At 62.7% G+C, this 115,343-nt stretch carries 85 protein-coding genes and 6 pseudogenes (1 of these 91 running past the window's edge); 66 read left to right on the top strand and 25 right to left on the bottom strand.

Going from position 1 to position 115,343, the window contains the following annotated elements; translation table 11 throughout:
• The 4 genes from phaC to G3N95_RS11945 all read right to left on the bottom strand — a co-directional run.
• Positions 1-605: the beginning of a class I poly(R)-hydroxyalkanoic acid synthase gene (gene phaC / locus G3N95_RS11960; protein ID WP_205970193.1), read on the bottom strand. 1,090 nt of this gene lie to the left of the window's left edge; only the first 605 of its 1,695 coding nucleotides appear in the window; the start codon lies at positions 603-605; the stop codon falls past the left edge of the window.
• Positions 606-618: 13 nt separating this feature from the next.
• Entirely contained in the window at positions 619-1,089 is a 471-nt protein-coding gene (locus G3N95_RS11955) for a MaoC family dehydratase (protein WP_205970192.1), read from the bottom strand.
• Positions 1,090-1,174: 85 nt separating this feature from the next.
• Positions 1,175-1,843 carry a ligase-associated DNA damage response endonuclease PdeM gene (pdeM, locus tag G3N95_RS11950; protein WP_205970191.1) on the bottom strand — a complete coding sequence of 223 codons (669 nt, stop codon included), beginning with the start codon at positions 1,841-1,843 and terminating at the stop codon, positions 1,175-1,177.
• Complete coding sequence (locus G3N95_RS11945; RefSeq protein ID WP_205970190.1) at positions 1,843-4,512, bottom strand: ligase-associated DNA damage response DEXH box helicase; 2,670 nt, start codon at positions 4,510-4,512, stop codon at positions 1,843-1,845. Before G3N95_RS11945 ends, pdeM begins: the two co-directional genes overlap by 1 nt.
• A 193-nt stretch (positions 4,513-4,705) precedes the next feature.
• Between G3N95_RS11945 and G3N95_RS11940 the strand changes: the two genes are divergently transcribed.
• Positions 4,706-5,887 (top strand): GGDEF domain-containing protein, encoded by a 1,182-nt coding sequence (locus G3N95_RS11940; RefSeq protein ID WP_205970189.1) that lies wholly within the window; start codon positions 4,706-4,708, stop codon positions 5,885-5,887.
• 179 nt (positions 5,888-6,066) lie between these two features.
• On the opposite strand, the gene G3N95_RS11935 is transcribed toward G3N95_RS11940, so the two are convergent.
• From G3N95_RS11935 to G3N95_RS11925, 3 genes are all read right to left on the bottom strand, one after another.
• A complete protein-coding gene (locus G3N95_RS11935) occupies positions 6,067-7,635 on the bottom strand; it encodes a methyl-accepting chemotaxis protein (RefSeq protein ID WP_205970188.1) in 1,569 nt (522 codons plus the stop codon).
• 260 nt (positions 7,636-7,895) lie between these two features.
• Positions 7,896-8,624, bottom strand: a complete 729-nt coding sequence (locus tag G3N95_RS11930) for a GNAT family N-acetyltransferase (RefSeq protein WP_205970187.1) — start codon at positions 8,622-8,624, stop codon at positions 7,896-7,898.
• A gap of 206 nt (positions 8,625-8,830) precedes the next feature.
• Positions 8,831-9,160, bottom strand: a complete 330-nt coding sequence (locus G3N95_RS11925) for a winged helix-turn-helix domain-containing protein (protein WP_205970186.1) — start codon at positions 9,158-9,160, stop codon at positions 8,831-8,833.
• Positions 9,161-9,376: 216 nt separating this feature from the next.
• On the opposite strand from G3N95_RS11925, the gene G3N95_RS11920 reads away from it, so the two are divergent.
• A complete protein-coding gene (locus tag G3N95_RS11920) occupies positions 9,377-10,069 on the top strand; it encodes a type 1 glutamine amidotransferase domain-containing protein (protein ID WP_205970185.1) in 693 nt (230 codons plus the stop codon).
• 197 nt (positions 10,070-10,266) lie between these two features.
• Positions 10,267-10,899, top strand: coding sequence for a DsbA family protein (locus tag G3N95_RS11915; protein WP_205970184.1), 633 nt, complete (start codon positions 10,267-10,269; stop codon positions 10,897-10,899).
• Between the two features lie 6 nt (positions 10,900-10,905).
• Here the strand turns inward: G3N95_RS11915 and G3N95_RS11910 are convergent, their stop codons facing one another.
• Together G3N95_RS11910 and G3N95_RS11905 are read right to left on the bottom strand one after the other, a co-directional pair.
• The gene (locus tag G3N95_RS11910) at positions 10,906-11,826 is read right to left on the bottom strand and encodes an AEC family transporter (protein WP_205970183.1); all 921 of its coding nucleotides are present in this window, start codon (positions 11,824-11,826) and stop codon (positions 10,906-10,908) included.
• Between the two features lie 235 nt (positions 11,827-12,061).
• Complete coding sequence (locus G3N95_RS11905; protein ID WP_205970182.1) at positions 12,062-13,363, bottom strand: aspartate aminotransferase family protein; 1,302 nt, start codon at positions 13,361-13,363, stop codon at positions 12,062-12,064.
• 111 nt (positions 13,364-13,474) lie between these two features.
• Between G3N95_RS11905 and G3N95_RS11900 the strand changes: the two genes are divergently transcribed.
• From G3N95_RS11900 to G3N95_RS11890, 3 genes are all read left to right on the top strand, one after another.
• The gene (locus G3N95_RS11900; protein ID WP_346778371.1) at positions 13,475-14,335 is read left to right on the top strand and encodes a LysR family transcriptional regulator; all 861 of its coding nucleotides are present in this window, start codon (positions 13,475-13,477) and stop codon (positions 14,333-14,335) included.
• Between the two features lie 90 nt (positions 14,336-14,425).
• Positions 14,426-14,911 (top strand): AraC family transcriptional regulator, encoded by a 486-nt coding sequence (locus tag G3N95_RS11895; protein WP_241018424.1) that lies wholly within the window; start codon positions 14,426-14,428, stop codon positions 14,909-14,911.
• Positions 14,911-15,318 carry a VOC family protein gene (locus G3N95_RS11890; protein ID WP_205970179.1) on the top strand — a complete coding sequence of 136 codons (408 nt, stop codon included), beginning with the start codon at positions 14,911-14,913 and terminating at the stop codon, positions 15,316-15,318. Before G3N95_RS11895 ends, G3N95_RS11890 begins: the two co-directional genes overlap by 1 nt.
• Positions 15,319-15,411: 93 nt before the next feature.
• On the opposite strand, the gene G3N95_RS11885 is transcribed toward G3N95_RS11890, so the two are convergent.
• The 3 genes from G3N95_RS11885 to G3N95_RS11875 all read right to left on the bottom strand — a co-directional run bounded on the left by G3N95_RS11885 (position 15,412) and on the right by G3N95_RS11875 (position 18,346).
• Positions 15,412-17,592, bottom strand: a complete 2,181-nt coding sequence (locus G3N95_RS11885) for an ATP-binding protein (protein WP_205970178.1) — start codon at positions 17,590-17,592, stop codon at positions 15,412-15,414.
• A gap of 193 nt (positions 17,593-17,785) precedes the next feature.
• Positions 17,786-18,073, bottom strand: a complete 288-nt coding sequence (locus G3N95_RS11880; RefSeq protein WP_205970177.1) for a hypothetical protein — start codon at positions 18,071-18,073, stop codon at positions 17,786-17,788.
• A 114-nt stretch (positions 18,074-18,187) separates the two neighbouring features.
• Positions 18,188-18,346, bottom strand: a complete 159-nt coding sequence (locus tag G3N95_RS11875; RefSeq protein WP_205970342.1) for a hypothetical protein — start codon at positions 18,344-18,346, stop codon at positions 18,188-18,190.
• A gap of 108 nt (positions 18,347-18,454) precedes the next feature.
• Here G3N95_RS11875 and G3N95_RS11870 point away from each other — a divergent pair, with 108 nt between their 5' ends.
• From G3N95_RS11870 to G3N95_RS40530, 11 genes and pseudogenes are all read left to right on the top strand, one after another.
• Positions 18,455-19,159 carry an SGNH/GDSL hydrolase family protein gene (locus tag G3N95_RS11870; protein ID WP_205970176.1) on the top strand — a complete coding sequence of 235 codons (705 nt, stop codon included), beginning with the start codon at positions 18,455-18,457 and terminating at the stop codon, positions 19,157-19,159.
• A gap of 49 nt (positions 19,160-19,208) precedes the next feature.
• Positions 19,209-19,451, top strand: a pseudogene (locus tag G3N95_RS11865) (IS5/IS1182 family transposase); the annotation flags it as partial.
• Positions 19,452-19,745: 294 nt separating this feature from the next.
• Complete coding sequence (locus G3N95_RS11860; protein ID WP_277398009.1) at positions 19,746-20,648, top strand: nitrilase family protein; 903 nt, start codon at positions 19,746-19,748, stop codon at positions 20,646-20,648.
• A gap of 66 nt (positions 20,649-20,714) precedes the next feature.
• Complete coding sequence (locus G3N95_RS11855) at positions 20,715-21,878, top strand: substrate-binding protein (protein ID WP_205970175.1); 1,164 nt, start codon at positions 20,715-20,717, stop codon at positions 21,876-21,878.
• A gap of 56 nt (positions 21,879-21,934) precedes the next feature.
• Positions 21,935-22,768, top strand: a complete 834-nt coding sequence (locus G3N95_RS11850; RefSeq protein WP_205970174.1) for a branched-chain amino acid ABC transporter permease — start codon at positions 21,935-21,937, stop codon at positions 22,766-22,768.
• A complete protein-coding gene (locus tag G3N95_RS11845; RefSeq protein ID WP_205970173.1) occupies positions 22,761-24,611 on the top strand; it encodes a branched-chain amino acid ABC transporter ATP-binding protein/permease in 1,851 nt (616 codons plus the stop codon). Before G3N95_RS11850 ends, G3N95_RS11845 begins: the two co-directional genes overlap by 8 nt.
• Complete coding sequence (locus tag G3N95_RS11840) at positions 24,608-25,315, top strand: ABC transporter ATP-binding protein (protein ID WP_205970172.1); 708 nt, start codon at positions 24,608-24,610, stop codon at positions 25,313-25,315. Before G3N95_RS11845 ends, G3N95_RS11840 begins: the two co-directional genes overlap by 4 nt.
• A gap of 44 nt (positions 25,316-25,359) precedes the next feature.
• Positions 25,360-26,361 (top strand): asparaginase, encoded by a 1,002-nt coding sequence (locus G3N95_RS11835; protein WP_205970171.1) that lies wholly within the window; start codon positions 25,360-25,362, stop codon positions 26,359-26,361.
• A gap of 9 nt (positions 26,362-26,370) precedes the next feature.
• Positions 26,371-27,531, top strand: coding sequence for a transporter substrate-binding domain-containing protein (locus G3N95_RS11830; RefSeq protein ID WP_205970170.1), 1,161 nt, complete (start codon positions 26,371-26,373; stop codon positions 27,529-27,531).
• The gene (locus G3N95_RS11825) at positions 27,528-28,148 is read left to right on the top strand and encodes an ANTAR domain-containing protein (protein ID WP_205970169.1); all 621 of its coding nucleotides are present in this window, start codon (positions 27,528-27,530) and stop codon (positions 28,146-28,148) included. The genes G3N95_RS11830 and G3N95_RS11825 overlap by 4 nt, the downstream gene beginning before the upstream one ends.
• Before the next feature lie 57 nt (positions 28,149-28,205).
• A pseudogene (locus G3N95_RS40530) lies at positions 28,206-28,371 on the top strand (integrase); the annotation flags it as partial.
• A gap of 236 nt (positions 28,372-28,607) precedes the next feature.
• Here G3N95_RS40530 and G3N95_RS11820 read toward each other — a convergent pair.
• The 3 genes from G3N95_RS11820 to G3N95_RS11810 form a co-directional block, all read right to left on the bottom strand.
• Entirely contained in the window at positions 28,608-29,141 is a 534-nt protein-coding gene (locus G3N95_RS11820) for a tautomerase family protein (RefSeq protein WP_205970168.1), read from the bottom strand.
• Between the two features lie 78 nt (positions 29,142-29,219).
• Positions 29,220-29,636 (bottom strand): organic hydroperoxide resistance protein, encoded by a 417-nt coding sequence (locus G3N95_RS11815; RefSeq protein ID WP_205970331.1) that lies wholly within the window; start codon positions 29,634-29,636, stop codon positions 29,220-29,222.
• Positions 29,637-29,902: 266 nt separating this feature from the next.
• On the bottom strand, positions 29,903-30,613 hold the full coding sequence (locus tag G3N95_RS11810; RefSeq protein ID WP_205970167.1) for an SDR family NAD(P)-dependent oxidoreductase: 711 nt from the start codon (positions 30,611-30,613) through the stop codon (positions 29,903-29,905).
• A 248-nt stretch (positions 30,614-30,861) separates the two neighbouring features.
• Here G3N95_RS11810 and G3N95_RS11805 point away from each other — a divergent pair.
• The 3 genes and pseudogenes from G3N95_RS11805 to G3N95_RS11795 form a co-directional block, all read left to right on the top strand.
• Positions 30,862-31,128, top strand: a pseudogene (locus G3N95_RS11805) (IS5/IS1182 family transposase); the annotation flags it as partial.
• 324 nt (positions 31,129-31,452) lie between these two features.
• Positions 31,453-32,445: a carbon-nitrogen hydrolase family protein gene (locus tag G3N95_RS11800; protein ID WP_205970166.1), complete on the top strand. Its 993-nt coding sequence runs from the start codon at positions 31,453-31,455 to the stop codon at positions 32,443-32,445.
• 178 nt (positions 32,446-32,623) lie between these two features.
• Positions 32,624-33,976, top strand: a complete 1,353-nt coding sequence (locus G3N95_RS11795; RefSeq protein ID WP_205970165.1) for an epoxide hydrolase — start codon at positions 32,624-32,626, stop codon at positions 33,974-33,976.
• A 531-nt stretch (positions 33,977-34,507) separates the two neighbouring features.
• Here G3N95_RS11795 and G3N95_RS11790 read toward each other — a convergent pair.
• Positions 34,508-35,404, bottom strand: a complete 897-nt coding sequence (locus G3N95_RS11790) for a LuxR family transcriptional regulator (RefSeq protein ID WP_205970164.1) — start codon at positions 35,402-35,404, stop codon at positions 34,508-34,510.
• A 290-nt stretch (positions 35,405-35,694) separates the two neighbouring features.
• Between G3N95_RS11790 and G3N95_RS11785 the strand changes: the two genes are divergently transcribed.
• From G3N95_RS11785 to G3N95_RS11720, 14 genes and pseudogenes are all read left to right on the top strand, one after another.
• The gene (locus G3N95_RS11785) at positions 35,695-36,540 is read left to right on the top strand and encodes an autoinducer binding domain-containing protein (RefSeq protein WP_205970163.1); all 846 of its coding nucleotides are present in this window, start codon (positions 35,695-35,697) and stop codon (positions 36,538-36,540) included.
• Between the two features lie 265 nt (positions 36,541-36,805).
• A complete protein-coding gene (gene sctV / locus G3N95_RS11780; RefSeq protein WP_205970162.1) occupies positions 36,806-39,001 on the top strand; it encodes a type III secretion system export apparatus subunit SctV in 2,196 nt (731 codons plus the stop codon).
• The gene (gene sctS / locus G3N95_RS11775; protein ID WP_205970161.1) at positions 38,998-39,276 is read left to right on the top strand and encodes a type III secretion system export apparatus subunit SctS; all 279 of its coding nucleotides are present in this window, start codon (positions 38,998-39,000) and stop codon (positions 39,274-39,276) included. The genes sctV and sctS overlap by 4 nt, the downstream gene beginning before the upstream one ends.
• Positions 39,276-41,363, top strand: a complete 2,088-nt coding sequence (gene sctC, locus G3N95_RS11770) for a type III secretion system outer membrane ring subunit SctC (RefSeq protein ID WP_205970160.1) — start codon at positions 39,276-39,278, stop codon at positions 41,361-41,363. Before sctS ends, sctC begins: the two co-directional genes overlap by 1 nt.
• A 13-nt stretch (positions 41,364-41,376) precedes the next feature.
• Positions 41,377-42,699: a type III secretion system inner membrane ring subunit SctD gene (gene sctD / locus G3N95_RS11765; protein ID WP_241018445.1), complete on the top strand. Its 1,323-nt coding sequence runs from the start codon at positions 41,377-41,379 to the stop codon at positions 42,697-42,699.
• Positions 42,700-42,859: 160 nt separating this feature from the next.
• Positions 42,860-43,072, top strand: coding sequence for a hypothetical protein (locus G3N95_RS11760; RefSeq protein WP_028366128.1), 213 nt, complete (start codon positions 42,860-42,862; stop codon positions 43,070-43,072).
• A gap of 139 nt (positions 43,073-43,211) precedes the next feature.
• Complete coding sequence (locus tag G3N95_RS11755; protein WP_205970158.1) at positions 43,212-43,736, top strand: hypothetical protein; 525 nt, start codon at positions 43,212-43,214, stop codon at positions 43,734-43,736.
• Positions 43,737-43,793: 57 nt separating this feature from the next.
• Positions 43,794-44,627 (top strand): type III secretion inner membrane ring lipoprotein SctJ, encoded by an 834-nt coding sequence (gene sctJ / locus G3N95_RS11750; RefSeq protein ID WP_205970330.1) that lies wholly within the window; start codon positions 43,794-43,796, stop codon positions 44,625-44,627.
• A gap of 30 nt (positions 44,628-44,657) precedes the next feature.
• Positions 44,658-45,365, top strand: a complete 708-nt coding sequence (locus G3N95_RS11745) for a SctK family type III secretion system sorting platform protein (protein WP_205970157.1) — start codon at positions 44,658-44,660, stop codon at positions 45,363-45,365.
• Positions 45,347-45,973, top strand: coding sequence for a type III secretion system stator protein SctL (gene sctL, locus G3N95_RS11740; RefSeq protein WP_205970156.1), 627 nt, complete (start codon positions 45,347-45,349; stop codon positions 45,971-45,973). Before G3N95_RS11745 ends, sctL begins: the two co-directional genes overlap by 19 nt.
• The gene (locus G3N95_RS11735) at positions 45,970-47,340 is read left to right on the top strand and encodes a FliI/YscN family ATPase (RefSeq protein WP_205970155.1); all 1,371 of its coding nucleotides are present in this window, start codon (positions 45,970-45,972) and stop codon (positions 47,338-47,340) included. Before sctL ends, G3N95_RS11735 begins: the two co-directional genes overlap by 4 nt.
• Positions 47,333-47,839, top strand: a pseudogene (locus G3N95_RS11730) (hypothetical protein); the annotation flags it as partial. The gene G3N95_RS11735 and the pseudogene G3N95_RS11730, both read left to right, overlap by 8 nt.
• Before the next feature lie 71 nt (positions 47,840-47,910).
• Complete coding sequence (gene sctT, locus G3N95_RS11725; RefSeq protein WP_205970154.1) at positions 47,911-48,714, top strand: type III secretion system export apparatus subunit SctT; 804 nt, start codon at positions 47,911-47,913, stop codon at positions 48,712-48,714.
• Positions 48,715-48,727: 13 nt separating this feature from the next.
• Complete coding sequence (locus G3N95_RS11720; protein ID WP_205970153.1) at positions 48,728-49,759, top strand: EscU/YscU/HrcU family type III secretion system export apparatus switch protein; 1,032 nt, start codon at positions 48,728-48,730, stop codon at positions 49,757-49,759.
• 39 nt (positions 49,760-49,798) lie between these two features.
• Here G3N95_RS11720 and G3N95_RS11715 read toward each other — a convergent pair whose 3' ends face one another.
• The 5 genes from G3N95_RS11715 to G3N95_RS11695 form a co-directional block, all read right to left on the bottom strand.
• Complete coding sequence (locus G3N95_RS11715) at positions 49,799-62,116, bottom strand: LWXIA domain-containing protein (protein ID WP_205970152.1); 12,318 nt, start codon at positions 62,114-62,116, stop codon at positions 49,799-49,801.
• Positions 62,117-62,283: 167 nt separating this feature from the next.
• A complete protein-coding gene (locus tag G3N95_RS11710) occupies positions 62,284-63,183 on the bottom strand; it encodes a lytic transglycosylase domain-containing protein (protein ID WP_205970151.1) in 900 nt (299 codons plus the stop codon).
• Positions 63,180-63,848, bottom strand: a complete 669-nt coding sequence (gene sctR, locus G3N95_RS11705; RefSeq protein ID WP_205970150.1) for a type III secretion system export apparatus subunit SctR — start codon at positions 63,846-63,848, stop codon at positions 63,180-63,182. The genes G3N95_RS11710 and sctR overlap by 4 nt, the downstream gene beginning before the upstream one ends.
• Complete coding sequence (gene sctQ, locus G3N95_RS11700; RefSeq protein ID WP_205970149.1) at positions 63,841-65,004, bottom strand: type III secretion system cytoplasmic ring protein SctQ; 1,164 nt, start codon at positions 65,002-65,004, stop codon at positions 63,841-63,843. Before sctQ ends, sctR begins: the two co-directional genes overlap by 8 nt.
• A gap of 334 nt (positions 65,005-65,338) precedes the next feature.
• The gene (locus G3N95_RS11695) at positions 65,339-65,812 is read right to left on the bottom strand and encodes a hypothetical protein (RefSeq protein ID WP_205970148.1); all 474 of its coding nucleotides are present in this window, start codon (positions 65,810-65,812) and stop codon (positions 65,339-65,341) included.
• A 949-nt stretch (positions 65,813-66,761) separates the two neighbouring features.
• Here G3N95_RS11695 and G3N95_RS11690 point away from each other — a divergent pair.
• Together G3N95_RS11690 and G3N95_RS11685 are read left to right on the top strand one after the other, a co-directional pair.
• A complete protein-coding gene (locus G3N95_RS11690; RefSeq protein ID WP_205970147.1) occupies positions 66,762-67,763 on the top strand; it encodes a helix-turn-helix domain-containing protein in 1,002 nt (333 codons plus the stop codon).
• A 241-nt stretch (positions 67,764-68,004) separates the two neighbouring features.
• Positions 68,005-68,760, top strand: a complete 756-nt coding sequence (locus G3N95_RS11685) for a helix-turn-helix transcriptional regulator (RefSeq protein WP_205970146.1) — start codon at positions 68,005-68,007, stop codon at positions 68,758-68,760.
• On the opposite strand, the gene G3N95_RS11680 is transcribed toward G3N95_RS11685, so the two are convergent.
• Complete coding sequence (locus G3N95_RS11680) at positions 68,747-69,367, bottom strand: phosphatase PAP2 family protein (protein ID WP_205970145.1); 621 nt, start codon at positions 69,365-69,367, stop codon at positions 68,747-68,749. The genes G3N95_RS11685 and G3N95_RS11680 overlap by 14 nt on opposite strands.
• Positions 69,368-69,769: 402 nt before the next feature.
• Between G3N95_RS11680 and G3N95_RS40525 the strand changes: the two are divergent.
• The 12 genes and pseudogenes from G3N95_RS40525 to rfbB form a co-directional block, all read left to right on the top strand.
• Positions 69,770-70,690: pseudogene (locus G3N95_RS40525) on the top strand (mannose-1-phosphate guanylyltransferase); the annotation flags it as partial.
• A 117-nt stretch (positions 70,691-70,807) separates the two neighbouring features.
• A pseudogene (locus G3N95_RS40520) lies at positions 70,808-71,926 on the top strand (glycosyltransferase family 4 protein); the annotation flags it as partial.
• A 197-nt stretch (positions 71,927-72,123) separates the two neighbouring features.
• Positions 72,124-73,158 (top strand): GDP-mannose 4,6-dehydratase, encoded by a 1,035-nt coding sequence (gene gmd, locus G3N95_RS11670; protein ID WP_205970143.1) that lies wholly within the window; start codon positions 72,124-72,126, stop codon positions 73,156-73,158.
• A gap of 54 nt (positions 73,159-73,212) precedes the next feature.
• A complete protein-coding gene (locus G3N95_RS11665; RefSeq protein WP_241018420.1) occupies positions 73,213-75,636 on the top strand; it encodes a polysaccharide biosynthesis tyrosine autokinase in 2,424 nt (807 codons plus the stop codon).
• Between the two features lie 139 nt (positions 75,637-75,775).
• The gene (locus G3N95_RS11660; protein ID WP_241018417.1) at positions 75,776-76,873 is read left to right on the top strand and encodes a glycosyltransferase family 1 protein; all 1,098 of its coding nucleotides are present in this window, start codon (positions 75,776-75,778) and stop codon (positions 76,871-76,873) included.
• Between the two features lie 36 nt (positions 76,874-76,909).
• Entirely contained in the window at positions 76,910-78,103 is a 1,194-nt protein-coding gene (locus tag G3N95_RS11655) for a hypothetical protein (RefSeq protein ID WP_205970141.1), read from the top strand.
• A gap of 20 nt (positions 78,104-78,123) precedes the next feature.
• Positions 78,124-79,791: a beta-glucosidase gene (locus G3N95_RS11650; protein ID WP_205970140.1), complete on the top strand. Its 1,668-nt coding sequence runs from the start codon at positions 78,124-78,126 to the stop codon at positions 79,789-79,791.
• Positions 79,792-79,817: 26 nt separating this feature from the next.
• On the top strand, positions 79,818-81,065 hold the full coding sequence (locus tag G3N95_RS11645; protein ID WP_205970139.1) for a flippase: 1,248 nt from the start codon (positions 79,818-79,820) through the stop codon (positions 81,063-81,065).
• Positions 81,066-81,134: 69 nt separating this feature from the next.
• Complete coding sequence (locus G3N95_RS11640; RefSeq protein WP_205970138.1) at positions 81,135-82,274, top strand: NAD-dependent epimerase/dehydratase family protein; 1,140 nt, start codon at positions 81,135-81,137, stop codon at positions 82,272-82,274.
• Positions 82,275-82,300: 26 nt separating this feature from the next.
• Positions 82,301-83,260, top strand: coding sequence for a glycosyltransferase family 2 protein (locus G3N95_RS11635; RefSeq protein WP_205970137.1), 960 nt, complete (start codon positions 82,301-82,303; stop codon positions 83,258-83,260).
• A 66-nt stretch (positions 83,261-83,326) separates the two neighbouring features.
• The gene (gene rfbA, locus G3N95_RS11630; protein ID WP_205970136.1) at positions 83,327-84,280 is read left to right on the top strand and encodes a glucose-1-phosphate thymidylyltransferase RfbA; all 954 of its coding nucleotides are present in this window, start codon (positions 83,327-83,329) and stop codon (positions 84,278-84,280) included.
• A gap of 61 nt (positions 84,281-84,341) precedes the next feature.
• Positions 84,342-85,403, top strand: coding sequence for a dTDP-glucose 4,6-dehydratase (gene rfbB, locus G3N95_RS11625; protein ID WP_205970135.1), 1,062 nt, complete (start codon positions 84,342-84,344; stop codon positions 85,401-85,403).
• Positions 85,404-85,425: 22 nt separating this feature from the next.
• Here rfbB and G3N95_RS11620 read toward each other — a convergent pair whose 3' ends face one another.
• The gene (locus tag G3N95_RS11620; RefSeq protein WP_205970134.1) at positions 85,426-86,376 is read right to left on the bottom strand and encodes a glycosyltransferase; all 951 of its coding nucleotides are present in this window, start codon (positions 86,374-86,376) and stop codon (positions 85,426-85,428) included.
• Positions 86,377-86,696: 320 nt separating this feature from the next.
• On the opposite strand from G3N95_RS11620, the gene G3N95_RS11615 reads away from it, so the two are divergent.
• From G3N95_RS11615 to G3N95_RS11585, 7 genes are read left to right on the top strand one after another with little or no spacing between them, the layout of a single operon-like run.
• Positions 86,697-88,256 carry a multicopper oxidase family protein gene (locus tag G3N95_RS11615; protein WP_205970133.1) on the top strand — a complete coding sequence of 520 codons (1,560 nt, stop codon included), beginning with the start codon at positions 86,697-86,699 and terminating at the stop codon, positions 88,254-88,256.
• A 40-nt stretch (positions 88,257-88,296) separates the two neighbouring features.
• Positions 88,297-89,904, top strand: coding sequence for a multicopper oxidase family protein (locus tag G3N95_RS11610; RefSeq protein ID WP_205970328.1), 1,608 nt, complete (start codon positions 88,297-88,299; stop codon positions 89,902-89,904).
• Positions 89,905-89,923: 19 nt separating this feature from the next.
• On the top strand, positions 89,924-98,104 hold the full coding sequence (locus tag G3N95_RS11605) for an Ig-like domain-containing protein (protein ID WP_205970132.1): 8,181 nt from the start codon (positions 89,924-89,926) through the stop codon (positions 98,102-98,104).
• Positions 98,101-98,589, top strand: a complete 489-nt coding sequence (locus G3N95_RS11600) for a hypothetical protein (protein WP_205970131.1) — start codon at positions 98,101-98,103, stop codon at positions 98,587-98,589. Before G3N95_RS11605 ends, G3N95_RS11600 begins: the two co-directional genes overlap by 4 nt.
• A 35-nt stretch (positions 98,590-98,624) precedes the next feature.
• A complete protein-coding gene (locus G3N95_RS11595; protein ID WP_205970130.1) occupies positions 98,625-99,440 on the top strand; it encodes an outer membrane lipoprotein-sorting protein in 816 nt (271 codons plus the stop codon).
• A gap of 40 nt (positions 99,441-99,480) precedes the next feature.
• Positions 99,481-100,302, top strand: a complete 822-nt coding sequence (locus tag G3N95_RS11590; protein ID WP_205970129.1) for a hypothetical protein — start codon at positions 99,481-99,483, stop codon at positions 100,300-100,302.
• 2 nt (positions 100,303-100,304) lie between these two features.
• Entirely contained in the window at positions 100,305-101,963 is a 1,659-nt protein-coding gene (locus G3N95_RS11585) for a c-type cytochrome (protein ID WP_205970128.1), read from the top strand.
• 26 nt (positions 101,964-101,989) lie between these two features.
• Here the strand turns inward: G3N95_RS11585 and G3N95_RS11580 are convergent, their stop codons facing one another.
• Positions 101,990-102,631, bottom strand: a complete 642-nt coding sequence (locus G3N95_RS11580; protein ID WP_205970127.1) for a lytic transglycosylase domain-containing protein — start codon at positions 102,629-102,631, stop codon at positions 101,990-101,992.
• A 558-nt stretch (positions 102,632-103,189) separates the two neighbouring features.
• On the opposite strand from G3N95_RS11580, the gene G3N95_RS11575 reads away from it, so the two are divergent.
• The gene (locus G3N95_RS11575; RefSeq protein WP_205970126.1) at positions 103,190-103,984 is read left to right on the top strand and encodes a response regulator transcription factor; all 795 of its coding nucleotides are present in this window, start codon (positions 103,190-103,192) and stop codon (positions 103,982-103,984) included.
• Between the two features lie 30 nt (positions 103,985-104,014).
• Here G3N95_RS11575 and G3N95_RS11570 read toward each other — a convergent pair whose 3' ends face one another.
• Positions 104,015-105,136: a histidine kinase gene (locus tag G3N95_RS11570; protein WP_205970125.1), complete on the bottom strand. Its 1,122-nt coding sequence runs from the start codon at positions 105,134-105,136 to the stop codon at positions 104,015-104,017.
• Positions 105,137-105,413: 277 nt separating this feature from the next.
• On the opposite strand from G3N95_RS11570, the gene G3N95_RS40515 reads away from it, so the two are divergent.
• The 10 genes from G3N95_RS40515 to G3N95_RS11520 all read left to right on the top strand — a co-directional run bounded on the left by G3N95_RS40515 (position 105,414) and on the right by G3N95_RS11520 (position 115,335).
• A complete protein-coding gene (locus G3N95_RS40515) occupies positions 105,414-106,436 on the top strand; it encodes an SCO family protein (RefSeq protein WP_241018415.1) in 1,023 nt (340 codons plus the stop codon).
• Positions 106,437-106,458: 22 nt separating this feature from the next.
• Complete coding sequence (locus G3N95_RS11560; protein ID WP_205970124.1) at positions 106,459-107,151, top strand: response regulator transcription factor; 693 nt, start codon at positions 106,459-106,461, stop codon at positions 107,149-107,151.
• Between the two features lie 152 nt (positions 107,152-107,303).
• Positions 107,304-107,753 carry a type II secretion system major pseudopilin GspG gene (gspG, locus tag G3N95_RS11555; protein ID WP_205970123.1) on the top strand — a complete coding sequence of 150 codons (450 nt, stop codon included), beginning with the start codon at positions 107,304-107,306 and terminating at the stop codon, positions 107,751-107,753.
• A gap of 59 nt (positions 107,754-107,812) precedes the next feature.
• Positions 107,813-109,015, top strand: coding sequence for a type II secretion system F family protein (locus G3N95_RS11550; RefSeq protein ID WP_205970122.1), 1,203 nt, complete (start codon positions 107,813-107,815; stop codon positions 109,013-109,015).
• Between the two features lie 22 nt (positions 109,016-109,037).
• Positions 109,038-110,759 (top strand): GspE/PulE family protein, encoded by a 1,722-nt coding sequence (locus G3N95_RS11545; protein ID WP_205970121.1) that lies wholly within the window; start codon positions 109,038-109,040, stop codon positions 110,757-110,759.
• Positions 110,740-111,639, top strand: coding sequence for a hypothetical protein (locus tag G3N95_RS11540; RefSeq protein ID WP_205970120.1), 900 nt, complete (start codon positions 110,740-110,742; stop codon positions 111,637-111,639). Before G3N95_RS11545 ends, G3N95_RS11540 begins: the two co-directional genes overlap by 20 nt.
• Complete coding sequence (locus tag G3N95_RS11535) at positions 111,636-112,166, top strand: hypothetical protein (protein ID WP_205970119.1); 531 nt, start codon at positions 111,636-111,638, stop codon at positions 112,164-112,166. Before G3N95_RS11540 ends, G3N95_RS11535 begins: the two co-directional genes overlap by 4 nt.
• On the top strand, positions 112,163-112,729 hold the full coding sequence (locus G3N95_RS11530) for a hypothetical protein (protein WP_205970118.1): 567 nt from the start codon (positions 112,163-112,165) through the stop codon (positions 112,727-112,729). The genes G3N95_RS11535 and G3N95_RS11530 overlap by 4 nt, the downstream gene beginning before the upstream one ends.
• Positions 112,726-113,334: a hypothetical protein gene (locus tag G3N95_RS11525; RefSeq protein ID WP_205970117.1), complete on the top strand. Its 609-nt coding sequence runs from the start codon at positions 112,726-112,728 to the stop codon at positions 113,332-113,334. Before G3N95_RS11530 ends, G3N95_RS11525 begins: the two co-directional genes overlap by 4 nt.
• On the top strand, positions 113,335-115,335 hold the full coding sequence (locus G3N95_RS11520) for a secretin N-terminal domain-containing protein (protein ID WP_241018413.1): 2,001 nt from the start codon (positions 113,335-113,337) through the stop codon (positions 115,333-115,335).
• Positions 115,336-115,343: the final 8 nt, after the last annotated feature.

Below are 115,343 nucleotides of genomic sequence, written 5' to 3'. Positions count from 1 at the left end.
AACAGCTCGTTTTCGAACACGACCGAGCCTTCGGATGCGGCCACGCTGCGGCCCACTTCGAACGCGCTGCGATCGGTGATCGAAATGCAGCCGTCCTTCATGTCTTCGAACAAACGGGTCGCGCCCGACACGAGACTGGTGCCGCTCGACTCGATCGCGTGACGGATGACGTCGGGGTTGGTCGCGGCGCAATTCGTCGGGCTCGCGAGGTCGATGAACTGGCGGGTGTAGAAGCGCAGCTTGTGCTTTTCCTTCTCGTCCAGCGTGCTCGCCTCGACCATGTCTTCGAGCATGCGCGCATTGATCAGATAGTTCTGCTTGAGCAGGCTGTACCAGCCGTTGCTGGACCAGTCGTCCGCGTGGAAGCGGCGGTCGCCTTGCGGCGCCTGGATCACGGGCTCCGAAGCGGACTTGAGACCCGCCATGCCGGTGAACACGCTGGTGTAGAGCGCGGCTTGCTGACGCCAGTAATCGGTGCTCGCCTGTGTGAGGGTTTTTCGCGTGCTGTGCGTTTCGTTCGACAGCGGCAGCGAACGCCAGAAGTTGAACCCGGCTTTGACCCAGCCCGACGCAAACTCGTCCGGCATGCTAAACGGCATTTTCATATCGAATCCTGATTCACGCGTTGACGGCCGAACGATCGGCGCTTGCCTTGGCCTGCGCATCGCGCGAGGTCGGCATGACGATCGCGTCGCCATCGATCACCACCTTGCCGTCGACCGTGCATACGGTCGACAACACCACACGGCGTTTGTCGGCGATCAGTTCCTTGATCGTGACTTCGGCCTGTACGGTATCGCCGGGACGAACGGGCGCCTTGAAGCGCAGGTTTTGTCCGAGATACACGGTGCCGGGACCGGGCAGGCGTCCGGCGATCGTCGCGGAGATGATGCTTGCGGTCAGCATCCCGTGCGCAATGCGTCCCTTGAACGGCGTGGTGCGCGCGAACTGCTCGTTGATGTGGACGGCGTTGATGTCGCCCGATGCGCCTGCGAACAACAGGATGTCCGCTTCCGTGATGGTCTTGGCAAATGTGGCGCTCATGCCAGGTTGCAGGTCTTCGAAGTCGAAGCCGTTCAGCTCGTTCATGGTGTTCCCTTGCTATCGTACGGTTACAGCAGAGCAAGGTAGCATGGCGAAAACGGCCCGCTCCCCCCACGGACGGGGGGTATGCCTACGGGCGCTCGCGCACCGGGATCACGCGGTTCTGCGCGACGGCGTAAATCGCCGCGTCGTCGGCGGACTGGTTGACGACGAAGCCGCCCGTGAACGCGCCGAACGCGGGCAGCACACCACAGCGCGCGGCGAAACGAAAGCAGGGCACGCGCACGGAATCCGCCCGGCTCGCGATCACGTAGACAGGGTGCTGATGGCCCGCGAGCACATACGCGCCATCGACGACCTGCGGATAGTGGCACAACGCCCACGGCCCGAATAACCACGGCTCGAGCACCGTTTCGACAGCGAGCGACGGCGGCAGCATCCCGGCGTGGCGATCGTGATTCCCTTCGACCATCACGACGCGAACGGTCGCATGCCGCTCACGCCACGCAATGAGCGCCTGCATCGTTTCGTTGGCGAGCGATTCGCGGCCGTGCAGCAGATCGCCGAGAAATGCGATCGACTCGGGCCGATGCGCGGCGATCAGCGCATCGAGCCGCGCGAGATCGCCGGTCGTCGCACCGGCGGGCACGGGCACGCCATGCGCGCGGAACACGGCGTCCTTGCCGAAATGCGCATCGGCAATCAACAGACACTTCAAATGCGGATCGAACGCGGCACGCTCTGCAGACAATTGCAGCGGATGACCACCCGCTTCGACGGTGATGGTTTCGAATGTCATCAGCGCGCGGCCTTGTCGAGTTCGGCGAGCATCCGTTCGATGCGATCCGCGAGCTTCTCTGTGCTGACCTTTTCGCGGACACGCCCGACGATCAGCGGAAACGCGAACGGCGTCGGTTTTTTCGGGTGCGTCAGCGCGAGGCGGCTCGTGCACATCGCGTCGAGCGCGCGCTTCATGCGATCGAGTTCCAGTTCTTGCAGCATCACTTCCGAATCGGCCTGCGCGAGCAGCAGGTTGTCGCTGTCGTGCTTGCGAAAGACCTCATAAAAAAGACCACTCGATGCCTGCAACTGTCGCGCGCTTTTCTGCTGTCCAGGATGCGCCTGATAAACGAGCCCGGCCACGCGTGCGATTTCGCGGAAGCGTCGCATCGCGAGTTCCGATGCGTTGAGGCTGTCCATGATGTCGCCGGCGAGACGCGTCGAAGAAAAGAGACCTTCCGCGATCAGCGCCGCCCAGTCGAAAGGCTGCGACGACAATAGCTCGAAGCCGTAGTCGTTGGCGGAGATCGAGAACGTGCCGGGGCGCTCACGTGCCGCGCGCCAGGCGAGCAGCGACGCGAGGCCGATATGCGCAACACGCCCTGCGAACGGGTAGCAGAAGAAGTGATGGCCTTCGCGCGAACGCAGTATCTCGGCGACCAGCACGCCTGCTTCCGGCAATGCCGACCAGCTTGCCTGCAACTCCAGCAAGGGCCGCACGGCGATCATTTCCGGTTCCACGTAGACGCCGCGCCCGGCTTCAGCGAGGATCGCGAGCGTCGCGTCCGCCAGCTCCGACGACAACGGCATCTTGCTGCCCGCCCACTGCGGCATCGCGCCCCTCGACGAACTCGCGCGACGCACATAGGCGGTCATGTCGCGCACGCGCACGAGTTCGAGCGCACGGCCGCCGAACGTGAACACGTCGCCGGGTTTGAGCCGCGAGATGAACGACTCTTCCATCGAACCGATCCGGCCGCCCGCGAGCCACGCAACGTGCAGCGTCGCGTTGGCCACGATGGTGCCGACGTTGTTGCGATGGCGGCGGATCAGATCGTCACGCTGCACGCGATACACGCCGTCCTCGTCTTGCACGACGCGGTGAAAGTCGGGATAAGCACCCAACGACGGACCGCCGCGCTCGACGAACGCGAGCGCCCAGTCGAATTCCTGTTGTGTCAGATCGCGATACGCGAAGGTCGTGCGGATTTCGTCGTAAACTTCGATCGCGTTGAAGCCACCGCCGATCGCGACCGTGACGAGATGCTGAACGAGCACGTCGAACGGCTTGCGCGGCGTCTCGCGGCCTTCGATGCGTCGCGCCTCTACCGCACGCCGCGCGGCTGCGGCTTCGACGAGTTCGAGCGCATGCGTCGGCACGATCGTGATGCGCGATGCGCGGCCCGGCGCATGCCCGGAGCGCCCCGCGCGCTGCATCAGCCGCGCGACGCCTTTCGGCGAGCCGATCTGGAACACGCGCTCGACAGGCAGAAAGTCGACGCCGAGATCGAGGCTCGACGTGCAGACGACGGCCTTCAGCTTGCCGCTCTTCAGTCCGTCCTCGACCCACTCGCGCACTTCCTGCGCGAGCGAGCCATGATGGAGCGCAATCAGTCCTGCCCAGTCGGGCCGCAACGCGAGCAGCGCCTGATACCAGATTTCGGCCTGCGAACGCGTATTGGTGAACACCAGCGACGTGCGCGCTTCGTCGATGCCTGCGGCCACGGCGCCGACCTGACGCGTGCCGAGATGGCCGCCCCAGGGGAAGCGTTCGATCGTTGCGGGAATGAGCGTGTCGATGATCAGCGTCTTCGGCTGCATGCCGCTCACGGAGAGGCGCGGCGTGCGCACGGGCGTGAGCAGCACGTCGGCGGCGAACGCGAGGTTGCCGAGTGTCGCCGACAGTCCCCATACCTGAAGATCGACGCGCCAGCGTGCGAGATGCGCAATCGCGAGCTGCGTTTGCGTGCCGCGCTTATTGCCGAGCAGTTCATGCCATTCGTCGACGACGACGATGCGCACATGCTTCAGCGCGTCGCGCGCATCGCTGCGCGTGAGCATCAGCGAGAGGCTTTCGGGCGTCGTGACAAGTGCGCTCGGCATACGGCGGCTCTGGCGCGCGCGTTCGGTGGAACTCGTATCGCCTGTGCGCAGGCCGATCGTCCACGGCACCGCGAGTTCGCGCACCGAGCTTTGCAACGCGCGCGCGGTGTCGGCGGCGAGTGCGCGCATCGGCGTGATCCATAGGACGGTCAATGGATCGGCGAGTGCGCCGGGCGCGTGATCGCCATATGCAGCCATCGCGCCGAACCATACGGCCCAGGTCTTGCCCGCGCCCGTCATCGCATGCAGCAGGCCGCTCGAACCGGCCGCGACTGCGCGCCAGACTTCGCGCTGGAAATCGAACGGCTGCCATAGGCGTGCATCGAACCACTTCTGCAAGCGCTCGGCAAACGGAGCGCCGGCCTTGTCGGGCTCGGGCGCATAGGCAGCCGATGTGAACGCTTCCGGCGCTTGCGCGGCGGGTGCTTTCGGTATCGGCCGAGGTCGTGGTGCGCGGCGGTGTGTAGTCCCGCCGGCAGTGTCGTCGTCGATGCACGATGCATCCGGCGAATCGGCGTCGGAATTTTTACCGATCGCGGCTCCGGCTCGCTCGGTGTTGCGCTCGGGATCGATCGGATCGGTCATGGGATCCTTCACATGAACGGGCGTCGCCCGCTTCCAGGCAATCTGCATGGCGGAGCATCGCGCATGCCCGCATTTGCACGCGCTGTGAAGCAAGCGGAATGAAGCGGCTGCCGACCGGCATGATGCAGCCTTATTTTCAGCGTAAAATGCGATGGCCGCCGCGATGTACCGGCGTAGTGCCCTTACGTCTGCGATGCATGTCGATCTTATTACGCTTTATCTCCTTGCGATTGGAACGCTTCTAGCCAGCTCAGCGATGACGCTGTGGGAGTGTCGCGTTCATCCCAAGCGAAGCAGGGAATTGAGAATACTGGCCACGGGATACGCCACGCTCGCCATCGGCTGCGCGGTGGCGGCGTGGCGTCGCGATCTCCCGGGTGTGCTCGGCTCGGCGCTGAGCAATCTCATCATCGTTTCCGGTTATCTGCTGATCCTGCACGGTGTCGCCGTGCTGAACGGCCGCAAGCACGTGCGGACATCGGCGGGTGTGCTCGTATTGCTCGCGCTCGCGTGGGCGATTGCCGGCGTGGGCGGCCAGGACCTGATGTGGATGTACCTCAGCGCGATTCCGATTGCGGTCGCGTGCGGTCTCACCGCGCGCGAACTGGCGCGTTGCGACGGCGGCCTGAAACGGCTGCAATCGCTGCATATCGCGATGCTGGTGTCGGGCGGTCATGCGGTCTTCTACGCGTATCGTGCATGCGTGCTGCCCTGGCTGACGACGCTGTTCGGTCATCGATTCCTGATGGCCATGAGCGAGATTACGATGTACGAGGGCGTGCTGTATTCCGTCGTCCTGCCGATGACCCTGCTGCGGTTGGTTCGCGAAGAAACACATGGGCAGCTGCTGCAGGAATCGCAGACGGACTATCTGACGGGCCTCGGCAATCGCCGATGGTTCTTCGAAGAGGGCGCACGCATCATCCGCAGCAGCAGCGGCGCAGAGCGCCCTGTTTCGCTTCTGGCCATCGACCTCGATCACTTCAAGAAGATCAACGACCGATACGGTCACGAGACGGGCGACCGCGTGCTCAAGTCATTCGCCGATATCGCACGCAGTGTGCTGGGGCGGGATGCGATTCTCGCGCGCATCGGCGGCGAAGAGTTCGCGGTCTTGCTGCCGGAGTACGACGGCCTTCGTGCGAAAGAAGCAGGCGAAGCCGTTGTGAAGAGTTTCGGCGAGACGATCACCCTCGGCGGCAACGGAGCGGGCGTTCAGGCCACGGTCAGCATCGGTCTTGCGCAGTCGGGTAGCGAGGCTTCGTCGCTCGGCGATCTGCTGGGGGCCGCCGATCAGGCGCTCTATCGCGCGAAATCGCTCGGCGGCAATCGGCTCGAACTGGCTCACGCCACGGCGAGTTCAGCCGCCGCCTGATAACCAATGTACTCAATGCGATAGCGGCGGGTCGGTCAGCCGTTCGTGCGGGAACATGCGCATTGGATGTCAAGGCGGCACGCTCGTTTGACGGGCGACGCACCGCGAATGCGGCGCGTGCTATTGGAGACAAAGGCAGGGCAGGACCGCCGTCGGCGACGGTCCGCGAAGCAATCACATCAGGCGTGCGCGAGTGCGCGATCGACGCGGAACACCGACACGGCGCCCTTCAGCGCGACGGTCTGTTCCTCCAGCGCGAGCGCTGCCGCCGACGCCTGCTCGACGAGCGCGGCGTTCTGCTGCGTGACCTGATCCATCTGCGTGATCGCGCGATTCACCTGCTCGATGCCTTCCGACTGCTCTTCCGAAGCGGCCGCGATCTCGCCCATCAGATCGCTGACACGGTTCACGGAGGTCAGAATTTCGCCCATCACCTGGCTGGCCTTCTCGACCTGGTGAGCGCCCGCTTCCACGCGGCTGAGCGAATCGGTGATGCGCTCCTTGATCTCTTTCGCGGCGCTCGCGCTGCGTTGCGCGAGCGAGCGGACCTCGCTCGCCACCACCGCGAAGCCGCGGCCTTCGTCGCCGGCGCGGGCGGCTTCGACGGCTGCGTTCAGCGAAAGAATGTTGGTCTGGAACGCAATGCTTTCGATCACGTTCGTGATATCGGCAATCTTGCCCGATAGATCGGACAGGCCTTGCATCGTCAACACGACTTCTTGCGCAGCGCGGTTGCCCTGCTCCGTGATGGCCGCCGTGCTCATCACGAGCTGCGTCGCCTGTTTTGCGTTGTCGGCGTTCTGACGCACGGTGCTGGTCAGCTCTTCCATCGACGACGCCGTTTCCTGCAATGCCGCGGCCTGTTCCTCGGTACGCTGGGACAGGTCGGTGTTGCCGCTCGCCATCTGATGCACGCCCGTTGCGATCGTGTCCGTGCCGCCGTACACCGAATGCACGATGCCCGCGAGACTGCGCTTCATTTCCTTCATCGAGTCGAACAGCTTGCCGATTTCGTTCGTGGATTCGTGGCGGATCTGGACCGTCAGATCGCCGCGTGCGACGTGGTCGAGCACGCTCTCCGCTTCCTTCAGCGGCCGCACGATGGTTTGTTCGAGCGTGTAGTACACGAGCAGAATCAATGCGCAGGACAGCACGAGCAAGCCGATGGCCATGCCCGTCAGCATCGATTTGGTGCGCGCCTTGTCGGCCTTCAGCTGGTCGGTTTCATCCGAAGCCACCGCGAAGAACGCGTCCGCGGACTTGCCGAAAGCCGCGCTCGTCTTCGTCATCGGGCCCTCGTTCGTCGCTGCATACGCGGTGACGTCGCCGGAGCCGATTGCGGCGAACAGCAGGTCGATCGCGTCGGCGTGCGCATGGAACGTTTCGCCGACGTGCTTCGCCGTCTCCTGTTGCTCCGCCGTTTCCTTGGGGATGCCGTCGAATGCAGCGAACGCCTTCTTCGCTTCGTTGTAGTAGCCCCTTGCTGCGGCAACGGCGGAATCTTTGTCGGCGGGATTCGAGGACAGTGCGATGAAGGCCCGGCTCAACGCGCTGCGGGCTTTCAGGTTGTTGATGTAGACATCTTTCAGATCGACCGTCTGCGCATTGAGCGTGCTGATCTGCTCTGACAAGCGGTTGTTCTTCGAAAGCGAGTAGAGCCCGAGCAATGCGGTGACCAGGACCAGCATTCCAAACAGTGCGAGAACCGCGATAAAGCCCGTCCGAACGGGCAGATTCTTCAGTTTCATAGTTTTCGTTTGCAAAATGAGCCGCGATGTTGTCCCCGCTGGCGGGGGCGAGAGCTGAGGCCGCAGGACGAAGCTTCGGCTGTGTTAACGGTCACTTAATTGAGAACTTGACGGTCGAAAAAACGAACGCACGTGCGTGCCGGCGCGGTGTCGGTCGGCAAACCGTTGTGTGGCGGCGGAAGGAAGAGGGTGGGGAAATGAAGTGCTGAGTGCTGCGGCAACGTATGAAGCGGCCGCAGCACCCGCCGAGTTTGCGCGAACTAGGCGTGGTGCGCGTTGCTCGCGTCGGCATGGCCGATCCGCGAGTGGACGAACACGCGGCGCAACTCGAAACCAAGGCGTTCGTACAGATGGATCGCGGTCGTGTTGTGGCTGAACACGTGAAGGAAGGGCGTGTCTCCGCGCTGCGCGATCTCCGTGCGCAGGATGTCGATGAGGCGGGCCGCCAGGCCCTTGCCGCGCCACGCATCGTCGACGCAGACGGCGCTGATCTCGACGTAGCCGTCGATGCACATCCGTTCGCCTGCCATCGCGATCAGGCGTCCGCGATCGCGTATCCCGATGTAGTGCCCCATTTCATGCGTACGCGGGCCGAACGGGCCCGGTTTGGTTCTTTGCGCGAGATCGAGCATGTCGGGCGAATCGGCGCTGTTCAGTCGGATAACGTCGAGATTGTCCGGCGTTTCGGCAACCGGGCGTGTGGCCACCATTTGATGAATCGTGCCGACGTTTTCTACGCGTAACGTTTCGATGCCGTCGAGAGGCTCCAGCGACAGCAGAGCCACGTGTTCGTGCGGCCGCAGAAGCCGGCGCAGCGCTTCGTACGCGGCGGGCGTTTCGGTCGACAGCGCGGCAAAAGGGGCAACATCGGCGTGATATCGGCGCGCCTGTGCATCGCCGTGCCCAAGATGCGCTTGTCGCGTCGTGAGCGCGGTCCAGATTGCGCGGTCGAGGTCGGCGTGCGTCGAACGATGCGCCACGGTGTTCATGATGTCTCCAGCTGCGAAGTTGATCGGGAAGGATCAATGTAGATGGAAAGCGGCGTTTCGCATATCGTCGTAAATGACATTTTTGGTTTCATTTGCGCCAATCTGGCAGGGCGCTCGAAGCGGATCGGGCGGACCGCTCCATTGCGCGTGCAACCAGTTCCGCTTGCCTCATGAGACAAGCGGAGCTGGATACACAGCAAGCTTTGCTATTCGGCCAACAACGGAATGCCGGTTCTCGCAGCCGGCATGTCGCTTTTCGGTGTCAGCCGATAACCGCGTCCCGGTATGTTCTGGATCAGCCGTCTGTCTTCGCCGAGTGCTTTGCGTAAAGCGCAGACCTGCACGCGTATGTTCGATTCCTCGACGACCGTGTCGGGCCACACCTTGCGAAGAATATCTTCGATCGATACCACCTGACCTCGAGCCGCCATCAGCACGGCAAGAATGTCGAATGCACGGCTGCCGACGGGGACGGACATTCCCCGCACCTGGATCTCCCGGGTCGACAGATTGACGTCGATGCTAGTGACCATCATGTTCGATTCTCACGAGTAGGCATGCACCAGGGTTGATGAAACCGCATGTGAACCAGTGAGTCGATAGCACATTTGTATCGGTCACTATACTTTGGTATTAGCGTGTCCCTTCGTTTGTCGACGCTACGGGCAGCGACTATAGTGCTCTTGCCACTTTACGTGGATCGTCCCGTTCAATCGGCAGGTACATCGTCCTTTCATCATGCGAGTGTGACAATGAAGATCCTGATGGTGTTGACGTCTCACGATCAACTCGGCAATACCGGGAAGAAGACAGGTTTCTGGTTGGAGGAATTCGCAGCTCCCTATTTCACGTTTCTCGATGCGGGCGCGACCTTGACAGTCAGCTCACCTAAGGGTGGGCAGCCACCGCTCGATCCCAAGAGCGACACGCCGGAAGGCAAAACGGAGCTGACGGAGCGCTTCAAGAGCGATCCCGCTGCGCAAAAGGTGCTGGCCAATACGGTCGAGCTTGCCACGGTCAAAGCCGACGACTACGACGCCGTCTTCTACCCCGGCGGACACGGCCCGTTGTGGGATCTCGCAGAAGACCCGCTATCCATCGCGTTGATCGAAAACTTCTACAACGCCGGCAAGCCGGTAGCGTTTGTCTGCCACGCGCCAGGCGTTTTACGTCATGTGAAGGTGAACGGCGAGCCGCTCGTCAAAGGCAAGCGCGTGACAGGCTTTACGAATTCGGAAGAAGAAGCCGTGCAACTGACGAAGGTCGTACCGTTTCTCGTCGAAGACGAACTGAAGCGGCTTGGCGGGCAATTCGAAAAGGTCGACGACTGGCAGCCTCTGTCGATCGTCGATGGCCGTCTGGTCACGGGGCAGAATCCTGCGTCGTCGACGGCCGGCGCGCGCGATCTGCTCAAAGTACTCGATCAGCTGAAAACCAGCCGATGAGTCGTGTCTTCCGTTGAACCTTGCCGCCGCGATGATTCGCACCTTCGAGCGAGACGCGCTGCAACATCTGTGTATTTACACGGTGTAACGAGTGATGTGAGGCGCACGCCGTTCATGCGCCTTCACCTCGCACGTATAGTCGGCTGAGTCGCGCGACCCGTCGGGTCGCGCATCATCAGACGAAGATGGAACAGCGTATGAAACTGATATTTGTCGGCGACCCGATGTGCTCGTGGTGCTATGGCTTCGGCAAGGAGATGAGCGCGATTGCGCAGAGCATGCCGGACCTGGAAGTACAGGTCGTCGTGGGCGGCATGGCGGCGGGATCGACACAGGTGCTCGACGACGCAGCAAAGCAGTTCAGGCTCACGCACTGGGCGCGCGTCGAGCAGATGAGCGGTGCCGTCTTCAACCGCGACGCGCTGATGGCGCGCAAGAACTTCGTGTACGACACGGAGCCCGTTTGCCGGGCAGTCGTATCCGCGCGGACGGTTGCGCCCAATGTCGACGTGCTGAAGGTGTTTCGCGCGTTTCAGCTGGCGTTTTACGTCGACGGACTCGATACGACGGATGGCAACGTGCTCGCTGAAATCGGCGCACGGGCAATCGCGGAGCAAGGTATCGCGACGACAGCCAATGCCTTCTTCGAAGCCTTCACTTCCGATGAAGTGATCGACGCTACCCAGCGTGATTTCGAACTGACGCGCCGCCTGGGCGTGCGCGGGTTTCCGTCGCTGTTCGTCGAGATCGATGGGAAGATCGGTCAGCTCAGCTCGGGCTATACGACGGCCGCGCAAGTCACGCAGGCGCTCAAGCCGCTTGCGGCATAGCGGCCGCTAGATCCAGTAGAGCCAGGCGAGCAGCGTCACGATCGAAAAGAGCGTCGTCATCGAAATGGCGGCACCTGTCGAGGTCTTTTCGATGTCGTACTCGCTTGCAAGCACGTAGGCGCTCTTGGCCGTCGGCACGGCGGCGCAGATCACGGCGGCGAGCGTGAGCGTGTGGTTCAATCCTGCCGCGACGCACAGTCCATACACGACGAAGGGCATCGCAACCAGCTTGAGCGCCGCGAGCAGCGCATAGCGGCTCAGATGACCGCGCAACTCGCCGATCGACAGATCAAGGCCGATGGCGAACAACGCACAGGGCGTCAGCGCTTCGCCGAGTATGCCCAGGCAGGTCCCGACGGGCGCGGGCAGCGCGGCGCCGCTGACGGACCACAGCAAGCCGAGAAGGGTGGCGAGTATCACGGGGTTCGTGCCGATCTGCCGGGCGAGCGCGCTTGCGCGCATCGTGCGTGAACTGCTCTGCTGGTCGATTTCGAGCAGAACGACGAGCGCGGGAAACATGATTGCGCCGACGAAGACCGTCGCGACAGCGGCGGCGAGCACGCCGTGCTGACCTTGCAGCGCTCTGAGAATTGGCAGCGCGACAAAGCCCGTGTTGGTCATCGAAGCCACGGCGCCCAGCATCGCGCTCTTTCCAAGGCTTGCATGCAACGCGATACGTGCGGCCAGCAGGACGGCGACGAAGCAGATCAGCGAGCCGCCGCCGAACGCCGCGAGAAAGCGCCACTCCAGCAGCGAATCGAGCGGCTCTTTCGCGACGGTCAGGAACACGAGCGCGGGCATCGCGACGTAGTAGGCGAACTGCATCAGCGGCCCGGCGACGGTGCGCGCGAGATAGCCCGTCGTGCCCGCGAGCCAGCCCGTGAGGATGATGGCGAAGATCGGCAGGATCAAACTCGCGACATGCATGATGGCGCTCCGTCGGCAGAGGGGACGTCCGGATGCAGCTGTGTGAGGATTTCGCGAGTGGTGTGCCGGGCCAGCTTTCGGCCGGAAGAAGCGGTCTCGCCAGTAAAGAGTAGGCGATATGCGCGCGGATGCGCTGCCATCCGCGTAGCGCCCGGACTGTGCGCCGGACTGCGAGCGTCCCGCGCGGGACGCTCATGTCACGCGGCATGCCAAAGTGGCTGCCGATGCAACCGATTTACAACGAACGCTGAATGGCCTGACCGAGCAGATCCAGCCCGAGGTCGATTTCTTCTTCGCTCACCGTCAGCGGCGGCGCGATCCGGAATACGCCGCCCATGCCGGGCAACTGCACGATGTTCATGCTCAGGCCCAGATTCATGCACTCGCGGGTGATCTTTGCGCCCAGGCCGTCGGCGGGTTCTTTCGTGCGGCGGTCCTTGACGATTTCCATGCCGAGCAGCAGGCCGCGCCCGCGCACGTCGCCGATACATTCGAAGCGTTCCATCAGATCCAGCAGGCCGCGCCTGAGCCGTGCGCCCATCACGTTCGCACGTTCGACGAGCCCTTCGCGCTCGACGACGTCCAGCACGCGCAGACCGACGGCGGCAGGCAGCGGATCGGACACGTGCGTCGTGTAGAACAGATAGCCGAGTTCATGCGCGCGCTCCTCGATCTGCGCCGACGTCACGACGGCCGCGAGCGGCAAGCCTGCACCTAGCGTCTTCGATAGCGTGAGGATGTCGGGCGTGACGCCATCGCGCTGGCAGGCGAACATCGTGCCCGTACGGCCGACGCCCGTTTGCGCTTCGTCGAGTATCAGCAGCATGCCGCGCTCTTCGCATTTGCGCTTGAGGGCGGCCATATAGCCCTCCGGCAATTCGATGATGCCGCCCGAACTGAGGATCGGCTCCGCGATGAACGCAGCGAGATTGCCGCTCGACTGGCGATCGATGAGATCGAACGCATAGTCCAGTTCCGCGAGGTAATCGTAGTGCCCGCTGCGCTCGAAACGCGGCCGGTACGTGAACGGCGCGGGAATCGCAAACGAGCCGACGGCAGCGGGACCGACGCCCTTGCGGCCCGCGCTATACGTTGCCGATGCAGCGGCGCCCGTCATGCCGTGCCACGACTGCGCAAAGCCTACGATTTCGTACTTCCCGGTGACGAGCTTCGCCATGCGGATGGCGGCTTCGTTCGATTCCGCACCCGTGCTGAGCAGCAGCGCACGGTCGAGTCCGTCGGGCGTGATGTCGGCCAGCCGGGTCGCGAGATCGACGACCGGGCGCGAGAGCATGCCGCTGAACAGGTGATCCAGCTTCCCCGCGTATTCGTTGATGACCGAGACGATTTCAGGGTGACTGTGGCCGAGCACGGCGCTCATCTGCCCGGAGGTGAAGTCGAGGATCGCGCGGCCATCCGCGTCGTAGACGAAACTGCCCTGTGCGCGCTCGATGATCATCGGCTCGAACGTGCCGCCGTAGCGGATCAGGTGCTGCCTGGCGTTCTGCCAGAAGGCTGCGTCGTTGTTTCGGGACACCGTACTCTCCTCGCGGGTGATGGGCTGGGTGATGGATCAGCTTGCAGTCTAGGCGGCTCTCTGGTTTTATAGAAACGAATAGTATTAATGTGAGATAGAAGAGGATCTAATATCTTGAGTCTCTCGCTCGAAATCGATCTGTTGCGGTCGTTTGCCGTGATCGCCGAGGTGCGGGCGCTCAGCCGCGCGGCGGGCCGTGTCGGCCGGACGCAATCCGCGTTGAGCCAGCAGATGAAGCGGCTGGAGGAAATCGTCGATCAGCCGCTTTTTCAGCGCACGGGGCGCGGCGTGGTGCTGACGAACCCCGGCGAGCGTCTGCTGATCCACGCGCAACGCATTTTGCGGCTGCACGACGAGGCGATGGCCGATCTGTGCGGCACGGGGCTGTCGGGCAGCATCCGCTTCGGCTGTCCGGACGATTATGCCGCTGTGTTCCTGCCGCCGTTGCTGCGGCAGTTCTCGAGCCAGCATCCGCATGCGCTCGTCGAGGTGGTCTGCGGGCCGACGCCGCGGCTGCTCGAACGGCTGGAGAAACGCGCGGTCGATCTCGCGATGATTTCATTGCCCGAAGGCAGCCCGAGCGACGACATCATCCGGCGCGAGCAACTGGTCTGGATCGGCTATCCCGGGCTGGATTCGGCGCATTTCGATCCGCTGCCGCTGGCGCTCTCCGACCCGGACACGCTCGATCACATCGCCGCGTGCGACGCGCTTCAGCGTGCCGGCAGGGCTTACCGGATCGCGTATGCGAGCAGCAGCCTGTCGGGCCTCACCGCGTTGGTGCGCTCGGGGCAGGCGTTCGCCGTGATGACGCAGACGGCCGTGCCGCCCGATCTGTGCGTGCTCAGTGCGGATCATGAGTTGCCGGCGTTGCCGGCAGTGGGCGTTTCGCTGAGATTTGCGCGGGCGCGTCCGTCGCTGTTGACTGCGGCTTTCGCGGAGCACATCAGGGCGATGCTTCCGCTGCTGTGAGCATGGGTGACAAACGTTGGGCCTACACTACGCGGACACTGTCAGCTTCCTGAACTCATGCGCTCTCGCCAGGATTCGAACCGCGGATCGATGGACGCCGTCCCGCAAGATCCGGCGCTGCTGCGCCGTCTGCTGCGCGCCAAAGACCGGATGGATGCCGCCTCGCACGAGGCCTGGCCCGTCGAGCGTCTGGCGGCGATCAGCGGTGTGTCCACTGCCCATTTCGCGCGCTCTTTCAAGCAGGCTTTTGGCGTTCCGCCGCACCGGTATCTGCTGACGCGGCGTATCGAACAGGCCACCACGCTGCTGCGCGATACGGACCTGAGCATCACCGATATCGCCTTTGCCACGGGTTGGGAGAGTCTCGGCACGTTCGGACGCACTTTCCACGACGTGACGGGCCGAAGCCCCAGCGCGATGCGCATCGAGGCGCGGGCCAACGGGCATCAACTGGCGCTCGTGCCTGCCTGCGTGCTGAAGGCCGCGCAGAGGCCGGACCTCACGACCGCAGTTTTGGAGAAGCGCCGCCGCAAGTCCAAAGGTACAGTCCGCTCATCAATCGAGGAGGTGTCGTGATGACCCAAGGTATCAACGTGGTGGGCTTGTACGTCGACGATCAGGATGAGGCGCTCGCGTTCTATGTCGACAAGCTCGGATTTCAGGTTCATACGGATGTGCGCAACGGTGCGTATCGCTGGCTGACGGTCCAGCATCCGGAACAGCCTTCGTTTCAGCTTGGCCTGTTCACGCCCGGGCCGCCGGTCCACGATGAAGCCACCGCTCAAACGCTGCGTGCGATGGTCGCCAAAGGCGCGATGCCGCCGCTCGTCCTCTCCGTCGCCGATTGCCGCGCGAGCTACGAACGGCTCAAAGCGAAGGGTGTCGAGTTTACGCAGGAGCCGGTGGATCGCTTCGGCAGCGTCGATGCGGGTTTCCGCGATCCAGCCGGTAATGGGTGGAAGATGATTCAGGCGGCGGGTTAGAAGAAACGCTTCGAGAGCGCGAAACAGTGAAGCGCAGCGGCGATCCTGCCGCTGCATCTTCCAATGCCATCGTCTACTACGAGAGAGGACGACTCACGCACCGATAAGCGGTTCGAGTTCCTCGGCATCGAAAGGCTTCGAGAAAATGGGCACGCCGGTATGCCTCGCTCTTTCCAGTTCATCCGCATAGCCGGTCATTAGCGCCAGCCGCTGCTCGGGACGGTGGGTTAGCAGCCACTCGGCGAGATCGATGCCGCTCATCTTTCCAGGCATCTGTACGTCGGACAGCACGAGCTCGAATGCCTGTCCTTCCTGCAAGGCGATCAGCGCATCGTCGGCGCTGGGCAGATGCGTGACCTCATGGCCCATCAACTGAAGCACGGCCGACAGACTGGCCGCGACCTCGTCATTGTCTTCTATCAGCAGGACGTGATGGTTCGCCGTTTCAGTCGATGCCGCCGCCGGCAGGTTGTCAGTTGCATCGGCAGCCGGCTCGACGCGGACACTGCTCCTGGGAAGATAGAGGCGCACAGTCGTACCCACGCCGCGCTCGCTCGTGAGTTTCGCCGTGCCTCCGCTCATCTCGCACACTGCCAGTACCTGAACGAGTCCAAGACCGGGATGCGAGGTTCCTCCTTTGGTGGTGAAGAGCGGTTCGAATGCTTTGTCTGCAACCTCGCGGGACATCCCTTCGCCATCGTCCGAAATGGAGAGCAGCACATAGTCGCCCGCAGGCACGCCCACGACGTGGGACGCGACCTCGATATTCTGCGCACGGACGGCGAACTTGCCGCCGTGATGAATCGCATCGCGTGCATTGAGCGCGAGATTGACGATGGCCAGTTCCAGTTCTGCCGTATCGCTCCGTACAGGCCAGATGTCCGGCGCAACGTCGATGCTCGCAGACACGGAATCGCCCACGGTTGCCTGCACGACCTGCAGCATGCCGGGGAGGAGCTGCGTCAGGTCGACGGGTGTCAGCTTCAAGGGCTGCTTTCTCGCCGAGCCCATCAAGGTCCGTACGAGTCCTTCGACAGTGCCCGTCGCCCGCTCGATCGCGATGATCTCACTGTGCGCGTCGTCGTGTTCTTTAGCCTTGGCTATTGCCACATTCGACTTCACTACCATGAGGTAATTGTTGAAGTCGTGCGCGACGCTTGCGACGAGGTTGCCCAATGCGCTCGCACGCTGCAGATGTCTCGCCGATTCCTCTGCATCGAGACGTCTGCCTGCCTCGTCGCGCCATTGCTCCCAAGCGCTTTCCTCGGTCGACAACTGCTTTAGCGAAAAGCCGATGAGGAGCCAGATAATCAGGCAGGGCAGGCCCGTCAGCGTGCAAATCAGAAGAAAGTGATGCAGCCAGACTGCGTAAAGCTGCGCGACCTGGAAGCCGACGGCAACATACAGCCCGTAGTTGTCGACCCGACGATAAGTGACGACGCGCTTCTGTCCATCCGCAAACGTCGTCGACACGAGATGGCCGATGGACTCATTGCGTGAAAACGCCTGAGCGAACATGTTGGCTTCCTGCGGCGTTGTACCCGGCGAATCAGCGGGGAAGCTTGTCAGCAACGAGCCATCGCTTCGATAGAGTCCAATGAACGTCGCGGCGTGCGCATCGATGAGCTTCTGATAGAAGCTCGAAAAATAATCGCGTCGTAGTGCGACTGAGACGACACCGAGAAATCGGCCGTCAGCGGCAACGCGCGCGTCAGTGACGTTGAATACGCTCGCCTTCGAGACGCTGGCCTGCATGGGCAGCGACACGTAAGACTCGGGCTGATACTGCCGCGCGTTGAGGAAATCGTCGCGGTTCCGGATGTTGACGGCAGGGGCCGGGAAAAAGCGGCTGCTGACCAGTAGCCTTCCTGACGGGCCGAACGACGAGATGGCTGCGACCTGAGGAAACCCGCCCGCGATCCGGCTGAGTCGTTGATGAAGCGCGGACTCGTCGGCTGCAATTCGAGCGTCCGTCATGTCACCCAGCAGCTCTTCCACGCGCGACACCAGTTCGGCGTTCAGGTCCATGACCTTGAGCGCCTGTTCTTCGCCGACCCGGCTCATCCGTTCGCTCGATTCGACTGCATCGTTGTAGCGCTGCTGGTAGTTGTAGTAGCCGTACCCGGCCAGACCGGCGATTGGAACAATCACCGTGACCACCAGCATGAAAAGCAGCACTCTTCGCGTCCGGGCGAAGTTCCTTGAGGGCAACGCGTGTCCCGACCCTGTCGGATAACCGGAATCCACGCGAATGGGCTTGATCAGCTTACTCATCGTATGAGAATGCGTTATGCGGCTGGCATTGATGTCGAAGTGTCATCACAGCCGAATACAGCACATTTCATACCGCTTTGCCGATCGTGAACAGCTGAAAAATCAGTCGATCTCAATCGCCGCTTCGCATTCCACAGGCACGCCGATCGGCAACACCGCGCCGACGCCGAGCGGACTCGCGAGAGTGAGTCCGTTAATGTATCCGGGCAAGCGTTCCGCCGGTTGCGAGCGCCTTGGCGGCGAGGATGCCGCGAATCGTTGCCAGCGCCTCCTCGCCAGTCGCGGTTGGGGCCGGACGGCTCGCTGAAGCCAGATATTCGGGCGGCCGCACGCCGATCTGCCGGCAAACGGACGACAGGAAAGGCTTGCCGCCGGCGCACCGTTTGACGGCGGCCGCAATGGTCGCGTCGCCGACGTGCTTGCGAAGCCACTCCAGCGTCCGACGATCCTTTTCGTTGTACACCCTGACCAGATGCTCCATGACGCCTCCGATACTGTATGCAAACACAGTACTGTGAATATATACAGCATTTGGAGATAGAGCAAGGACCCGGCGATTTCAGCGTGGGGCGCGAAGTTCGTTCAGGCGCCGCGCCTACTGGAACCCCACCACGTCGTGCGACACGTACGGCGTTTCGAGCGAGGCGATTTCATCGGGTGTGAGCTTCACATCGAGCGCCGCGTCAAAAATGAGCGCAGTGAAGGCGGCCAAGGCGACCGCAAAGAAGGCGCCCGCGAAGAAGGCCGCAGCCAAAACGCTCGTGGTCCGGGAGCCAGCGAAGACTTGGGGAATCCGGTTCGACGTCGCACGGGCGACCGTAGTTCGATCGGGGTACCATGAAGGACGTAGAGGAGTATTGGTATGTCGTTGCAGTCATTGCATCGGTCGGCGGACAAGACGCTATATTCAATCACCATGAGCAGCGAGTTTCGAGTCCTCTTTGTTGGCAATAGCTATACAACGAGAAATGATATGCCAACGATGCTTGCCAGCCTCCTTGAGGCAAGCTTTCCCGGTACGCAGGTGAAGGCCGATGTAATTGCATTTGGCGGAGCATCGCTTGCGGCGCATTGGAACCGAGGCGAAGTCCAAAAGCGCCTGACTGCCCAGAAATGGAATGCGGTCGTGTTGCAGGACCAAAGCACTCGACCACTCCGTGCATTGAAAAGCATGCAAGAGCATGTGCGAAGATTCGTCGATACGATTCAAGTCGCCGGTGCGCAGCCATATTTGTACATGACATGGGCTCGGAAGAATGATCCGGCGTCGCAGGCAAATATCGTTACCGCGTTTCGGGGTTTGGCTGAAACGACCGGGGCCAGAGTTATCCCAGTCGGCCTGGCCTGGGATCAATTTCGCAGACTCCGGCCTGAAATCGACTTGTATGAACCCGATGGAAGTCATCCAACAGTGATCGGGTCATATTTAGCGGCGTGCACTCATTTTTTTTCGTTTGCCGACATTGAGGTAGTCCCTGCTACGTCAGCCGAATATAAATTGAGTGCTATCGACCTGAATTTGCTCCATGAGGTATGTAGGACAACCGCAAGCCATGCCGGTCGCTAATTAGCTCAAAGACGGTGTCCCCGCAACACCAATCGAGACCAAGTGACTCATGAAGCAATTCATTGAAGGCGATGACCGCAAGCAGGTCGCACTACTTCCCTCCCGAATGCGTCGATGACTACGTCGGCCAGGACAACCCGTCAGGATCGTAGACGTCTTCGTGGATGAGCTAGACCTCACAACGCTCGGCTTCAACGGCACGACACACGCCACCACAGGCCGCCCGTCTTACCATCCGGGCGTGATGCTGAAGATCTACTACGGGTATCTCAACCGGATTCCATCTAGCCGGACTCCCCCTCCATGACCAGCGGAGGCGAAAGAACCGAATCGGTCGGCTACAACGTGCGGGCCGCCGTAGACACGAAGCATCAGGTGATGAACACGGGTAATTAAGGGTTTCCCCTGAAAGGCGGTCAACGTAGTTGACGGCGAAATATGGAGGCCTTAGATTCGCCACATCGGTTGTCGACGTGAAGTCGGCAACCTCGCGGCAACGATGCCGTGCTACACATGGAAGGCTACGTAGCCCCCGAACTTGCGTGAAAACGCTGGTTCGGGGGCTTTTTGCATTTGGAGAACCAATTTGGAAACGAGGCAACTCCGCCCTGCCGAGCAGGGCATCCATCATCCCATCGTCGCATGCGTGCAGATGGAACCGCGCGTCGGTGAGAAATCCATGAACGTGCAGACGTCGATCCGGCATATCGAGGAAGCCGCGAAGAACGGTGCCTCGCTTGTCGTGTTACCCGAGTTGGCCAATAGCGGTTACGTATTCGCAGATCGCGATGAGGCATTTTCGCTGGCGGAAGAGCTGTCAGGCGGCAAGACGGTGGGGATATGGACGGACGCGGCTCGCAGGCTCGACGTGCATATCGTCGCGGGCATCGCCGAGCGAGACGGGCAACGCCTGTACAACTCGGCTGTACTGATTGGACCGTCGGGTCTCGTCGGCACCTATCGCAAACTGCACCTCTGGAATCACGAACACGTCTTCTTCGAACCCGGTAACCGCGGCGTTCCGGTCTTTGAGCTTCCGCTGGGGCGCGTCGCGATTGCCATCTGTTACGACGGCTGGTTTCCCGAGGTGTACCGACGAGCATTGGCGCAAGGCGCGGACATCGTCTGCGTGCCGACGAACTGGGTCCCCATGCCTGCTCAGCCCTCCGATCGTCCCGCGATGGCGACGACGCTCACGATGGCGGCTGCGCACAGCAACGGCTTGATGGTCGCCTGTGCAAACCGCATTGGCACCGAGCGAGGCCAGCCGTTCATCGGACAAAGCCTGATCGTCGGCGGCGACGGATGGCCGCTTGCCGGTCCGGCGCCGCAGGACCGCGAGGTCATTCTCTACGCGCCGATCGACGTACAGCGCATCCGTTCCGGTCGTTCGCTCAACGCATTCAACCACGTCGTGCGCGATCGGCGTCCCGAAGCATACGACTCGAACACGGGCAATGGCGGCATCAAACCCGCTTGTGAGCGATAGGTCCACTCTGCCCAGAACCCGCATTTCTTGAACTCATAGCAATCAACCGCAAAGGAGATTCTGACCATGCAGTCGATCAAACCGTGTTTGCTTGCCGGTGCCCTCGCGGCGACGGCCATCATTTCCGCCAGCGCCCATGCCTCCGATCCGATCAGGATCGGCGTTGCCGTCGGCCTATCCGGCGCCAACAGCGTGGTCGCGCCAGCTGTCATACAGTCGTCCCAGCTCGCGGTCGACGAGATCAACGCTGCCGGCGGCATCCTTGGGCGCAAGGTCGAACTGGAAATTGCCGACGACGCGTCCGGCGCAGTCGGTGCACAGAAAGCCTACGACTCGCTCGTGTTCCAGAAGAACGTGGATGCGATCATCTCGATGGAAACCAGCGCGGCACGGAATGCCGCGCTGCCTGCCATCACGCGTGGTCGCAAGCCGCTTATCTATACGTCGTTCTACGAGGGCCGGTCGTGTAATCCGTGGATGTACGTCAACGGCTGGGTACCCGAACAGCAGGTCGCGCCAGTGGTCGATTACTTCGAAAAGAGCAAGGGTGCGAAGACCTTCTATCTGGTCGGCAACGACTACGCGTTCGGCCGCGGCATGCTCGATTTCACGAAGAAGTACATCGAGCAGCATGGCGGCAAGGTCGTTGGCGAGGAATATCTGCCAATCGACGGTACGGACTGGACGCCGATTCTGTCGAAGATCCGCTCCGTTCATCCCGATGCGCTGATCAGCGCTACCGCCGGCGGTGCGCCTAACGTCGCGCTTGCGAAACAGCTGAAGGGATCGGGGATGACGCTGCCCTACGGCAATCTCGCCATTGACGAAGCGACGGCAAAGAGCATGGGTGACTTCGCGACCGGCATCTATATGTCCGGCTCGTACTTTACGAGTATCAGCACGCCCGAAAACGGCAAGTTCCTCGCGGCCGCGCAAAAGCGCTTCAGTCATGATCTGAAGACCCCGAACGAGTTGTCCGAGCCGCAGTACGAAGCGTTCTACCTTTACAAGGCCGCAGTCGAAAAGGCGGGCTCAGTGGAGCCGGGAAAGGTGATCAAGGCGCTTGGCGAAGTGTCGTACGACGGGCCGCGCGGACCGGTCAGGATGGACAAGAGCAGGCATACGCCGCTGTCCATGAGGCTCGGCCAGATTCAGGCCGATGGTTCGGTGAAGATCCTCCAGACCTTCCAGGGCGTCGATCCGGGCGCACAGTGTCCAAATATCAAGTGAACGTGTGATGCAATGCATCCGCGTGCGCTAGCAGGCGGATGCGATTGGAGAGGACCATGGTTCTGACATTGGATGTACTGACGAGTGCAGCGTTGCTGTTCATCGTCACTGCGGGACTGATGATGATTTTCGGCGTTATGAAGATCGTCAATTTTGCGCATGGCGCGCTGCTGACGATGGGCGCCTATGCCAGCTTCGTCGTCACGCAGCTGAAATTGAATCCGTGGCTCGGTGTGCCCCTGTCGCTCGTAGTTGGCGTTGTAGTGGGGATGGTGGTCGAGCAGATGATCGTGCGTCCGCTGTACAAGCGACCGCTCGATGCCATTCTCGCGACGTGGGGGCTCGGCATCGTGATTGGTCAGATCATCGTATTGGTGTTCGGGCGCGAAGTGCAGTTTGTGGAAACGCCGTTAAAAGGAGCGCTCTCTGTTGCGGGCACCGACTATTCCGCTTACCGGTTGCTGCTGATTCCGATTGCCGTCGGGTTGTGCACGCTGCTGACCGCACTGCTGTCCGGCACGCGCTTCGGCGTGAAAACCCGAGCGGTCATCATGAATGAAGATCTCGCGCGTGGTCTCGGCATTCACTCCGGACGCATCCGCTTTATTACGTTCAGCCTGGGCGCCTCGCTTGGCTCGCTTGCCGGCATGCTGATCACGCCGCTGTCGAGCGTCGATCCGAACATGGGGCTGCCATACCTGGTCAACGCATTCATGCTCGTCATGGTATCCGGCTATTCGATGGTCGGCCTGCTGCTCACGTGCCTTGTCTTTGGCGCTTGCCAGGTGCTCGTCAGTACATTTGTCAGTCCGGTGCTGGGCGGGTTGACCATCGCGGTACTCGCCGCGCTGACGTTGCGCGTATTTCCGAAGGGGTTCTCTCATGGCTAACGTGAAGTCTTCGCCCGATGTCGCAGAGATTCACCGCGAGCTGCCATTCGGGCGCAATGGCGCAAGGGCGCGCGGACCGCTCGTCATCGCAGGGCTGATGGTCCTGCTTCTGGCTGCCGGACCGCTGTTGTTCAGCACATATCTCCTGAATGTGCTGATCCAGGCGTTCTTCTTCGCGATCGTTGCGGTGACGGTGGATATCCTCTGGGGCTATACGGGATATCTGACATTCGGCCAGTCAGCTTTCTTCGGGATCGGCGCTTACGCTGCGGCGCTAGTCTTTACGCATGGCGGATTCTCAGCAGGTTATGCGCTGCTCGCCGTCGGTCTTGCGGTTGTCGGCTCAGCCTTGGTGGCCGCGTTGCTAGGCTGGCTGTCGTTCTATCGCGGAGCGTCCCCGTTCTTCGCGACAGTGATGTCGCTCGTGTTGCCGATCGTGCTAAGCCAGTTGCTGCTGTCCGGCGGCGAGTGGACGGGGTCGAGTTCGGGCTTGACCGGCTATTCGACGTTCGATTTGCCGCTTCAGGCATGGTATTGGGTCGCAGGGGCAGGGCTGGCTCTCGTTGCCGCGTTGGCCTGGTACTTCGTGCGCAGCGACGGTGGACGCGTACTCGTCGCGATTCGCGACAATGAAGCACGTTGTGCGTACCTGGGCATCAACACATCGCTCGTGAAGATCGCGTTGCTGGTCGCGGCTGCGATTGTCGCCGGTCTCGCGGGCTTCGGCTACGGCGCGTTCAGCGGCGTGGTCGCGCCTGAACTGACCGGGTTCGTGCTGGGCACGCAACTTATCATCTGGGTGGCACTCGGCGGCCGCGGCACACTGTGGGGACCAGTCGCCGGTGCGTTGCTGATCAACGTTGCGACCTCGTATCTGAGCGGCAGCATGCCGTTCGCGTGGCAACTGATTCTCGGCGCGGCGTTCGTGCTCGTGATCGTGCTGCTGCCGCAAGGGCTCGTGCCGCTGCTCATCAAGCCGTTCAGCCGTGTGACCCATGGCGATGCACAGCCGATCCTGGTGGAGCGGGAAATCGACGTGCAGCGGCAGCCGGCGGGCAATGAGGCTGCACTGAAGATGCAAGGCGTCGCAAAGCATTTCGGCAGTCTCAAGGTGTTGCAGGGGATTGATCTCGAAGCGAACGCGGGCGAGCTGGTCGGCCTGATTGGTCCGAATGGGGCGGGCAAGACCACGCTGATGCGCTGCATGAGCGATGGCGCCGCGCGCTCTGCTGGCACGGTGATGCTGTGCGGGCACGATATACGTCAGTTGCCGCCCGAGCGGTGCGTGCAATACGGGCTGGGCCGCAAATTCCAGAACGCGAATATCTTCGACACGTTGACCGTGGCGCAATGTCTGCGCATCGCCAGCACTATCGTCGAAAGGCCATCCATGTTCCGACGCTCTCGCTCGCTTGCTTTACCGACCTACGCACTCGAAGTGATGCGCGCCACGCGCCTTAATGAAAAACTGGGCGAGGCCGCGAAAAACCTCTCTCATGGCGAACAGCAGGCGCTCGAACTGGCCATGGTGCTGGCGCTGGAACCGCGCATCGTGCTCCTCGACGAGCCCACGGCCGGCCTGACGAAGACTGAACGAACGCAAATCGGCGATGTACTCGCTTCGCTTGCGCATCGCTACAGGCTGTGCTGCCTGCTCGTGGAACACGATCTCGACTTCGTGGAAGAGATCGCGACACGAATCGTCGTTCTGCATCAGGGCCGCATCGTGATGCAGGGCAGCTTCAGGGAAGTCGTCAATTCGGAACTGGTCAAGACGATCTACGCAGGAACGGCGCAGCCGGCTGGAAACAGTGACGCAATCGTACAAGGAGACGCACGATGAGCCAGACTGCTTTACATATCGAGCGCGTGACGAGCGGATATAAGGCATCGGTCGTGCTTCGCGACCTGTCGCTTTCGATCGGGAGCGGCGAGGCTGTGGCTTTGCTCGGCAAAAACGGCATGGGCAAAACGACCTTGCTCAAAACGATCATGGGCTATCTGCCGGCGAAGACCGGTGCGATTCATGTCAACGGGCTCGACATTACCCGGCTGCCGCCGCACCGGATTGCTCGCAGCGGTATCGCGTACGCGCCGCAGGAACATGCGCTGTTTCAGGATCTGTCGATTCGCGACAATCTTCGCCTGGGTCTCCACAAGGTATCCGTGTTCAATGAGCGATTCGCTGAAATCGAACCGATCTTTCCGGTGTTCAAGAGTCGGCTGAAGCAGGATGCAGGCACGCTGTCGGGCGGCGAGCAGAAAATGCTGCTCGTCGCGCGTGCCTTGATGATGAGACCTTCAGTCATCCTGCTCGACGAGATCACCGAAGGCCTCCAGCCTTCCGTGATCGATCGTCTGGCCGATGCGCTGCTCTGGGAGCGAGGCCGTCACGGTACGACGATCCTTCTCATCGAACAGAATGTGCCGTTCGCGCTGAAGGTAGCCGATCGTTACGCGGTGTTGAAACAAGGGGAGGTGATCGAGCAGGGCGATGCGAAGCATCCCGGAGCGGCAGCCTCGATCTTCGAGCATCTGCGCGTTTGATCTCGACGACAGGAAAGATCTTCAACCATGACGCGGCATGATCTATGACAACCGATACGCTTCCCCGGCTTCCTCTTTGCGCGTATATCGCGACAGGCGGAACGATTGCGATGAAGACCGATCCGGATACGGGCGCTGCCGTTCCTGCGCTGTCCGGCGAAGATCTGCTTGGGACAGTTCCGGAGATGGCGAACATCGCCAGACTCGAAGTGGGCAATCCGTTCAACCTGCCGTCGCCCTACATGGGACCGTCACACTGGGTGACGCTACGCGAGTCGGTCGCGATGGCTCTTGCGCATGACGACGTCACTGGCGTGATCGTCTCTCATGGCACGGATACGCTCGAAGAGACTGCATGGTTTCTCGATCTGACTATCGATTCGTCGAAACCGGTCGTGATGATCGGCGCGCAGCGTAACGCGTCATCGCCGCATTTCGACGGACCCCGCAACCTGCTCAATGCAGCGCGTGTGTGCGTGTCGCCTGACGCGCGAGGCAAGGGCGTGCTGGTCGTCTTGAACAATCAGATCAATGCGGCCCGAGAGGTGACCAAGACGCATACTTCGGACGTTGAGTCGTTCAAGTCCGGCGATTCCGGTTTCCTTGGCACGGTCGACGACGATCGCGTCATGTTTGCCCGAGCCGCGTTGCGGCGGCAATTCATCGTACTGTCCAGGCACGACCTGCCCTATGTAGAGATCGTGCCGATGCACGGCGGCGCCGATGGTGGCCTCGTGCGTGCCGCGGTCGCGCTCGGGGCGAAGGGGATCGTCATCCAGGCGCTCGGTCTCGGTAACGTGAATGCTGAGATGTTCGATGCGATCCGTGACGCCATAGCCGCGCGCGTGGTGATCGTCATTTCGACGCGCGTGCCGACCGGCCGCGTGCGCCCGGTCTACGGCTTTACGGGCGGAGGGAGTACGCTAAAGGCCGCCGGCGCGGTTTTCGCGGACAACCTGAGTCCGCAGAAGGCGAGGATTCTGCTGATGCTGGTAATGCAGACGACGGCGAATCCCGACCAGATTCAATCTCTCTTTGATCGATAGGGAACGCTCATGAACACAAGCCCCGACTTGACCAGCGAGCCCGGTTGGCGCATCGGCGTGCTGTTTTCGCGCGCGGGTGCAACGGCCGCGACCGAAACCGAGCATTTCTACGGAACGGTACTGGCAATCGAGGAGATCAATGCGTCGGGCGGCATCGCAGGCGGCTTGCTCGATCCGGTTGTCTACGATCCAAAATGCGACGTGGACGAATACCGGCGTCTCGCGACGCGCATGCTGCAGGAAGACGATGTCACCGTGATCTTCGGATGCTCGACCTCGTCGAGCCGGAAGGCCGTGCTGCCGGTGATCGAACGCAACAACGCGTTGCTGTGGTACTGCTCGATCTACGAAGGGTTCGAATATTCGCCAAACATCATTTATACCGGAGCCGTGCCGAACCAGAACAGCATGCAGCTCGCGGCTTGGCTGCTTCGTCACTGTGGTCGAAGATTTTTTCTCGTCGGTGCCGACTACATCTATCCGCGCGAATCGAATCGCATCATGCGTGATATGGTCGAACACAATGGCGGGGAAATCGTCGAGGAACTCTATCTGCCAATCGACGCCGACGCTTCTGCACTGGCGGCGGTTGTCGACGAAATCAAGACGGTCGAGCCGGACGTCGTGTTCTCGACGCTGGTCGGGCGAAGCGCGCGCGCGTTCTACCAGTTGTACCGCGAACGAGGCATCGATCCGGCTCATATCCCGATTGCCAGCCTGACGATGACGGAGGGCGAGACGCGAATGATCGGCTCCGAGCTTTGCGGCGGGCATATTCTTTCGTCCAGCTACGTCAACACCGTGGATTACGACGGCAACCGGCGCTTCCTTGAAGCGTGGCGTGCGCGTTTCGGCGACCAGCCTGCCAGCATGTGGTCCGAAATGGCTTACAACCAGGTCCATCTGTTTGCAGGGGCACTCGCGCGCACGCGCAGCCTCAACACGGCGAAACTCGTCGAAGCGGTGCACGAAGTCGAGTTTGATTCACCGGAAGGCGTGCTCAAGATCGACCGTGAAAACAATCATGCGATCCTCACGCCTCGTATTGCCGTCTGTCAGCCAGACGGTTCGTTCAAGGTGGTTTGGGAAAGCCGTCAGCCGGTGCGACCGGATCCGTATCTCACCGCGTACGGCTTTGCAGAGTTCTGGCTGGATGGAGAAACAGCATGAACTCGGGCGCGCGACGACTCTTCGACGATTTGCGTACGTTGCAGGTTGTCGTGATTCATCCACCCGGCGAGGACCGAACCGTCCTTGAAGAGCAACTGCGCCGGATCGGCTGTCCGGTCAGGTTGGTCTGGCCGTTCCCGGCGCTACTGCCCAAAGATGTGGACGTGATTTTCTTTCTGGTTGGGCCTGAGCTTCGCAGCGCGGGTAACTGGAGCGCAGCCGATACCGATGCAACGCTCATCGCATTGTCCGACTACGAAAACCCTACCGCCCTGAAAATGCTCGTCGACACGCAGGCGCATGGCGTGATCACGAAGCCTTACCGTTCTAACGGGATTCTCAGCACGCTGGTGCTGGCGCGCGCGTCCTGCGGGTATCAGCAGCGTCTGCAAGGAAAGGTCGGCAAGCTCGAGGAGGCAATCAAGGCTCGGCGCCTCATCGAGAAAGCGATCCGCATTCTGATGGATGCGCATCGACTCGCTGAAAACGATGCATATGAGCACATGCGTTCGCGAGCAACAAGTTTGCGTGTGACAGTAGGCGAAATCGCAACCATGGTGATCGACGCACACGAAGCAATGGAAAAATTGGGTTTCGGAAAGGCGCCGAAATCCTGATTCGGGGCACATTCATGCACGGAGTCGGGGAACGTCCGGTCTGTTGACGTTTTGCTGATGATAAGTCGATGGATGGGTGCAGCAGGACTTGATCCGACAGTCTACGGCACGCATGCGATGCGCCGGACGAAGGCGATCTTGATCTACAAACGCACGAAGAATCTGCGAGCTTGGCATCGAAGTCGATGACGCGCTGGAGAGTTCGGAACAGACTGAACGCTAGTATGGTCAGTGTTGGCCGCACGACATGATGGTTCATGCGAATTCGTGCGGCCGTTTTCATGTCGCGGCGCTTTTCGGGCGAAGCGGTCAAGGTGTTACCGCCGTGTTATCCGACTAGCTGAGAGACGCAATTCCTTCATGGCCTCACACCTTTGCCGAAAGTGCCACGACATGCTTCGAAGCGCACATATCGGCAACACCAAGATAGGCTCGTACCCGTCGACCTGCAAGCTCGCGCTAAGCATCGTCCCTCGCCCGTTGGAATACATCGACAATGGCATCGAGCGTCATACGAGCCTTTTCGCGGCGTCTGCGCGCGAGTCGCTCCGCGCCGGCACTCCGTTCGGACTCACCGGCAAGCAAAGCGTGAATGTTGGGGAGCGTATAGATGGCGCCACGACTGCCCCAGGTGCCCTCCGGAATTTCGGTCGGGAAGACCCAGACGCGCGACGCGACTTCTTCAAACGGCCGGTTCTCGGCGCGGGCCACCGCTTCCGTGACTGCCTTAACCAGCGCTCTCCGCGACTCGTCGGTGTATTGCCCCTCAGGAGCCGACGGAATGATCCGGTAGCGCGCCGCTTTCGAGCGTTCCCCACCGACGAATACGGCAGCAGGTCGATGGAGATTGAGAACAGATACGCTCTGTGCAATCGGATTGGCTGGATCATACCCTTCCGCTTTGATCAGAATGTCAGTCAATTCTTTGATCAGATGGGCTTCCGCCTCCCGTGGCAAGGCATCTTCCGGCCAGAGTGCGTCGATCATTGGCATGGTACTGCTCCTTCATCAGGTGTTTTGACGTTGCGGTTTGCACGAGAACTCTTCAACTCGTGCAGGCATGCATAGCGGCTAAATGAGCGCAATTTCGACATCGATGTTGCCGCGTGTAGCCTTGGAATACGGACAGGTCTGATGTGCCCGGTCCACCAGCGCCTGAGCGACATCAAGCGGCAAGCCGGGAAGACTCACGTTCAAACGCGCGCCGAGAAAGTACGCGTCATCAGTAGTCCCAAAGTCAATTTCGGCATCGACACTCGCCTCGGCCGGCAGTATCACCTTCAACGCGCGTGCAGCCCCACCCATTGCCCCAATAAAGCATGCCGACCAGGCGGCACCGAACAGCTGCTCGGGATTCGTCCCGGCGGCGGCGGAACCCGGTCGCGAAAGTTTGATGTCGAGGCGGCCGTCTGAACTGCGCGCGCCCCCTTCGCGGCCGCCCGTCGTACGGACCTTGCCTGTGTACAGGACGTTTTCGATTCGATTCATGATGGTTTGCTTCAGTTGATCAATGGAAGTACTAAAGTGCGCAGATGTATCCCACATGTGTCGGAAAGCGGCGGGCTTGTAGTTTCAGGTATCAACCTGCCTGCAGATACAGCGCATACACGGCCGCGGCGTGCCAGATGCAGCGAGTGCAACGCCGGTTCTGCGCCGTCATATCGATTGTAGGTACAGGTATCGCACGCCTCACCCGGCGCCAAACGGATTACCGCCCGGAAATGTGAGGCCCTCGTAGGGGCTTCTCGGCATGCTCAGTGCCCAGCGCTCTGGCCGCCGTCCACGTGCAGGATTTCACCTGTCACGAACCGCGCGGAGTCGAGATACAGCACGGCGTTGACGACGTCGCTCATTTCACCCATGTGACCGACCGGGTGCAGCGCGCCCAGTGCGTCGTGCGTTTCCGGTGTGTGCATCGGCGACTTGATGGCGCCCGGCGAGACGGCGTTCGCGCGGATACCCGTCTTCGCGTATTCGATGGCAAGCGACTTCGTGGCCGCGTTCAGGCCGCCCTTGGTCAGCGACGCGAGAACCGACGGCACGCCTGCGATCGCGTGATCGACGAGGCTCGTCGTGATCTGCAGCACGTGACCGCTCTTGTTCTTTTCCATCTCCGCGATGGCGAGCTGTGTGATGTGGAAGAAGCCGTTCACATTCACGTTCAGCACAGCGGCATAATCTTCAGCCGTGTATTGCGTGAAGGGCTTCGCGATGAAGATGCCTGCGTTGTTGATCAGCGTGTCGACGCGGCCGAAGCGCTTGACGGCTTCCGATACGGCACGCTGTGCCACTTCCCGGTCACCGATGTCGCCGGCGATCGTCACGACGTTCGGATCTTCCGAAGGCTTGATCGAGCGTGCTACTGCGACGACGCGATAGCCTTGCTCACGGAAGCCCTTGACGATCTCGGCACCAATGCCTTGCGATGCACCCGTGACGATAGCGACCTTTTGCGAATTGCTCATGATTGACCTCTGAACGATTGTTCGGCTGATGTCGGAATTGACAGTGCCGTCAGGTCGTCAATCTAGGGTTCCGCGAGCGACTTGCGTACACCCGCAATGGACAAACAGTTGTGATCGCCAGGAATAAGTGCGGCTGGTTCGTCATCTGTTCACTCGGGCGTGTCAGGATGCAGGCTGGGCGTGTCCAAATGGTCTTTAACTGAAATTCAGTTGTGCGCACGCGGTCACTCGGGTTGATGCCATGCACCGTTCACGACATCACGGTGGCGCATGAGCTGTTGCACGGCGAGGAACAGATTGCCTTCGCCGATGCGGCCTATGTGGGCATCGAGAAGCCGGGCAAACGGGAGCGATTCAGTGGTACGTCGCGATGAGGTCGGGCAAGGGGCGAAAGCTGGACGGGGAGCAAACCGCTCGACAGGATCTATGAGCGGATCGAGCGGCTCAGGGCAGGCGTGAGGGCGAAGGTGGTGCACCCGTTTCACGTGCCGAACTGTCGGTTTTCCTATCTGAAGGGGGCTGGCGGAGACATCCCTTTGTATCACACTGTATCTACGAACAAAGAGGAATACACCCGCTTACACACGCCCAACTCTCGGACACGAACGGGATACGTTGGTCCGCTCAAATGCGCCCATCGCGAGCAGAGCGCCGCGACACAAAAACTGGGCTTACCGAGGTGGCGCATATGCAACACGGATCGAACGAAACCGTTGAACTGGACCGCACCGCGGATGGACCGCTGAGCATCCAGATCGCGCGCAACTGTCTGCTGACGCGCGTGCAGCAGATCTCGCCGATCAACGCCTGGTACCCCACTCTTCATCAAGGAGTTTGTCATGAAAGTCGTCAAAGCCGCCGCCGTCCAGTTCAGTCCGGTGCTTTATAGTCGGGAAGCAACGGTCGCCAAGGTCGTCCAGAAGATCCATGAACTGGGCCAGAAGGGCGTGCAGTTCGCCACGTTTCCCGAAACGGTGGTGCCTTATTACCCTTACTTCGCGGCCGTCCAGACGGGCATCGAATTGTTGTCGGGTAGCGAACATCTGCGCCTGCTCGAACAGTCCGTGACCGTGCCGTCGGCCGTCACCGACGCGATCGGAGAAGCCGCGCGAAAGGCTGGCATGGTCGTGTCCATCGGGGTCAATGAACGCGATGGCGGCACGCTGTACAACACGCAATTGCTTTTCGACGCCGACGGGACTTTGATCCAACGCCGCCGCAAGATCACGCCAACGCATTTTGAACGCATGATCTGGGGCCAGGGAGACGGTTCGGGTCTGCGCGCCGTCGATAGTGCAGTCGGCCGCATCGGCCAGCTCGCATGCTTCGAACATAACAATCCGCTCGCACGCTATGCGATGATCGCCGACGGCGAGCAGATCCATTCGGCGATGTACCCGGGCTCAGCGTTCGGCGAGGGCTTCGCACAGCGGATGGAAATCAACATACGCCAGCATGCACTCGAGTCCGGCGCCTTCGTCGTCAACGCAACGGCGTGGCTGGACGCGGAGCAGCAAGCGCAGATCATGAAGGACACCGGTTGTGGAATCGGACCGATATCGGGCGGCTGCTTCACCACGGTCGTCTCCCCTGACGGCATGTTGATGGCCGATCCACTTCGCTCTGGCGAAGGCGACGTCATCGTGGATCTCGACTTCACACTGATCGACCGCCGCAAGATGTTGATGGACTCGGCCGGCCACTACAACCGCCCTGAATTGCTGAGCCTGATGATCGACCGCACGCCGACCACGCATATTCACGAACGCACTTCACATACGATTGTCGTCACGGAGCAGGGTTCGGACGATCTGTGTTCGCACTATGCATGAACGGACGGATGCTGGATTGCCGCTCTAAAATTCAAGGCGTGTATGCGCATTCCTTTAGATATATATGTGTATATACATACATAAATGCAACGAATCGGCGTTATGGCCGACCGGTACGCGCATTTTGCAGACTTCACGCGCAACGCAATACGCTGATTTGAAGTAGGAGACTGACACCATGTCAAAAAGCACGCCTCAATCTTTATCGCGCCGACACTTTGTCGGCATGACCGCAGCAGCCCTCGCAGCCGGTTCGCTGGGTCGTTTTGCCTTCGCGGACACGAACCCGGCACCCGGCAAGATGATTGAACCCGCGAACGGTGACAGGTCCGCGATTCGTCCTTTCCGCGTTCATGTTCCCGACACGCAACTCGTCGACATGCGGCGTCGCATCAAGGCCACCCGCTGGCCAGATCGCGAGACGGTGTCTGACGAATCGCAGGGCATTCAGCTCGCCGCCATTCAGGGGCTCGCGCAATATTGGGCGACCGGCTACGACTGGCGCAAGTGCGAAGCGCGCCTGAATTCGTATCCGCAGTTCATCACGGAGATCGACGGCCTTGACATCCACTTTATCCACCTTCGGTCGAAGCACGAAAACGCGATGCCGTTGATCGTGACGCACGGCTGGCCCGGGTCAATCGTTGAACAGTTCAAAATCATTGATCCGCTCGTCAATCCGACCGCATACGGCGCCCCGGCCTCGGATGCATTCCATCTCGTGATTCCGTCGTTGCCTGGTTACGGGTTTTCGGCGCGGCCCACTGCCACGGGTTGGGGCCCAGAGCGTACTGCGCGCGCCTGGGTCACCTTGATGAAGCGGCTCGGCTATGAGCGCTTTGCTTCCCAGGGGGGCGATCTCGGTGGCGTTGTCACCAACATCATGGGCAAGCAGGCGCCGCCCGAGCTGATCGGCATCCATGTCAACTTCCCAGCATCCGTTCCGGCTGACATTCTGAAGTCGCTGGCCGCGGGGGACCCAACACCTGCCGGCCTATCTGACGAGGAAAAGCACGCGTATGAACAGCTGAGCGCCAACTTCAAGAAGAAGCGCGGCTACGCGTTCGAAATGGCTACGCGTCCACAGACGCTATACGGGCTCGCCGACTCACCCGTCGCGCTGGCATCCTGGCTGCTCGATCACGGTGATGGGTACGGCCAGCCCGCCGCGGCGTTGAGTGCGGCCGTGCTCGGCCATCCAGTCAACGGTCATTCAGCGGGCGCGTTGACGCGTGACGACATCCTCGACGACATTACCCTTTACTGGTTGACGAACACCGGCATCTCGGCGGCGCGCTTCTATTGGGAGTCGCACGCGAACTTCCTGGTTGCTGCCGACGTGAACGTGCCAGCCGCCGTCAGCGCGTTTCCCGGGGAGAACTACCAGGCGCCGAAAAGCTGGACTGAAAAGGCGTATCACAACCTGATTTACTTCAACAAGCCCGAGACAGGTGGACACTTCGCAGCATGGGAAGAGCCAATGCTTTTCGCGAATGAAGTGCGCACGGGGTTAAGGTCTTTGCGCTCCTAAGAAAGCCACGTCCTTTCTTTCGTAGGAGGCGAACGAGCACGCCGATGCCGGATACGAAACCGTGGCCGTCAGCGTTATGAGACGCTGATGAGGGTCCGTTCCCGGACGCTCAGCGAGGGATGGCTAGCAATTCCGGCAGCGCCACGCAATATGGCGCTCTGGTCTGGTGCATCCAGAATCATCTGAGAGGGGTGCGTTGCGCATGGAGATTCGCAAGCCACGGTCGATGGGCACATTGAACGTTAGCATGGGCCGAAAGGCAGTCTTCACGAACGCGCGAGAATTCAGAGCGTCGCCGCGCACGCATGGCGCCGGCAAACGGGTCGATGCTGATGTCGCGCTGGCGACGAGGCACGCAAAGAGCGCGCATCGGTGTCGTGCACGTGGTGCGCTGAATGGTTGTGTACAAGATTCACATCCGCCAAATCGACGAGTTTCTGCGCGGCCTGTTGCTTCACTCGCCACGTATCCGAGACCGGCACGAAAAGGCGTGGTGTCGACCGCGAGAACGCAAGCGAGTCTGGCATCTGCTCAAATCAACTCCATCTTGGCCGTCAGATATGTTAACTCGATCCGGTTCGACACGCCGAAACGCTTGCGCAACTTGCGCAGATGATAATCGACGTTATGGGCGCTCGTATCGAGTCGCCGTCCGATCTCCTTGTCGGATGCGCCTTCCGCAATCCCCGTCAGCAGCTTCTGTTCGAACGCCGTCAGACTGTTCGCCGTGTGCTCGCGCGCAGCCGTGATCAGCTTCGGAGAAACGAACTTGTGAACTGACAAGCCGATCGATAGAGCCTGTTCGACGGTCGCCGATGTGATCCAGTCGCGACTGCGGCGCGGCGCCGTGAAACTCATGAACGCATGCAGGCGCGTGCCTGGCATCGCCATCGAATACATAATGCCGCTGCACATCGCGTCGTCGCTCATCGTCTGCAGGAAGTCAGCGAAGGTTTCGCGTTCGTCGGGCAGCGCGAGATTGTGACGCGCCCCTTGCTGGCGCAGATTGCGCAGGTCCCACACGATCGGCATGCTGCACATGCGTGCGCCGAATGTGCGCGGATCGACATCAAAGTGATGACGGTGTACGTACTCGCCGCGATACGTGGAAGGCGTGAATGCTTCGTGGAGAAAAAGCCTTTGCACGCGGCCGCCCGTGAATTCGAGCGCGAAATAGGCGAAGGTCGAAAAGCCTGTCAGATGCAGCAGGCTGGATACGATACGCGCACGCTCGGCTTCGCTTTGCGCATTCGACAGGATCTGCGCGACGCCCAGACGCGGCGCACCTTTCTGGTCGACGGCAGCCTGCTTCGAATCGTTGTACCAGACCACGGGAATGCGACCCGCGGCGTCGTCCGGTGTGCACGCGTCGGCGCGGAGGGTGATGTTACGGGATGCAGAACGGGGTCTCGACACAACTTCAGACATTGGCGCAGTCCTTGATGCGGGCAGCATCGGATTTCACGCAGGACCGCGAATCAAGGCCTGTTGCGTAGAGATCGCGCTGGTCGCGTGTAATGACATAAAGGCGAATCTGAGCAGCGAGGGGGAAGTACCAAGGTATTCGAGGGCATTGTACATACGAAAGAATGCACGCGTAATATGTCGTAAGAGAAATCGCTAAAAAAGAAAAAACAATAAGTTCGGTACATATAAAAAGACCAAAGACGTATCGGGGTTCGAAATGAAATCGAACAGAATAAGAGAGCAACCTCCCTATGACAGCACAAGACGGCGAACCCCTTGTCGAGTGGTTCTCGTACGCCGATGTACAGGCGCACCGCGACGCAACTCCGGAACGCAAAGATAACGAACGCAGTATCGACAATGGCGTAATTACCGGATCGCCTGTGACGGTCGGCAAATCCGACCCATTCGAACTCGATTTTTGTCAAATCCACGCACGTATGAGAGCGGCGGGTTTCAGTACATTGAGTTACGGCGCATATGAAATGATTGGCCAGCGTGTATTGCACGCTTATGTATTGCGCGATCTCGCGCCAGTGTCTTTCATGCAGGCCTATTTCGACGGCATGTGGTACGCCTCCGATCCGCGTTTCGCCGAAGTGCAGCAAAGCGGTTTTCCCGTTGCATGGCAGCTCGACCGCATCGACGAGGACGCGCAACGCACGGGTGATCGCCGCGCGCTTGCACTTGCCGCATCGCTGCGAGCGCACGGTATGAACAGCGGCGTGATCTTCAGCCTGTCGGCGCCGCAACTCGATTTGAGCGTAGGCGTAGGGCTTACCTCCGAACTGCACGATGCCGACTGGATCAACGACCGCGTAGTCGGCACGGCGCTCTCCATGAGCCTCGCGGTGCATCGCTTTGCGCAGCCGTACATTGCTGCGCGCGTCCGGCATGTCCGCGCCGTGGTGCTCGACGCCGAGCAGGAAGCGGTGCTGGAACGGCTCGTGCAGGGCTTGCCGGATCAGGATATCGCCGACGCGCTGCATCTTTCGCTGCACAAGGTTGGCACTCACATCCAGACACTCGAACGTCTCTTCAAGGTTCAGAATCGCGCGCAACTTGCCTACCTGGCGGCACGTCGCCTACGCGCATGAGCGTTCGCTGAGCCATTCGCGCGTTTCGTAGTGGTGCGTGCGCTTCACTGTCAAAGTGACGCGCAGCCTACGAGGTACGCGGACTTTTCACCAGACTCGCGCCGCTACACTCGTTCGCATTCGGATACCCCGCTGGGCATCGGAACGCGTGCGCGCTGCGAAAACCGTGCGCCGAAGAACACGATTCAAACAAGATCGAATCTATAAAGACGAGCCTCAACAGCTATCACAAACTGTGTTTCAAACAGGGAGCGGGTACTCGACGATGGCAGATCCAAAAGCGCTTTCGCGCGGCTGGCAGCGGATGTTTTCCGCTGGCGCGAGCGTATCCGGCACACGACGCGCTGCGGCGCCGCGCGCCGATCTGTTTCTCGCGGCATTCATCGTGGCCGTCATCGCGCTGTTCATCCTGCCGCTGCCGCAGGCGGCGCTCGATGGGATGATCTCGCTGAATCTCGCCGTCAGTGTCGTGTTGCTGACGGTATCGACATATGTGCCTTCTGCCGTGAGCTTTTCCTCGTTTCCGGCGCTGCTGCTGTTTACGACGCTGTTCCGGTTGTCGCTGAATATCGCGTCATGCAAGCTGATTTTGCTGCATGCGAATGCAGGCCATGTGATCGACGCATTCGGGCGGCTCGTCGTCGGCAATAACGTCGTCGTGGGCGGTGTGGTCTTTCTGGTGATCGCGGTCGTGCAGTTCATCGTGATAGCGAAGGGTTCGGAACGAGTTGCGGAAGTCGGCGCGCGCTTCTCGCTCGACGCGATGCCCGGCAAGCAGATGAGCATTGACGCCGATCTGCGCGCGGGCATCATCAGCGCCGACGAAGCACGCGAGCGGCGCGAAAAGCTCGAACAGGAATCGCAGCTGCACGGCGCGATGGACGGCGCGATGAAGTTCGTGAAGGGCGACGCAATCGCGGGACTCGTGATCGCGTTCATCAACATCGTCGCGGGCATCGCCGTCGGCACGGTGATGCACGAGATGAGCATCGGCGACGCGTTGCAGCGTTACGCGATCCTGACCGTGGGCGACGGCATGGCTTCGCAGATTCCGTCGCTGCTGGTGTCGATCGCGGCGGGCATCGTGACGACGCGCGTCGCGACACGCGATACGCGTCAGCGCCAACTGGGCGAGCAGCTAGGCGAACAGTTGGGCGCGCATCCGCGTGCGCTGCTGATCGCGGCGCTGGTGCTCGCGGGCTTTCTGATCGTGCCGGGTTTTCCGAAGTGGTCGTTCGCGCTGATCGCGCTGGGGATCGGCGGCATCGCGATTCTCCAAATGCGGCGCCGTACCGCCGCGCCTTCGTTCAACCTGATCAACATCGCCGGCCGCATCGACAGCGTGCAAGGCGAAGGCGAGGCTGCGCGCGTGTCGCATGTCGCGGGCGTGACGTCACTGATCGCCGTCACGCTTGCCGCCGATCTGCGCAGCGCGCTCAATCTCGCGCAACTCCAGTCGGCGCTGTCGAGCGCCAAGGCGCGCGTCGACGCGGACATCGGCACGGTGTTTCCGCGCATCACGCTCAACGACGATGAAGGCGCGCCGGACGGCGGCTATCGCATCTATCTGCAGGACGTACTCGCCGCGCACGGCGCGTTGAAGCCGGGCTGGCTGCTGTGGGACGGCGCATCGCCGCTGCCCGACAGCGCGGAGCGTCAACCGGCGGAAGCATTCGGCCCGTTCGCGACCGCGCTATGGATCAGGGCCGATGCGACGGCGGTGCCCGAAGGCAGGCATCTGTCGAACGAAGCAGTGCTGGCCGCGCACGTCGAGCAGATCGTGCGGCAACACGCGGACGAGCTGCTCGGCATTCAGGAGACGCAGGCGCTCGTGCATCTGGTGCGCCGCGACCATCCCGAACTCGTCGGCGAACTGACGCGCCTCGTGCCGTTGCAGCGGGTGACGGAAGTGTTGCGGCGTCTGCTCGCCGAACAGGTGCCGATCCGCAATCTGCGCGTGATTTTCGAAAGCCTCATCACGTGGGCGCCGAACGAGCCAGATGATGTCATTGCGCTGGTCGAACTGGTGCGGATCGATTTGCGCCGGATGATCACGGACCGGCACGCGGGCGCCACTCGCCAGCTTCGCGTCGTGCTGTTCGAACAGAACCTGCAGGAACGCATCGAAAGCGCTGTGATGCGCACCAAGCAGGGCAATTTCCTCGCGTTGTCGAGCGCGATCAAGCAGGACATCTGCGAACAGGTGCGCGCGATCGTCAATGCGTCGGGCACGTCGCCGGCACAGCACGGCCATGCGCGGCTCGCCGTAATGGTTGCGCTCGGCGCGCGCCGTTACACGAAGTCGATCTTGAAGCCCGTGCTGCCCGATCTGCCCGTACTGTCGTATCAGGAGATCGAAGAGGACGTGCAGTTGCATACGGTCGGCTGGGTGAAGAATCCGCCCGACGACGGCACGACGGGCGCAGGGGCCGACGTGCGTGCGGCGGAGGCGTCGCCATGAGCGCTACGACGATCCTCGATCTGACGCAGCAGGCGCTCGTGCTGGTGCTGCTGCTGTCGCTGCCGATCGTGCTGACCGCGGCGGTGGTCGGTCTCGCCGTGGCGATCCTGCAGGCGGTGACGCAGGTGCAGGACTCGAACATCGGTATCGCCGTGCGGCTGATCGCCGTATTGGTCGCGCTGGTGGTGTTGTCCGGATGGCTGGGTGGCGAGGTGCTGCGCTTCGCGCAGCAGGCGCTGACGCGTTTGTTCGTTTCTTCCACGGGTGTTCTCTGATGGGCCGATGTGCCGTTCCACTTCGCTTCGACACGACGCGCCAAAGAAAGCGCGCCCAGAACGCGCTTGCGATGTTGACTGTGATCGCGCTGCTGTCGGTATCGATGCTCACCGCGCTATCCCAACCCGCGCGCGCAGCCGAGCTGCGCTGGCGTAACCGTCCGTTCACGATCGTCGCGAACGGACGCAAGATCGCGGACTTCATTCGCGAGCTGGCTTCGTCGCAGGGCGTGACGGCCGTGGTCGATCCGAAAGTGGATGGCACGATCAGTGGACGTTTTTCGGGCACGCCGCAGCAGACGCTCGACACAGTCTGCGCGACCTATGGTCTCACCTGGTACTACGACGGCTCGTTCCTCTATGTCGATCCCGCCGATCAGTCGCAAAGCCAGGTCATTCCGATTCCGCCGAGTTCGGCAGGTGAAATCGGCCGTGCGCTGGAGACCATGCAGATCACCGACAAGCGATTTCAACTCGTCATCAACGACCGCTCGAACAGCATCTACGTGTCGGGTCCGCGCCGCTATATCGAACTGGTGAGGCAGGCGGTGAGCACGGTCGGCAACCCGTCGTCGAACGGGCAGCTTGCCGATGTGCGCGCATTCCGGCTCAAGTACGGCTGGGCGTCGGACTTCACGATCAACCGCTCGGGCAAGGAAGTGGTGATTCCGGGCGTCGCGACCATGCTCAAGCGTCTGTACGGCAAAGGCGGCTCGCGGCAGAACATCATGCCGACCAACGCGACGCTCGGCGGCGCGGCGCGGCAGATGAAGCTCGGCTCCGGCGTGACGATCGCGGTCCCGCGCATCGAGTTTCCGGATATCGCGGGCGGCCCGGCGGGCTACGGAGGCTATGGCGCTGCGGGGGCATCGCCGGACAGCCAGTTGCCGTTTTCGGGTGGATCGTCGGGCAGCAGCGATACGCTGCCGCAGATCGAAGCCGATCCCGCCATCAATGCGGTGCTCGTACGCGATCTGCCTGAAAACATGTATCGCTATCAGTCGCTGATCAGTGAACTCGACGTGCGTCCGCGCATCGTCGAGATCAACGTGACGATCATCGATATCGACGAGAACTCGCTGGACAGTCTCGGCATCGACTGGCGTTTGCACACCACGCATGGCGACGTGCAGATCGGCAACGGCTCGAGCCCGCTCAACGGCAACACCCAATACAACGGTAGCGGCAATCCGCCCCTCACGTTCGGCGTCGGTACGACGGAGCCGGGGCAGACGGGCACCTTCATGCCGACGGGCATTGCGCTGACGGCCTCGATCGGCGGCTCGCTGCGCGACTATCTTCTGACGCGCGTGAACGCGCTCGCGCAGACGGGCAAGGCCGAACTTCATTCGAAGCCGAAGGTGCTCGCGCTCGACAACACGGAAGCGATCCTCGAAAACCTCACGCAGTTCTACGTGCAGGTGCAGGGCTTCCAGGACTCGTCGCTGTACAGCGTGACGACGGGCACGAGCATCAAGGTCACGCCGATGATCGTCGACGACGCGGCGGTGCAGGCGGCGGCCGCGCACGCGCCGGATGTGGCGAGCGTGATGATGTCGATCGACATCCAGGACGGCAACGTCGTGCCGGGACAGTCGGTGTCGAACGTGCCCGTGATCCAGCAGCGCAATATCGTCACCAAGACGATGATCGACGAGGGGCGGAGCCTGCTGATCGCGGGCTTCAACAACGATCAGGTGCAACTGAACCAGAGCGGCGTGCCCTGGCTGAAGGACATTCCGCTGATCGGCAACCTCTTCAAGTACACCGACAAGACAGGCGAGCACATGGAGCGCTTCTATCTGCTGACGCCGCGCGTGGTCAGCAGTGCGTCGATGTATGCGCCGGACGGTGCGCCGATCAACCCGAACCTCGGCAGCGCGCCCGATGCGAACGGCTTGACGATGTACCGCCCGCCCGACAACGACGTCGCCGTGCCGCTCACGCCGAAGCCGCTGCCGGGCACGCGCTACGGCCCGCCGCTGCCGCCGCCCGCGCCGCAGGACGCGGCGTCGCAGCCCGCCGTCACACAGACGGGCGCGCCGCAAAACCAGGGAACCCAGGATCATGCCTACGAGCACCCTTGATCCGCACGCGGCCATGTCGAACGCGCCGCCGGCTGCGCCATCGCGGGATGCCCTCGCGTCGCCGTGGAATCTCTGCTTTCTCAGCGGCCCGATGTACGGACGCACGATGTCGCTTGCGCGCGGGGCGAACTGGGTCGGCACGGCGGCCGACTGCGAGGTGATCCTGCCCGACCGCGAGATCGCGGCGAAGCAGGTGTGCCTGCAGGTCGGTGCGCTGGCGGTGACGGTGCAGAACTTCGGCGAAAGCAGCGCGCCCGTGCTGTTCAACGACGAACCGCTCGGCACGGGCCGCCGTTCGCTGACACCCGCCGATGTCGTCACGGTCGGCTCGATACGGCTCGGCATCGCGCGCAATGCCCTGTCGGCGGTGGCCGTACCCGCCGAAAGCGACCAGCCGCAAACGGGCCGCGACGCCGCGTGGCTCGGTTGGCTCGCCGATGCGGGACGGCGCGTCGGCAGCCGGCGCTTCGTGATCGTGCTGGCGGCGTTGTGGATCGGCGTCGCACTGGGCGCGCTCGGCTATGGGCTGGTTGCGTGGTCGGGCGGTTTGCCGTGGCAGCACGAATCGACGCTATCGCGCGTGCATCGGCTGCAACAGGCGCTGCGTGCTTATCCGGAACTGGAGGTCGCGCCGCGCGAAGACGGCGCGCTCGTCACCGGCTATGTGAAGGATGCAGCCGAGCGCGAGAAGGTCGCGCAGATCGTCGCGAGCGTCGATAACGCCGCGCTCGGCAACATCTATGTCGTGAGCGACCTGCTCGCCACCGCGCAAACGTACTTCAGCGACACGCCGCTGAACGTGAGCTACGAGGGGCGCGGGCGGATCGAACTGACGGGCAGCGCGCCGCGCGCGCAGATCGCGCAGCGCATCCAGAACTACATGAAGGATGCGCGGCCCGCGCTCGAAGTCGTCGACCGCGTGCGCTACGACGATCCGCATCCGCCGATGCGCGCGGGCATGCTCGGCGGCACGGCTGGGATTCCCGAGATCGTCACGGTGTTCGCGGGCGACGGCGATCAACGGTACATCGAGACCGTCGATGGCAGCCGCTATTTCGAAGGCGCGAGGATGAAGCAGGGGCCGACGGTCGTCTCGATAGGCCCGGATGAAGTGGTGTTCGATGTGGATGGACGGCGCGTGACGATGCCGCTCGGCGGGAAGACTGCGGGCACGCCGGCGGGTGCGTCGGCGGCAGAGCCCGCCTCGGCGGTGACGGGTGGCGCGGCGGCGGGTGTGGCGATGCCGGTATCGGGCACGGCAGCTTCGTCCGTTGCGGGTACGGCACCAGAAGCGCCGCCCACGGCACAGCCGCGAACGCGCGCGTTACCACCATGAGAAACCGCGACAACCTTATTCGCGCGACGCGTAATCCATCGCATCGCGCATCAGAACGCAAGTCTTCGTGTCGATGCCGATGCGAAGTCTCGCGTAAGCGGCGGCGCACGGCACGATGCCGCGCAGCCGGCATGTCTGTCAACACTTGAAGGAGTGCGAGATGAGCGGAAATACCACGGGTCCTGTGACCGATACGGGCGCTGTCCAGAACCAGGCCAACCAACTGATCCAGGCCCAGGAAAAACTCACCGAAATCCAGTTCATGGTGCAGGGCTCGACCAGCACGTTCCAGACGACGGGCGCCGTGACGTCCGCAGCCGGAACGGCCGCGTCGCAGGCAGCGGAGCATATCGGTTCGGCGGGCCGCTCCTGACGCCGGGCGCTGGCCGCCCGCGCAGCGCCCTTGCGGCAGGAGCCGCTACGCCGATGAAGCGCATCGGCGGCGGCCGGGCGTGCGCGCGTTGCGGCTGGCTTTCCATGCGTCGACTGGATGAGTACAAGGAGGACCGATCATGACAGTCTCAGGTGTCGCGCCGCCTTCGACGGCGGCGCTCGCCAACGTGGCGGCGTCACAGGGCGCCGATGCAGGCTCAGGCGTCAACGCCAATGCCGACAAGGCGCCCGACGCGGCACAGGTCAGGCAATTCGACGGATTGATGCAGGCGTCGCACACGGGCACGGGCGTGCAGAGCATGACGCCGACGGTGCCGTCGCAGCAGACGCAGCAAGCGCAGCGGACGCCGCCCGTATCGGCGGACGTCCGCATGACGCCTGCCGACGCGAACCATTCGTCGCTGGTCGAGCGGTTGCGCACCTTCACCAGCGACCTCGACACGCGCTATTCCGGCTTGCAGAAGCACCAGGAACAGATGCTCACGTCGATGTCGCAAAACTCGAACGACCCGCTGATGTCGATGGCGCAGGCGATGGACTTCCAGTGGAGCGCGACCACGACGATTTCCGAATATCAGTTGAGCCTTGCCGTCGCGCAGGCAACCAACGGCTTGACGCATTCGATTCTCAAGAATCAGGAATGACGGATGACAGCTTCACTCAACGGCCCGCGCGCGCCGGGTCCTGATGCGAGGCCGCGCATGAAGGGATTCGCGCGTGCCGCCGCGGCAGGCGCGCTCGTGTTGCTGCTCGCGGGTTGCCAGAAGGAAGTGTATTCGGGCCTCACGGAAGCGGAAGCGAACCAGATGGTCGCCGTGCTCGGCGACGCAGGCATCGCTGCGTCGAAGGACAACGATGCGCGCGATGCGTCCGACCGCCAGGCGTGGCTCGTCGAAGTCGCCGACGACGACATGCAGTCCGCGCTGACCGTGCTGCACGCGAACGGTCTGCCGAAGCCGCATTTCGCGAGCGTCGGCGAGCTGTTCCAGAAGCAGGGGCTGGTGTCGACGCCCGCCGAGGAACGCATGCGCTACCTGTACGGCGTGTCGCAGGATCTGACGCACACGTTGCAGGATATCGAGGGCGTGGTGGTCGCGCGGGTGCAGGTCGTGATCCCTGAGAACGATCCGCTCGCGGACAAGATCAAGCCTTCGTCGGCGGCTGTGTATATCCGCTACAAACCGGGCGTCGATCTGCGCGCGATGGCGCCGATGGTGAAGGACCTCGTCGCGCATAGCATCGAAGGTTTGCAGTACGACAACGTGTCGCTGTTCCTGCAGCCGGCGGCGGCAAAGTCGGCGCCCGTCAACGGCATCGGCAATGCGTTGACCGACATCGTGCGGCTGCGTTCGCCGCTTGGTTGGCTGGTCGGCGCGCTGCTTCTGCTGACGCTCGCGGTGATCGCGTTGTCGGCCGCGCGGCGCGGCATGTTCGGCGGACGGCTCGCGGGGCTGCTGGGCGGCGGCGCGCGCAGCGAGGGCGCGGTGAACGCGCGCGGCGTGCGCGTGGCCGAGAGCGCGCGCGACAGTGCGTAGCGCATCGGCACGCAACCCTCGCGAGCGCGCATGACGGCGAACCTGCCTTGGACCCACGCGCTCGCGTCGCCCGCGCCGCCGCAGCATGTCGTGTTCTACCGGATGGTGTGCGAGTTCAATTTGAGGCCCGACGTGTATCTGCACGTGACGCGCGTGCCCGTCGACTGGCCGCCCGAGTACCGGCATTTCTCGCGTTTCGGCGAAGCGGGACGGCGGGTGATCGCGCGTCATCTGCTTGAGTTGCACGGCGTGGCGCGGACGGACGAAGCCGATTTCGCCGCCGCGACGCCGCTCGCGCGGCTCGCGTTGCTGCCGGGCGCGGCGCTCGAACAGCTCGCGTCCTATGCCGGCCTGCTGCTGCATCGCGCGTGGCTGCGCGACGCATTGCAGCAGCGACGCGTGCGTGCGGAAGTGGTCGGGAAGCTGGGCGCCGATGCGCTCCAACTGGCGCTCGAGCGCGCGCCCGAGTTCGGCGCACTTGGCGAAACGCTCGAACCGTGGCGCGACGATCCCGCCGCGCTGCCCGCCGTGATCCGCGCGCGCGGCGGACGTTTGCTGGCCGATTTCATCGGCGCGGCGGGCGCGTCCGTCGAGCGGCGTGCAACGCTCAAGTTCAATCTCGCGATCGACAGCGAAGCGCCGTATCTGCTCAACCACGCGCAGCGCGATCAGTTCGGCGAGCTGCTGTTTCTGTATCTGATCCCCGAGAGGTTCGCAGCATGGGACTGGCTTTTCTGATCACGAGCGACAACCTGCAACTGCTGTCCGAGCGCAAGGTGCTCAAGGAGCGCGAATACGCAGCGCTGCTCGACGCGTCGGCCGTGATCGCGACGGCGCGCGAGGAAGCGCAGCGCATCGTCGAAGCGGCGCAGCGTGAGTTCGATACGCGCCGCGACGCGGGCTATGAAGAAGGCTTGCGGCGCGCGCAGCAGGAACATGCGGCGCAGGCGTACACCCAGGCGCTCGCGGCGGCGAAGACGATGGAATCGATGAAGGACGCAATGGCCGAGATCGTCGTGAAAGCCGTGCGCGCGATTGTCGGCGAGATGAACACGCAGCGGCTCTATGAAGCGGCGCTCGCGCGCATTCTGCCGCTCGTGCGGGACGAAGCGTTTCTGATCGTGCATGTGGCGCCTGGCCGGCGTGACGAGATGGAGGCGGCGCTCGCGGGTGCAGCGATGCAACAGGTCCGCTCGCGCATCCGCATCGTCGAAGATGCGCAAGTGGCCGCGCAGGCCTGCACGGTCGAAACGCCTTCGGGACGTATCGACGCAAGCCTCGACTTGCAGATCGATGCGCTGCGCCAGGCGATCCGCCGCGAACCGTTGAAGGGAGTCGCGCGATGAACACGCCCGCACGCGACTCCGGCATTGGCGACGACGCGTTGCCGCTCGACGGCGGCCGTCTCGTCGGCGACCTCGACGCGGGGCTCGCGTTCTTTTCGCCCGTATCGGTGCAGGGGCGCGTGAATCACGCGGTCGGGCAGATTCTCAACGCGACCGGCATCCGCGCTCGGCTCGGCGAAATCTGCGAACTGCACACGCCCGATCAGCCGGTGCGCCTCGCGGAAGTGGTCGGCTTCTCCCGGCAAACGACCTTGCTTACGCCGCTCGGCGACGTCGAAGGGCTGTCGCCGGAAACGACGGTCGTGCCGTCGGGGCGCGCGCATATGTTCGCGGTCGGCACTTCGCTATTCGGGCGCGTGCTCGACGGACTCGGCACGCCGCTCGACGGGCGCGGCCCCGTGACGGGCGGCGTCTGGGTTTCGACGCAGCAGCCGCCGCCGAATCCGCTCGCGCGGCGCATGATCGACACGCCGTTCGTGACGGGCGTGCGCGTAATCGACGGCCTGATGACGCTCGGCGAAGGACAGCGTGTCGGCATCTTCGCGCCCTCCGGTGTCGGCAAGAGCACCTTGCTCGGGATGATCGCGCGCGGCGCGCAGGCCGATGTGAACGTGATCGCGCTGGTCGGCGAGCGCGGCCGCGAAGTGCGCGAGTTCATCGAACACGCGCTGTCGCCGGAGGTGCGCGCGCGTTCGATTCTCGTCGTGTCGACCTCCGACCGTCCCGCGATGGAGCGCGTCAAGTCCGCACTCGTCGCGACGGCGATCGCCGAGCATTTCCGCGACGCCGGGCAGCGCGTGCTGCTGCTGGTCGATTCGCTGACGCGCTTCGCCCGCGCGCAGCGCGAAGTCGGTCTGGCGAGCGGCGAGCCGCCCACGCGCCGCAGCTTTCCGCCGTCGACGTTCGCGGTGCTGCCGCGTCTGCTGGAGCGTGCCGGGCAGGGCGAGCGCGGCTCGATTACGGCGCTCTATACGGTGTTGGTCGAAGGCGACGAGGAGTCGGACCCGATCGCCGAAGAAGTGCGCTCGATTCTCGACGGCCATATCGTGCTGTCGCGCAAGATCGCGCTGGCGAACCGCTATCCCGCGATCGATGTGCTCGCGAGCCTGTCGCGCGTCATGCCGCTCGTCACGAACGCCGCGCACCAGCGCGCGGCGGGGCGCGCGCGCGAACTGCTGGCGAAGTATCAGGAAATCGAGTTGCTGGTGCAGATCGGCGAGTATCGCGAAGGCAGCGATCGTCTCGGCGATCTCGCGCTGCGGGCCCGCGACGCGCTCGCGGCATTCTGCGCACAAAGCGCGGCCGACAACGCGCCGTACGAACCGACGCTCGCGCGTCTCGCGCAACTGGCCGAAGCCCATGTCTGACGCCGACGATGCCGCCGTGCTCGCCACGCTCGCGCGCCTGAAGCGCGTGCGCGAAATGCGTTCGCAACTCGCGCGCGTCGCCGCTGCGCGGCAACAGGGCATTGCCGCGCAAAGCCGGCGCGCGCTCGACGACGCGCAGCAGCGCCTCGATACGCAGCTCGCGGCGAAGGCGGCGATCCAGCAGCGGCTTGCACACGGCGAAGGTGGTGCGGGGCCCCATGAGGCTTCGTCTGCGCGGGTCTACCAGGAAGCCGCCGCCGATGCGCGCACGGCGAACCTGCGGATCGGCAAAGCGACGCATACGGTGATGCAGGCAAGCGTCACGCACGACCACCACGAAGCGGAACTGGCGCAATTGCAGCGCGCGGCACGCCGCGCGAAAGCCGCCGAAGACAAGCTGGAAAAAGCGGGCGAGCGCGCGCTGAAGTCTCGCGCGGCGCGCAGCGAACGCGCTGCCGACGATCTCGCGGACAGCTTCGCGGTGCGCCGTTTCGGCACGGCGTCAACGGATGCGTCCGCGGATCAGGGTGACGCCGCGCACGAACCGCTTCCCTTTACCCGCGACCCGCGATGCTAGACCAGGCGCAGCAGTTCTCCGATATCGCGGGCAGCGCGAAGCCGCTGCTATATGTGATGCCGCGTCTTCTGCCCGTGATGCTGATCGTCCCCGTATTCAACGAGGAGATCGTGACGGGCCTTGTGCGCAACGGCATTGCCGTCGTGATCGCGGCGTTCGTCGCACCCGTGATCGACCCCGCACAGATCGTCGATCTACCTTTTCTCGTCTGGTGTCTGATCGCCGCGAAAGAGGCGCTCGTCGGTGTGCTGCTCGCGGGTGCGATGAGCGCGGTGCTGTTCGCGATCCAGGGTGTCGGCTATCTGATCGACTTTCAGACGGGCAGCGGCAATGCGTCGTTCTTCGATCCGATGGGCGGGCATGAAGGCGGCCCCACGTCCGGCTTTCTCAACTTCGTCTCGATCGCGCTGTTCGTCACGGCGGGCGGCCTGCAGATGATCGTGCAGGTGTTCGCGCAGTCGTACGCGTGGTGGCCGGTCGGCGCGTTGCTGCCGAACCTGTCGCAGGTCCTGTCGACCTTCGTCGTGCAGCAGACGGATGCCATATTCGTCTGGATGGTGAAGCTCGCCGCCCCTGTCGTGATCGTGCTGGTGCTGGTCGAGGCGGGCATCGGTCTGGTCGGGCGCGCGGTGCCGCAGCTCAACGTGTTCACGTTCTCGCAACCGGTCAAAAGCGCGCTCGCGATGCTGATGATGGTGCTGTTCCTGCCTGTCGTGTATGCGTCGCTGCACGACATGCTGAATCCCGACGGCGGCATGGTGGCGCTGCTGCGCGCGTTGCTGCAGGGCACGCACTGAGCGTCGCGCGCGTATGGCAGAAAAGAGCCAGCAGCCCACCGCGAAACGTCTGCGCGAAGCGCGCGAGAAAGGCGAGGTCGCGAAGAGCGCGGAAACGATTTCGACGGCGATGTTCGTCGGCGTATGCATCGCGCTCGCCAGCGGTCTCGCGCAGATTTACGCGCGCGTGCAGGGCCTGTTCCGCCTCGTGTTCGACGCCGTCGGGGCAGCCGATCCCGGCGCGCGCATTGTGTCGCTGATCGGCGCGGCGTCGCACACGGTGATGCTGCCGACGCTCGGCTTCGTCGGCATCGGCCTGGCGGCCGGTCTGCTCGCGGGATTCGTGCAGGTGGGCGGCATCATGGCGTGGAGCCGGCTCGCGCCGTCGCTGTCGCGTATCAATCCCGCAGAAGGGTTGAAGAACATGTGGTCGCTGCGCAATCTCGTCAATCTCGCGAAGATGCTGGTGAAGACGGCGTTGCTCGTCGCGACGCTCGGCTGGCTGATCCGCACCTCGCTCGATCCGGCAGTGCAGGCGGGCTTCACGCAGCCGTTATCGATTCTCGCGCTGATCGTGCATCTGCTGCTGTTGCTGTTCGGTTGGGCTGCGCTCGTGTTCATCGTGATGGCGCTGATCGATATCGTGCATCAGCGGCATGAGTTCAACCAGAAGATGAAGATGTCGGTCGAGGAAGTGCGGCGCGAGCACAAGGAGACGGAAGGCGATCCGCACGTTCAGGGGCAGCGTAAGCAGATCGCGCTCGAAATGCGCATGGCGTCGCTGAACGACCGGATCGGTTATGCGTCGGCTGTCGTGTATTCGCCGCGTGTGGCCATTGCGCTGTTCTACGGCGGCCCCGGTACGCTGCCGTGGGTGCTCGCGCGCGGCGAGGGCGAAGTCGCCGAACGGATCGTGAAGCTCGCGCAGGCGAGCTTACGGCCGACGCTCGCGAATACCGGCCTCGCCGAATCGCTCTATGAAGCCACGCCCGAAAACGGCACGATCGGGCAGCATCACTTCGAGGAAGTGGCGCGGCTGCTGAAATGGGCGAAGGGCGCCGGTTGAACGGCGGCCTATGCTGCGACGCGAGGGTTCGCCTGGCGATCAGCCGATCACGATCGTATCGCCCGGATCGATCGAGCCCGGATGCTTCGCATACTGCGGGTTCAGTTGCAGGATTTCGTCGAACGCGAGTTGCACGAGATGATTGTGCGACATGTGGCGCTGATCGGCATCGGGCACGCGAGCGGCATCGAGCAAGGTACGGCGATGGTCGTCGGCGATCGACCAGAGCGAGTCGCCGTCCGCCGTCACGACGGTGGGCGGCGGGCTCGACGGTTTCGCCGTGGGTTGTGACGACGGCTGCGAACCGGGTTGCGAAGCCGGATTCGACGCCGACGGCTGCTGACCCGACGGCTGGGCAGACGGTTGAGAAGGCGCCGCGGAAGCCGTGATCGATGGTTGCGGCGTGTCTGACGGGCTCGGCTGCGGACTGTTCTGGTGGTTCTTGTTGGGCGTGTTCGGATCGTTCTTGTCGTTTTGTCCCGAACTGCCGCTGAAGAACAGACCCTGCGCGGTCGTCACGACGAACAGCCCGACGGGCAGGAGCGCGATCAGCGTCGGCAGCTTCTCCATGAAGGGCGACGAATTGGGGAACTGCGTATGAAGCCGCGCGCTGCCGAGCAGCAAACCCGATGCCGCCGACAGCGAGCCCGACACGACATCGCCCGACAGTATCTTCGTCGCGCCGCCGATCAGGCTGCCCGACGACGCCAGGTAGTCGCCCGACGCGCTCGCAAAGCGCGCAAAGCGGCTGCGGTTTTCGGCATTCAGATGCCGGATGCTGCCGAGAAACACGAGCGTCGTATAGGTGCCGCCCATCGTCGCGCCAGCCGTGGACAATGCGGTGGCGAGCGTCGGATGATCGATCATCGACGCCATGTTGAGCGTGATGGTCCCCGTATAACCGGCGATGCCGAGGCCGCGTCCCATCAGTCCGACCCAGTGCCGCGGATTGCCATGATGCAGCATCTTCAGTGACGAGCCGCCTACCACGCCCTGCATCTGTGCGAGCATGTCGGCGGCGATGCCCTTCGTGTGCGTGACGGCGTCGTCGAACGAGATCAGGCCCGCGTCGTTGAGCGCGCGCAGCTGGCCCGCTTTCGCCTTGCCTTCGCTCGCCAGCAGTTCGAGTTGTTGCGTGCGCACGTCCACATCGAAACGGTTCGCCTTCAGCTGGCTCTTCAAGCCGTTCGCGAGCCGGTCGACCATCTGGTCGAACACGCGCGGATCGCCGTTCTTCAGGCTCGCGACCGCGCCCTGGTGCATCGCCTGAAATACGCGGCCGACCCGCACGCCCGTATAGAGCGTGTTGGTCGCGTGCAGCGTGCCCTCGGCGCTGAACTGACGCAGCAGGCGGAACGCGCTGGCGGCGGCCACGCCCGTCGTCGTGCCCGCACCGCCGACCAGCAGCGACGTCTTCACGACGCTGCTTCTGTCGGCGTTGCCTTGCTGGACGCGCAGCGCGTTGAGTTCGGAGGCGGCGCGAAGCTGGCTCGTTTCCTCTTCGCTGAGCGGCTGCGCGCCGTCGGGCCCTTCGTGTTCACGGCTCGCGATGCCCAGTTGCGCCGACGCCTTGCGGTTCGCGCTGAGCGGCTTGGTGCCGTCGTTCTTGAGCACCGGGTCTGCGACCACGGAGCGCCAGTATGCAGTCGGAGCGGGATCGTTCGCGGTGGCGCGCGTCGCCGGCCGCGTCGTCGTCAACGCATCGCCCGTGTCTTCCATCCAGCGCTGTGCGAATGCGCGCGCGAGCCGTTCGGTCTTGCCGGCCGGCGCGTTGTCGCCTGTTTGCCATTGCGGCCGCGCATACTCGATCGTCGCCTTGCGCGCGCTGTCGAGGAACGCGGTCGTGTTGCCTTCGTACAGTTGATGACGCAACGCGTCGATCTCGGCCGGTTTCATTCCCTGCGATCCACCGATCCGCTCGATCTCCGCGAACAGCAATTGATGCTGGTCTGCGAGCGTCTGCCGGTCGACACGCTCGAACACGCGCGTGAGCGAGTCGGCGCCATGCAGACGCGCGAGCACATCGGGTGCGTTGCGATAGTCGACGATCATCTGTGCAAGGCGTGTCGTCAGGTCCTGGTTCGCGATGAAGTCGGCGCCGTGCGTGCCGTACGACAGCCCCATGTGCACCCATTCGAGCCCCTTGCGCGCGAGCACGGCTTCCAGCAGTCGCGCGTGGCCCGCACCCGGCACCGATTCCGGCACGGCGTCCCAGCCGTGGAAGGTGACCATCACGTTCGGCGCGGGCGCATCGGGGTTCGCGTTCGCCCACTTCTCCAGCGCACTGAACACGCGCACGTAGTCGTGGTAGTCGTCGTTGGTGCCGGCCTGGAAGCGGTTGTCCTTGCCGACGAGTGCACGCGCGGGCGCCGTTTCCAGGCGGATCGCGAAACCCGATTTCGACGCTTCGTCGAGCCAGCGTCCGAGGTAATCCAGATCGTCGAGTTGCAGCGCGTCGCCTTCCGAGTCCGGACCCGGCTCGATCACGCCTTTTGCGCCGTCGAAGCGCGCATGCTGCTGATCGCCGAGCGCGCGCACGCGTTCGAGAAATTCGGGGTCGTGCGGCTTGCCGAGCGCGGCCTTGAGCGAGTGCGGATCGACGACGAGCGACACCATCGGCATCACGCCGCCATAGCGTTCGATCTGCGCCGTCATCAGCGCGGGATCGTCGCGCAGCGAGAACGAGCGCGCCATCGGTGCGATACGGTCCTGAATCGCCGCATCGTGACGCACGAAGTAGCGGATCATTCGCCGGTCGGCGACCGTCGCCGCGCCGAATTTCCGTCCCAATGACTTGCGCGAAACCGGCAAGAAGCGCGGCGACGACGTCGAGACTTCGCGCGCAACCTTCAGATCGTTGCCGAGGCTCTTCCACATCACCGCGTCGGACATGATGGTCTGCCGTCCGCCAGTGAAAATCAGGCGCTGTCCTTTCGGACCGCCCATGCGCGCGTTGAACGCCTCGATGCGCTCGGACTCGGGAAAGTACTGGTCGAGCTTTGCCGCGCCGCTGCGCAGATTCGATTCGATGACCGTCGTCGATGCAAGCCCCGGCTGATACGGCTCGATCTTCATCGGCGAGCGCACGTGCGCCAGATTCGCGCCGCTCTTGCGACGGTTGCGCGTGCCGAGCGAGTTCTGCATCTCGTGGCGCAGATCGTCGGCCTCGCGGCGCACCGTTTCGTAGCTCGCCTTGATCTGTTCCGCGCGCTGCCTGAACGCGGCGTTCTGCTTGCCCGTTTCCGCCGTGGCGGCCCATTGCCGTCGGAGCGTTTGAGCGCGCGAGGTGAGGGCGGCGAGGCGCGTCGGTTTCGCGACAGCGAGAAATTCGCGCGGCGTCAGACGCGTCAGCAGAAAGTGCACGTTCGCGCCGAAGCGGTCGGTGCCGATCGGCATTTCGTCGAGACTCATGCCTTGATGATTGACGTTGTTCGCCTGCCTGACGTTGTCGAACCAGCGCAGTCCTTCGTCGCGCCACGCAATGATGCCGCGTGGCTTGCCGATCGCTTCGGCGAGCGTGTCCTTCGTGTCGAATACGTAGATCGTGTGGTTTCTGTCGATCGAATCTTGCTGGATCGCGCGCAGAAGATGCAGCGCATTGTGGCCGCTGAAGTCGACGGCATGCAGGTTCCGGCTATCGGTCGAGGGCAGCAGGTTCGGCTCGACGAGGGGATGGTCGGCGCTCGCGGTTTCGCGGCCGCGCACGTGCGCCCAGGTGCGCCGCGCGGCTTCGTCGGCGCGCGCGACCTGCAACTGCACCACGTCGCCCGATTTGCGGCGCGGCTTGGTTTCGGGCTGGTTTGCGCCTTCGCTCGTCGCCGGTACGGAAACTTCGTTTTTTTCAGCGGGCCTGAATCCGCCCACGCGATCGAGCGCCGACGGCGCCGTCTCGCTGACGACGAACGTCACGCCGCGCCGTCCCGCCCGGCCCAGGGGAATCCCGCGCGCACGGCGGCGGAACGCGGCGCTCAGATCCTGCGGGCCGATCTTCGTATCGCCGGCTTTCGCTTTCTCGTAATAGGTCCACGTGTGATCGAGATTGCGTTCGGCGTAGCCGAGCACCTTGCCCGTTTTTTCCTCGACCGCATAGATGCGCTGCTGCGCATCGGCGGCGTGCGCAGCGTGACTCGGGCGCCGGAATCGCAACGCCTCCGACAACTCCGTGATATCGCCGACGATGGCAGTGTCGACGGGCTTGCCGGACGGCGTCACGCGCCACGACGTCTTGCCCATCATCGTCTCGCTTTCGATCTTCGCCGGGCCGCCGAAACGCGCGAGGTCATCGGCGGCAACAGGCGACACATAGAAGTCGTACTTCCTGCGCGCGGCGATGCCGGCATCGCCCGTTCCTGTCAGCGCTTTCGTGAGCGCGCGCGGCACGGACTTGCCTTGTGTTGGTTCGATCGAACTGAGCACGCCGTGTTCGTCCGTCGTCAGCGACGCGATGAATGCCGGTTGCGCGTGTTCCTGATCGGCGCCGGGGTGTGCAGCGTGCTCGGTGATCAGCACGTGCGCGTTGCGGCCCAGACGGCGCACGAGTCCCGACAGCATCGGCACGTGCGCGCCGTCGATACGTTGCAGCGTGCGCAGATCGTGTTCGTCGAGCCAGTCGGCGGCGCGCTGCTCCCGCGCGACCGCAGCCGTCGCCGAGGTCGATGCAGGATCGGGAACGCGTGCGGCAGGCGTCGGCGGCGCGGGATCGGCCGCGCCCGCGACGGGCCACAACGGGCCGCGCCGCGTCATCGCGAGCGCGCGCATGCCGTTGCCGTTCACGGCGGCATAGCCTTCGGGCAAGCCGTTTTCGTCGATGGCAGCGAGACAGTATGACGTCGTGCCTGTCGCTTCATCGCGGGTCTGCACGACGTACATGTCGATGCCCGCAGGTTTGCTCAGGATGCCTTCGGGTGTGTCGAGATGCAGTTCCGCGGCGGGATCGTAGCCGAGCGATGACAGCGTGCGGACCTGCACGGCCGTCGTCTGCGCGACTGCGTCCAGGTTCGCCTGCATGCGCGCTTCGAAGCGCTCGCGCGGATCGGCGTCGGGTGCGATGGCCGATTCATCCGGCAGCGCGTCGGCGCTCACGTACACGTGTTTGACGGTGTGTTGCGCCGGCTCCTGGCTGGCGAATGCGTAGTCGAGATCGGACACGCTCGCGCTTGCCGGCTCACTTGCAGCAGATGCCGCCTCGTCGGGTAGTGGCACCGTGCCGCTGAAACGGAAGTAGCCGTCTTCAGGATCGAGCGCGCCGATATCGACGCCGTCGCCCAGTTCGATGCTCGCGTCGCCGAGCGTCACGAACTCCGCGCGCAGATTCGTGAGTCCGGCGTCGCGAAGGGCGTGTATCGTGTGTTCGAGCGCTTGCAACGGGTGCGGCTCGTCGAGCAGGCCGCTGGGGCGCGACAGCGTGATCTCGCCGCCAGGACGCGTGACGCGCGCGACGTCGCTCAACACGCCGGGACGCGACGTCAGCGCGTCGGCGAAAGGATGCTCCAGCGAGACAGAATCGAATGTGTCGTTGGCGAGCGGGGAGAAGTCGTATGCGGCGTTCGTCAGGCGTAGATCGCTGACTTGCGGCGTGGCGGGTTTCTCGGCGGGCGTCGGTGTCGGTTCTTCGGCAACCGCATGTCCCGCGGATGCCCGAGTGCCTCGCACATAAGCAGGCCGCGCGCGGAACGTCGTCATCAGCGTGCCCGTGCGCTCGACCTGCCCGGTGAAACGCGTTAGGCGCACCGACACGGTCCCGTTGGGATCGACTAGCAGGATATCGCCCGGCGCCCAGACGGTCGTCGGGCGGCCCGTCGCATCCGACAGGCGCTGTGCGAGCGCATCGGCGAAGGCGGCGTTCACCCTCGGTCCGCGATTCGCGCGCCTTGCCCGCAACGGATCGGCCTTGTCGGAGCCGGCGTAGCACGAATACAGCGTGACGTCCTGGCCGTCTTCGAGCAGCGGCGCGACGCGCGCAGCGACTTCATCGACGCCGATCGGCACGCCGTGTGGGCCGAGCATGTCGTCCGGCGAAATGCCGTGCCCGAAGATCACGTGATGCCCCGGCGGCGACATCAGGCCACGCGCGCCGATGGCATGCAGCGGATCGTCGGGCGGCATCAGCAACGTATCGGCGGGACGGAGAAACTCGGGATGATCCGTTGCGGCGAGTCCGGTCACGTCGTCGAAACCCGGTTGCATCAGTGCCGGGCGGTCGCCCGCGAGGGTCGTCACGATGCCGCTGCCGTCGGCCGTCACGTCGCGGCGCGTGTAGGCCTTGCTGCCAGTCGGATAGTGCGCCTGGGTCTTGCCGGACAGATAGTTGTCGTCGTTGCGGGCGGCCCATTCGTCGGCGGTGAAGATCGCGTCGGGTTCGAGTGGCTCGGGCGTGACCGGTTCGAGCGCGGAGGAATCCGCAGATTCGCTGCCTTGACCGAGCGCGCGCGGAGTCATGAACGAAGGCTCGTCCGGTGAACCATCGATGCCGCGCCGACCCGAATCCTCGTTCGGGTCGATCTCCCCGGCGATCGGGCGTGCGGCTTCCACGGGCTCGACGGGCGGCCGCAGCGTGGTCGCGTCGATGCCGTGCTCGCGTCGATACCTGGAAATCTCAGGCTCGAAGCCTTCTTCGGGCGCATCGGGCAAATGCAGATACAGCCGCGTGCCGACATCGGGATCGCTCCCGGGCACGCCGATCTCGGGCTCGAGCGGATGCAGCGTCAGCGCGCCCGTGCCGCGCGTGCTGTTGCTCGTGATGCTGGCGATCACGGGCGCCTGCAGGTGATACGCCAGATCGCGCGCCCACGGATAGCCGCCCGAGCCGAGATAGCAGCCCGTCACGAGCACGCCGTTACCGGGCGTGTAAGCGTCGTCTTCCATCAGCGCCTGAACGAAGCGTTCCGCCGTCAGCCTCGGGCCGTCGTGCATCACGGCGACGGTGTTGTCCTCGGCGACGTTGTCCGGCTTCGTGCCATGCGTTTCCGCGATATCGTAGCCGGACACTTTCAGGTATTGCCGCGCAACCTCGTGTCCGAGCAGATTGACGACGCGTGTGCCCGGCACGGGACGCAGTTCGAGCGCATTGAGTTTGATCGGCTGCGCGCCGCCCGGCGAAAACTTGCCTTGCGTATCGGGTTCGATCTCGAAGCGCGCGAGCCGCCGGTTCGGATTGGGATCGACGCGGCGCCAGCCGCTCGCGTCAGTCGTGCCGAGACGGCCGTAGACGGGCGTCTGGATCAGATCGGAGAAAGCCTGGATCAGCGCCGGGTCCGCGCCGCTGGCCGCACCGTCGAGCGCGACGGGCGTGCCCGGCGTGTAGCCGCGTTGCGTGAGTGATTCGAGCGCGAAGGTCAGGTCGAGGGCGCTCGCAGGCGCGCCCGTGCGCGGATTGACGATCGCGCCGCGCTTCGTGAGCACGCCCCACAGATACACGCTGAGCGGCGCGCGCGCGGAAGCCGTCGCGCCGCCATCGTCGCCCCAGCGATTGACGACAGGACGCGCCTGTTCACCGCGCCAGTCGATCGCGGCGGGATGCTGGTTGAGGAGGGGCAGCTCCGGGCTGAAGCGAAACATGCCCGGCGCGTCCGTCACCGATTCGTCGACGCGTCCCATCCGGTCGTACGCGCCCGGCTCGATCACCAGTCCGCTCGTGTAGCCCGTCGTCGCGCGGCCGTTCTCGTCGGCGTGCGCGCGCCATGCGACGAAACCGCTCGCACCGTACACGTCGACGCCCAGCACGCTCGCCAGCAGTTGCGCGAGCGGGTTGACGCGCGTTGCCGTGCCGCACGCATACAGGATGACGGGCGACTTGCCGTCCCAGCCTGCCGCCCGGATCATGTCGGCCATTTGCGGCGCGTCGAATGGATTGCCGTGGACATCCGAGAACGCATCGGTCCACGCGTGGCAATACACCGCGAAGTGGCCGGGCGGGACGGGCAGTTGCGGGCGCTCGCCGTTGGGCAACTGGTTCTCGTCGCGCAGCAGGTCGGGCGCATAGATCGCGAGGTCGGCTTCGCGCCGCGGGTAGGCGGCCCACTGCGTTTCCGCGCGTCCGAACAGCGGATTGACGGCGTCGATGCGCTGTCCGTTTTCGCTGCGAATCAGCGGCTTGCCGGGCTCGAATGCACGCGGATAACGGATGCGCAGATCGCCCTGAAACGCGGGGTCGAGCGACAGGTTGACGTTGGTCCCCGCCGCGTCGGGCACCAGCCTGCCGACGATCGCTTCAGGCGGCGCGGAGCCGTCCGGCGCGAGCGCGGTGCGGTCCACCATTGCGATGCCGTAGCGGCCGGCCAGCGTGCCTTCGCGGCCGAGCACAAGCGCATCGTGCAGCGACGTGTAGCGCGTCAGGTTCAGCGGCTCGCCGGTATCCGGATCGGCGTCGTGTGCGGCCAGCGCCTGCGGATCGCTGGCGAGCGCGGCGCGGCGTTCGTCGTTGCGCGACGCGTGCAGGTCGGCGACGAAATCGCCCTTGTCCGTGGCGGGCAAGCCGTGTTCATCGATGGCGCGCGCATGGCCTTCCTCGTCCTGCAGCGCGTAAATGTAGAACTCCACCTGATCGAGCCCGCTGCCGCTTTCGAATGCGGCGACGACGGTCTCTTCGAGCATCACGGGATCGGCCCGCACGTTCGCCGGAATCGACCACGACGCGGCTTGCGGGTCCGCGACGTTCGCAGGCTGTTTCGCGGCGGCGGGATCGGCGGCGGATGGGTCGACGACGTGCGGTGTGCCCGCATCACCTTCGGCATCGGGCGCAAGACGTACGAGCAGGGCGTCGCCATCGGCGGCGTCGGTGCCTAGCGCTTTGCCGTTCTGCACGCGGCGCGCCGCGGCGGCCTTGGCGTCGAGTCCCTTGTCGGCTTCGAATGCGTCGATGCCGTCGAGGTGCTCGTTGCCATCCAGATTCACCGTATTGCTGTTGCGGCCGCGCGGGTCGCCGAAGTCGCCGTTGAGGCGCCGCTGGTTTTCGATTGCCGCCGTGCCGAGGCGCGATGTGTTCATCACGTCGGCGTCGTCGAACGTGATGTTCGTAACGGGGCGCGGCGCGTCCGGCACGTTGAAGAGCGTGCGGATCGGGCGGTCCATGAGGGTCTTCGAGCCCGCGCCCATCTGCGCGATGCCGAGGCCGAACGTGAACAGCTGGTCGATGCGGTCGGAGTCGGACATCGCGTCCCAGTTCTTCAGCAGCGACGTGCCCTGTTCCAGTGAAAGATCGGCGCCCGACAGGCCGCCCACTACGTTGAAGATCGACGCCGCGCGGCTCGTGACGGCGGCCGTGCCTTCGAACGCGTTCGCGGTTTCGGCGAACCGGCCGCTGTTGCCGACGAGCGCCGCATCGCCGGACGTGCGGCTGACGGTGCTGAGTGCGCCCGAGGCTTCATCGACGGAACGGAGCAGCGCGGCCGATTCCATCAGTGACTTGCTGGCCATGCCGAGCCCGCCGCCGAACACACCCGCGCCGCTGCCGATCAGGCTGATCCAGTCCGAGCGTGCCTGTGCGTTACCGAAACCGAGAGATTGACCGTGATCGTTCAGATTGACGAGATCCTGCACGGCAACACCTGTACCGACCGCCATGCCCGCGCCGACGGCCGTCCACGCGGCGCCCAGCAGCAGCCCGCCTTCGACGGCGCCCACGCCGCTCGCCACGAGCACCACGCCGCCCACCGCCGCGAGTATGCCCGTGCCGATCTCCAGCACGTGCTCGACGTGCTGCCAGCCCGACGTGATGTGCGCGGCGACGGAATCGTATTGCGCCGGACCCGACGACGCCGCGCCGAGCGTCAGATTCTTCGGCACATACAGCGTTGCGCTGTCGGACAGGCCGTTGTTGTGCTGGTAGTCGTCGAGCTTGTCGTATGACCAGCCGCGGTCGTCGATGTACTTGAACTCGCCCGGCCTGCCGTTCACCTGCACCTTGAAGAGGGCGCTCGGACTCGCGCCTGAATCCTTCGACACGTAGTACGTCGGCACCAGCGTCACCACGGCATGATCGCCGCCGACCTTGCGAATCTGGTCGGTGACGGTATTGATCATCTTCGTCGCATTGCCGTTGCTCGCGAAAAGCGACTTGCCCTGGTTGAACGCGACGTTATTGACAATCAGCTGTTCGAGCATGCCCATCGACGGATTGTCCTGATTGTCAGTGGGGATGACGGACGGGTCGTCGGGCTGCATGCCGAGCCCCACGCCGACGAAGTTCGTCAACTGGCTCGAGCCGGCGTCGAAGGTGTGCGGCTGGTTGTCGAAGTGCTGCTGGAAGTCGTCGAAGTAGGGTTGCAGGACCTTCGACGGATCGGTCTGGAAGATCTTGTAGCTCGCGTCGGCGTTCGCGCTGTCGACCTTGCTCTGGGCTTTCTCCATGCCCTGGCTCAGCATCAGCTGGAAGTCGTTTGCGAAGCCGCTTTTGAAGCGGTCGTCGCCCTGCATCTGCTTGAGCAGCGCCTGCGACAGCGCGGGGCCGTAGCCGCCGCTCACGGTGTCGCGCACACTGTCGAATCCATACGACGTGCTGTCGCCGCGCAGCGTGTAGATCATCGACTTCGCGTTGCCGTCTTCGTTCATCAGCCAGCTCGCGACGTCGTTCTCGCGCGCGACGGGCACGCCCGTATCGGTCGGCTGCAGGTCGGCGAGCGAAACGGCCTGGCTCAAGCCTTTGTAGAAATCGGTGCCACGCTCGATGGCAGGCGTGCCCGTGTTCGACTGCATCCACTTGTCGCTGAAATCGTGCTTGACGGTATCGATCACGACGCCGGCGAATTCGGGCGGCACGTCGTTCATGTCGAGCGTCGCTTGCATCCACTTGCCGACCTTGTCGGCGTTCATCGTGCTGTCGTTGCGCGCACGTACGCTGTCGGGATCGTTCGCGGTCGTGTCGGGCTTCACCATCAGCGGGTCGATCTGGCTTTCGACGTACTTCTGGTTGAAGTGGGGCAGGCCGGCTTCGTTCCACATCTGCTCGCGGTCGCTGATCGAGAACGTCGCGTTCATGTTCGTGTTGAGAACCTTGAGCGCGGCGCTCGCGTTGTGGCCGGGGTCCTGCATCAGCAGATCGACCTGTTGCTTCGTGTATTGCAGACGCACGTCGGGTGCGGCCGCCATCAGCATCTGCATCTTCTGCACGCCGGCGGACTTCGGGTCGGCGTGCGCGCATGCGTACTGGAAGAGGCCAAGCTGATCGAGTTGCTTCTTTTCCGTGGGCGTCATTTTCGCCGGATCGACGTTGACACCCGTCATCCGCACGAAGGCGAGTGCAAGCGGGTTTTGCTGCGCGAGTTCCTTTTCTTTCGGCGACAGGCCGGGCGCGTTCGGATCGATCGTCTGACCGGTTTCCTGCAAGAGCGCGAACGTCACGGGATCGTTCTGCGCGAGCTGCTTCATCTGCGGCGACAGCGACGGGTCGTCGGGATTCACGAGCGAGATGTCACGCTTGAGCGCGCTTTGCTGGCCCAGCATATCGACGACGCTGCCGTACCACGCGTCCGGATGCTGGTTCTTGACCGTCGCGACGGCCTGCTTCTGCTCGTCGGCGGTGACGTAGTCGAGCGCGCTGTCGTCGCCTGCCGTCACCTTGTCGTATTGCGTTTGTGCCTGCGACAGTTCCTGTGCCGCGTCGGCTTCATCGGCGCGGCGTGCGCCGGAAGGTTCCTTCTGCCACGCTGCATAATCTGCGTTTGCATCGTGCAGGCGCAGCGTCGCGGCCTCGACGCTGTATTCGTGGCGCAGCGCCTTTTCTAGCGCGTCGTAGGCATTGTTCGCGCCGGTGTCGGCGGTGCTCTTGTCCTGCCGGATGCTGTAGGCGTATTCCTCGCCGTCGGCCTGCTGTTGCGCAGGCGTCTCGGCGTTGTACGCGTTGACCTTGTCGGTCGCGTCCTGATCGGTCTGCGCGGCGAGCGCGAACTGAAAGGCCTTTTCGTTCGTCGTGCGCTGCACGGCCGTTTCGGGCGTCACCGTGTTTTGCGAATCGGTGACGACTTCGTCGAGGATCGGATCGTCCTTGTCGAGCGCGCGAACGTCGGCTGCAGCCGACGAAATCGCCTTCTTTGCGTCGCCGCCGCCATCGGCGGAAACGCGCATCTGGTTTTCGGCTGCCGCCTGCACTGCCCCCCACGCCTGACCGGCTTTCTTGATCTGTGCGTCGATATCGGCCTGTTTCGCGCCCTGGTTGCGCAGGCGCTGCAGCGTCGCCATTTCCTGCTGCGCGATTTTCAGCAGGCGAGCCGTTTCCGCCTTCGCGGCGGCGAGCGCCTGCTGTTGCGCGGTGGGCGCGGCATTGCTGCCATTTGCGCCTGTGTTCGCGGGCTTGGGCTTGTCGGGATTCGATGGAGGCGGCACGTAGGTGGAACCGCCGCCGTCAACGGCCATCAGGGACATGTCGTATCTCCAACGCTTGCGGCAGGGCGCGCGCGGGCCTTACGCGGGCTCCGGGAGCGCAGCAATAAGGGATTCTCGCGTCCGATGCGGGCGCACGGACTCCGGCATCCCGTAGTCGGCGCGCTTGTCGTAGTGGATTGAAGGGTTTGCGCTACGACCGGCGTCCTTCAGCGCGCATCGAGACAGCGCAGGCACAACGCATGAATCTGTGCCGCGCTGAGGCCCCGGCACATCGCGACGAGCGGATGCGGGCTGCATGACGGCGTTTTGCTTCTGGTCGTGCCGATCGCATTGACAGGTGCGAGGGCAGGGCGCGCGTCGTCGCTTCCTTGCGGAACAGGTTCGCCAGGGGAAGCATTGCCGCGCTTTCGGCCCGCTTCATTCAACGTCTCGTCGACTTTTGCATCGAGCGTCGCCTGGCTTGAAAGCGGTGGCGCATGCGCGTCCGTCACGACGGGAATCGCCTCGACGCTGCCGCGTATCGCATTGATACGCGCGTTCATCACCACCTTGCCGACGTAGCCTGCGCGAAAGCCCGTGGTGAAGTTGCCGCTGTAATAGCATGACAACGCGGCGCGTAAGGCGCTCTGCGGATCGCCACGCGCGGCGCTGGAACGCGCGAAGCAATCGGTGAGAATCGCGGCGGCCGCGCGCAGGTTGCGGCAAGGTTCGAAGAGCGACGCGGCCGTCTCGCCATACTTCGCGAAGTTGCGATTGTTCACTTGCGCGAGTCCGATGCTGTAGCTGAAGCCGCGGGCTTCCAGCGCACGCACTGTCGCGAGCGCTTCGGCAAGCGATGCAGGCTGGCGATCCAGATGGCCGCCCACCACGCCGATCGCAAACGGATTGAAACCCGACTCGGTGCGCACGAGTGCGGCGAGCGTCACGACATCGACATTCGCGGCGCAACTGCGCGCAAGCTGCGTGAAGCCCGCGCGCGGAGCGTTCGTTTGCGCAACTGCGTTGCGTTCGACGAATACGGCCAGTAAGGTCGCCTCGCACGTGAGTACGCAGACGACCCGAGCGAGCGCACACATCGCAAGGTGCTTGCGCGCCGCGCCGTTCATCCCGCCACCCTGTACGACAGCACGAGACCGTGCACGAGCAGCGACCAGCCATCGAGCGCGACGAACAGCAGCAGCTTGAACGGCACCGAGATCGTCGTCGGTGAAATCATCTGCATGCCGAGCGCGAGCAGGATGTTCGCAACCAGCAGATCGACGACGATGAATACGATGTAGATCACAAAACCGATCTGGAACGCCTTCGTCAGTTCGGCGAGCGTGAAGCTCGGCACCAGCACCAGCAGGTCATCGTCCTTGAGACCCTCGGCGCGGCTTTTCGGCCACACACTGGTTGCTGTCTTGACGAAGAACTCGCGGTCGCGCAAGCGCGTGTGCGCGGTGAGAAAGTCCTTGATGGGCGGCAGTGCGGCATCGGCGAGCGCGCCGATATCGGCGGTCGACAACTGTCCGGACGGATTGAAATCGCGCTGCTGCAACGCATCGCGGATATTCATGCCGACGGGCGCCATGATGAACAGCGACAGAATCAGCGCGATACCGTTGAGCACCATGTTCGGTGGCACCTGCTGGATGCCGAGCGCCGAGCGCAACAGGCCGAGCACGACCACCAGCTTGGTGTAGCTCGTCACCATCAGCGCGGCGAACGGCGCGATGCCGAGCGCGACGATAACGGCGATCAGCGAGACAGGATTCGGCAGGTTACCCATCCTGGCGCTCGCGCGGCGGCTGAGCGACGGGCGGCGTGAGCGCCGTGACCCGGACGCCGAGCTTCTGGCCGACGGCGATCAGATGGCCCGCGCCGATCTGCGTACCGTTCGCGACAATGCGGATCACGCTCTGATTGATGCCCTGTTCCAGTTCGATCACGGCGCCTGGCTGCAACGTGCCCAACTCGCCGAGCGTCATCGTGCACGACGGTAACTGGAACGTCAGTTCGATGGAAAGTCCTTCGAACTGGCGTGTGGACTGCGGTGGCTGCGCGGTGGTGGCGGCAGGCTGCGCGGATGAATCCTGCGATGCGGTTGTGTGCGCGCGGGCCGCGTCCTGCGATGACGTAGGTTCCAAAGGCATCTCCCTGATTCGTTCGACGACGATGCGGTTGCCCGACGGTTTGCCGAGCACCTCCCATGCAGGCCTTGATGGCAGGTGCGCAGCGCACAGCAGGTTTTGTCCCTGCGTGTGCCAGTGTTCGATCGCGATGATGTCGCCCGACTCCACGTCGGCGAGTTCGTGCGCCATCAGCGTCGTGCGGCCGAGTTCGAACGTGAGCGGTACGGGTAGTGCAGCGAACCGGCTTGCCAGCGTGTCGCGCGGGGTGGCGGCGGAGGAAGGTGGCCTGGCGAAAAATACGTCGAGTGCGTCTGGCACGTCGAACAGCAGGGCACCGTGACAGAGCCAGCCGTCGTCGGTGCGGCGCAATTCGAAGTGCAAGGCTGCGATGGATGAATCCGCTGGCTGTCCGGAAGCGGGCGGCAGCAACTCCACGCGCTGACGCGTAAGCGTCTGCAACGCCTTCGTTAGCGGCGCGCATAGATCGGCCAGCAATGCGGCGCGCAGCACGGCCGGCACGCCGGGCGCGGCGGCATCGCCGAGCCATTCCGCTTCTGCAGAAGGATCGATCCATACGGTGCCCTGTGCCGGTCCGACGACGAAGCGGTAACCATTGGCGTCGGCGAAGGGGGCGGCGTCGGCGCGCCACGTGATCTCATAGGCTTGTTTGGCAAGACAAATCGCGAGCGGTGCGCTGGCTGCATAGGCGTTTGTCAGTCCCCGCGCCGCTGCGGGCGACAGGCGGGGGAGAAACGGCGAAACATCGAGCGGCGTGACGCGATCCGCGTCGTGTCGATGCGGGTCGTCCGTCATGTGATGCGGAAGGTCGTTGACGTCGGCTCGCAAGAAGGACAACGCATGCACGGCGGATCGGATGAATGGAGTTCGAGTGCTGGAAGGCAGCACGTCCAGTCTGTCGATTGTAGGAATGGAGGGGGCGCGATTGTGCGGCGCGAATCGTAGTGGACGTGACGTCCGTCGGGCGGAAAGCCGGTTAACTACGAGATTCCCGCGCGTGCGCGGCTGCGAGCGCGTCTCTGAATGTTGGGCTACGACAATATGAAGTCTTGAATCTACAATGGCCGTTCGGGGGCCATTTGAATGTCGCCGATGGCATCGTCTTTATGGTGCCGCCTGAAGGGATGGCCTATGAGGGGAGGCCGGGCGGTTGACCCGATTCGGCCGATATTGTTGAAGAAGGGTTCGATGCAGGGATCCGTCTTGGCGAACGGCTGTCGCAGGATATGGTTGCCGTGCGCATTCGCTCCAATTTGCGCTTTGCTGTTGTCGGTTCACCCGCGTACTCGAGAAACACGGCGTTTCGTCTACGCCTCACCACCTGAATGAGCATATCTGCATCCGCTACGCGTTTCCGGGCGGCACGATTCTGCAATGGGAGTTTCAGACGAATGGCGAATTCCTTCATGTCGAGGTGGACGGTCCGCTCACCGTCGACAGTCAGGAACTCATGGTGGATGCCGCCGCGCGTGGAATCGGTCTCGCGTACGTCTGAGAGCAGCGTGCCGAATCCTGTTTGCGGGACGGCAGGCTCGTACGGTGTCTTGACGAGTGGTGCCCACTTGAAGAACGCATCTTCCTCTACTTCCCGAGCAGAAAACATCAGCCCGCCGGCTTGCGCGCGGTCATCGAAGCGTTGAGGGCCTGACGCAGGTTACGCATTTTCGCTTGCGCTTCGTAGGAGATTGACGGTGCCTATAGTTGAGTGGAATCCGGTCGCGATCGTCGCCATGGCAACTTGTACACCTTTCGGTATTGGCGCTTCGCCGGTTCTCGCGGCTCGCCCTGCGATGCGGACCGATTTCTGCGTCGATCGTCTGGCGGATCAACGGGCGGCTTGCGTCCTCGTTCGAGTGAGCCGGGCCTTTATTTCTTTTACGCGCCTTTCAGGATTTCATTGCAAGCGCGAACGACACTTCATGCGCAAAACATTGAAGCCTGCGCCACACGAACAGCACTAACGGCATGCACGTCAAGCGTGCTTCCAGAAAGTGCAGGGCACCGAAAATGAGCACTTGAAACGGCCGTCACATTGTTGACCTAAATGAATGCACTGCCGATCTTGCTACCAGTTTGTTCAGTGCAAAAATCGGTCACGAACAAACACGATCCATTAACGTCAGAAGATTGCCGCTACACGCAGAAAGGCCACTCTAGAACCATGATTGGCGACCGAATTAAAACAAAGTGTAGGAACATCCGACAAGCTATCGGAAATTCGCGACACAAATAAGGATGCGCAACGCATCCAATCTATGATGCACCGCAAATAAGCAGTTTCCGACGCAGAGGGTCTGGCGTCTAAAAAGGCCACGCCTGATAGGGCACAAAGGCTGTCAGTTGGTGCATCGAAAGAACAATACGCCCGCCTTTTTCGGTCATCGTAGTTGGTAATGGCAGTGAAATCTCCCGAGGCAACACTACGTCGTCTGCCATCTAAGACGGGAGTGTTGCAGTAACGATCGCCTGAACGTTCAAAAAGCCAGGGATGTGGCCTTTCGTGCGCATCTACCCAGTTCTTTCCATACCCGCAATGGTCAAGGGGAAGGCTCATGACGTGTGCAAGTCTGGAATCACCTTTAACGGATTGGGTGCAAATGCCCGAACCCAATGTGCAGTGCACGCCTGTCACGCGTCGCGTGGCAATCCTGTTATTCGAAGATTGTTCGTTTGCGGTGACGGTCATGATCGGCGAGATTTTTCAGGCCGCGAACGAAGTCGCGTCGAACGCGAATCTCAACGTGAGATATGAACTCGGCTTTCTATCCGCAACGGGCGGAAACGTGAGATGTTCGTCCTCGATCGGCGTCTGGACGGATGGGCTCGATTCGTGGCACTGCCAGGGTTTCGATGCGTTGTTCGTCTCGGATGGCGCCGGTGCAAATGCCGCGTCACGCGACGAACGTCTCATTGCGTGGTTGCGTCGCGTACACGCGAACATGATCGCAGTACGGCCGCTCGGTGAAGGTCATACGCTGTTTCAATTGGCATGCGCAAATGCTGAGCCGCAACCCGTCGGCTTCGAGAGCGGCGCAGTGGGCGAGTCGAACGGCGAGGAGGGTGAACGCACGACTGTTCGACTCGAACTCATGAAGGGCGCGCTGATCCTGCTCAAGCGTGATCTTGGCGATGCGTGTGCGCGCAGCGTCGCCGAATATGTGATGCCTGACACCTTGCCGGCGCTGTCACCGCTTTTGGGCGGCAGTCCGGATAGCGAATCCGACGACAGGGTGCAAATCGCGGCGCGTTGGTTGACGGAAAATTGCCAGCGTCCGATCTCAATCGAAGATGCGGCACGCGTGGTCGACATGAGCACCCGAAATTTTCAGCGATGCTTCAAGCTGGAAGTGGGCGTCACGCCTTCCGCCTATCTGATGCGTGCACGGTTCTCGATTATTTGCAGCTTATTGACGCATTCCGAGTTGCCCGTCGACAAGATCGCGCGGCATACGGGAATGAGCAGCGGCGATCGGCTGGCAAAGGTATTTCGGCGGCAATTGAATGTGTCGCCGACCGAGTACCGGATAAAAACACGGCGGGAAGCAGGTATCTAGCTTACGCAGCCCAAAAAGTCTTGTGGTTTTTTGTGGATTGCAAATTCAGTTGCGTCCATCTCTTATCCGTAGCACCGGGTTCGCGCTCGCATTGCGCGCCTTCAGTTTCAGGTGCTCGATTGAAGCTCCGTACATTTCATTCGTGTGACGTGGGATAGGTCGATCCCACGCTTCTCGGTGATGAGAGGCCACTTCGTCTGTAGCGGCAGTTTCGTGGCCACGTTGAATACGAGGAAGCGAAATGAGCAAGTTCGAAGAGAAGGACCCGGCCCTCGTGGCCGGGAAGTACTGGAACGATCATCATGCGGTGTCAGACGTCCCGGCTCAGATGTTGCCGGCTACCGTTTCGATACCTGTCGAGCACGCCGTTGAACGGCAAGTGCATCTGATCGAATCCGTAGCGACCGACGCCCCCTTGGTGGTCTCCACGAATCATGATGGAATGCGACTGTTGCTTCGGCCATTTTCTTGCCGCCTTCTCGCATCGGTGGTGGAGCAAGGGCCGCCGCCGTATGAGATGTTCGTCGAAGGATGGTTGTTGACGGGAGCGGGTACTGAAAATCCGTGTACGCAAGCAGTACAGGTACATTTTCAGTTCGGTGAAAGAGCGACGCATGTGCAACGGGATTCTACGTCCGAGGAAGCGGGAATCCCCGAAAGGATCCACGGGTCGGCGAGCTTTCTAAAGTCGAATCTGGAGCACGTCGTCACAGTCGCGGATGTCGCGCGCACTGTAGCAATGAGCGAGCGAAACTTTCTGCGGCGCTTTCGCCAGGAGTTCGGCATGACGCCTTCTGAGTACCTGCTGCAAACGCGGCTGCAAAAGAGCTGTCAATTGCTCATCGAAAGCGAACTCCCCGTAGACAAGATTGCGCGGCGCTGTGGAATGACGAGCGGAACCCGCCTTGCGAAGATCTTTCGAAAGCGTTTTGGCATGTCGCCAACCGAATACCGATTCCAGAACGGAAAGAGCTCGCGTGCACTCACCGAGGCTTGAGGCAAGCCCGGCAAGCGTCTGTCGGATTGTTCTTGCCGAAGCCTGCCCAGAGCAGCGGCGAGTACCTGTCGATTGCCGCCTGGATCGGCGCATGATGTCCGTACGCGACGGCCGATACAGTCAACAGCGAACCCGCCACGAAGGGGCGCAGTCTGGTCGGTAATAGCGGCGGCTTCTGGCGCATCAACAATACCGTCACGAGCAGGCCGAGCGTCCAGCCTGCTATGACCTCCGACACCGAGTGCGCCTCATCGAACACACGTGAGACGCCGATCAGTGTGGCAATGGCGACGCCCGAATACAATGCCGCGCTCCGTCTGTTTGCTCTGCCGTCGTGCAGCGTGAGCAGAAACGACATTGGCCATACCGCCGACGCCAACATGGTATGTCCGCTAATCATGCGAAAGCTGATTGCCTCTATCTGCATGCCAGAGCCCGCATAGAGAACCTTGCTCAGGCCGACAAGCGACATTGCGCCAACAAGCAGAACGGACCATAAGAAGGCCACCCTCGACCCCGTTAGCGAGCGCGTCAGCCAGGCGATGCATACGGCGGCGAGTGGCAGTGTCAAGGCCGCGTCCCCGAGATTGCTGATAGCCAGCCACATTCGTTGATCCTTTTTCGAATGACTTAAGTGTATTGCAGAGCATGAACATAAATATTTCGCGTTGCAAACGAATTGGTATGTGCAATTTGACAGTTAAATGACGTAATCGATTCAAGTCATACAAATGTTATCTATTCCTCTGTCTTTAGCGTCGCGTCTTTGCCACCTGTGTGCAAACGGATCAGACAACGTCGGGCACGATTCGGCCAATGAATATTGAAGCGTGGTCTGTCAAGTATGATGCACTGCATATAAACGCATCAGTGAATCAAGCAGGGATGTCAGTTTCGTACGGTTTGCGATGCGACTTTCAATGCAGTTATAGGAGTGCTTTTTCCCGTTCAGATGCTCACGTAGACAATTGCGCTAGCCGCGGCCGGTAATTCACGTAGGAGTCCAAAAATGATCGTGCGTGACGAAAAGATGATGGAGAAACATGACGGCCACGATGCTTGCGAGAGCGACGCGTTCCTGCATTCCGATTCCGTCGAAATGGTGCCGGTGATACTTGCGGGTGGAGCGGGCACTCGTCTCTGGTCGATGTCGAGAGAGCAGTACCCAAAGCAGTTGGCCGGTTTGCTTGGGCACAATTCGCTGTTGCAGGCCACCGTCGCGCGCACGCGGAATCTTTCCGGTCCGTGGCGCCTGGCTCCTGTTCCTGTCGTGGTGTGCGGCGACGAGCATCGGTTCATTACCGAGGAGCAGACCCGTGCCGCGGGCGTTCATTCCTCGATCGTGGTGGAGCCGGCGCGGCGCGACACGGCCCCCGCGCTCACGCTTGCCGCAGCGGCCCTGTCCCGCGACGGTGCCGATCCGATCATCGTCGCCATGCCGGTCGACGATGCGATCGCCGACGTCGAGGCTTTCCAGCGAGCGATCTCGATTGCCGCACGCTATGCCGCCGACGGCGCAATCGTGACGTTGGGCGTGCCGCCCACGCGAGCCGAGACGGGCTACGGCTATATCCGGTTCGGTGCGTCGCTAGCAGGCACGGCACGCAACATCGAGCGTTTCGTCGAAAAGCCGGCCGCCGAGTTGGCCACAGATTACGTGCAGTCCGGCGGTTACTGGTGGAATAGCGGCATATTCGTCATGCGCGCGAAAGTGTGGCTCGAGGCCGTCAATCGGCTTCAGCCCGCCATGTACCGTGCGTGCGTAGAAGCTATCGAAAACGGCATGAGCGATGCGCCGTATTTCTACGTTAGTCCGCAGCATTTCAACCGTTCACCGCCGGCGTCGATCGATCATCTGGTGATGGAACGGATCGGCATCGACGAATCACTGCCGCCAGGTGTCGTTGTGCTGCTCGATGCGGGTTGGGCCGATCTGGGCTCCGCCCGCGTGCCGGGCGACGGTTACGACGAGTTGGCGCAACGCGGCGTCGTTCAGGACCGCGCATTGGCAACCGGTAGCGCAGCGACGATCAGCGATGTGCAGAACATGAAAGTGGCGATCGTCCACGATTGGCTCGTGACGGCTGGCGGCGCAGAGAAAGTTCTCGAACAGATCATACGTTGCTTCCCCGATGCGGATCTTTTCAGCCTCGTCGACTTTCTCGAAGACCGCGATCCTGTTTGCGGCAAGGTCGTGACGACCTCGTTCATTCAAGAGCTGCCCTTTGCGAGGCGTAGATATCGCGCATATCTTCCGCTGATGCCGCTCGCGATCGAGCAATTCGACCTTTCCGATTACGACCTGGTCATTACGAGTTCATATGCCGTAGCAAAAGGGGTGCTCGTTGGTCCCGACCAGACTCACGTCAGCTATGTGCATTCACCGATGCGCTATGCGTGGGATCTTCAGCATCAGTATCTTCGCGAGTCGCATCTGACGCGAGGACCGAAGTCCTGGGCTGCGCGTGCGCTATTGCACTACATGCGAAGCTGGGACGCACGTTCGGCCAATGGCGTCGACAGTCTGATCGCGAACTCAGATTTCGTCGCACGCAGGATGATGAAAACCTATCGGCGCGAAGCGACGGTGATCGCGCCACCCGTTGACGTCGAGCGCTTTGATGTATGCAGTCAGAAGGATGATTTCTATTTCACCGCGTCGCGCCTGGTTCCCTACAAGCGCGTCGATCTGATCGTCGAGGCGTTTTCGAAAACGCCGGAGCGGCGTCTCGTCGTGATTGGCGATGGACCGGAAATGGAGAAAATCCGTGCGCAAGCAGGGCCGAACGTCACGCTGCTGGGATACCAGTCGTTCGAGGTCTTGAAGGATCACATGCAGCGCGCGAAGGCCTTCGTCTTTGCGGCCGAGGAAGATTTCGGCATCGTGGTCGTCGAGGCCCAGGCTTGCGGTACGCCGGTCATTGCATACGGCAAAGGCGGTGCACTGGAAACCGTTACGCCCATTGGCAAACCGCATCCGACAGGGGTGCACTTTTTCCGGCAGAGCACGGCGTCGTTGCTAGAGGCCGTGGACTGTTTCGAACGTCAGGGGCAGCAGATCAGTGCCGCCGTTTGCCGTGCGAACGCCGAGCGCTTTTCGGTCGCGGCTTTCAAACACGCATTCATGCACGAGGTCGGCACGACGATCGCGGCGAGCCGCGGGCGCTCACATCACATCGGTTCGTTACGCGATCTCGATCTCGTATGGTCCGCCAACCCGGCGCATCGCATTCTGCAAAGTTGAAGCGTCGGCTGCAGGCGCTCGTGCGTGCGCCTACGGGGTGTTCGAGTGGAAGGAATCCGACCAACGCTGTAGACCGTGCATCGCGAACCTGCCGCGAAATTCCGGCAAAGGAGAGGAAATTGACGAATGCATTTGTTACGGGCATCACCGGACAGGACGGCGCCTATCTTGCTCAACTGCTGCTCGAACGCGGCTACGAGGTGTTTGGCACCTTTCGCAGCAGAAGCACGTCGAATTTCTGGCGCATGGAAGAACTAGGCGTGCTGGGGCATCCCAATCTTCATCTTGTCGAATGTGATCTGACGGATCTTGGCGCGACGATACGCCTGATCGAAAAAACGAAGCCACGCGAAATCTATAACCTCGCTGCCCAGAGCTACGTCGGCGCTTCGTTCGAACAGCCCGTTACAACCTCGAAGATCACGGGCGCGGGCGCGCTTCATCTGCTCGAATCGATCCGCACACTCGATTCGTCCATTCGCTACTACCAGGCGTCGACATCGGAGATGTTCGGCAAGGTCGGGGCGGCGCCTCAAAACGAGGAAACGCCGTTTTATCCGCGCAGTCCATATGGCGTTGCAAAGCTTTACGCGCACTGGCTCACGATCAACTACCGGGAGTCGTACAACATCTTTGCGTCGCCCGGAATCCTGTTCAATCACGAATCGCCGCTGCGCGGACGTGAATTCGTCACGCGAAAAATCACTGACGCGGTCGCTAAGATCAAGCTCGGAAAGCAGGATGTGCTTGAACTGGGCAATCTCGATGTCAAACGTGACTGGGGCTTCGCGAAGGAATACGTGCATGGCATGTGGCGCATGCTCCAGGTGGACGAGCCGGAGACCTTCGTACTGGCGACCAATCGTACGGAGACGGTGCGCCGCTTCGTCACGATGGCGTTCAAGGCAGCGGGAACGCAGATCGAGTGGCGCGGCCGCGGCGCGCAGGAAGAAGGCATCGACATCTCAAACGGCACGGTGAGAGTGCGCGTCAATCCGAAGTTCTATCGTCCTGCCGAGGCAGAACTTCTGGTCGGCGATCCGGGAAAAGCAAGGGAAAAACTTGGGTGGGAATGTAAGACCACACTTGAAGATCTATGCAAGATGATGGTCGATGCAGACCTTGCTCGGAACGAGAAAGGCAGTTCCTTCTGAGTTTATCGATCACGGATGTGCAAACGAGCAATTTCGTTCTAAAGGAGTACGAACTTGAGCGTACGGAACATCGGGATGAAGGGTGAGCCGGGCCGCGGCGATGAAGATGCGTTCGTCGCGGGTGACTTGGGGCGGCTGATCGTCGACAACATCGGGGTCGTGACGTTTATCGCCGCACTGGTGTTCGTGGCGTCGATTCTGAACGCGTATTTCGCGACCCCGATGTATGACGCCAACGCAGTACTGCGCGTCGATCTGCCGAACCCGAATGGACTCGGCATTGCTTTGCAAGCGCCGCAGGTTGCACAACCGGTCCCTCTGAAGCTGCCGACCGACGTCGAGATCGAAATGGTTCAGAGCCGCAACGTGTTGCTGCCGGTGATCGAACAGTACCGGCTGAACGTTTCGGTCACGCCGCGCCAGGTGCCTTTGCTCGCGGAAATCACCGGCTTGTTCGCGACGCGTGGCACACCCATGCCACCCGTTCTCGGCCTTCGGTCATTTGCATGGGGCGGTGAGGACGTGCATCTGACGTCGCTGCGAGTACCGCGCGATCTGGAGAACGAGCCGCTCAGGATGCTGGTGCTCGAAGGCGGACGATACCGGCTCGATGACCAGAACGGGCGCCCGATTCTCGCGGGCACGGTGGGCGTCCCGGCCACGGGCGACGGCGTGTCGATCACGGTGGACCGCATGGCGGCGCGGCCGGGCACACACTTCACGGTCGTGCGGTATAGCGATGTCGATGCGATTGCGCGGCTGCATCGGCAATTGCAGGTGATGGAGTTGGGCAAAGACACGGGCGTCATCCAGATCCTCTACGAAAGCAGCGATCCTCTGCTCGCCATGCGCGTCACCGATTCAATTGCGAAAACCTATGTCGCCGCGCACATCGCGCAACGGCGTGAAGAAGCGAGCGAGACGCTGGCGTTCGTCGACGGCGAACTGCCGCGCTTGCGCGATGAACTCAGGCAGGCGGAAGTGCGCCTGAGCGACTACCAGACGGCAGTCGGGACGATCAAGCCCGATCCCGAGAGCACGATGTATTTGCAGGGCAGTCTCGACTTCGCGCGCGAGATTGCCAATGTGAGACTGCAACGCACGCGGCTGCTCGAGCAGTTCACAGCCGACAGCGCTCAGGTGCGGACAGCCGACAATCAGCTCAAGCAGTTGATCAGCGAAAAGGAAGGATTCGAAGCCCGCTTCAGCACCTTGCCGCTAGCAGTGCGTACGACAGCCGACCTGACCCGCGACGTAAAGGCGGCCAATGACATCTACCTCGCGATGCTCAACAAGTCGCACGAACTGGACGTGACGCGGGCGGGGACGCTGGGCAACGTGCATATCGTCGACACGGCACTGTGGCCGTCGAAGCCCGTCAAGCCGAAGCGTCTTCTGATCGTTGTGTCGGGTGCTGGAGCGGGTGTGATCCTTGGCGTGTTGTTCGTATTCGTGCGACAGCAGTATTTCAACGGCGTACGCGAGCCGCTTTCCGTCGAACGGCGTTTGCGCTTGCCGGTGTTCGGTGCGATCCGGTTCAGCAACGAGCAGGCGCGGCTCGACTATGGCGCGGAACGTATTGCGTCGCCGGAGACACACGCAGGCGACAAGATGGGCGGCGAGTCGCATACGCCCGATCACGTCGGCGCAATCGACGCTGCCGGAATCGAGTCTCAAGGGCTTCGTGAGCCAGGTATCGGTGCTCATTTTCATCGTGCGTCGCACGACGCATCGAACCACGCCAGATCACCGTCGTTCGCGAGAAAGCGGCACGTGACAGGAACGCCTTTGGCCCTGTATCGGCCGGCGGATCTGGCGATGGAACAGTTGCGCGATGTGCGGACGGCTTTGGAGTGCGCGGTCGCTCTTGCGCCGAACAAGATCCTGCTCGTGACGGGCGCGACGCCCGGCACCGGCAAGAGCTTCGTCTCGGCGAATCTCGCCGTGCTCGCCAGCGAGACAGGCAAGCGTGTCTTGCTGATCGATGCCGATATGCGTCGTGGCGTGCTCGCCTCGCATTTCGGGCTGCCGGCGTCGAACGGTCTCGCCGAGCTGCTGGCGGGTCACGTCATGCCGCTGCGCGCGATTCAGCCTACCTGCATCGACGGTATGTCTCTGCTCGCGACGGGCCTGTATCCGCCTAATCCATCGGCGTTGCTGGCGACCCAGCGCATGCGGAACCTGCTTCAGCTTGCCAGCGAGCAATTCGATCTCGTCATCGTCGACACACCGCCCGTTCTCGCCGTAACGGACGCAAACATTCTTGCCGCGCATGCGGGCGCCACGTTGCTGGTGCTTCGTCCGAACGTGCAGACCCAATCCGAACTGGAAGAGACGTTGAGGCGCCTCGATCGCGCGGGCGCCAATCTCATCGGCGCTGTCTTCAACGCGATGCCGCAACGGCGGAGTGAAAAGCGATGGCATGCCTATGCGAGCGCTTACACCGCAACTGCAAGCCAGATGCAACGCAATGCGTAGGTCCGACGCGATGGTCGCATCGGCTCCGTAGATCACGGTAGAGGGGGAAATCATGCTCGATACGCCACATAGAACTGATCCTGGTGCACTTTCTACGGCATCAGGGAGCGTCATCTCCGACCGATCCGGAAACGGAGTCATGGCGGAACGCGACGCGCCGGACGAAGACTTCGTCATCAACGGCAAGTTCATGAGCCAACGGATGACGGGCGTGCAGCGCTGCGCCTACGAATTCGCCACCGCGCTACAGCGTGCAAAGGCGGAGCATAGGCAATTTTCGGTGATCGTGCCCGTCGATGCCAAAACAGCGACCGCACCGTTCAAGACCCGAACGGCATTTTCGTGGCTCAAAGGAACGCTTTGGGAGCAACTGGCCTTGCCGTTCGCATCGGGGCGTCACATTCTGCTTAGCCTTTGCAACGTCGGCCCGGTCATCAAGCGGCGGCATGTCGTGATGATCTATGACATGGCTGTGTTCGATGCACCGTCTGGCTATTCGAGGAAGTTCCGATGGTGGTACAGGTTCGTCTTCTTCTCGTTGAAACTCAATGCGAGACATATCGTCACCGTGTCGGAGTTCTCCAAGTCACGGATTCGCGCGGCGCTTGCAGTGCCGGATTCCAAGGTTTCCGTCGTCAAATTGGCCGCCGATCACTTCGGCCGCATAGAAAGCGATAGCGGTGTGGTCTCGCGCCTCGATCTGAAGAAGGACCGCTATGGACTGGCAGTAGGCAGCCTTGCCGGCGGAAAGAATCATGCACGTCTTCTTGCGGCAATCGAGCGGCTCGAACTGCGCGACGACTTCAAATTCGTGCTGGCAGGCGGAAACAACGCGCGCATCTTCGGCAACAGCGGAACCAGTGCCGGCGGCGAGGCGGAGAAGGTGGTCTGGGCGGGCTACGTGTCCGACAACGAATTGAAGGCGCTGTATGAGAACGCGGCCTTTTTCGTGTTTCCTTCGCTTTATGAAGGGTTCGGGCTTCCGCCTTTGGAGGCGATGTATTGCGGTTGTCCCGTGATCGTGTCTCGCGAGGCTTCGTTGCCGGAGGTATGCGGCGACGCCGCGCTCTATTGCGACGCCTATTCCGTCGAGGACATCGCGGAGAAGATGACGGCGATGATGAACGACGCGCCAATGCGCGCCATGTATCGAACCCGCGGTCGCGAACACGCGAAGCAATATCAGTGGGCGAAGTCTGCGAGCCGCCTGCTGGAGACGATCAGCCGCGCGCGCTAGTGCGCTCCGCTCAACGGCGCTTTAACGGAGATATCGATGTACCCCAAGGTGATATCGATTCTGTTCTATATGTTCTTTACCTGCGTGATCTTCAATCCGCAGATATCGGGTGTCACCGTATACGTCTATGTCGTCATCCCGTTTCTGGACCCGGGTTTCGCACGCTTCGCCGGCAGCACGTTCCGCCGATGGAGCGGGCCCTTGGGCGTTGCGCTGATCGTCAGCTTCATTGGCTCGCCGTCGGTGGCGGTCCGGGTACTGTCCATCGCCGTGTGCGTAGGCTATCTCTTGTATAGCTCCGAGCGCGGCCTGGATTATCTGCATCAATGGATGGCGATCAACGTGATTTTCGCTCTGGCGCAGTTCGTCCTTTACTACGTCGATCAGGGTCTGTCGATACAGCTTGGACCGAAGAACCTGTCGAAAATGCTGTGGGGCGAGTATGCGACGGAAACCAACACCAACTTCTATGAAATCTTCTACTTTTCGCGCGTGTCAGGGTTCTCGCGGGAAGCGGGGTTCTTTTCATCCTTGCTGGTGGGATCGTTCGTCGCGGACATCATCAGAGGGACGACGAGCCGCAAGATGATCGTGCTTTACTGCATCGGCCTGTTCATCAGCTTTTCCAAATCCTCGTTTGTGTTTCTGATCTTCGCCGCGCTGTACCCGCTGCGCGATCGCATACGCACGATCCATCCTCTGATTGTTCTGTTGGCATATACGGCAATCTTTGCGCTGATAGGCGCATATCTCGCGCGTTTCAATTTCTTCGATTCGGAGACGTTCGGGCATCGGCTCAGTGGATATGCTTTCCTGTTCGATGCGAATCTGGAAGACGTCGTTCACGGGATCAATGCAAACGATCTAATCTCGCACTACCGGTACTTGCCATACGTGCATCTTATCGAGCGGGACGTACAGGGCGCAGGGGTGACGTTCGCCGGGTTGCCGGCGAACGTCGCCGAGATGGGATTGTTCAGCGCGGTGATCCTGTTCGGCGTGGTCGCGCTGACTGCCAGCGACGGCTTCGTCATGCTCCTGTTCCTGCTGCTGACCGCGACAGTGAGCATTACGACCGTTACGTCGTTTGTGCCGCTCGCTTACCTGACCATCTACTGGCCACGGTTCTCCGCGTACAGCGCGAAGTATCTGAGAGGAGTGAATCGCCAGCCCGCGTGGAAATCGTTCGCGCCGATGCCTTATTCGATCCCTCGCAAGAGCATGTCATGACGGAACAGCAAGGAGCCTTCATGCCCGCAGGTCGTGTCCTGAACTGTTTGACGACATCGATGCGTGTGCTGCTGCTTTCAGCAGTCGTGATGTCGTGCGCAGGCATGTCCGATGCGCTGAGCGCCGAAGCGACGCTCAGTGTGAACAATCCGTCGGGCTCGCTGATCGCGCATGGCGCCGGGAACATGAAGATCGAGTTCGGCATACCGCCTCAGGAGCAAACCGGCGGCGCGACGCTTCGAACTTCACTCTTGAGTTATGACGCCGATGGCGCGCTGGTGAGCGATCCGATTGCCTCGTATCGGCAGGCGATCACCTTGACGCGCGAAGGTGCCGGCGCGACGGTCAGCGTTGCGATTCCGCGCACAGGGCTGTTTCTGGTGGACGCCACGCTGCTCTCCGCGGATGGAAAAACGATAGCCTCAAAGCGCGTCAACGTCGCAGCAATTCCCCAACGCGGACGTTCGCCTTTTCCGGATTTCGGCGTGGTCACGCATTTCGCACAAGGAAAGGGTTCGCCGGAAGTCGTGTTGCCGCTCGTCAAGACTGCCGGCTTTTCATGGATACGCGATGAGCTTTACTGGGATCAGATCGAACAGAAGCCGGGCGCGTTTGTTTTCCCACGAAACTATGACGACTATCTGAATCACGCATCGAAGCTCGGGATCTCGCCGCTGGTCGTGCTGGCGTATGGCAATGCGAAAGCCTATCCGGCACTCTTCGGTGGGGACCAGAGTTTCCCAAAGACGCCGGAGGCGCGACGGTTCTTCGTTCGTTATGTCGATGAAGTGGTTCGTCACTATGGCGCGACGGTCAAGCATTGGGAAGTCTGGAACGAGCCGGCCTTCGCGCAGATCGGCTATCCCGACTACGTGGCGTTGCTGAAAACCGTCTACGTGCAGATCAAGGAGCGCAGCCCGCAGGCCACCGTGGTTTCGTGCGGCGGAGGCGGCGCCGGCGGTGGTCCCGGCGGAGACTGTCTCGCGGAGATGAAGAAAAGCGGCGCACTCGACTACCAGGATGCGTTCAGCGTTCATCCGTATATGTCGCCGCACACGCCGGAGAAGGGGTATCCGACTGCGGGTGCCGCCATTGGGTCCGTCAGCATTCCGACGGCATGGCCTTATCTGGGTCAGATGGCTGAACAGAATCCGCGTACGGACGGAAGGCGCCTACAGCTCTGGATCACCGAATTGGGTTGGCCGTCGAGCCCGGATTCGGCTGGACTCGATCAGACGTCTCAGGCGGCTTATCTGGTCAGGAGCTATCTGCTGTCGAGGCGGTACGGCGCTGCCAAGGTCATGTTCTGGTACGACTTCGTCGATGACGGCGTCGACCCTTCGAACAAAGAAGACAACTTCGGCATGCTGAGAAAGGACCTTTCTCCGAAGCCCGCCTTTGTCGCTTCGGCTGTTCTTGCCGCCACGCTCGGAAGCCGTAAATGGCAGACAGCACTCGTCGACGAAGACAACGTGAAGGTGTTTCAGTACGGCAATGCAGAGCCTGTCATCGTCGGATGGACGACGGAGAACGCCGCTCGCGTTGTCTCTGTGCAAGTGCCTGCGGGCAAGTATGTGCAACGTGACTGGCAGGGTGCCGAGTCTCCCGTGACTGCCGCCGCGTCAGGGCTGAAGTGGCGGCTTGGACCGTTGCCATCCTACCTGGTCCCAGAGGCCGTCGTGCGCTGATCGTAGCTCGGATATTGGGAGTTTCCATGTCGTCGGTGAGGAAAAACGCCGCCTTTCTTTTGCTGGTGCAGATTTCGACATACGTGGTGCCGATGCTGATCGTGCCCTGGCAGACGCGCGTGCTGACTGCGGAAGGATTCGGTCGTCTCAGCGTCGCGATGGCGATCATCATGTACTTCGTCAATCTCGCGCAGTATGGATTCGATCTGACAGTCACGCCGCAGATTTCGGTTCACCGCGACGATCGCGAGAAGCGCACGGAACTGTTCTGGACCACGTTGACCGCCCAGATCCTGATTGCGATCGCGGGATTCATTGCGCTCATGGCGCTGACGTTCATTGTCGGACGTCTCGCGGATGACCGGGAGTTGCTGGCGATTGGCTATGGCACGGCGCTCGGAGCCAGCTTGTGTCCGGGCTGGTACATGCAAGGTACGGAGAAGCTCAAGCTGCTGAGCATGGTGACGCTCACGAGCCGCGTACTCAGCCTGCCAGCCATGTTCCTGCTTGTTCGGACGAAGTCGGACATCTACTGGGCGATGGGCATCAACAGCGCTGTGACCATGGGGGCGAGCGTCGTCATTCTCGGATACGTGCTTTTACGCAAGGAGGTGGGGCGCTTCCGTACGTCGGTTGCCGACATCGTCGCGGCGTGTCGGGCGGGATGGCAAGTGTTCGTCGCAGTGTTCTCGGTGAACTTCTACGCTTACACGAACACGGTGGTGCTAGGTTTCGTCGCCGGCAATGTCGAGGCAGGTTACTTCGCCGCAGCGGACAAGCTGGTGAAAGCAGGCATCGGCATGATCACGCCTCTGTCGAACGCGGCTTATCCGCGCATCAGCTATCTGATGCATCACGCGAGAGACGACGCGATGGTCTTGCTGCGGAAATTGCTGGCGGCGCAGGGGACCATCATGCTCGCCGTCTCCCTGACCATTTTCGTCAGTGCGCCCTATGCGGTGAAGGTTCTGTACGGCGCGCATTTCATCCCGACTACCGACGTATTGCGCTGGATGGCCTTCCTTCCGCTCATGGCGGGACTGGCCAACATCTTTGGCGTGCAGGCCATGTTGCCCCTCGGCATGAAGAACCAGTTCAGCCGGATCCTGTTGTCGTCCGGTGCATTGAACGTCGTGTTGATCTACTTTCTTGCAACGTGGTTTGCTGCAGTCGGCGCTGCGGCTGCGGTGCTCATCACGCAAACGGCGGTGGTTGTCGCAATGGCCTACACGTTGCACTCGAAGGGCGTCGTACAGGCGTTGGACAGTCGCTGACGCGTGGTCTTCCCCCCTGAGGATCGGACGTCAGGGATCACGGTTGGAACCTTAAGGAGCGGTGCAAGTATGAAAGTGCTCATTACCGGTGGTGCCGGCTTTATCGGTTCGAATCTCGCCAGAAAGCTGGTGAGCCAAAACGTGACGGTGACGGTGCTCGACAATCTGTCACCCCAGATTCACGGCGACGATCCCTACAACAAATCCGCGTTGTTTCTGTCGGTGAAGGATCAGGTGCGCTTCATCGAAGGCTCGGTGCTGGACCGCGAAACACTTGAACGCTCGATGCGAGGACAAGACGCAATCGTGCACCTCGCGGCGGAGACGGGGACGGGCCAGTCGATGTACGAGGTCGACCGCTATATCAAGGTCAACGTGCGCGGCACTGCGCTGATGCTCGACGTGCTGGTGAAGAATACCGGGCACACGGTCAAGAAGGTCGTGGTCGCTTCGTCGCGCGCGATCTATGGCGAAGGGAAGTATCGCTCGCCGGCAGAGGGAATCGTCTATCCTGGCGCGCGCGAGGAAAACGAAATGCGTGCCGGGCATTTCGATTTCATGTGTCCGCGTACGGGCGAAAAAATGGAATGTCTGCCTACCGACGAAGATTCGAGGATCAATCCCTCGTCCGTGTACGGCATCACCAAATACAACCAGGAACAGATGGTGATGACGGTATGCCGCTCCTTGGGGATCGCAGGCTGTGCGCTGCGATACCAGAACGTCTACGGCCCCGGCCAGTCATTGTCGAATCCGTACACCGGCATCCTGTCGATCTTTTCGACGCGGATTAAAAACGACAACCCGATCAACGTATTCGAAGACGGGCTGGAAAGCCGAGATTTCGTCTATATCGACGATGTCTGCGATGCCACGATGGCAGCGCTTCTGAGCCCTAATGCGGACCATCAGATCTTCGGCATCGGCTCCGGAGAGCGTACTGAGGTGCTGGGCGTGGCGACGAAGCTGCGCGATCTGTACGGCAGCAACGTACCTATCAACGTGACGGGCGCGTTCCGCCTCGGCGACATCCGGCACAACTACGCGGACCTCACCCGGCCGCGAGAACGGCTCGGATTCCAGCCGAAAGTCTCTTTCGACGAAGGCATCGCGCGTTTCGCCGCGTGGGTCGAAAGACAGGACATCGCGCCGGATACCTACGACAAGAGCGTCACCGAAATGAAGTCGCGAGGACTCTACCAAAGCTGACGGGAATATCCCCAAGGAGTAGCGAGATGATTATCGACCGTTCGAGACCGCTGATCGGCGTCGTCACGGTTCTATACCAGTCCGACGACGTACTCGACGACTTCTTCGCGTCTCTCGACGTGCAGCAGGACGTGAATCTCAAGCTGTATGTGATCGACAACAGCGCGACGGACAGCGGCAGCGTATTGGCGCGCAAGCTGGCGGATCAAGTAGGAATCGAGACGCGCGTGATCTTCAACAACGCGAATCTCGGCGTCGCGCGCGGCAACAATCAGGGAATCGAACTGGCGCTCGCCGACGGGTGCGAGTACGTGCTGCTGGCGAATAACGATGTCGAATTCAGGGGCGTGCGGACCATCGCGGAACTCGTCGATCGCAATGGGAAAGGCGACGTACTGGCGACGTGTCCGAAGATTTTCTATCACGGCACCAATCGGATCTGGTGCGCCGGGGGTTTCATTTCGAGGATGAAGGCGGTCGTCAAACACGTGGGCGACGGTGTCGAAGATCGCGGCCAGTTCAATCAGGAATTCGTCACGGAGTACGCCCCAACGTGCTTCACGTTGCTGCACAAGAGCGTATTCTCGCGCGTTGGCGTGATGGATGAGCAGTACTTCGTGTATTACGACGACGTCGATTTCGTATGGCGCATGAACAAGGCGGGTATCCGGCTGCTTTACGTTCCTTCGTCGGAAGTGGCGCATAAGGTCAGCTTTTCGACGGGCGGCGGCGAGAGTCCGTTCACGCTCTTCTATGTCACGCGTAACCGCATTTACTTCAGCCGAAAGAGTCTTGGGACGTTTTCTTCCGCCGTTCCGATTGCTTATTCGCTTCTCGCGATGCTCTACAAATATCCGCGCTTTACGGTGGCGGGGCGCAAGAGCGTATTGCGCGGCATCGCGTCGGGATTGCGACTCGGCCTCAGCGTCTCGTGCACGGCGCCGGCTGGTTATATGAAGGGTTCGCCGCAGAAAGAAGGAATATGAAGCGCATTGCGCATGCGCGCGTCGTCAACCACTGTAATCAGGCGATATGGATTTGAGGAGGCGGTCATGGCTCGTAAAGGAATCATCCTCGCTGGCGGGTCGGGTACGCGGCTGTATCCGGTAACGCATTCGGTTTCGAAACAGCTTCTTCCCGTCTACGACAAGCCGATGATTTACTACCCGCTTTGCACGCTGATGGTGGCGGGCATACGCGACGTACTGATCATTTCGACGACGGAAGATACCCCGCGGTTTCAGGCGCTTCTCGGTGACGGCAGCAAGTGGGGCATGAATCTGCAATACGCGGTGCAACCAGCGCCGGACGGCCTCGCGCAGGCGTTCATCATCGGCCGCTCGTTCGTCGGAAACGACAACTCTGCGCTGATTCTTGGCGACAATATTTTCTACGGACATGAGCTGGTCAAGCAGCTTGCTCATGTGAACGATCGCGACGACGGCGCGACCGTGTTTGCCTACCATGTGAATGATCCGGAGCGCTACGGTGTCGTCGAGTTCGACCCGGAATTCAAGGCGCTTTCAATCGAAGAAAAGCCGGCCAAGCCGCGTTCGAGCTATGCGGTGACGGGGCTTTACTTCTACGACAGACAGGTCTGCGACATCGCGGCGGATATCAAGCCGTCCGCGCGCGGCGAGCTGGAAATCACGGACGTCAACGTGCACTATCTGCGCCGCCAGCAATTGCATGTCGAGATCATGGGACGCGGTTACGCCTGGCTGGATACGGGCACCCACGACTCGTTGATCGATGCGTCCACGTTCATCGCCACGCTTCAGAAACGGCAGGGCATGATGGTCGCGTGCCCGGAAGAAATCGCGTTTCGCATGCAGTGGATCGACGGCGACCAGTTGCAGGCGCTCGCCAGACCGCTGTCGAAGTCGGCTTACGGAAGATACCTGACGGACATCGCGCAGGACCGGGTCGCATGGCCGGCACGGGAATCCGGTATCGAATCAGCGCCTCAGCACGTCGGGAGCGGGCGTATTCGGCGCGTCTCTTAAGGCAAACATCTTCGCACTTTCCAACCAACGCGGCACGTCGATAACGCTTGATGAGGCGACCATGATTCTGGTAACGGGTGGAGCGGGTTTTATTGGGGCGAACTTTGTCATCGACTGGTTGAACACCGTGGATGAAACGGTCGTGAACGTCGACAAGCTGACTTACGCGGGCAACCTCGGTACGCTCGAATCATTGCGCGGCGACCGGAGTCACATCTTCGTGCGCGAGGACATCTGCGACCGGGAGGCGATGGATTACCTTCTGGAGCAATATCAGCCACGGGCGATTCTTCATTTCGCGGCCGAGAGCCATGTCGACCGATCGATTCACGGTCCCGGCGAATTCATGCAAACCAATGTGATCGGCACCTTTACGCTGCTCGAAGCGGCGCGTCACTATTGGCAAGCATTGCCGGCCGCGGCCCGGGACGAATTTCGCTTCCTGCATGTCTCGACAGACGAGGTATTCGGTTCGCTGTCGATGCAGGCGCCGCCCTTTTCGGAGAGCAGTCTTTATGCGCCGAACAGCCCCTATTCCGCGTCCAAGGCGAGTTCCGATCATCTGGTGCGCGCGTGGCATCACACGTATGGCTTGCCGACGCTCACGACACACTGCTCGAACAACTACGGCCCGTACCAGTTCCCCGAGAAGCTGATTCCGGTGACGATAACCCGAGCACTGGCCGGCAAGCCGCTCCCGGTTTACGGCGACGGACTGAATGTGAGGGACTGGCTGTATGTCGGCGACCACTGCAAGGCGATCCGCGCGGTGCTCGCGAAAGGCCGGCCGGGCGAAACCTACAACATCGGAGGGTGCAACGAAGTGGCGAACATCGACGTCGTGCATGCGTTGTGCCGCCTGCTCGACGAGCGGTTGCCGAAGGCATCGGGTCCGTACCGCGAGCAGATCACGGCTGTCGCCGATCGCCCCGGGCACGACCGCCGATACGCGATCAATGCCGGCAAGCTGGAGCGCGAACTCGGCTGGACGCCGGAAGAGACATTCGAAACCGGGCTAAGAAGAACAGTCGACTGGTACCTCGCTCATCAGCGTTGGGTCAGCGACGTAACTTCGGGCGAGTATCTTAAGCTGGCGGGCGTGGATGATCTGATCGACGCCTGAGAAACGGATCGCGGCGCCGCGTTCACCGGCGCAATCCGCCCGACCTCAGCTTCACGAAGAAAACGGACCAGCCGGAAAGTCGTCGGCGTATCTGGTCGTACAGATCGGGGCCAACCGTGTGCCGAAGCAGATATCTGCCGACGGCTCTCCGGCTTCCTATGGCGAACAGCCCCGCCAGTTCAAGCAAACCGAGCCGAACCTGCGGGTAATCGACAAACACCGCGCGTATCCGGAACCGCTGAATCGGCGCCGATGCATAGTGCTTGGCGGCAAAGAGTTGTGCTGCGCGCCGCACGGCCGATTCGGACCGGTCGGAGATCCGCTCACGCTGATGCGTCGCGTCGATCACGTAAGTGCAGGTGCGGATGCCGATGAATTGTCCATACCGATGCGCCATCCGCAGCCATAAGTCCCAGTCTTGCCAGATCTGCATCGCGTTGTCGAAGAGACCGGCAGCGGCGAACCTCTCGCGTGTGGAGAATACCTGCGTACCGACGGCGCATGCGGCCGCGAGATCGCTCGGGTGTGCGCAGGCGCGGTCGAAAAGGGTCCGCTCCATTGCATGGCCGATCCAGCGCGCCGAATCGAACAGCCCGGCGATGCCGTCGGTTTCGCCATGTGCGGAAAGCTCCATCCATCGCTGGACGAAACATTCGATTCTTTGAGGAAGGAAGTAATCGTCGTCGTCCAGGCCGGTAAGAAACTCGCCTGTCGTCAGTGAGATCGCTGCGTTTCTCGCCGCACAGGCGCCTTCGCTTACCGGCAGGAAAACGGCCACGCATTTCCCCGATGCGGCGAGTTCGCGAAGGTACTCGCGCGTGCCGTCCGTTGAGCCGTCGTCGGCCACGACCAGTTCTATATGAGGATAGGTCTGCTGCAAGACCGACGCGACCGCCCTTTGCAGAAGCGGCAGCCGGTTTTTCGTCGGAATATAGACGCTCACCAAAGGATGGGTGTTCTGGTCATCGGTCACTCGCGTCTCCTCCCGAAGCTTTGCGCCAGCACGTGCGGCTTCCTGTGATTCGACACTACGCACCAACCGCGCCGCCGATCCGACAAGGTCTAGATGTTTGCCGTCACCATCCCTTCACGCGCTAACCGCGTCCATCACGTTCCCCACGCCTCGATTGGGTCAACCCTACTGCAAATGTAGGGAGGTGCCCCATCCCGTCGATCTTCGTCCATCTACAGAATCCAGATACGGGAAGGTGTATCGATGTTGCCCCTTCCCGTGTTCGCATTGCCCGGCGGAAGCGCGCCCCCCGCGCTGACTGACTCCTCAGCGGAGGTCCTATGTCCAGCACCCTCGCATACCGCAACGGCGTGGCGGCGCTGTTGCTGCTGCTGTTTGCGTTGCCGTCGTTCGCGCAGTCGTTCAGGGTGCAATGTCCACCCACTACCACCTTGCACCCGACAGCTCTGCCGGCAGGCGCGGGTGAGCCTGCCTACACGGGCCCGTCCGTTACCGGTCAGACGTCGACCCCGACGGGCGTCACCAACGGCGCGATCAAATGCCAGCAGATCTCCGGCGGCGACGGCTACGCGACGATGGCCGACGGCACCCAGACCTATCTGTTTGCGTTTGGCCCGTTGTCCGGCCTCGCCGATATCCAGAAGGGATTGCCCGGCACCGAGTTCGCGTCGGTGTTCAATGTGGTCGGCACGGCCGCCGATCCGAACTACAACGGCGCGATCGGCCTCGTGCCCGACCCGGAATCGACGCCGCCCGGGCAATTGACGGGGCACGTCGATCCACGGCAGATCATGGACGTAGGCGTGATGAACGGGAACGAGCCCGCGCCGACGATGGCCATCGACGAAGACGACGAGTTCTTCCTCACGCTGACCAACGTCGGGATGATCATGCGCCCCGATCTGTTCGAGCAGCACACGGTGCACTTCCACGGTTATCCGAATGCATCCGCGTTTTACGACGGCGTGCCCGACGCGTCGGTCGCGATCAATATCGGCGCGAGCTTCACTTACTACTATCTCGCGCCCGATGCCGGCACCTACTTCTGGCACTGCCACATCACGCCGCCGGAGCATTTGCAGATGGGCATGGTCGGCCAGATCTTCGTGAGGCCGCGGCAGAACCGCGTATCGAGCGGCACGCTCTACAACGCGTTGCTTCTGCAGCAGAAAGACCTGCGCACCGCGTGCGGCAACGACATTCTCTGTTCGACGCCGCTGCCGCCGCAGAACAGCGTGATGCACGTGAAGAACAGCAGCGGCACGCCGACGCTGTATGCGTATAACGACGGCGACGGTTCGACGGCCTATGACGTCGAGTATCCCGTGCAGATTCACGGCTTCGATCCGAACTTCCACTTCGTGGGCATGACGTTCAATCCTGAGCCGTTCACCGACATGAAGGACAAGTACTTCCTTCTCAATGGCCGCAGCTATCCGGATACCGTCACGCAAGGTCCGATGCAGACGCCTGTCGCGGACGGCACGCAGCACTTCTCGCAACCGTTGCCCGCGCTGATCAACATCCCGGCGGGCGGCAAGGCACTGCTGCGTATTTCGGACCTCGATGTGAGCGAGTTCCAGACGCTCGCATCGCTGGGCATACCGATGCATGTGATCGGTATCAATGCGCGCCTGTTGCGCGATCTTGCCGGCAACGACATGACCTACCTGACCAACTCGATCACGCTGGGCGGCGGCGAGTCGATCGACGTGATCCTCGACGCGAGCGATACCACTCGCTATACGCCGGGATCGATCTTCTATCTGTACACGCCGAACCTCGACCACCTGTCGAACGATGCCGAAAACTTCGGCGGATTGATGACGGAAGTCCACATCTGCCACGCGGTGGACCCGAGCACGAAGTCCTGCACCTAGGAGATGAGCCGTGGGCACCATCATCGACAACTTCCGGCGCATGACCGCTGCGCGCTGCGGCTCGCTGCGCTTCACGCCGTTGCAGGCGTTGTTCCATGTGTCGTTCTACGCACTGCTCGTCGTCGTGCTGCTCTGTCAGCACGCGCGCGCAGCAGCGCCGGGCATCACGGGAACGAGCTTCGATCTCACGGCTCAAGCCGACCGGATCAGTCAGCCGGACGGTTCGAGTGTCTACGCGTGGGGCTACGGCTGCCGCACCGCGCCGACGGGCTTTTCGCCGGCGGGCATTCCGGGTGCGAACTGCCCCGGCATGCAGGTGCCGGGGCCGACGCTGATCGTGAAGCAGGGCGACACGGTCACCGTGACATTGACGAACAACCTGCCCGAAGCGGCGGGCAATACGTCGATCCTGTTTCCGGGCTTTCAGGTCTGCGCCGCCGCGCTCAACCCGGACGGCACGTGTCCTGCCGCGCTGACGGGCGTGCCTGGGCTGCTCACGCGCGAGGCGACGCACGGCAACAGCGTCACGTATAGCTTCGTCGCGTCGACCCCCGGCACGCACGCCTATTACAGTGGCACGCAAGGCGATCTGCAGGTCGAGATGGGCTTGTCGGGCGCGATCATCGTGCTGCCGACCTCGGCGCCCGGCGCGCTCGCCGTGCCCACCGGCTGCCGCGCCGTGCAGGCCTCGCTGCCGGACGGCCAGCCCGACTTCCGCAATGCGGCGGCGGCATACAACCATCCGTCCGCGTGCTACGACCGCGAGTACCTGTTCCAGTTCTCCGAGATGGATCCGCGCATTCACGCGCAGGCCGAACAGGAAGCGAGCAAATCGTGCTCGCAGCCGACGGGCTGCATGTCCGTCGAAACGGAGCCGTATCACCCGGCGTATTTCATGATCAACGGCCGCTCGATGCCCGACGACATGGACCCCAACTATGCGCAGCAGTATCCGCATCAGCCGTACAACGGCAATCCGCACATGCATCCGGGCGAGCTGGTGTTGTTGCGCGTGATCGGCTCGGGCCGCTGGCAGCATCCGTTCCACGAGCACGGCAATCACGTGCGCGTGCTGGCTCGCGACGGCAATCTGATCCTGAGCAAGACGGACGCGACGAAGCTCGCCGGACCGCTGCTCTTCACGACGACCACGACGCCCGGCCTCGCGATGGACGGCATCTTCTACTGGACGGGCAAGGGCCTGAACTGGGACGTCTATGGGCACACGGCGGGCGACGGCAGTGTCTGCATTCCCGATGCGAACGGCTACTACACGGCGGATCCGAAAGCGCCCAACTACTACGAGTGGTGCGCCGATCACAACAAGCCGCTCGAAGCGCATCCGTTCGGCAATGTCGGCAGCGGCGGCCCCGTGACCTTGCCCGACGCGCGCGTTCTCACGAACGGCGCGTGGTATGGCGGCAGTCCGTATCTCGGTCCGGACGCGACGGTTCGCGCGACGTCGTACACGGGCACCACGCCGCCGAGCGGCACGATCGCGAATTCGCCGACATCGGAAGCAGGCTTCGCCTACATGTGGCATTCGCACAATGAGCGCGAGATCACGACGAACAACATCTTCCCTGGCGGAATGATGATGATGATGCTCGTCGATCCGCAGGCGTTCACGATCAACGAAGGCAATTAGAGAGACGGGGAGAATCGCGATGAGAACCAGCGATTTCAACAGGACGCTTGCCGGTCTCGTGAAGGGCGTCGCGGCGGCGGCGCTGATGACGGCGAGCGCAATGGTCTGCGCGCAGAACGTGACGCTGACCGCGAAGGCGCAGACGATAGCGCTTCCGGATGGGCAGATCGTCCCGATGTGGGGCTATACATGTTCGGCGGCGGCCGCAGCGCCCGCAACGTGCGCAGCCGCCAATTCCGGCGCGGGCGCGAACTGGTCGCCCGTGGTCATCACGACGCCGCCCGGCTCGCTGACGATCAACCTGACCAACAATCTGCCCGCGCAGGTGCCGACCTCGCTCGTGATCGTCGGCCAGCTCGGCGCCGGTCTCGGCGGAACGGCGACATCGACGCCGAGCCCCGTACACCCCACTCAAACCGCGACGACATGGCCGATCGCCGGTACCGGCAGCGGCGCGAGCTTCACGCCGCCCGCGCAAGGTCCGCGCGTGCAGTCGTTTTCGACGGAAGTGAAGACGGGCTCGACGACGGCGCTGACCTGGAACAACCTGCGCCCCGGCACGTATCTGATCGAATCGGGCACGCATCCGTCGATTCAAGGGCCGATGGGGCTGTATGGCGTGCTCGTGGTCACGACGCCGCCCGTCGCCGGCACGTCGCAGGGACTGGCCTATCCGGCCAACCCGAGCCATCCCGACATCAAGTACGATGCCGACCTGCCGCTCGTGCTCGGCGAAATCGACCCGGTGCAGAATCAGGCTGTCGCCAACGCGGTCGCCAATCCCGGCTTCAGCGAAACGCGCGTGTGGTCCGGCTTGTCGGGCGGCTGCGGCGATCCCGCTTCGGCAACGTACAACACCTGCTATCCGCCCGCCGTCAACTACGACCCGCGCTACTACCTGATCAACGGCGTCGCGTTCGATCGATCGAATGCAAACGGTTCGTCGTTCCCTGTCACGGCGCCTGCATCCACCACGACGACGACGGGCCAGGTGCTGCTGCGCTTCGTGAACGCGGGTTTGCGCATGCACGTGCCGTCGGTCGTCGGCGCGCAGACGGGCCTGCCGCCCGTGTCCGGCTTCTCGCTGATCGCGGAAGACGGCAACGTGCTGCCGGGCACGCCGCGCGTGCAAAGCGCCGTGTTCCTCGCGGCCGGCAAGACCTACGATGTGATGATGAACTCGCCCGCGGCGGGCGCACTCGCGTTGCCCGTGTTCGACCGGCAGTTGAGCCTGTCGACCAACAACCAGCGCGACGGCGGCATGCAGGCCTATATCAGCGTGAATGGCGGTGCGCTGCCGACTTCCGCGGCAGGCAACTCGAACGCGAAGGCGAACCCCGATTCGTACTTCCTCGTCGCGGGCAATACGCTGAGCGTCTCGGATCCCGGCAAGGGCCTGATGGCCAACGACGTCGGCGTGTATGGCGTGCAGGTCCTGACGCAGCCGACGGGCGGCAAGCTGACCCTGAACCCCAACGGCACGTTCACCTACGTGCCGAACTCGGGAACGACATCGGATAGCTTCGTCTATCAGGCCAACGGCAACCCGGCATTGACGGCGACCGTGACGCTTGCCGCGTGCACGGCGGGTTCGAGCTGCCTCTCCGGCGCGCCCGTCGCATCGGATGATGCGTTCAGCAGCAATATCGCGTCACAGTTGCATATCGGCGCACCCGGCGTGCTCAGCAACGACCGCGATCCGGCGGGCCTGCCCCTGACGGCCTCGATCTCGGGCGGCGCATCGGGCGGCACGGTGACGCTCAATGCGGACGGTTCGTTCAATGTCACGCCATCAGCCCCGCCCGTCGGCAATGCAACGTCGACGGTCACGTTCCACTACACGGCCGTCAACTCGCAGAACACGGCGAGCGCGCCGGCGACGGTCACCGTCACCTTCAAGGGCGGCAGCGGCCTGGTGGTCGCGGTGAAGGACGCGAAGACGGGTACGGCGATCAACGACTATCGCTGGATCATCGAGGAAGACCGTACCTTCCAGATCGATCCCGCCTGCCAGGTCAATTCGGGCACGCGGCCTTCGACTTGCCCGCCGCTACCCGTGCCGAGCCTGGGAACGAGCTTCCATACGAGCTACATGCCCGTCGTCGCGGCGGGGTGCGTGGGCACGGTGTCGTGCGAGTCGGGACAGACGGTGTTCGATCCCACGACGAACACACACGTGCCAACCGTGTGCGACGTCGGCAACGGCGTGTGCCGCACGGGCGTAGCCCAGCAAACGGCGGTCGATCCGTCGCAGGTCGCGCTCGATCCGACCAAACACTATTACCTGTCGATTCTTCCCGGCGACGCCGGCAACACCTTCACGAACGGAGCAGGTGCACCGCAACCCGTCGATCCGAAGAATCCGGACGGTCCGCAACGGCAGTTCGATATCGCGAAGGATTGCCCGTCCGGTCCCGGCGGCGCCGACTTCGCACCGGGCACGGGCACGTGCGGCCACGCGATGGGCGGCGCGCCTGTCGCGCCCTCGCAGCACACCGTCAACGTTCTGTTGCAGCAGACGCCGCTGCAGACAGCGAAGATCTCCGTGTTCGTGTTCGAAGACGACGCACCCGTGAACGGCGAAGTCGACGTGAGCGGCGGCACCGATGCATTCGGCACGGCACGCGAGCCGGGTCTCGGCGGCTTCGAAATCAAGCTGTTCGACGATGCGGGCGGAACGGGCGATGCGACCGGCCAGATGACCTACGACATGTTCAACATGCCGCTGTCGAATTCGCTGCAAGGCACGATCGACCCGAGCACGGGACTCGATGCCTGCCCGATCACGAAGGCCGCGAACGACGGACTGGTCGGCATGATTCCGACCTGCCCGAAGTTCGAATCGGACGGCAAGACGATGTCGCCGCTCGTGGGCCAGGCGATCATCGCGAACCTGATGCCGGGGCGCTACGGCGTTGTCGCGACGCCGGCTGCCGATCGCATCGCGAAGGGCGAGGAATGGCTGCAGACCAACACGCTGGACGGCCAGAAGGCGCATGACGCGTTCATCAAGGTGGGCGGGCCCGCCTACTTCCAGGAGTTCGGACCGGCGGGCTTCCACGTGACGATCGGCTTCGCCAATCCGAAGATCATCAACGCGCGGCTGCCGGGCGTGTGCAAGGGCGTCGCGTGCAACAACGGCGTGACGGGCAAGATCACGAATCTGCACTACAGCCGTCCGCCTAACGAGAACCTCTATAGCAGCGGTTCGCGCGATTCGCTGAGCTTCACGCAGTGCTATGTGAGCGTCGGCGATCCGGATCTCGAAGACATCGCGTTCACGAAGTGCAACGCAGACGGCACGTTCACCATCAACGGCCTGCCCGACGGTCTGTTCCGCATCACGGTGTTCGACCAGTGGAATGACCAGATCGTCGACGGTCTCGCGACGGCCGTGCAGCTGAAGGGCGGACAGATGCAGAACATCGGCGATCTGCCCGTGCTGCAATGGCATACGAACCTCTATACGCGCACCTTCATGGACTCGAATGGGGATGGCGTGTCGCAGGACAGCGAGCCGGGTCTCGCGCTGGTGCCGACCAATATCCGCTTCCGCGACGGCAGCTATTCGAACTTCAACAATACGGACCTGAACGGCTACGCGTCATTCAACGAAGTGTTCCCGCTCTTCAACTGGTACATCGCCGAGGCCGACACGACGCGCTACAAACAGACGGGCGTGCACGTCGTGTACGACGCGGGCGGACCGCCCGACGGCACGCCAGGCGGCGGAAGCTCGTCGATTGCCGCGAACTACGCGAACACGAAGGAATCGGCGACGTCGCATCTCCCGTCCGCACTGCGCGTCCCCGGCGCGATCTACTGCAACGATGCGGACTGCAACGACCGCACGGGCACTAACCCGTCGACGGGCCGTATCGATCCGCCGTGGGTCACGACGATGGGCTGGCAGGGCTTCTCGGGACAGAACTCGTTCATCGAGTTCGGCAAGGCGCCGTATGGGGCCAACGAGAACGGCGGCATTCACGGCGAAGTGATCTACGCATCGACCCGCCCGTTCGACGATCCCGCGCTGCTGATTCACACGAGCTGGACGCCCGACGTGCCTAACGTGACGGTCAACCTGTACGCCGAAGGCACGGCTGCCGACGGCACGCAGAGCCTCAAGCTCGTCGACACGACGACGACCAGCAGCTGGGATGACTGGGCCCAGGGCTTCCGCTCGGACGGCATGCCGAACATGAACTGTCCGGGTCAGGAAACCACCGATCCGTTCTTCTACACGCTGAAGGACAGCCCGCAATGGCTCGATTCGCAAAAGCGCGCGCTGCCTGCTCACTCGCAATTCAAGTGCTACGACGGCATGCACGCATTCAACCAGTTGCAGCCCGCACCGTACGACGGGATGTACCAGTTCCCGAGCGTAACGAGCCGCGATCCGTCGAAAGGCACGCCGACGAACTCGAACTGCTCGATCTGCAGCAAGCAAGCGGATGGCTCGTACATGCTGCCTCCGGGCAAGTACGTGGTGGAGATCATCGTGCCGCCCGGCTATGAGCTGGTGAAGGAGGAGGACAAGAATATCCTGATCGGCGACAACTACATCGCGCCCGTCACGCAGCAGTTCGGCGGTCTGGGCAACATCTTCATCCTGCCCGACCAGGCGGCCGTGAACGCGACGTACAACCGCAACAATGCGCAGAACCCGACCACCGAGCTCGGTTCGTCGCCGCGTCACGAAGGCGACACGGGCAGCGTCGAAACGTTCTGGCCGTGCGTCGGTGCGCTGCGGGTGGTGCCGGACTACATCAGTCTGTTCCCGGGGTCGCAGGAAGTCGCGCCGTTCGCGGGTGCATCGCGGCATCTGTGCGACCGCAAGGAAGTCGTGCTGACCGACCAGATGTCCGTGCTCGCGAAATTCTGGGTCTTCAGTTCGACGCACGTGGCCGCGCATTTCACGGGCTTCATGCTCGACGACTTCTCGTCCGAGTTCGATCCGTATTCGCCGCAGTTCGGCGAGAAGTTCGCGGTGCCGAACGTGCCCGTTTCGCTGAAGGACTTCGCGGGCAACGAAGTGAGCCGCGTCTACTCGGATTCGTGGGGCATCTTCAACGGGATGAACTACTCGACGTGGGAAGTGAATCCGCCGAATCCGACGGGCTATGCGCCGACGATGATGGTCGCCTGCATGAACGATCCCGACATGCCGGACCCCGCGCATCCGGGACAAACGATTCGCGATCCGCTGTTCAACCCCGCGTACAGCCAGTTCTGCTACGAGATACCGTTCATGCCGGGACAGACGCAATACATGGATACGCCTGTGGTGCCCGTGTCCGCGTTCGCGGACGGCTACAACCCGCCCGATTGCGCCTATCCGGATGCGACGCCGTCGATTTCGTCGGTGACGGGCGACACCAGCAACGGCGGTGCCGGTCCGTGGGTGAGCCAGGCAGGCCATACGCTGACCATCAAGGCGCTCGGCGACCAGCAGGTGCCGAACCACGCGTACGGCGGTCCTGCCGCAACGTCGTCGCCGTATAACCAGAAGTTCGTCACGCGGCACTATGGCTTCGGCACGGCGCAGGGTACGGGAACGGTGACGATCGGCGGCGTGAATGCCCACGTCAATTCGTGGTCGGATACGCAGATCAATGTCACGGTGCCGACGCTGTCGGCCAGCCAGTCGAGCTGCACGATCCAGCAGCGCGGCGTCAACACCACGACGCGCTGCGGCGAACTGGTGATCACGTCGGGCAACGGCAAGAAGTCGATCGATACCGTGACGGTGACGATCGGCGGCAAGGCGCCGACCTATGTGAACGGCGAGAACGGTACGAGCAACGCGCTTCAGACCGCCATCGACAAAGCCACGCCGGGCGACCTGATCATCGTCGGTCCGGGCAACTACAGCGAGATGTTGCTGATGTGGAAGCCGGTTCGCCTGCAAGGCGTGGGCGCGCCTTCCGTGGTCGTGAACGCGAACACGCATCCGTCCGGCAAGGTCGATCCGTGGCGCAGAGAGGTTGCGTGCCTGTTCGGCGTGTCGCTCAACGGTGGCACGATCTCGTCGAGCAATCCGTACGATCCTTCGGGCGCGTATTCATGCCCGACGGCGATGCAGCGCCAGGTGGACGCGATTCCGCTTGAACCGACGGTGGGCTGGGACAACACGCTCAACGGCAATCTCGGCGAACTGCTGATGGAGCCGACGCTGATGGGCGCGTATGAAGGTGCCGGCATCACCGTGCTCGCCAAGGGCGTGCGCGACGTGCGCGTGGGCGGCAAGCTGCAGGCCGATCCGAACTGCACGGCGAATGGCGTCTGCGTGCCGCTCACGGCCAGCAATGCCGACTGCAACACGTATTCGAGCAACTTCCTGTGCAATCCGTCGCGGGTGGACGGCATCACGTTCACCAACAGCTCGCAGGGCGGCGGCGGGATCTTCCTGCACGGCTGGAACCACTATACGGAGGTGTCGAACAACCGCGTGTTCAGCAATGCAGGCACGCTGACGGGCGGCATCACGGTAGGCCAGGTGGAAGTGCCCGACGGCACGATCGCAGCCGATGGCTTCACAGAAGAACCGTTCGCGTACAACACGCATGTCAACGTGCACCATAACTCGGTGACGTCCAATGCGTCGTACGGCGACGAGATCAACTCGACGACGCCTTCGTCGGCAGCGGGCGTGACGTTCTGCTCGGGTGCGGACAACTATCACTTCAACTACAACTGGGTCTGCGGCAACATGAGCAGCGGCGACGGCGGCGGTGTCGCGCACTTCGGCTTCAGCTACAACGGCGATCTGTCGCACAACTGGATCCTGTTCAACCAGAGCAACAACCCGACGCTGCCGACCTACGGCGGTGGGCTGATCGCCCAGGGCGTGCCGCCCGACGGAACATTCTGCGAGAACTCGGCGGTGGATATCGACTGTGCGCCGCAGCTCTCCGATGGCGTCGGGCCGGGCCTCGTGATCGACGGGAATCTGATCGTCGGCAACACGGCGGAAAGCGGCAAGGGCGGCGGCCTGCGTCTGCAGAACATCAACGGCACGGATGTTCAGCGCAGCCCGCGCAACCGCAATCGCTGGTACCAGGTGAGCGTGATCAACAACATCATCGCGAACAACGTGGCGGGCTGGTCGGGCGGCGGCGTGTCGTTGCAGGATGCCGTGCGGGTGAGCTTCATCAACAACACGGTGATGTCGAACGACTCGACGGCGTCGGCGGGCGTGCTGTTCAACACGGCGCTCGCTGCGCAGGCCAACGTCGGTCCGCCGAACTGCACGACGGTCGGCTCGGAAACGACGTGCAGCCCGATCACCACGTCGACGATGCAGCCGTCCGGCCTCGAAACGGCGAAGCACACGCAGAACTTCCTGACGGCATTCACGGCGGGCAACGCCGGATGCCCGACCGGACAGGACTGCAGCCACTTCTCGTTCCCTGTGCTGACGAACGACGTGTTCTGGCAGAACCGTACCTTCTATATCACCGTGGGCGGGCTGAATCCGAACATCCCCGGCTTGCAGAACATCGTCACGCTGAACCCGACGCTGAACCAGGCGGGTCATCAGACGGGCTACTGCGATCCGAACGCGGTGTACTGGGATATCGGCACCTATGGCGATACGAAGCCGTCGGATCACTCGTCGGGCATGCGGCTCACACCGACGTATTCGATCATCACGGATGCGGGCGACTACCCGAACGCGCACAACAACAACGCGAATCCGAACGTGGTGAGCCAGTACTGCAACGGCGCGCGCGTGCCGCCCGAAGGCGGCGGCAATGGTTACGCGGTGCCGCCCGGCATCGCGGACACCGTGCTGCCCAACCCGCTGTTCGGTCTGCTGCCGTCGGCGACACCGGACGAAGGCAATCAGTGGATCAACATGTCGTATGGACCGCTGTCGCTCTTCAACATGACGGTGAGTTCGGGCAGCACGGGCTACGGTGTGCCGCTCGGCAACTACTCGATCAAGACGGGCTCGCCTGCCGTCAATGCCGGCACCAATGCGGGTGCGCCGAACCACGACTTCTTCGGCACGCAGCGTCCGCAGAGCGGCGCCTACGACGTCGGCGCAGTGGAGTTGCCGCGCACGGGCCTGTTCGCGGGCAGCAATGCGCCGCTCGGCCCGGGCGCGCTGCTCGATCTCATCAATCAGGCGCTCGGGGGTGCGGCTGCGAGCGGGCAGCAGGCGAACGCGCCCGTCACGGGAGCGGTGCAATGAGAGGCCTCGCCATCGCGGCGCTATGGGTCGGCTGGGCCGCCGCACTGGCGGTCCCCGCAGCGGCGCAGCAGACCCGGCAGGTGTCGGCGCATGGCGGTGCCTCGCACGCGTCGCACTACGAGCCGATGAAGCTGACGGCACATGCCCGCACGTTCTATCAGTCGATGCGCGGCATCGACAGCATGAGCGTGCGGCGCACCGCGTCGGGCAACCTGCTGCGCTTCAGTTATCGCGTGACGGACCCGGCGCTCGCGAAGCTGCTCGGCGACAAGGCGGCGACGCCGTATCTGTACGGCGAGGCGAATCATGTGCTGCTCGAAGTGCCCGTGATGGACAACATCGGCCAGTTGCGGCAAACGGGCACGCTCGAAGTCGGCCAGCAGTACTGGATGGTGTTTTCGAACAAGGGCAACGTGGTGAAGGCGGGGGACCGCGTCAACGTGCTGATCGGTTCGTTCCATATCGACGGACTGGTCGTTCAATGAAGCGGTGCGCGCGGCAACACATCGAGGAGACAGAGATGAATCGGGGCATTCTGATGATGGCTGGCACCACGGTCGCGCTGGCTGCGATCGCCGCTTCGCAGGCTGCAATGGCTGCGGGAGGCGGCGGCATGAGCGCCGCGCAGATCGTCGAGCGCAACGTGGCCGCGCGCGGCGGCCTGCAAGCGTGGCGCGCCGTCACGACGATGACGATGAGCGGACAGATCGACGTGGGCGGCACGAAGCCCGTCAAGCTGCCGTTCGTGATGACGATGAAGCGCCCGCACAAGAGCCGCTTCGAACTGAACTTCGATAACCAGATCGCGTATCAGGTCTACGACGGCGCGCAAGGATGGAAGGTGCGGCCGTTCCTCGGACGCAATGTGGCCGAACCCTATACGTCCGCGGAAGCGAAGTCCGCGGCGGAGACGGCCGATCTCGACGGACCGCTGATCGACTACGCGGCGAAGGGCAGCCAGGTCGCGCTTCAGGGCATTGAGACAGTGGACGGACATCGCGCGTACAAGATTCTGCTGACGACGAAAGATCAGCGGCAGCGGCATGTGTGGATTGACGCGTCGAGCTTTCTCGAAGTGAAGGTCGAAGGCGATCCGCGCCGGCTGGATGGCCGCATGCACAACGTCGCTGTCTACTACCGCGATTTCCGGCGCGAAGGCGCGCTGACGGTGCCGCATCTTCTGGAGACGCAGGTGACGGGCGTCAAGCAGAAGCATCAGATGACGATCCAGCATGTCACGGTGAATCAGCCCGCCGACGATACGCTGTTCGCGAAGCCCCAGTTGCCCGCGCAAGGGCAACCCGCACCCGCGCCCGCCAAGGTCGCGGCCAAGTGAGCGGCCAGGTAAGCGGAGTATTCGAACGAGGGTTCCGATCATGAAGCGCATCGTCACATGGTTGCTGGCGGGCTGCGTATCCGCATTCGCATGGGCGCAGATGCCCTCCGCCGAGCATCCCCTCACGGTCGACGACATCATCGCGAAGAACGCCGCCGCGCGCGGCGGCGAAGAAGCCTGGCGACAGGTTCGCACGATGCTCTGGACAGGGCATGTCGAAAGCGCGAATGCGCCGACGCCGAACGCGCCGTTCGTGCTCGCGTTGCGGCGGCCCAGCAGCACGCGCTTCGAGATCACGGCGATGAGTCAGCGGATCGTGCGTATTTTCGACGGCAAGGAAGGCTGGAAGATCCGGCCTTCGTCCAGCGGCGCGCCGGATGTGCAGGCTTATGCGCCAGCCGAAATCCGTTTTGCGCGCGATGAGCAGGTGATCGACGGTCCGTTGCTCGATCATGCGGCGAAGGGTATCTCGGTCGCGCTCGACGGCATGGAGAGCGTCGAAGGCAAGAACGCGTACCGGCTCGTCGTCACCTTGCCGTCGGGCGCGCACCGGCATGTGTGGGTCGATGCCGCGTCGTTCCTCGATATCAAGTACGACCGCGAAGCACCCACCCTGTCGCGCACGCCGGTGATGGTCGAAGTGACGTATCGCGACTTTCGGGAAGTGGATGGCTTGCAGGTGCCGTTCGTGATCGAAAGCAGTGTGGTGGGCGCTGCGAAAAAAGACAGGCTCGTGCTCGAACGCGTGTCGGTGAACCCGCCGTTCGACGAAGCCATGTTCATCAAGCCCGCGATACCGGGGCGCCACGCAACCGTGGCGGTGGGCGTGAGCGGCATGCCTGCGCTGCGTCCCGCGCCTTAGTCATGGCGCGCGGTCTCGTCGCGATAGCGCGTGAGTGGCGGCGGCTGCTGCCGGCGTTTGCGTTCACAGCGGGTTTGCTGCTGTCCTCGCCCGGCGCGTACGCGACGCCTCCCGTCGATACCGGCGAGTCGATCTTTCGCGACGGCATCGCAGGCGACGGCCTTCCCGTCGAGGCGACACATCATCAGCAGCTCGCGATGCGCGGTGCGGCCGCTGCGTGCGCGAATTGCCATCGGCGCAGCGGTCTCGGCTCGAAGGAAGGCAACACGACGATTCCGCCGATCGCTGCGCAGTATCTGTTTCGTCCGAGCGCCCAGAGCCCGGATGAACTCACGGTGCCGTTCATCGACGGCATGCGCACGGCGCGTCAACCGTATACGGAAGCGACGCTTGCGCGCGCGATCCGCGAAGGCATCGATTCCGAAGGCAGGCCGCTTGGGTATCTGATGCCGCAATTCGCGCTCAACGATGCAGACATGCGCGCACTGATCGACTATCTGAGGACGTTGGACCGGCGCAGAGCGCCCGGTGTGACCGATACGGTGTTGCACTTCGCGACCATCATCACACCCGACGCCGATCCCGTGAAACGGCGCGGCATGCTCGATGTGCTGCAACACTATTTCGCCGACAAGAACGCAGCGCCGCTGGGCGCGACGCCCGCGCTGCGCTCGTCGCGCAAGATGATGTTCATGGTCAATCGCCGTTGGGAGTTGCACGTATGGGAACTACACGGCGCGCCGGATACATGGGACGAGCAGCTGCGCCGCTATCTGGCGCAGCAGCCGGTGTTCGCCGTGCTATCGGGGTTGGGCGGACGTAACTGGGCACCTGTTCACGACTTCTGCGAACGCGAGCAGGTGCCGTGTCTGTTTCCGAATGTCGAAGTGCCCGTTGAAAGCGAGCATGACTCTTATTCGATGTATTTTTCGCGGGGCGTGTTGCTCGAAGCGCAGCTGATTGCGCAACGGATGCGCGAGCCGGCCGGTTCGCCGACGGCGCGGCCCGTCAGGAGCGTGCTGCAACTGTATCGGGCGGGCGACAGCGGCGAAGCCGCCGCGCAGATGCTCGCGACCAGTCTGCGCAAGCAGGGTATCGCTGTCGACAATCGCGCGCTGCCTCCCAATGCGAACGTTGCGACGGCGCTTCACCATGCGCCGCATGCGGACGCACTGATGCTATGGCTGCGGCCGCCCGATCTTGCCGCGCTCGGCGATGCGCCGCCCGCATCGACAGCGGTGTATGTGTCGGGAATCATGGGCGGTCTGGATCGCGCGCCGTTGCCTGCCAAGTGGCGCACCAACGCCCGGCTCGCCTATCCCGTCGATCTGCCGCAAGGGCGGCGCGTGCGGGTCGACTATGCATTCGGCTGGTTCGCGATTCGCCATATTCCCGTCGTCGACGAACGCGTGCAGGCCGATACCTATCTCGCGTGCGGGCTGCTCGCGGAAACGTTGAGTCACATGGTGGATGCGTTCGTGCGGGACTATCTCGTCGAGCGTATCGACGACATGCTCGAGCATCGCATCCTCACGGGCTACTATCCGCGCCTGACGCTTGCGCCGGGGCAGCGCTTCGCGTCGAAGGGCGGATACATCGTGCGCTTTGCGGAGCCCGACAGGTTGCGCGTCGTGGCCGACAGCGACTGGATCGTGCCTTAATGCCTGCCTGGTCCGCGGTTAGATGCTCAACCGCTGGCGGGTAGCAGCCGCCGGTATTTTTCGAGCACGCGCGGCACGTACGAACGGGTCTCGGGAAACGACGGCACGCGGTAGCCCGCGCGTATCACTGCGTTCTCTCCCGCGTTGTACGCGGCCAGCGCCAGTTCAACATCGTCCTTGAACAGATCGAGCAGGAAGCGCAGATACCGCGCGCCCGCGAGCACGTTGTCGCGCGGATTGAACATGTTGCCGTCGGAGAATCTGCGTGCCGTATCCGGCATCAGTTGCATGAGACCGAGTGCGCCCTTGTCGGAGACGGCGTTCGGGTTATAGCGCGACTCCACGTCGATGACGGCATGCAGGAGTTCGGGTTGCAGATGGAAAGTCTCGCTGGCTTCCGCGATCACCGTGTCGAACTGCGCGGTGTCGCCGGACGTGGCGCGCGAACCGCCGGGCTGTTTTGCACGGTCGACCGGGACGGGCGCGGCAACGATCACCGACATGCCCGCCTTGCCCGGCGTATCGGTCAACACGACTGCGCCCGTGCGATCGACCTTGCCGAAGATATCTGCCTGCGCCGCCTGCATGCACACACACAGCACGGCCCCGACTACGACGGCTGGCGCGGTCGCCGAGTGGGCCGGTCGTGTCGCTGCATGCCCGCGCATGATGGGTCTCCGCTGGTGTTCTGATTCTGGTGCGGGATCCAGGGGGCGGCAATGGGGCGAGTTCCCCTTTTTCGGTCGCGCGGGCGGAGGGCCTTCACCCACTGTACAGAAACGTTACAGGTCAGCCTGTTGCGGACGCCAGCGTCCTGGGCGGGTCAATGGGACGCGGTCGAGGCGGAAGGCGGAAGCAGCGGAACACCGCGTGAAGTCTGAGTGAAAACTTCTCGAATACAGGCGACTGTGCGTAGCAATCAACTTATGTCGACTTATTACGGAATCGCGAAACGGAAAGAAACCGATCAGAAATGAAACATTTTTGAAGGCAATTTTTACCGATACCTGACAAGTTCTTAGCCGCCCATCCACGCCTTAGGGCTGCGCAAGATTGGCAAGATCCTTGCTGTTTCAGCGCCAAAGCTTACTGGAAATGGAGTCCGCAGCAAGACGTTAGCATATCGAAATATTAACGTAATGTTCGAGAAAGTAACAATCGAAAGAAGAAGAAATTTGTGCTCGCCGATCTGAGCCACATCAGATGTCGGAGCCGAGGAGCCGAACGTGAACATCAAACATAGAATCATCATTGCCGAAGATCATGACCTGCTGCGCAGCGGGTTGCGATCGATGCTGTCGACACAGAGCGACTATGAAGTGGTGGGTGAAGCGCGGGACGGGAAGGAAGCCTGTCAGGTTGCGATGTCCGTTGCACCCGACCTGATTCTGATGGACCTGTCGATGCGAGGCATGAACGGCATCGACGCAACGGCCGCAATCAAGCGGCGTTCGCCGAACGTTCGCATCATCGCGTTGACGGTGCATCAGAGCGAAGAATACGTGCGCGAGGCGTTGCGCGCGGGCGTCGACGGTTATGTGCTCAAGGACGTGTCGTTCGACGAGCTGCTCTTCGCGATGCGTACCGTGATGCAGGGCAAGAAGCATTTGAGCGCGGACGTGTACGGGTTCATGGTCGACTCGTTCGTGACGGGCCGCGAGATCGCCGCGCCGAAGAAAGCGTGGGACCTGCTGACGGCGCGCGAGCGCAGCGTATTGAAGCTGATCGCAGAAGGGCGCACGAACCGGCAGGTCGGGCAGTATCTGAACCTGAGCCCGAAAACGATCGAGAAATATCGCGCCAGCGTGATGCACAAACTCGAGATCGAAAACGTCACAGGGCTGGTGCTCGCGGCGATCAGCATGGGATTGCTGACGTCGCTCGCGTCGAAATGCGCGGAGCCGGATTCCGACGAGAGGTTGACGTGTACGGGTGTCGACGAGACCGAGGCCAGTCACGATCACGGCACGGCGGAGAGCGGCGCGCTGCCGCGCATGACGGGCACGGCGGCGGCGGGGTGACAGCGGCGCGCACGGTGCGCGCGTGAAGCGTTATAGAAGCCAGCGCGCGGTGATTTCCGTGCCGCCGTCATCGCCGGGGTTCAGGGCGAATGCGCCGCCTTGTGCCTCGACGCGATGCTGCATGCCGATCAGGCCCAATCCGTTCGAGCGTGCATCGCTGGAACGCAGCGGATGGTTGTCGCAGCCGCTGCCGTTGTCGTGAATCGACAGCAGCAGATGTGCGCCGTCGCGCTGTAAATCGACGCGCACTTCTGACGCGTCGGCATGCTTGACGATGTTGTTGAGCGCTTCCTGAACGACGCGAAAGATATCAGCCTTCAGATGGTCGCGTATCTCGCCGTCCTCGACGCCGCACGCGAATGCGACGCTCAGCGTCTCGACGCTCTTCTCGACGCGACGGCATAGCGTGCTCAATGCGGCAGGCAGCCCCAGACGCTCCAGCGCGAGCGGCCGCAATTCGCCGCAGATCTGCCGCATTTCGCCGATGGTGTCGCGGATCTGCAGGACGGTCGAATCGAGCAGCTGCACGGCGTCGTCCGTATGACCGGCGCGCAGACGCATGCGTGCGTCTTCCACCATCAGCTTGATCAGCGTCAGCGCCTGGCCCATACCGTCGTGCAGTTCGGCGGCGAGCCGTTCGCGTTCGCGCTGCTGGCCCATGAAGAGCCAGGTGGTGAAGGCGCTGCTTTCGTAGTCGCTTGAACCGTCGATCTTCGATGACGTGAGCGGCTCGACGAACATCAACAGGCGCAGCGGCGCGCCCGTGCCTCCCGATGCAATGCTCTGCTGAAACACGCGCAAAAACAGACGATGCCCCGTCCGGCCCGCGAGCGTGACGTCGAATGAACGAAACGCTTCAGCGGCATTGGCGTGGAACTCACGTTCGACGTGCGCGCGGTCGTCGTCGTGTGCGAAGTCGGCGAACTGCTTGCCTGCCAGCTCGGCGCCTGCATAGCCGAACAGCACGGTGGCGCTGCGGTTCACGCTGACGATTGCGCCGTCGCAGGTCGTCACGGCGAGTGCCGCGCCGCGTGCGTCGCTGACATGCGCGGCATGCGGCTGCGCATTGCGCGCAGCGCTGCCCAGCCTGCGCATCGCGTCGATCAGATCGCGCAGCCTCACGGGCGGTTCAGGCGGCGTAATGGCATGCATGGGCGCTCCTGGCTGGTTGACCCGAAAAACTCTCAAGCCGCCGGACGATTGTAGGCCGCGCACGGGATGCGCGGCAACGGGGCACATGCTGCGATCCGTACGGGGAATATCTGACCGTGAGCGGCGGAGCAACCCTCAGGTGGAAGTCTCCTACCCTGCTTTGGGTAGCTTCATCCAATGACGCTCTTCACCTGTTTGACGAGACTGACACGAGCAAGGGCGAATTGCGCGCCGGCCCCAGGTTCGCAGCCCGTTGCGTCATGACGAGGAGGTTGCAATGGACACGCACACGCGCATACTCGGTGCGCTCATTCTGACAGGCGCGGGACTCGTCGCGCAAGCCGCGGTCGGCGCCGATGCGAAGATGCCGGCCGATCATCACGATGCCTCGATGAACATGGACGAGGCCAACGCCGACGATGCCGCGATGCAGGGCATGTCGGCCAAACAGCGCGTGATGAAAGAGGCCGCAGCGGCGGCGAAGAACAACACGAACGAAGACGCGACGGCAGCCGCTGCGAAAGACACGCCAACCGAAGACGCGATAGCAGCCGCTGCGAAGAACACCACAACCGAAGAGCCAACGGCAGCCGCTTCGACGAACGCCACGACCGAACAAGCGGCAGCAGACGAAGCCCACGCAATGCCCGCCGACATGCCGATGCCCGCGGCACACGACGCACATGAAGCCACGACACCTGCCGGCGCCGCGCCGACGCAGGACGATCAGGCGAAAGAGGAACAGCATTCGATGTCCGACGAGCCGGACATGCATGCGCATCATCACGACATGGCGCCCGGCACGACGCGAACGACGGCCGACTACGCATTGCCGCCCGTCACGCTGGTACGCGACGACGGCAAATCCGTCTCGCTCGCCGACGAACTCAACGACGGCCGCCCGGTGGTGCTGACGTTCATCTATACGTCGTGCACGACGATTTGCCCGATGGTCACCCAGACTTTCGAGCAACTTCAGGAGCAACTGGGCAGCGAGCGCGACAAGGTGCACATCGTGTCGATTTCGATCGACCCCGAACAGGACACGCCAGCGCGCCTGAAGTCCTACGCGGAGCGCTTCGGCGCCGGTCCCGAGTGGCAGTACTACACGGGCACGGTCGACGCGAGTGTGGCCGCACAGCGCGCATTCAACGTCTATCGCGGCGACAAGATGAACCATACGGCCGTCGCGTTCCTGCGCGCGGCGCCCGGCAAGCCGTGGCTGCGCCTCGACGGCCTTGCGACACCGGATGAACTGTTGAGCGCGTATCACGAGGTGGTCGCCAGCAACGGATCGTGAAGTGCTGCGCGGAGGTGGCAACGTGGACAAGATCCACCGGGTGTTGATCGCCGAGGATCAGCCGCTGCTGCGCGGCGGGCTCTGCTCGATGGTTCGCAGGCTGCAGCAGTACAGCGTCGCAGGCGAGGCGAGGGACGGCCTCGAAGCATGCAGTCTCGCCGCGACGCTGCTGCCCGATCTGATCCTGATGGATCTGTCGATGCCCGGCAAGAGCGGCGTCGAAGCGATCGCGCAGATCAAGCGGCAGACACCGCAGATACGCATCATCGCGCTGACGATCCACGCCAGCGACATGCATATGCGCGAGGCGCTGGCCGCGGGGGTGGACGGCTATGTGTTGAAGGACGCATCGTTCGACGAACTCGTCGAGGCGATGCGTCTCGTCATGCTAGGCCGCCGTAACGCGACACTCGACGAATACGGCGCGCGGCATGGCGAACCGCGCGGCCTCGCGGCGAACACGCAGCACGCGCAGACATGGAGCGCGCTGACGGGCCGCGAGCGCAGCGTGCTGCGGCTCGTCGCGGAAGGCTGCACGAATCGCGAGGCAGGCGAGCAGTTGCGCCTGAGTCCCAAGACCATCGAGAAACATCGCGCGAGCCTGATGCGCAAGCTCGGGGTATCGAACGCAACGGGACTCGTGCGCGCGGCGCTCGATCTGGGCGTACTCGCGCTGCCCGACGATACGTCGAATGGGTTGAACTACTTCATCTAGGCCGTCGAAAACTGGAGGGGCTTTACCCATCCGTTTGCACGGGTCTCCCTACTTAGCGCTCGTCCTGAGCTGAACAAGAATGCACTCAGGCATAGAGGCAGCGTAGTCCGAGGGAGGACACCAACGTGAACGAGATGCGTCCCCGGCGGTTCATGTCCGCATCCGGCGAAATCATCCGGCCGCGTGCACGGCGGGCCGCGCGTGAACGCGGCTTCACGCTGCTCGAACTGTTGGTGGTGATGGTCATCATCGGTCTGCTGGCAGGTCTCGTCGCACCTCGTTATTTCGAGCAGGTCGGCAAGTCCAACACGAAGATCGCGCGCGCGCAGATCGATTCGCTCGGCAAGGCGCTCGATCAATACCGGCTCGACGTGGGCGCCTATCCGTCGACGGAAGAAGGCCTGCAGGCGCTGATGACGAAGCCGCAGGACGCGCCGCACTGGAGCGGCCCCTATCTGCAGAAGAACGCGCCGCCCGACCCGTGGGACCGTCCGTATCAGTACCGTTCGCCCGGCGAGCATGGCGATTACGACCTGTATTCGTATGGCAAGGACGGTCAACCGGGCGGCGCGGGCGAGAACTCTGACGTGACTTCCTGGTGAACGGCGTGCGTTGCCGGCGCTGCAAAGCCGGCGCGAAGCAAGGCGTGAGGAGAGACGACGTGAAGTATGTGCTGCGGGTCTTCGATACGAACGGTGCCGTCCAGACGGTGCACGTCGAGAGCGACTCGACGGCCGCGGCGGCTGCCGTCGCCAGCGCGCGAGGTCTGCGCGTCGTATCGGTGCGCGGCGCACGCGGCGGGGCGCAATGGCGCGTGCGCGCGCCCGCGATTGCACGCGGCAAGCTGAACGTCGAACTCTTCGCGCGTGAACTCGCGGCGCTGCTCGCGGCGGGTGTCGGTGTCGTCGACGCGCTGCGCACGCTGGCCAGCAACGAGCGGCGCGATGCATCGGCGGCAGTCTATCGCGGGCTATTGCGGCGCCTCGAAGAAGGGCAGTCGTTGTCGGCGGCGCTCGAACAGGCGGACGACGTATTTCCCGCCGTGCTCGTCGCCTGTGTGAAAGCGAGCGAGCAGACGGGCGGACTTGCGGACAGCCTCACACGTTATTCGCGCAACAGCGCGATGCTGCACGAATTGCGCGGCCGCGTGGTGTCCGCGGCGATCTATCCGACCGTCCTGCTGGTGGTGGGCGCGGCCGTCGTGCTCTTTCTGCTGGCCTTCGTGGTTCCACGCTTCGCAACGCTGCTCGAACATAGCGGGCGCGAACTCCCGCTTCTTTCTCAACTGCTGATCGCGTGGGGCAGCATGGTTCACGCGCACGGCAAGGAACTGTCGATCGGCGCCGCCGCGCTTGTGATCGCCGCGGCCGTGATGCTGCGCCGTCCGTCCACGCGCGACTGGATCGCCGACCGCATGCTCGCGTTGCCGGGCATCGGCCAGTACTTCCGCGTGTTCCGTCAGTCGCAGTTCTTTCGCACGACAGCGATGCTGGTCGACGGCGGCATTCCCGCCGTGCGCGCATTCGATCTGGCGAAGGGACTGGTCGGCCGTTCCGATCAGGCGTCGCTTGCCCGCGCGCTCGATCAGGTGCGCAACGGCATGAAGATTTCGGACGCGTTCCAGCAGGCATCGCTTGCCGATGCGATCACGTACCGGCTGTTGACCGTCGCGGAAAAGACGGGCGGCCTCGGCCCCGTGCTCGACCGGATCGCTGCGTTTCAGGAAGCGCAGGTCGGGCGCGCGATCGATCTGATCTCGCGGCTGATCGAACCCGCGATGATGATTTTCATCGGCGTCGTGATTGGCGGCATCGTCGTGCTGATGTATATGCCGATCTTCGAAATCGCGTCGAGCGTTCAATAGTTCACTGGCAGGCGAGGGCATCATGGACACGGTAGGCAGCGCGAACGGCAGCGACGGCAAGATCGGCGTCGATCTGCGCGAAGCGTTGCGCACGCTTGCCGAACGTCACGGTTCTGGCGTGCGCGCGCTCGAAGATCTGTTCGCGCAGACCAGCATGCGTGCCGACGATGTACTCGCGCAACTCGCTGCGCAATGCCATATGTGGCCTGTCACGATGCAGACGCTGAACGGGCTGCAACCCGACTTCGAGGTCGTGCCGTTCGTCGAGGCATCGAGCCGTCTGTGCGTCTGCTTCGCCGATCCCGACAATCCGCGCGGCCTGCTGTTCGTGATCGCCGATCCGCTCGACCGGCGCACGCGTGGCAGCATCGAGCAGCGCATGCGGGCGCGGCCGATGGTGCCGTATCGATGGGCGCTCGCGAGTGTCGGCGACATCACGGCGTGGCTCGCGGTGCGCGAGAAAGACGTGCGCGCGATGGACTCGCTCGCGTTCGACGAGACGAGCCAGCACGCTGCCGACCCTGCGTCGCTCGCGTTGACGTTGCAGGGCATCAGCAACGACGACAGCGCTGTCGTACGCCTGCTCAACTCGACGATCTACGACGCGCTGAAGATGATGGCAAGCGACATTCACCTCGAATGCCGCGCGCACGGGCTGATGATCAAGTGCCGCGTCGACGGCGTGTTGACGGTGGTGGGCCGCGTCGAAGGACGCGATGTTGCGGATCAGGTGCTGTCGCGCGTGAAGGTGATTTCCGAACTGGACATCGCCGAGCGGCGGGTGCCGCAAGATGGCCGCTTCAAGGCTGTGTACGCGGGGCGCGAAATCGATTTTCGCGTGTCGATCATGCCGAACCAGTTCGGCGAAGACGCCGTGCTGCGTATTCTGGATCGTTATCAGCTGTCGCAGGCATCGGGCGGTCTCACGCTGGAGGCGCTCGGCTTCCAGCAAGAGGACACGCGTTTCATGCGCACGCTGGCGGCGATGCCGTACGGCATGCTGCTCGTGACGGGACCGACGGGCAGCGGCAAGACCACCACGCTCTACGCGATTCTCACGGAGATCAACGACGGCCTCGAAAAGATCGTGACCATCGAAGATCCCGTCGAGTATCAGCTCGGCGACATTCTGCAGATTCCCGTCAACGAGGCAAAAGGACTGACCTTCGCGCGCGGGCTGCGTTCGATCCTGCGTCACGACCCGGACAAGATCATGGTCGGCGAAATTCGCGATCCGGAGACGGCGCAGATCGCCGTGCAGGCGGCATTGACGGGCCATCAGGTGTTCACCACGGTCCACGCGAACAACGTATTCGACGTGATCGGACGCTTCACGAACATGGACGTCGATCCGTATAGCTTCGTATCCGCGCTGAACGGCGTGATCGCGCAGCGGTTGCTGCGTCAGTGCTGCGCGGATTGCGTCGCCGAAGACAACGTGGATCCCGACGCACTCGCACGCTCGGGCATCGATCCGGCGACTGCCGGCGACTATCTGTTCCGGCGCGGGCGGGGCTGTGCGGCATGCCGTGGCAGTGGCTATCGCGGGCGCCGCGCGGTGGCGGAGGCGCTGCGTATGGACGACGAGTTGCGTCAGTTGCTGTCGGAGCGCGCGCCGCTCTCGCAGATCAAGGCTGCCGCGTTCCGCCAGGGCATGCAGACGCTGCGCAATTCCGCAGTCAAGCTCGTGCGGCAAGGCGAGACGACCCTCGAGGAGATCAATCGTGTCACGATGGTCGAATGATTGGCTCGGCGAGGGCATCGGCATAGGCGTCGGCACGCGCGAGGTCGCTGTCGGTCCACGTGTGGCGCGTTGGCCGGGCTCGCGTCGTGCGGCATCGGAGCCTGAAGTTCGTTTGGTGTCGATGCAGAACGAGCAGTGCTATACGGAACACGGCGTATTCGACGCGTTGCGCGCGGCGTTCGAAACCGAGCCGGATAAAGAAGAAGCTGCATCGGCAAAAAGCGGTCGTTCGCAAACTCGCAGCGCGCACATCGTACTCGACGACTTCTGGGGCAATCACGCCGTTCTGCGCGGCGATTTCCGGGCGCTGCGTGCGCGGGAAATCGACGAGGTTGCGCATGCGCATTTCGCCGATACCTATGGCGTCGATGCGCAAGCCATCAGCGTGCGCGTCTGCGTGCAGCGCGGCGGCCGTGCTGCATTTGCGAGCGCGTTGCCGCGCACGCTGGTTGACGGCGTACGCGACGCGGGCGCGTCGGCGGGCGTCGAGGTGCGGGCGCTGAAGCTGTGTCTGCCGGAGATGCTCAACCGCGCGCTCGATACGTCACAGCAGCCGGATACGATGCTGATCTTCGCCGCCGACGAACTGTTGCAGGCGGTGTTGATTCAAGCGGGACGCTGGGCGGGCTACGATGCCCAACGCCTGTTTCCGGACGATGCACGCGATCCCGGGCGTATCGCCGCGCTCGCCGAGCAGGCATTCGAGCACTGTGCGGAGCGCACGAATGCAACGCGCGAAGCATGCGCGCTCGCGCTGCATGGCATCGACGTCGATCCCGCGCCGCTCGAAGCGCGCTTTGCGAGCGTGTCGGTGTACGCGTCGAGCAGCCGCGAAGCCGCTGATAACACGGCGCGCCGTCTGCTGGAGTACGCGCAATGAACCAGCGCCTCGACATCGACTTCATGCACAGCGGGCCGCGCATCTCGCCCGCGGGGCTGGCCTTGCTGATCATCGCGCTCGTGTTGCTGCTCGCGAGCGGCGTCTTTCTGTGGCAGGCGTACGACGACAACGGTCGCGTGCAGGAGCAGATCGAACAGGTGCGGCATCGCCTGTTCGCGAAGTCGCATCATGTCGCCAGGCCCGCGACCCCGGCGGCCATTCATGCCGAGAAACAGAGCCTCGCGGTGCTGCGCGAACTGACGGTGCCGTGGCAAGACCTGCTGTCGATTCTCGAAGACTATCCGGATCACGATGTCGCGCTGATCGGCATCGACCACAATCCGGTGCAAAGCCAGATTCGCATCACGGCGGAAGCGAAGAACTTCGACGCAATGATCGCGTACCTGCGCTATCTGCAATCGAGCAAGCTGTTGCGCGAAGCCGTGCTCAATGACCACGAAATCGAAAACAACGTGCCGGGCACGCCCGTCCGGTTTCAGGTCACTGCCGTATGGAGCCGGTCATGAATGCCGATGCGCTGCGCGACCGCCTCCTGACGCTGCGCTTCGAGCTGGCGCGGCGCTTCGGTGTGGCTGGGCTGGCGGGGTTGCTGGTGCTGTGCGCGGCAGTGGTCGCGATGAATGCAGCGATGCGCATGCATGCGGACACGCTCAGCCTCGCATCCGACGCGCGGCCCAAGGCTGCGGCGAAGAAGCCGCAAGCCGAAGCGGAAGCACGCGCGGATGCGGATGCCGCGACGCTGGCGTCATTGCCCGATCTGTTTCCGCCCTTCGCCCGCAGCGCAGACGACATCGCCGCAATACTCGCGCATGCCAGCGAGAACAGCCTGACCGTCGGCTCCGCGGAGTACCTCGTCGTCGCCGAGTCGGGCGGACGCTACGTGCGTTATCAGATGCTGTTGCCCGTCAAGGATCAGTACGGCGCGATTCGCCGCTTTCTCGCGTCGGTGCTGAACGGTCTGCCGAATGCGGCGTTGCGCGAGATTCATGTCGAACGGCCTGCCGTCGACGGCAGCGTGCTCGATGCGCGCGTGCGGTTCGAACTCGTCTATGGGACGGCGCGGCCATGAAACAGCTATTCATTCGCCGCGCCGTGCTTGGCCTGTGTCTGATTGCGACGATCGCGCTTTCAGTGAGAGCGTGGCGCATGCCGCGCGATGCTTCGGCTGCGGTGACTGCGGTGCCGCTCGCGCATCGCAGCGGACCGGCGTCGACTGCGCCTGTTCTAGATGCCGCCGCGCATGTGCGCGCACGCTCTGCGCATGGGGCGTCGCAGCCGGACAGTAAGCCGGCCCCGCTTGCATCGCATGCAGCGGAAACGCCGGCGCAAAAGCTCGCGGCATTGCGCAAGCCGATGTCGCTCGAATCGCGCAACAACCCGTTCGCCGCGTCCTCATGGCTGCCGCCTCCGCCGCCCGTCGTGCAGGCGCCGCCCGAACCTCCGCCGCCGCCCACGGCACCTCCCGTGCCCTACGTCTACCTCGGCAAGCTGGACGGTTCGACGCTCAAGCCGCGCGTCTTCCTGAGCCGTGGCGATGAGTTGCTGATCGTGTCGCAAGGCGAAGTCGTCGATGGCCAATACCGGGTCGAGTCGATCTCCGACGGCGATGTGGTGCTGACCTATCTGCCGCTGAACCAGAGGCAAGTCGTCTCAATGCAAAGCGAAGGAAAATAAATGACAGCCGCACGCAGCCGCGATCGGAGCCGCAACGGGGACAGCGGCTCATCTACGCGCTATCCGCCCGGTCCCGTTCCCCATACGCGCAGCCTGCCGGTGATGACGCGGCAGGCGGGGTGCATCGCGCTTGCCGTGCTGATGCTGGCCGGCTGCGTGACGCCGCCGACGAACCGTCAGGACGATCCCACCAACGCGCAGTTGCAGCTCGACTATCTGCACGATCGCGACGCGCGGATGAATGCGCTGCTCGACGACGCGGAAGCGTATCGCAAGAGCTATCAGTACGATCTTGCCGTGCAGAAGCTCGGCGAGGCCTATCAGATCGACCCGACGAGCGAACGCGGGCGCAAGATCGGCGCGGCGCTCGACCGCGACCGGCGCGACCTGTCGACGCTGCAGGAAGCCGACCGCATGATGCAGCGCGGATCGTACGCACTCGCGGAAGAACGCGTGCATCGCGTGCTGGTGCAGAATCCGACCAACCCGATGGCGCAGCAGATGCTGAAGGAGATCCAGGACAAGCGCAATCAGCAGCGTGCGTTGAAGGAGGAGAAGATCTCCGCATCGTCGATCATGCGCACGCCCGTCACGCTTCAGTTCCGCGACGCCAACGTGCGGATGGTGTTCGAAGCGCTGTCGAAGACGACGGGCCTCAATGTGATCTTCGATCGCGATGTGCGTGCCGATCTGAAGACGACGATCTTCGTGACGAATGCGACGCTGCAGGATACCGTCGACATGATCCTGATGCAGAGCCAGCTCGACAAGAAGCAGCTCAACGCGAACACGCTCTTCATTTATCCGGCCACACCTGCGAAGGAACTCGAATATCAGGAACTGAAGGTGCGCACGTTCCAGCTTTCGAATGTCGACGCGAAGCAGGTTCAAGGCTTGTTGAAGAGCCTGCTCAAGCTGAAGGAAGTGGTGGTCGACGAGCGCGCGAATACCGTCACGATACGCGGTACGCCCGATACGATCCGCGTGGCCGAGCAGATGATCGCCGCGCAGGATATTCCCGAACCCGAAGTGATGATGGAAGTGCAGGTGCTGGAAGTCTCGCACGACCGCATGACCGACCTCGGTATCGAGTGGCCGAATTCGTTCACGATGTCGACGCCGGCGACGGCCAATACATGGGGTGAACTGCATCACCTGCCCATCAATGCATTCAATGTGAGCGGCTTGTCCGCGACGGCCAATTTCAAGCTGAGCGACACGGACGCCAACCTGCTCGCGAGTCCGCGCATCCGGGCGCGCAACAAGGAGAAGGCGCGCATTCTGATCGGCGACAAGGTGCCTGTGATTTCGAGTTCGAGCACGCCGAGTACGAGCGGGCCGTCGTACACGCAGATGGTTCAGTATCTCGATGTCGGCATCAAGCTCGAAGTCGAACCGCAGGTCTATCGCGACGGCGATGTCGGAATCAAGCTGAATCTCGAAGTCAGCAATATCACGAAGGTGATTCAGAGCGACAGTTCGCAGGCGGGACTGACGACGCTCGCGTATCAGATCGGCACGCGCAACGCGTCGACGAGTCTGCGTCTGCGCGACGGCGAAACGCAGATCATGGGCGGCCTGATTTCCGACGAGGACAGAGCAACGGCCGACAAGGTGCCCGGCCTCGGACAATTGCCCGTGCTCGGGCGGCTCTTCTCCAATCACAACGGCGATCACGTGAAGACGGAGATCGTGCTGCAGATCACGCCGCATATCGTGCGTCCGCAGATCGCCGCCGATGCCGATACGCAGGAAGTGTGGTCGGGCACGGACGTCAACGTGCACGCGGACCAGTTGCGGCTCGATCCCGTCGTCGCGGAACTGGAGCCTCCGGCGCCGCATCCCGTCGTGCGCACGCCTGGCAACGTCGGTGGCGGTACCACGGGCGCGGCTGCCGGACAGCACAGCAGCACGCAAAACCGCTCGACGACGTCGCCGTCCGCCAGCGCCTTCGGCCAGGCGCCCGTGCAGCAGCGCACGACGCCGCCGCCTCAGCCCTAAGATAGGCA

Source organism: Paraburkholderia sp. Tr-20389, assembly GCF_017104565.1.
Classification (GTDB): domain Bacteria; phylum Pseudomonadota; class Gammaproteobacteria; order Burkholderiales; family Burkholderiaceae; genus Paraburkholderia.
Note: the sequence above shows the minus strand (reverse complement) of the source record. Positions and strands in the feature narration are given on the sequence as shown.

Excerpts from the sequence above, each read along its gene's own strand:
- sctV (WP_205970162.1), top strand. The coding sequence starts at position 36,806 with ATGGCAGATCCAAAAGCGCTTTCGCGCGGCTGGCAGCGGATGTTTTCC.
- G3N95_RS11890 (WP_205970179.1), top strand. The coding sequence starts at position 14,911 with ATGACCCAAGGTATCAACGTGGTGGGCTTGTACGTCGACGATCAGGAT.
- G3N95_RS11610 (WP_205970328.1), top strand. The coding sequence starts at position 88,297 with ATGACCGCTGCGCGCTGCGGCTCGCTGCGCTTCACGCCGTTGCAGGCG.
- G3N95_RS11820 (WP_205970168.1), bottom strand. The coding sequence starts at position 29,141 with ATGCCAATGATCGACGCACTCTGGCCGGAAGATGCCTTGCCACGGGAG.
- G3N95_RS11810 (WP_205970167.1), bottom strand. The coding sequence starts at position 30,613 with ATGAGCAATTCGCAAAAGGTCGCTATCGTCACGGGTGCATCGCAAGGC.
- G3N95_RS11645 (WP_205970139.1), top strand. The coding sequence starts at position 79,818 with ATGTCGTCGGTGAGGAAAAACGCCGCCTTTCTTTTGCTGGTGCAGATT.
- G3N95_RS11910 (WP_205970183.1), bottom strand. The coding sequence starts at position 11,826 with ATGCATGTCGCGAGTTTGATCCTGCCGATCTTCGCCATCATCCTCACG.
- G3N95_RS11735 (WP_205970155.1), top strand. The coding sequence starts at position 45,970 with ATGAACACGCCCGCACGCGACTCCGGCATTGGCGACGACGCGTTGCCG.
- G3N95_RS11870 (WP_205970176.1), top strand. The coding sequence starts at position 18,455 with ATGTCGTTGCAGTCATTGCATCGGTCGGCGGACAAGACGCTATATTCA.
- G3N95_RS11520 (WP_241018413.1), top strand. The coding sequence starts at position 113,335 with ATGACAGCCGCACGCAGCCGCGATCGGAGCCGCAACGGGGACAGCGGC.
- G3N95_RS11745 (WP_205970157.1), top strand. The coding sequence starts at position 44,658 with ATGACGGCGAACCTGCCTTGGACCCACGCGCTCGCGTCGCCCGCGCCG.
- G3N95_RS11880 (WP_205970177.1), bottom strand. The coding sequence starts at position 18,073 with ATGGAGCATCTGGTCAGGGTGTACAACGAAAAGGATCGTCGGACGCTG.
- sctJ (WP_205970330.1), top strand. The coding sequence starts at position 43,794 with ATGAAGGGATTCGCGCGTGCCGCCGCGGCAGGCGCGCTCGTGTTGCTG.
- G3N95_RS11785 (WP_205970163.1), top strand. The coding sequence starts at position 35,695 with ATGACAGCACAAGACGGCGAACCCCTTGTCGAGTGGTTCTCGTACGCC.
- rfbB (WP_205970135.1), top strand. The coding sequence starts at position 84,342 with ATGATTCTGGTAACGGGTGGAGCGGGTTTTATTGGGGCGAACTTTGTC.
- G3N95_RS11600 (WP_205970131.1), top strand. The coding sequence starts at position 98,101 with ATGAGAGGCCTCGCCATCGCGGCGCTATGGGTCGGCTGGGCCGCCGCA.
- sctL (WP_205970156.1), top strand. The coding sequence starts at position 45,347 with ATGGGACTGGCTTTTCTGATCACGAGCGACAACCTGCAACTGCTGTCC.
- G3N95_RS11570 (WP_205970125.1), bottom strand. The coding sequence starts at position 105,136 with ATGCATGCCATTACGCCGCCTGAACCGCCCGTGAGGCTGCGCGATCTG.
- G3N95_RS11940 (WP_205970189.1), top strand. The coding sequence starts at position 4,706 with ATGCATGTCGATCTTATTACGCTTTATCTCCTTGCGATTGGAACGCTT.
- G3N95_RS11585 (WP_205970128.1), top strand. The coding sequence starts at position 100,305 with ATGGCGCGCGGTCTCGTCGCGATAGCGCGTGAGTGGCGGCGGCTGCTG.
- sctD (WP_241018445.1), top strand. The coding sequence starts at position 41,377 with ATGTCGAACGCGCCGCCGGCTGCGCCATCGCGGGATGCCCTCGCGTCG.
- G3N95_RS11935 (WP_205970188.1), bottom strand. The coding sequence starts at position 7,635 with ATGAAACTGAAGAATCTGCCCGTTCGGACGGGCTTTATCGCGGTTCTC.
- G3N95_RS11845 (WP_205970173.1), top strand. The coding sequence starts at position 22,761 with ATGGCTAACGTGAAGTCTTCGCCCGATGTCGCAGAGATTCACCGCGAG.
- G3N95_RS40515 (WP_241018415.1), top strand. The coding sequence starts at position 105,414 with ATGGACACGCACACGCGCATACTCGGTGCGCTCATTCTGACAGGCGCG.
- G3N95_RS11800 (WP_205970166.1), top strand. The coding sequence starts at position 31,453 with ATGAAAGTCGTCAAAGCCGCCGCCGTCCAGTTCAGTCCGGTGCTTTAT.
- gspG (WP_205970123.1), top strand. The coding sequence starts at position 107,304 with ATGTCCGCATCCGGCGAAATCATCCGGCCGCGTGCACGGCGGGCCGCG.
- G3N95_RS11685 (WP_205970146.1), top strand. The coding sequence starts at position 68,005 with ATGAGCAAGTTCGAAGAGAAGGACCCGGCCCTCGTGGCCGGGAAGTAC.
- G3N95_RS11720 (WP_205970153.1), top strand. The coding sequence starts at position 48,728 with ATGGCAGAAAAGAGCCAGCAGCCCACCGCGAAACGTCTGCGCGAAGCG.
- G3N95_RS11930 (WP_205970187.1), bottom strand. The coding sequence starts at position 8,624 with ATGAACACCGTGGCGCATCGTTCGACGCACGCCGACCTCGACCGCGCA.
- G3N95_RS11815 (WP_205970331.1), bottom strand. The coding sequence starts at position 29,636 with ATGAATCGAATCGAAAACGTCCTGTACACAGGCAAGGTCCGTACGACG.
- G3N95_RS11915 (WP_205970184.1), top strand. The coding sequence starts at position 10,267 with ATGAAACTGATATTTGTCGGCGACCCGATGTGCTCGTGGTGCTATGGC.
- sctQ (WP_205970149.1), bottom strand. The coding sequence starts at position 65,004 with ATGACGGACGACCCGCATCGACACGACGCGGATCGCGTCACGCCGCTC.
- G3N95_RS11825 (WP_205970169.1), top strand. The coding sequence starts at position 27,528 with ATGAACTCGGGCGCGCGACGACTCTTCGACGATTTGCGTACGTTGCAG.
- G3N95_RS11680 (WP_205970145.1), bottom strand. The coding sequence starts at position 69,367 with ATGTGGCTGGCTATCAGCAATCTCGGGGACGCGGCCTTGACACTGCCA.
- G3N95_RS11710 (WP_205970151.1), bottom strand. The coding sequence starts at position 63,183 with ATGAACGGCGCGGCGCGCAAGCACCTTGCGATGTGTGCGCTCGCTCGG.
- sctR (WP_205970150.1), bottom strand. The coding sequence starts at position 63,848 with ATGGGTAACCTGCCGAATCCTGTCTCGCTGATCGCCGTTATCGTCGCG.
- G3N95_RS11655 (WP_205970141.1), top strand. The coding sequence starts at position 76,910 with ATGTACCCCAAGGTGATATCGATTCTGTTCTATATGTTCTTTACCTGC.
- G3N95_RS11615 (WP_205970133.1), top strand. The coding sequence starts at position 86,697 with ATGTCCAGCACCCTCGCATACCGCAACGGCGTGGCGGCGCTGTTGCTG.
- G3N95_RS11525 (WP_205970117.1), top strand. The coding sequence starts at position 112,726 with ATGAAACAGCTATTCATTCGCCGCGCCGTGCTTGGCCTGTGTCTGATT.
- G3N95_RS11955 (WP_205970192.1), bottom strand. The coding sequence starts at position 1,089 with ATGAACGAGCTGAACGGCTTCGACTTCGAAGACCTGCAACCTGGCATG.
- G3N95_RS11605 (WP_205970132.1), top strand. The coding sequence starts at position 89,924 with ATGAGAACCAGCGATTTCAACAGGACGCTTGCCGGTCTCGTGAAGGGC.
- G3N95_RS11580 (WP_205970127.1), bottom strand. The coding sequence starts at position 102,631 with ATGCGCGGGCATGCAGCGACACGACCGGCCCACTCGGCGACCGCGCCA.
- G3N95_RS11790 (WP_205970164.1), bottom strand. The coding sequence starts at position 35,404 with ATGTCTGAAGTTGTGTCGAGACCCCGTTCTGCATCCCGTAACATCACC.
- G3N95_RS11885 (WP_205970178.1), bottom strand. The coding sequence starts at position 17,592 with ATGAGTAAGCTGATCAAGCCCATTCGCGTGGATTCCGGTTATCCGACA.
- G3N95_RS11855 (WP_205970175.1), top strand. The coding sequence starts at position 20,715 with ATGCAGTCGATCAAACCGTGTTTGCTTGCCGGTGCCCTCGCGGCGACG.
- G3N95_RS11590 (WP_205970129.1), top strand. The coding sequence starts at position 99,481 with ATGAAGCGCATCGTCACATGGTTGCTGGCGGGCTGCGTATCCGCATTC.
- G3N95_RS11650 (WP_205970140.1), top strand. The coding sequence starts at position 78,124 with ATGCCCGCAGGTCGTGTCCTGAACTGTTTGACGACATCGATGCGTGTG.
- G3N95_RS11795 (WP_205970165.1), top strand. The coding sequence starts at position 32,624 with ATGTCAAAAAGCACGCCTCAATCTTTATCGCGCCGACACTTTGTCGGC.
- sctT (WP_205970154.1), top strand. The coding sequence starts at position 47,911 with ATGCTAGACCAGGCGCAGCAGTTCTCCGATATCGCGGGCAGCGCGAAG.
- G3N95_RS11830 (WP_205970170.1), top strand. The coding sequence starts at position 26,371 with ATGAACACAAGCCCCGACTTGACCAGCGAGCCCGGTTGGCGCATCGGC.
- rfbA (WP_205970136.1), top strand. The coding sequence starts at position 83,327 with ATGGCTCGTAAAGGAATCATCCTCGCTGGCGGGTCGGGTACGCGGCTG.
- G3N95_RS11760 (WP_028366128.1), top strand. The coding sequence starts at position 42,860 with ATGAGCGGAAATACCACGGGTCCTGTGACCGATACGGGCGCTGTCCAG.
- G3N95_RS11895 (WP_241018424.1), top strand. The coding sequence starts at position 14,426 with ATGGACGCCGTCCCGCAAGATCCGGCGCTGCTGCGCCGTCTGCTGCGC.
- G3N95_RS11690 (WP_205970147.1), top strand. The coding sequence starts at position 66,762 with ATGACGTGTGCAAGTCTGGAATCACCTTTAACGGATTGGGTGCAAATG.
- G3N95_RS11840 (WP_205970172.1), top strand. The coding sequence starts at position 24,608 with ATGAGCCAGACTGCTTTACATATCGAGCGCGTGACGAGCGGATATAAG.
- G3N95_RS11595 (WP_205970130.1), top strand. The coding sequence starts at position 98,625 with ATGAATCGGGGCATTCTGATGATGGCTGGCACCACGGTCGCGCTGGCT.
- G3N95_RS11640 (WP_205970138.1), top strand. The coding sequence starts at position 81,135 with ATGAAAGTGCTCATTACCGGTGGTGCCGGCTTTATCGGTTCGAATCTC.
- G3N95_RS11530 (WP_205970118.1), top strand. The coding sequence starts at position 112,163 with ATGAATGCCGATGCGCTGCGCGACCGCCTCCTGACGCTGCGCTTCGAG.
- G3N95_RS11920 (WP_205970185.1), top strand. The coding sequence starts at position 9,377 with ATGAAGATCCTGATGGTGTTGACGTCTCACGATCAACTCGGCAATACC.
- G3N95_RS11635 (WP_205970137.1), top strand. The coding sequence starts at position 82,301 with ATGATTATCGACCGTTCGAGACCGCTGATCGGCGTCGTCACGGTTCTA.
- G3N95_RS11715 (WP_205970152.1), bottom strand. The coding sequence starts at position 62,116 with ATGTCCCTGATGGCCGTTGACGGCGGCGGTTCCACCTACGTGCCGCCT.
- G3N95_RS11660 (WP_241018417.1), top strand. The coding sequence starts at position 75,776 with ATGGCGGAACGCGACGCGCCGGACGAAGACTTCGTCATCAACGGCAAG.
- sctS (WP_205970161.1), top strand. The coding sequence starts at position 38,998 with ATGAGCGCTACGACGATCCTCGATCTGACGCAGCAGGCGCTCGTGCTG.
- G3N95_RS11850 (WP_205970174.1), top strand. The coding sequence starts at position 21,935 with ATGGTTCTGACATTGGATGTACTGACGAGTGCAGCGTTGCTGTTCATC.
- G3N95_RS11925 (WP_205970186.1), bottom strand. The coding sequence starts at position 9,160 with ATGATGGTCACTAGCATCGACGTCAATCTGTCGACCCGGGAGATCCAG.
- G3N95_RS11535 (WP_205970119.1), top strand. The coding sequence starts at position 111,636 with ATGAACCAGCGCCTCGACATCGACTTCATGCACAGCGGGCCGCGCATC.
- G3N95_RS11695 (WP_205970148.1), bottom strand. The coding sequence starts at position 65,812 with ATGTTTTCTGCTCGGGAAGTAGAGGAAGATGCGTTCTTCAAGTGGGCA.
- G3N95_RS11755 (WP_205970158.1), top strand. The coding sequence starts at position 43,212 with ATGACAGTCTCAGGTGTCGCGCCGCCTTCGACGGCGGCGCTCGCCAAC.
- pdeM (WP_205970191.1), bottom strand. The coding sequence starts at position 1,843 with ATGACATTCGAAACCATCACCGTCGAAGCGGGTGGTCATCCGCTGCAA.
- sctC (WP_205970160.1), top strand. The coding sequence starts at position 39,276 with ATGGGCCGATGTGCCGTTCCACTTCGCTTCGACACGACGCGCCAAAGA.
- G3N95_RS11545 (WP_205970121.1), top strand. The coding sequence starts at position 109,038 with ATGGACACGGTAGGCAGCGCGAACGGCAGCGACGGCAAGATCGGCGTC.
- G3N95_RS11945 (WP_205970190.1), bottom strand. The coding sequence starts at position 4,512 with ATGACCGATCCGATCGATCCCGAGCGCAACACCGAGCGAGCCGGAGCC.
- G3N95_RS11835 (WP_205970171.1), top strand. The coding sequence starts at position 25,360 with ATGACAACCGATACGCTTCCCCGGCTTCCTCTTTGCGCGTATATCGCG.